Source organism: Zooshikella sp. RANM57 (assembly GCF_050749885.1).
In the GTDB taxonomy this organism is placed as follows: domain Bacteria; phylum Pseudomonadota; class Gammaproteobacteria; order Pseudomonadales; family Zooshikellaceae; genus Zooshikella.
This window is the reverse complement of the sequence record NZ_JBOIUB010000001.1, coordinates 172222-287564: the sequence shown is the minus strand read 5'-3', so window position 1 is coordinate 287564 and position 115343 is coordinate 172222. Positions and strand designations below refer to the sequence as shown.

Genomic DNA, 115343 nt, shown 5'->3' with positions numbered 1-115343 from the left:
GGTAAAACACCTGAGGTTCACTTTCAGCACTATTGCCAAATACATCGACCGCCCTCACTTTCAAGTAGGCACCCGCTGCAGGGGTGGTCAACTGGTCGCGATAGATATAAGGCGCACCGATCAAAGACTGTGCAACCTGCCAAGGTCCTGTCGCTTGCTCAGCATGCAGGAATAACACCTGAGCAATGGGCTGTTGGTTTTGCTGAATAATGGCTTCAGCCACAAATGGTGCAGGTGCCCAACTGTGCTCTGCAAATAAGGCCTGAACCCTGAAGCTGTTACCAGGCTGGGCAGGCAGCTGCACCAAGAAGGGTTCTGAAGTAGTGCTAATCACCCGCCCATTGATATCTTCAACTACCGTTTTCAACTGCATTGACTGTCCTGTCGGTAACCAAGGTGGTAAACGCACGTCACCGCTAAAGGGTGGTTGATGCCAATGGGCAATCAGCTGATCATTCGCGTAAATAGCCGCTGCAGCGATACCTTGGGTTTGCACAAAATGAACAGGCAAAGGCGCATCAAGGTGAGTGATTGTTTGTGGTAAGGGTTGTTGCCGACTGGCACTGGCGGTTAGAACCCGCTCAGGAATTTGAATTAACTGCGCGCCTTGTACGCCATAACCAAGCAATAACTGATTAGCATCAATCGCCATTGCCGTTATCGGCTTATCGATACTGAGCCGGCTGTCCGCAATGAGTTGCTGTTGTTGGGTGTCTAGCGCTTGAACCCAATATTGCCCAGTATTATCAGCCTGTTGGGCCGCAAGCCACACCAAGCCATCTTGATAAACTAAATAGCTCAACAATAACTGATTCAGTGGTATGTCTTGACGTTGACGCGTGATTAAATCCAGGCGTTGAATAAGGCTGCCTTTACCAAGCCAGAGTGCATCATCACCCAGTGCAATGGTGACTGGCTGATCAACCTGTCCCTCATTGATTAACTGTGGAGGTTGCCAGGGGTGCTGCTGTCCAATACTGGTCACTGCCTCCATCACATACCATAACTGTCCACTATCCAATAACGCCACTACGCCCTGTGCACTCGCCGTGAGTTGCTGTATTGCAGCGGTACTCAGCGATAGATGAGGTGCTGAGTCCGTAGTATAAGGACTTGCGTTAAAGGGTTGCCCGGCAGCGGGTAACGGTAGCCAAAATAACTCACTCCCTGACGCAACGATTAAATAGTGGGCTGTGACCACCATCGCCTTAGGATCAATATTACGGATAAATTCTCGAACCTGATTGGTTTGCCGGTGCTGGATCAGTATTCGCTGTAAATCAGGCTGAGCCATAAACTGGAAGTCTGCATTGGCAGCTACTTGTTGTGTCGCTTGGGTAAAGGCCTGAGAGGGGTATGCATTAAGCTGCCAACCTGCCTGTATCATCGGTGTAAGCCAGGCAGCTCCCCAGTGACCTCCCGCCAATAGTGGGGTTCCTCCAGCAAGCGCCACATCATTCACCACACCACGAAATGCTTCTGTTTGTGGTAGTAAGTGATCTGGCGCAGAGTAACTTGCATCAAATAGCGCAGCTGAAGTGACTAATTGAGTTTGGTAGTCACCCGTCCGCTGCCACTCAAGTACCTGGCCTGTCTCGCCTCCAAGCCACAGCTTGCCTTGGCTTAACGCACTCGTTGTCAGGGCCGTATCTGCAATCAAGTTAATAGGCCACTCTGCGGTTATCTGTAGGGCATCAGGTGAGCTAATGTCTATCTGTTGCACGGTTTGCTGCTGACTATCAAGCGCTAATAATTGACCTGATAGTGCAAATAAGCGCTTGGCATTAACAGGTAACAGCGTATGTTTAGGAGGCTGACCACTCACCCATCTGACAAGCCCTTGATAACTTGCAGAGACATTGGTCAGTGCTAAATAAATAGCCTCGCGGTACACCGCCATAGCACTGAAGCGATTACCCGAAAGCTGACTTGGTGCATCGAGCAGTTTAACCTGCTGCCCCTGTGCCGTTATTTTCCAGAGTCGCTGTTGTGTTAAGCACAAGAAGTCATTGCCATAACGTTGTACACCTAATATTGGCTCTTCAAATATCCAGGTGGAGGGTGTGTTCGTTGCTAATGCATTGAAGTTATCGGTATCCAACAGCGTTAAACGCTGAGTCTGTGCCACCAGTAATTGACGACCATTACTGGCCAATGATTGCACCTGTCCCGCTAACGGATAGTGTCCTTGCCGGACCATCTTGTCGTCCTCAATAACCACCAGCGTAATACCAACGCCCTGCTCAGCCAAAGCCAGCTGACTACCCACACTGCTCAGGGCTGTCAACTTGCCATTAGCCGTAAACGTCTGGCCTTGATGATTGTGTAATGCAACTCCCTGGCTGTACCAGTAACCGCCCACTATCGGTAGAAACGCATCAAATGGCAGCGTCTCAGCCGCTACGGTCCACTGGGGGGTAGCTCTGACACTCACCTGCCAACGCTGTTGGCGCTGATTGCCCAAACCATCATCAACGGTTGCCACTATTGTTAATTGATGGAGGTTCGCAGGCACAGTAAAACGTAACTGTTCCCCTCCCGCTTGCAGCAGTTGCTGCTGCTCATCATAAATCGCAATACTTTTCTGTACCGCACGATCATCCTGGTTTGCTTGACTTGGTCTAAAGGCCAGGCTCAAGGTACTACCGGCATAAGTATGATTAGGCAAAGGTAATAGCTCAGGCTCGGCAAGGGTTACCTGTGGAATGACCCGGAGATTAACCTCCTGCTCTGTTAAGTAATGTGCCTGGCCAATATAGGCGCGGGCCTTGATACGGTAGCTGGCTTGCTGCTCAACCTGAGGCAGCCGCCATTGCCAGGCCACCCCACCATTAAGTACCTGTGTCAGTTGAGTATCAGTTAACCACTCACCAAAGAGCACAGCACCGTTAAAATCTTCCAGGCGCAACTGCAGATCCTGAACCGTCATACCCTGCTGGATTAAAGCATCATCCAAGCCTGTCACTTTGACCGATAACTGAACATCGCTACCTTCAGTGTGTACCTCATTATTCGCTACCCCAGCAATGACAACATTGGCTAGCGACTCATTGGCTACAGTATCGACCACCTGTTGCTGTTGCAGTGGTTGCTGCATCGACAACATGGTCTCACCCGTTGATGCCACTGCAGGCCAGTCGAGGTAATAGTGACCCCAGATGTCATAGGTTGGGGTAAATGACTGATCATTGAGTTGGACTTGCTGTAATGCAGGACTACCTTGTGGTGCACCTAACACCAAGGGTAAGTGCCCTTGCTCTGCTAAGCTTTGCCGCTGGCTTGGTTGAACCCATTGATAGTCTGTATTTGAACTACCAGGAAGCGTCAACGCTTGCTGGAGATGCTGGTTATGAGTAAGGCCATGGACAACGATATTCTGTTCAGTTTGTTGAGCAGGCAACCATAGAATCGAAGCTGAAAGAGGCAATGTGGGCACACTAGCACCCAATATATTCACCAACATCTGATTGAGTTCAGAGGTAACGGATAATTGCTGGGCAGGCAACCTCTGCTGTTGCTGATCCGTGATATACCATTGCTGAGCTGTTTGCAGGGGCGCAGCAGGCAAGCCTGTCAACAACCATCCACCGGGGAGTGCCAAGCGCTCAATGGTAGTCGCTTCTAAATCAGGCTCAGAAAAATCCAGGGTGCTTAATTGAGCTGCACTGGTCAGTAAGGTCTGTTGGGTAATTTTGCTTGCATCTGCTTTAAACAGGTTTTGTGCCGTGATTAATACTTCATTAGCCGTATGCGGTATCAATCCAACCCTTTCTGCTTGATGCCACACTTCCCAATAGTTACCCCAAGCACTTTCAGTCAAGACCCAAAGTAAATACCCATCATGTGCAATCTGCTGAACATCGCCAAGGAGTGTGATTTTTTGTCGTGTCCAACGGCCAGGCTGTGCTGGGTCAGTCAAATGAATACGCTGCAGTTGCTGATCTCGCCACAGGTACAGTTCATTGCCAAGCCAACTCATACCCTGCCAATCATCAACGCTGTTGGCACCTTGCTCAGCAAGTACCAAGTCACTGACTAACTGACGGCTCACTTCTGCCATATGCAGCTGCTGCCCTGCAGCAGGTGTCAGCATAACAAGCGCCGAGGGTTGATTTTCCTGCTTAACCAGTACCAGTACACGCTGCTCAGCAACGACCACATGTTGGATATCCCCACTGAGCGACTTGCCATAGATCTGCAACAGCAGTCCTGGTGATGCTGAGCCTGGGCGGTACTGCAAACCACTAATGACATTACCTGCACGAGTAAAGATAAAGTCGCCATTTCCGCCCAATAACTCAGCGAAGAAAGGCTGCTTAACCGGTGGACCAAATCGACCTACTGAGCCAGAACTGCCTGAGAGCGTACTAGAGCGTAATGGCCAAAACAGCAACTGCTGCTGATCTGCCGATGTTTCAACAGCAACTAACCCCGTACCTGTAAAGGTCAATTGTTTTAGACGCCCCTGCAACGAGGTATACAACACTTGATGTTGGTCTCGAAGCTGATAGCCTCCTTGATAACGGTTTTCCACCCAAACCAGCCCTTGTACAGGCTCGGTACTGTTTGAAGAGGAAGAACTTGATGGATCAGGACGATAACCGGGTACCACGACCAACTGCTCAAGTGCATAACCTGCAGCGTCTGACTGATAATAGACCGTAGCTTGCTCCGCAAGATAATTCATCCGCTGCACTGAATGCTGTTGCTTAACCTGCTGATTCGCTCGATTCTGAAGTGTTGCAGCAATATCGATCACGCCATCCCCAGGCTCTATGCTTAAGTGTTGCCATTGTTGACTAAACCCGAAGGATCTCTCTTGATCCAGTCCCGAAACATCAACCTTCGAGGCATTACTGAAATCAACCATCGCATCAGGCACAGGTACCTGGACCAATAGTTCACTGCCTGACAACACCCTATGTTCAGGCATGACGTTAATGGCAGGAACCGCACTGATTCCGGGAGCGGGTAAAACATTAATTAACTGCTGACTAACAAGGGGCAATGCTAAGTTGCTGCTGGCTGTTGACGTCAACTTAAGTACAGCGACCATGCCTTCTGTCACCTCAGGCAACGTGAGGGCATAGGATACATAGTCCGTTTCTGAGTTTACTTTGCTGATAGTGATAGGTGCAGGATTATTAGGATGCTGAGCATCACCCGCTAACGCGACGTGTAACTCAGCCTGTGCCATGTTCACCATCCGTAGCGACAGATTAAGGGTTTCGCCACTATAAAATGTTTGTCCCTGAGTAGGCGCAACAATGGCTAACTCAGGTAACGTATCACTGGCATCCACAGTGGCTAATTGCACGGTAGCGGTATCACTCATCAACCCATTTAAATCAATGGCCCGAGCCTGTAAACGCAATAATGCAGGTGCATCCTCAGCCACCGGTAATGTCAACTGGTTGCTGCCGGTCAGTGTCTGGCAAGCCCCGCTATCTGTGAAAGGTGCTTGAGCATCAGCAGCATTGATGCAAACCTCAATACGATCAATGCCAAACTGGTCAAAGCTACTAAACAGTACTTTCAACGTTTGCCCTTTCGCTACCCGCTCACCTTCTAGAGGACTGACAATACTGATTTGGGGTGGTGTGGCATCGGGACCTAGTACATAACTATCGGTAAATGTCAGCAATTGCGAGGTGCCCGTATTACCTAACTGCAAACGTAAACTGATGGGAATTTGCCGAGTAGTTTGACCACTGCTGCCTGCCGTACTTCCAGGAAGATCCGCCAATCGTGGCTGGGTCAAGGTATAGGTTAACTGATGGGTAACAGGGTCTATGGTGACTGGCTGCCAGTTTGACTGCAGGCCATTTTCAATGAGTACTGAAGCAGATTGAATCAAGTCCACATCACCGGATAATTCAAAAGCCATCTGACTTTGCTGCCGTTCCTCTGCCGGTGAAGGTGTCATCGTAATACGCTGTAGCGTTAAACTGGGATCGGTTGCGGCAAACTGCCAAACCTTTTCAATACCCTGCTTGCCATCGCTGATCATGGCTTTCAACGCCACACCCACGGTGCCTGCAGGCACTTCAACATCAACAACCCCCTGGCTAGCTGAAAGCCAGCTGGTTGCATAGGTTTGCCCACCATCAAAAGACAGACGATAGCTATAGCGAAGTTTATCCGAGGTCAGGTAATTATCATTCGCTTGAACTTGCCAACGATAGCGACTGCCTGTTTTCACTAACGTTGCACTCGTCACGGGCACGCTATCGGCACGATTCAACAGGGTAACCGATTGAGTATCAGGGGGCAGTGAGTCAGTCGCCTGATAGAACGTGGTCAACGTACCTTGACTCACCAATGCGTTATCCGCTGCCGCATTGCCATACTGATCCTGTAGCCCAAACAGTTTCACTTCATAAAAAGCATTGGACTCCAATGTTTGGCCAGGCCGCAGCTGGAGCAGCAACTGATTGCCTTGGCTTTGTAAATCAGCAAACCGAGCTGAAATATCTTCCTGAGGTGAACTATGGGTTTGATAGTCCTTAAAGACTTTAGTAACACTAAACGCCCTTGGCCCACTAGCCTGTATGGATTCTCCCGCTTGAACTCTCATTGGTTGCTGTGGTGTTAATGGCTGGGCGAGTTGAATATTGGGGGCGGTATCATCCACTACCCGTAAGGTTTGTGTGGCGGTATAACGTTCAATAACCGTTGTGGTTGAAACTGAGGGAACTGTACGCTGAGCCACAACCTGATAGTGCAGACCAGCCGTGCTAGCAGGTGTTAAGAATTTTAGTTGCGTCGAGCTCGCAGGTTGCCCACCTGTAAGCTGCTGAAGTTGATAAGTAACTTGATTACTTGAGCTCACCTGATAGCCCCCCGATTGGGGGAGCCAATGCAAGGTGACATCCGATGAATAGCCACTAATATCAACAGTAATCTGCTGCCCGGCTTGATTACTGACCTGATCAGCACCACCCATATAGTTGGACTTAACCTGAGTGATGACTAATGGAGATACCACATTGACGGCGGCAGGAACATGCTGGACACCCTGTGCAGCGTTAATCTGCAAGGTTTGAATACCTGGATTAGGAAGTGCGGCGGTAAAGGTTAATGACTGATGCTGTGAATCATAGATGAGTTGTTGTTGCGCTAGCTGCAAGGTGCCCAGCTGTAGTGAGGATATATCTGTCAACCCACTGCCACGTAAAGTAAACGTATAGGGCTGATCCTTAATCGCCAAGGTGGGCTTGATGCTGGTTATTTGCGGCGGTGCTCGTCCCAGGACAGGCTGCGTTGTTAAACGCCAGGGAATATCATGTTGGAAGCTCACCCCTTGTACCACTTGCGCAGGCTCGTTGACCAAACGTAACTGATAGAGTCCTCCTACCGCAAACGCCGAGCCTGTTGGCTCAACCACTACTTGACGTCCATCCAGCCGGGTAGCATGAGACAAATCCGCACTACTTTGAACATTGGCTAACTGGTAACTGACTGTTCGCCACTGATTAGGCTGGGCAATGCTTAATTGCAGTGGCTGTTGCTCACTGAGAAGCTGCTCTGGTTGAGCTTGATGATTCAGCACAAAGGGTAAGTCAATGGAATAAAAAGCATTGTTATCCCACCACTCCAATAAGGTACTGCTTAGCTGTAGCCCTTTTAAGTAATAACCTGTAGCCATCGGGCTGGTCATGGTCACCAACTGTAAACGTTGTGAATCCGCAGCTGATGCGTCAAAGCCAATATCATAAAAGCGGATGTGTCCCTGCTGGGACTGCACCAACAGCTCACCACTCCAAGCGTAGTGGTCCTGACTAGAAGCCTCAGGTATTGTTGCAGCACCCAACAGAGGCTCAGCCAATCCGGTAATGAGCGATGCAATATCATAGACATACAGTGTATTGCCACTGACCAGTCCTACGCGGTGAGCATTCATTAATAACTGCTGTAAGGTCTGAGCTGCAATAGGCTGAGCAACAACAAGGTTTTCTGGCTGGGTCAGTTGTCGTAACTCTAACCATCCCGCTTTAACAACGATTAAATAATGATCGGTAGCCACAAGACCCAACACTGGCAAATCCTCTCCCTGATTACGCAAATTCAACGACAACCAATCACGACCATCAAGGGTAGTTATTTGGAGAAGATCGCCTCGCTGGCGTAAGAGGTTAACCCCGCGAATCAAGAGGTTACTTGGTGCCGTAGAAAGAGTCGCTTGGGAACTGTTATCACTGCTTGCGACATGAACCAGCCGGTTGAGTAAACTGGGTTGGTACACATTGGTCAGGTCGTACACTAAAACGTCTTGGCTCGTTTGCAGTACCACTCCCAAGCTATTGTCATTTAAGGCGATAGCCACAGGTGACTCTGGCAGTGAAAGCTCTGCCAGTAACACTGGTACTGCACTCCCTGCTGTGCTATACACCTTAAGGGTTGTCCCCTGTGCCGTCACCAGTAGATCTTGCCAGCGTGCTACCTGACTAACCGCCAGTAATTGTTTCTGGCCTTGTAAGCGCACCTGTAGCGATGTATCCCGCTGGATATCCTGTTTAAAACCATCATTGCTCACTGCGACTTGCAGTTGGCCCAGCACATTCGCAGGGATAGTCAGTTTTAACAGATTACTACTGACCAACTGAACCTGCGCAGCACGTACGCCATTAATCCTTACCTGGGTCTGTGCTGATAATCCTTTACCCTGAATGGCGAATGGCTGACCACTATTAAAGACAAAGGTCTTTTGGTTTGACTGAAGTCGGCCATCCACCCAGGCACCAATGGCTTCAATTTGAGGATCAGCGATAAAGGTATAAACCGCTGTTAACGTGGAGGACAAGGGGCCATTAGCGACTTTAATATTGACTACCCGATTTTGTTCTTGTGCCAACCCATAACTGGGGAGCTGAATGACCAGTCTATTGGGCGCATTTTCAATAATATTTTCAGGGGGCAACAGTACATCCCCTACCCAAACCTGGGTATCAAGACCAAACCCATCGCCAGATAAGGTTAACGTCTGCCCACCACGCCAACTCCCAGCTCCATTATCGACAGATTGCAACACAGGCTGTGTAGCATCGGTTGTAGTCACCACAAAAGCATAATCCTGATCTAAGGTTTGCCCCTGAATATCTTGCCAGGCGGAGGCAACCTTGGCTTGATACTGTTTATTTGCCAGTAAGGGCTGGGCTGGAGTAAAAATTAACAATGAGCCTTGATTATTCACCCGCTGCGAAATGTAACCCGCTACAGGATTAGTCTCACCAGCTACCGTTAGACTGAAGAGCTGCTCATTGGCACTGCTCACCTGGGAAGGATCAAGTAGTCGATTAAACTGAACAGCCACTGTACCGTCTACCGCTAATAAGCGCCGTGCTGCAGGCTGCTGATCAATAACCATCAGCTGTGAGGGCAGAATGGTATTAATCCCACCACCGATATGGTTAATCTTGGGAATCACTTCATCACTGACAGGGTTTTCCCGTGCCTCGCCTTCCTCATAAAGTAATGCCGTACCCGCGTATAAAGCTTTAGCGGTAACGGCCAGACTGGTGACATTACCGGTTACCCCATAGGCTTGTACTAATTCGGGTCGTTGACTAAAACGGCTGGCTAACCAGTCTGCCACATTAAATACCTGAATATCCCCTTGCCCTGCCACGACATACAAGTACTGCCCCTGTAGCCACAACTCACTGGCCAGTAACTCGCCTTTTTCAAGCTGCTTCAAGTTCAGTGAAGCCACAGCTGAATAATCACCATCCTGCTGAGGTAGATAGGCCACTACCGAAGCATTCCGGCCACTGGCTAGCCACAGCAGATCCTCTGTAACCAGGATTCCATGAGGTATAAAGGTATTTCCCCCCATATCCTGACAATTCACCACCTGCTGTTGTTGATAGGTTCCTGAATTTAGCGCTAACGCTTTAACCTGATGGGCTTCAGGCAATGTTATCCACAACTGCTCTGGGGTAAAGAAGAGTAAATCGGGTTGTCCTCCCAGGATCTGGGCCTCAATGAATGTCAACTCAACCAGCTGCTGCTGGCTATCCAATTGCAACACTTGAAGCCCAGCCTGGGTAGCAATATAAAGCGTATGCCCTGACGCTGCTATGTCTGAAGCTGTGCCTCTTAGTGGATACTGAGCAACCAACTGTGGCTCAGCCGGTAAGCTGACATCAAAATAAAACAACTGCTGTCCACCAACCAAATACAGGTTGTCGTCAACACGCTTCATAGCGCTAAAGCCATTAGGGAGTAACCCCTGAGGCACAGCAAAATGATAGGGTAATGTTTGATCAGCGATATTTTTTTCAATGAGTGCTGGCCGTACTGGATCAGACAAGTCAAATACAGAGAGTCGCGCGACATTACTGGTCAGCCGTTTGACGACATTGCCTTGGGGGTTGACTACATCCATACCACCGCCAGTTACGGCATAAAGAATCTGATCCCAGGCCAGTACTTTCGAGACGGGGCTGGCACGGTCACTGGCTAACTCAGTACTGCCGGTACCAGTGCCCGTATAAAAATACGTATCGGTACTTTGTGCCAATTCACCAGGGAACAGTGTATTACTCGCTTGCAGGGTTACATCGCCAAAGCTGCCTGCAGGCGCTCTTACCCGCAGCTGGCGACTGCTTAATACCTGTACATCACCGGCTACCGCATCCGCAAAGCGCACTTGGGTTTGATGGCTGAAACCCAGGCCATAAATATCAACCCAATTCCCCCCTTGAGGTGGACCGGTTCTTGGCCTGAAGTCAACAATCTGCTGTTTGGGTAAAATAACCAGTGCGCCATAGCGAGTGGCTTGGGTACTGGTATCCAGACGTTTTACCGTGAGTGGGATTGACTGGCTGGCATCTGCCATGGCGAGCGAAGGTATGTTGATCGTCAGCTGGTTATCGGTCGCATCAACAATGTCTCCAACACTGAGCGTCTGACTACCAAGTTTTATCTGCAGATTAGCCACATCCGTACCAAAGAATTTACCGGTAATGACCGCCTGCTCTGAGCCATCACCATGGAAGTAATGCCGCTGTTGCTCACCAGCCACCAGACGCTTAATGTCTTTAATTGCTGGCTGGCGTTGGTCATTCATAACATACGCTTGATCAATCGTACTGGCTAAACTTCGTCCCTGCAAATCAACAAAAGCCGATGACACCTGCAACTGCAGTGCCCCACTGTAACTCAAGGTATCCGCTAAGGTGATGACCAGCTGGCCGCCATCCAAGGTATTACTGGCTTCAAGTTGGTAGTCACTGGTATTCAATGGGCTGCCATTGGCTTGTAGCAAGCTTACTTCACTGGCTAAAACCCCAGCATCGGTATTGATGAGTTGATTAAACCATAGGGTGATCAATGACCCTGGGTGCAGCACACTGTCTTTGGCGGGCTCGATAGACGTCAAGGCAAAGACCGGACTCTGCGTAACACGCAACCCACCTTGTTCCGCCTGTAACACATGCCCTCCGGTAGACGTTAACTCAACTTGTTGCTGGGCATTTTGCTGCCAATAACGAAGCGTCCATTGATCATTCTGCTTCGCCAAAATCAATGATGTATCGGTGGTGGCCACTGTCACCTGAGAGGGCGAAACCTGTAGTGCTGCAGCATATTTAGCACTCGCTAAATCACCTGCAACATTCGCTCTTGGTACTGCAACCACCTGATAATTCACCGTAGGCTGAAGCTGATCAAAGATCACTAACGACAGTTGACCTTGATGCACGGTTAGCACATAGAGCTGACCATCCTGCCACGCCACATCCACTGGCATACCGAGCAGACGCTGCTGTCCTGACCCTGTACTTTGTTGGGCATCATTACTGAACGTTAACGTAGGTAATGCTAATGCCTGAGTAAGTCCTTCACCTTCCAGACTAAAGAACCGTAAATAGCCTTCCCCTAAATCATTTGCAGCGGCAAGCGCCAAAATACGAGGTTGACCAGCCCGGGCTGCAGACAGCGCAATATCCATGGCTGAATAACCTGGAGTGGACACATTCGCCACCAGCAGTGGTGATGCTTTATCCTGAATATCCACCACCTGGATTCCACCTTGTCCGTTGGCTAAGAACAACGTGTCATCCCAGCGTTCAATCCCGGTCACAGGGTCATTCATTGGCAGTTGCGACAAGCGTACAGGGCGGTCCCACAAACTAATGTCATAAAGTTCTAAACCCGCATTCATTAAAAAGCGATTACTGGCTGAGGGTGACTGACCTGACTTAACCCCTACCGCAAGATAATTATCCCAGCGGGTGACGGCCCCCATGGTCATCGGCGGATAGTTCGGTAGACTGATAGCCAAACCGCCCGGCAAGGTATAGGACATATCGCCGACGTATACTTCTTGTTGACTGTTACCTGAAGGTATACGTAACCAAACCTCATACAGATCTGCGGCTAATACAGTGGGCGCCAAGAAGCTAAAGGCCTGCTGACTTTGTACGTCATCCTGTAATTGAATCGCCTCCGCACCTGCAGCTTCACCTGTTAACGCTTGCCCACTGTAGATTTCCTGATCACTGTTACGTGCCTTTAACAACACGGTGGTACCGGGCTGCAGTACGGGTTTATCCACTTTGACATTAATACGCTGGCCACCCTCTTGATCGGTATTATCCGGGGTCAGCGTAAACGTAGCTTCCGTCAATGGCGTTGCATCACTGATAATCACCGCCCCCAGCCAATCCTGCTGATACCCTGCATTACTTAACCGTAAGTGATATTGCCCTGAACGGAGGGGCAGCATATCTAACGTGTGAGCAGGGATATGCAGCGTATTCTCATCAATAAATGACAGGGCAAGGGGATACTGATTTAACTGGGCCTGCATGTCAGCACTGAATCCTTGACCCTGAATCATGACAGGCACTTCCTGGTTACCATAGCGGACCCGTCCCTGACTGACCTTGTGGATCGAGAAATGAGTAAACGGTTGGGCTGCTGTCTGCAGTGACTGCTTAAAGGGTAACCATAAATCCCGGCCTCTCACCGTATTAGCTTGATTGACAGCCAGCTCATAAACAGCATTGGGCTCAAGGTTTACTTTAAACTGAGCCGTTGCGCTAGCTGGTGCATCAGGTGCAGCCACAAAGGTGATGGGGACATCCTGCAAGCCTTCGGGGACTCGGCGCTGTAATACCAGTGCACCCGGCTGCTGGATGCTTTCAGTACTGACTAGCTCATTAAACTGCACAGTAATTAACTGTTGATCCCCAGGAGGAATTTTATCCCCTGCTGCAATAAACGGTGATTGGCCATCCGCTTGGCTACCCGCGTCATTCCCTACCTGAACCCCCATCACCAATGCTCCAGGCAGTTCAAACTGGCGTAGTCCTTTAGCTGCCACCCCAATCACTCGATCATTATGAATAGTCATATCCCACACGGGTTCATCATTACCCGCCGACATCACCATGGGTGATTGCGGGTCAGTCATATTAACAACGACAAGTCCCTGCTCAGTAGCCACCCACAGGGTATTACCCTGAATACGAAGTGCCCGAGCTGAATACTTACCAGACTCACTGAGCGAATCTAAATCAAGATGAACACGCTGCTCAGGGGTGCTGAGTGGAACCAATTCAACGCCCTGCATACCCAGCGCAGCAATAAGGTAGGTTTCAACAATGGGGTCTTGTGAGTCGGACTGATTAGCCGTTTGGTAAAAGGCAAAGTCCAGCACATTTCCTTGAAAGGCATAACGTGCTTGCAGTGCGGGATCAAACAGGTTTACCGCCAGTATTTGGCTGATTTCACCACCTCTTTCTGGAGCCCGCAACGTTTCACCTGACCAGGATGGACAATTGCCCCATAACACGGCAGCCGGTATTCCCCCCGTATATAACCAACCCTGGTAATAACGGCCGCGCTGCCCTTGTAGCTGCGCATTAGTCTCAACACTGGCTAAAGCATTATCAGTGACCTGCAGTGGATCCGTGGCCATCAGATAGTTAACCGGTACCAAGGACTCGGGGTTCGCAGGAATATTAACCGTACTACAGTCTTCCGGTATCTTCACATCACCTGGGTCCGGCTGAGCTGTCAATACAAAGACACTGTTACCCTGCTTTATGATATCCGTGGTCAGGCCATTGATATCGGTATCACCTAGCCATTGCATTGCATTCTGATCATCCAGATTTAACCGGCTGATCCCCCCCACACCACTGGCGACATAAAGCCGCTGCCGGGCAATACTATTTTCCCATTCGGTGACGGGATAAATCCGGCTGGAATCCAAACCAATGGTTAACGCATAACGGCCTTCCTGACTGAGCAGTTGCTGCTCAGCACTGGATAACTGCAGTGACGTGCCTTGCATTAACGAAGCCGCCGCCTGTTTTTTCTTCAACGATAGTATTTGCCCCAGCTTCACCAGCTGCTGAGTATCCCCCGTTAATGCAGGTGCACCCCCTACTAATAACGGATGTAGCGGGTCTTGTACGGCAAATGCAGCAGCCCGGTAGTTATCTGGAAAAGCAGTACCCTCCACAGGCACCAGGGTATAGCCCTGCCGTAAATAGCCCCCATTGGTTAAAACAATGCCCGATGCTGGCAACACGTTCAGCATCGTTGGGTGCACATTACCGGTGTTCAGTACCACCTGTTGCTGTAAGCCATAACCATAACCCTGATCACCTTCCAGTAACGCTTGATGCCCAAAACGATCTCGCCCACTGACCGTATGTTTGCCCGGTAAGCCTTTAGGGGTTACCAGCTTCAATTCACGGCTGGAAAGTACTTCAACCTGGCTGATGGCAGTATCACCAATACTCAACTGCAACCCTTCACTGACCGTAGTACCTGGCTCAAAACCATGTCCTATCACTGTGACTGTTTGCCCGCCAGCAGCAGGTCCCCAGCCAGGTTTAATACTCGTTAACATCAACGGCATTGAGGCAGTAATGGCACCCTGCAACCGTTGCTGCTGGGTTCCCAGTGAGGCGGATAAATCATAAAGCCCAGGTTTGGACAATGGTGGAATCGTTAGCTTGGCTAGCCAGAGACTTTCATTTTGCTGGTCAGGCTCAATAGCTTGCGGCTGGATATTGACGCCCCCCACATAAAACTGCAGCTGTGATGCATGCGATGAATCAACATTGACTGCCACACTGACGTCAGTGGTCTGTGCAGTCGATATATGGTGTGGTGTGATATTCACCAGACTGAATACAGGGTCTTGCCCGCTATTAAAATAGAGTGTGTAGTGAACATCCTGGGCCAAACGATAAAGTACCTGGTGGGTATTGGCGATGGTACTGGCCACACCGGCTTTTATTTCAAGCTGCAATGGCTGCTGATCCTGTAGCGCTTTAACATGCTCGGCGGCGAGCATCAGTACTGCATCATTATGCTGTAGTGACACGGCAACAGGTAATGGCTGCCCTGATGCATTTTTAAGGCTAAACAAATCTTTATTGCTGTCTAACCCATCAACCACTTTATTAAACCGAAGTGTGACCTCAAGTTCACCAGAAGCTAAGGCACTGAGTTGCTGCTGCGGGTCAACGTCATAGATTTTAAGGGACGCATCAGGCACCACCTGCGCCACCCACTGTGCACTGCTTGTTTGCCCTGCCCCCAAGGCCGTTGCACTGCCTGCAATCACTTGGGTTAAGTTATTGCCTTGGTAAGCATTTAAACTCGCCACGATAACCGGTTGTGTCGGATCCGCAATATCCACCTGCGCCATCCCCTGCTTACCCAATGCCAGGTAAACCAGATGTCCATTAATATCCACGTCGTAGACAAAACCTACATCACTCAACCGTCTGACAATCACTGGCTGTAATGGATTACTTATATCCACAATAATCAGCCCTTCAGCACCTGCGGCTAAATAGGCAAAGTGCCCTTTCACCTTGACTCTATTTGCTGCAATGGGTAGCTGACTTAGTACCACTAAACTAGAGGCTGGATCAGCTCCCTCATCCGCAGCAGATGCTCCCTGCTGCTCAACAATAAAGAAGCCACCGGCACCCTCATTCAGTTTGAACGACTGATAATCATAATCCCCCCCTACCGCGACATAGAGCGACTGGCCAGGTGTACGTTCCACCTCCAGGGCCTGTGCCACATCCAGGATTGGGGTTTGCTGCGGCATCAACTGCTGGTCAACTAAATAGAGTTTTTGCTGGTAGTAGCTATCCACCAAGCCCACACCCGCACGCCCCATGGCCACTAAGGTTTTATAATTTTTCACCGTTAGTCCCTGTGCCACCTCACTAGGCAACGGCAAACGCTTAATTACCGTGGTATTGGCGAAATTCAGCGCATCGACGGCAAGCACCATTAGTTCAGGTTTACTGGGTTGACCATCTTTCAAATGCGCTGCGGTAACAAATAAACGATCCACCCCCTGTTCAAAATAAGGCTCTACATCCAACGCCACAAAACCCTCAGGTAACGCTATTTGGGCAAGAATACGATCATCTAAACCGTCTTTATTGAGATCCACTCGGTTTAACAAGTCATCAGGATTAAGTGGGTTTTCGCCTTGGCTGGTATAGCGACTGGCCTGGGCATCTAAAATCAGTATTTCACTGCCTGTCGAGGCAAATAAATAATTTTCAGTCGGGTCAAGGGCTAATGCCAAAATGCGTTGTTGTTTACCACCAGCAATATTCGACTGAACAGTTTGCTGATAGGTAAAGGCGTTACTCAACACACCTGCAGAACCATCAGACTGTGTAACCTGAATATCAACCGTACCCAAGGGACCTGGAGGAGTAATAATTTCCAACGTATTACTATCCAATACCTTGATAATATCAGCAGACAGTAATTGATTACCGACTTTGATAGCCATGCCCTCAGCATCCCCTCTAAACCCTTGCCCCAGAATACGTAACCGCGTACCACCCGTCAGTGGTCCTTGAGTAGGGGTTACTTCACTCAATAACAAAGGCTCAAGGTACTGTACTGCACCAATAAATTGAGCATAACCGCCTTGGTCAGTGCTTGCATCCAGGGTTGCAGGTCCCGCCAATTGTCGAGGAGCACGTACCTGATAGCGAACTCGTCCATTGCCTAAGTCAGTTTGATTAAGGGTCTCTAATGGCAACCCTGACAGCTGTAAACTCACATTGCCGGTGACATTTTCCAACTCAATGGCGACTTCACCCCCTTCAATGGTCAGGGCACTTGGCGTCACCTGATGAATCACCAGTGGCGCGGCAGATGAAGCCCCGGTGGTAAACGCCAAGCTGTATTGGGGTAATGCATCGCTGCGTCGATCAGCGCTTCCCAGTAACCTGAGCTGATAATCCTGGTTAGCGGCGAGCGTATCACTGGGGTGTAGCCTGATCTCGTTGCGTTGATCGTTAATCGATACAGTAAAGGGCACAGCAACCTTGGTAGTGGTAGCGGATGCATCGGCGTTAATCGCCACAAACTCAATTTGCGCAGCGAGTTGCTCAACGGTTTGGGTAGTTAGCCGCGTTAACCTAATAACCGGCTGGATATCCCGCCGTACATAACGCGCATTGGCAGCCGGTAAAGTCTGTGCAATATCCAATAGCACAGGGTCCACCAAATACAGTTGTGAGCGGTTTTTACCTAAGGAAGTTGCCAGTGCAATGACCCCATTAGCCGCGTAATCCATGGGGTTTTGCTGCCAACTCACAAAGGGCACACTGGGCTTGGGTTCACAACGACTGGTCGCTACCGCCAGCGCATCCAACAAGCTGATCTGTGCTGGCCGCGCAATATCATACAGGGCTAAGTAAGTAGCAAAACCACCCTTACACCCAGCCCCCAGCTGCCCTTGAAATGAGGCAGACGCAACACTGGCAGCCTGCATCTTTTGCCCTTTGATGGTGCCGGGTACTGCAAAATTAAACGACGGATACTGTCCCATCACTTGGGGATACGCCGCTTGGCTGGTATCCAGCAAAGTAATATTACGACTGGTAGCCAATAATGGATTCGTCGGTGTCGTTGCCGTTAAACCACTCAGTTCACTCACCCCCACCTGAGCCAGTGAGGGCTGCCGAATATCATAAATGACCCGATAACGATCAGTCGTAACATGCAGATAATGCTCAACGACGGCAATATCCACTACGGTTAACGGCACCGTTCGCCCTTGAATCAAAGCCGATTCAATCTGACGAATTAACACTGGACGTTCTGGCTGATTGATATTGACGACGGCGACCCCTTGCTTATCCGCCGCAATAAAGAGCAATCCATCTTTAGCAACCATTTTGCTGGGAGTAGCGGTAAGGGGTAACGGTAAGGCATAACGCAGGGTTCGTTCGGTACTGGGCGCTAATACATTACTGTTCCCCGTACCAGCATTTGACGTATCAAATACAGTGGTATTCGCTGGATAAACTAAGAGAGCAGTCCGGTTATTAAACTCGGTTTGAATATGCTTAAAGTGATACCCTTTTGCTGAGATATACAACTGCTGACCATGAACCAGCATTCCCTGGGGTACCAGATCCTGAGGCAGGTTGTAATACCCTAAACCATGGACTGTCGCGGCTTCGGATAAACGGCCAAGCTCATAATGAACCAGTGATATCCAGCCTGGCGCAAAATAATGCTCAAATTGTTGCCGATCATAAACATGGTCAGGAGCTAAACTATCGGTAATGCCTGCGCCTAATACATAAAGCAGGGGTTGGCTTGAGTCAAACTGCAGATCAACAATTTGCCCAGGTGGTAAACGGCCCGCATCCTGTAAAAAGTCTGTAGGCTTACCTTCTGCCAGATCGACTAATAGTTCTTTGATTTTATCAGCATCTAACGGAACAGAGCTGATAAGCCGGCGATCAACAGTCAACTTGCCGTAAAATAACGCATTTCGCCGGACAAAGCGGCGCCCCAGCTCATCCTCCACTTCAATATCGATAAAACCACGATAATTTTCATCACCAAAGTCAGGGACAGTCCACTGCATCCGCTCAGCACTCTGTAACTGTAAGGTGCCAGTCCCTGGCGTAAATGTCTGTGCTGTTGCAGGCTGTCCTGACTTATAAGCAGTGACCTTAATATGGCTATGAAAGCCATAACCGACAATGGCTACTTGATCGTTTTCACCGCGCTGACTGGTATTCACCACTGCAGGGGTTAAGAAAGAAATTTCCAACTGATCAACGTAAGTAAAGCCACCAATCAACAAGTCAGACAATTCAAATGCATTGGTAACTTCTACGGCAGCAGGACCTGCATAATTGGGTACTGTGGTTGCGTAAAGGGTATCCACACCAGTGAGTGCATCATGCTCTACTCGACTGACCACCAACGGCTGTCCACCCACGACTAGCTTGGGTTTTTCACCAAAATGCTTACCCGTAATACGAATTGGCGTGCCACCACTGATATCCCCTGCACTGACACAGCTATCAGCAGGTGCATTACTCACTGACTGTGCACAAATGCGCTGAATTTCAGGTTCAGCAGCATTGAGAAAGCGTTGAGTGGTAAAGCCAAACTGGTAGTCTTCACTCAATGGATAACCTGCTAGTGGTTCTAATCCTGCCGTCACAGTGACAAAGTACTGCTGATTTCGCGCCAGACTGAAATCCTGTTTGCGTTTAATGAGCAGTGTCTGGCGACTTACTTCATTACCTGTGGTGGGCTTGTAGGCTAACTCAAACTGATCCGTAATCAGTTCACCCACAAGCGGGTCTCCTACCTTAATTTGAATGGATGGACGAATAGTCTCAGCCTGTTCAGCCGCTAGTGGTGCGGAGAACATCAATTCAATCTCAGCTAACTGTTGTGCTACATCGTATTGATTAAGCACTGGGGTATGCTGCAGGATAGACAGCTCAGGCATTTCCACCCGAGCGATCCCGCCTTTGCCCGTTGCTACCTGTAAACCACCTCGGGCTAAGGTAATACCTCGGGCAGCATAGTCATCCAAGGTCGCTTTAGCTTTAGTTAACACTGGGATGGTGGCGTCAATGGCAGGATCATCAACTTTACTCAAGTCGATCATTTCGACCAGCGCCTGTGCTGGTTTATCTTCCTGATCTGAGTAATGCATGGTGACATAGGCTAAATGCCCTGAGACATGCACATCGTACATACCATCTGCCACTAAGTCAGGACGATTAGGCCGCAGCTCGACGACTTTGACCAGCTGTGGCTGGAAGGGATTTTGAATGTTGATGATGTTGAGCTGGGATACACCACCATCCCCCGCCATATCCGTCACATACAGCCTGTCACCTTGTAAGGTCAGCCGGTTGGCAATACCTAAGGTGTCAAGCTGCGCCACGATGGGTATTGCAGGATCTGCCAAATCCGCCACCACAATACCTTCATGAGAGGCAGCAATAAATGCATAGTGTTGGTAAACCACCACATCACGGGCATATCCATTGGGCTTAATAAAACCTATTTTATACGGTGACGTAGGATTACTGATATCAAAAACCTGCACCCCACCATAGCCATTGGCCACCAGCGCCAAGTGATCTTTACGGGCGACACCATAAACATCTTCGTAAGGGAGCTGTATTCGCCCAGTGAGTTGATAGGCCAAACCAAATTGCCCATCACCATTACGATGCGCAAATAATAATAACTCTGCTTGTGTATTGGTCAGATCAATACGCCCTGTGGCCTGATCTGCTGAGCCTCCCCAGTCTTGCTGAATTTCCTGTGCTAAGGTAGTGACAAAGCCATGTTCATTCTGACTAAATGCTTCACTATTTTCTTGTTGCTCTGCAAGGTTATCCTGTTGTGCTGCAATTTTTGCAGCCAGCACGAGGTCTGCTGAGGAAGCAATCTCGGTGATGGTTCCGGTAAATATTTCTGCTGCACTGTTGAGTATTGATGAGTAAACATAAAAGTTACCCAGTGAATCCCCTGCTTTTTCATCCACAACATCCAGAATAAATATCCCCGTACGCGGTGGCATTTTACCTTGGTTAGCGCCCTCAAGATGACCTAAACCTTGCTCATAGCGCATGGGGTCATGAGTGGACCAAGCACCCACCATAGCCCCTTGCAGACTATCCGAGGTTGACGATTGGCGAATGGACTTAAACTGGTCTACGGCGGTGTAATACACCGCTCGGGCTTCAACATTATGACCATCAGCCGGTGCCATATAGCGTCGCTGACTGATAGGCCAACCCACTTCATAATACGACGTTTCCTGTACAGTATGCGCAGGTGTCACCACTTTGGTCACCACCCTGACCCGCTCATTGCGCTCACGCGCACGGGATAAGATCATGCCATTGCTGTATTCCGCCCAAAACACATAACGGTGGTTTTCAGGATCACTTTCTGGGATAGCAGGGTCATTACTGGCGGTCTGTTTCAACTCCAGCTCATCACTGGCTAACGCTTGCCAACCACCCGCCGATTCATATTCCCGATACCAGGTCATCGTCACCCGTTCAATGGGTGCGCCAATATCATCGACAGCCACCACCGCGTTAAGCGGCTGTTCTGCTGTCAAAATATCCCGATCTATTGGCGTAAGTACGCTGATTTTAGGCGGAACCGTATCTCTGACCTGACCTACCTGCAGTACTTGGCTTTGACCTACCTGGCCCTGCTGATCATAGGCCAGCGCCTGTATTAAAAAGCCATCCACCCCTTCGGGGGCAGGTAAAAAGGCTTGATAAAGATGACTTTGCGCCAATGAGCCAGTGAGTTCTCCCATGCTGCTGGTAACCGTTCGTACAGGCTTGCCATTGACATAAAACACCACATAATTGATGCCATCGACACCTAAATCATCAAACGCTTCCACCACCACTTCCAACGCTGTACCCGCAATCAACGCACTATTAGCATTGGCAGGCTTAACGATTTTAGCTACGGGAGGCACATCCGCTGTAATGGTCAGGGTTGAAGGACGAGTAAAATCCGCTGAAGCAAAACCATCCACATCTTTGACATTCGCAACAAAACGAATGCGTTGGCCAACCTGACCTTTTGGAATTTGCCAGTCAAACTGAAAAGGAGCCGCGACATCTTCACCTAAAAAGATAAGCTCAGTGTTATTCCCATCATCATCTAGTAGGGTGTAATACAATGCGGCACTGGCCACACCTTGCTCGGGGTCCTGGCCAAGGACATTGAGTCGTACTCGCCGCCCTTCCGCCATCTCATTTTGCTCACCTAAATTAAAACCACGGTTATCTAATAACTGAATGCCCGTAACAGAAGGCGGTTGATTGGCAACAAGCTGCACACCCACCATTTGCTCTGCGGTATTACCCACCCCGTCATAGGCAATAAACCTGACCTGCAAAGGCAGCTGTGACACATTGTCTGCACTTGTCTGCCCAGTTAAGTAGGTCGCAAGTGACTGAACACTGAAACTACCCGCATAAGGTGGTGCAATCTGAGTCTGTTGTTGGACCACCTCGTTATCAGCAAAAACCCCATCCTGATTTTTATCGACCCGTAACTGTGCTTCTAAGCGCGAAACCGCCACATTGTCGTAAATCTCTGCTGCAAAAGGCAGTACCCGTAGCTCAGAGATTTGCGCTCCCTGCAAAGCCGGCTCTTTGACAGCAATAACAGGCGCAACCTGGTCTCCATCCACAATCAGCTTACGTGGTACAGGGGTATAAATTGTTCGTGGGTTTTGCTGACGGACTTCAGTGACACTGGCGGTTAAGCTGATAGGTTTACCAGCCTGGCCATAGGGTAAGGTTAATAAAAACTCATAGGGAAACTCGACATCGGTCAGCACCTTGTCACCACTCACCAAACCCGACACTTGCAGGTTAACACGATCAACACCCACATCATCAGCGGCATTAAGCTGTACCAGTACTGACTGTCCTTCAATAAAACCGGTACCTTCTTCAGGTTTTACTAAGGTAATAAGTGGTGCCTGATCAGTTTGGGTATAAACCGTTAACTTTTCACAGGCAGGTAACTGATTAAAGTCTGTCAAAGGACAACGGTGACCATAGGTATCAACGGCTTCCACCCAAAGCTCTACTTGATTGTCAGCCGCTGACCCCGTGTTTTGATAGGCAGGCAAAGGTACCTGAAAACGATAAGGTGGCTCATTTTGAGTAAAGCTATATTCACTACCATCAGCATAACGTGCCGATAAGGTAACATAAGCAACACCCACATCATCTTGAGCATTCACCAGTACTTCGAGTGCCGTAGACTCCACAACCTTCTGGTTCGGTTGGGGAGTCATGATATCAACAATGGGCTGCTCATCAGGCTTCACGAGAAAAGCCACTTCACGACTGGCTTGACGATTTTTATCTGATACCTCCAGGCGGAACCAAACATCCATGCGCTCCACTTGCTGACGAATGACCGTTGGAAACTGGCTAAGAATATCGGACTGGGTATCAATGTGGGCTAAGTGCCGGTACAAGGGAGAGTCAATATTGAGTGTGGTTATTGGGTTAAAGTCTGCTGGAGACGTATTTTTATAGCGCTGAATTACCGTGTAATCACCATACTGGTAAGTGCCGTCTTTTAGTTTGATACCATATCGTTTTTCCAGTACCAGCTGCTTCACTTGCACATTATCGTATCCCTGTAATAACAGGGTCATATCTGCACCTTCTATTGCCCCAACCTCAATGGCTGGTCCAACAAATACAGCAACTGGCGGAATATCATCCGCTTTAACCTGTATGCGCCGCTCTAAACTTGCTACGGCCGACTCATTATCAGCCCAGGTCATTTGCAGTGTCAGGGGTTGCTGGGTATCCATCAATAGTTCAGGCAGCGTCAGCACATAGTAACGCTCAACCATATTTTCTTTAGTCGCGACTTCTGCTGCGATACGGGGGTTATAAAGCGCTTCATATCGATCATAAAACCCTTGCAACACAACATTCACTTCTTCTTTTTCCAGCTTCTCCCTGCTCACATCCACTTGTGATAGCAGAACCGGCATACCATTGACGCGGAAGCTGGGAGAACCTTTCATACCTCGATCATCAACCCCTAACACTTTCACCAGGAGCTGTTGGGTACCAGCGACAATAAACTGGTCCTGAGCAGGGGATTGAATAGCTATTTGTGGCTGGATATTGGCTTGTGGGTAGACTAAAAAGCGCTGGCGGGCTTGCTGCTGGGCATTATCTTCAATAATAAGTTCGTACTGTGTGGGAGCCGTTTCGTTAAAATCAATACTAACCTTCTCATCAGCTACCAGATTAGGTGCATTAGGACAGGATACTCCATAGTTTTTTTCAAACAGGGTTTGTACGGGAACGCCTTCCGCTGACAACTGACGCAGAGTGACTTTAGAGACCCCGGTATCATCTGCCCCCTGCCAGTTAACCGTAAAACGACCACCATTCCTGACCCAAAATTCGCCATAACTCAATCGCTCCAAATCCGTAATCGTCCTAGCCTGATCATCCCAACTTGTCAGCTGAATGGTGGGTAGCTGGTTTTGCTGTATGGGGAATAAAAACATCTGACGTTGCTGATTTCCTGACCAGTCAAAGAGTTGAGCAGTCAGTGCCAGATCACCTGTCACTAAGCTTGATGGAACGGTATAGGGCAGCTTAACGTTGGTTTGACTGGCCTTGGGATTTACCGCTTTCAGTAGCTGCCCATTGCTATCCATTAACTGAATTTGCTTTATTTGTGCAGAATTGTCTGCCAGAGACAGCTCGAAAGATAACTGCTGCTGACTGATCACATGACTGCCTGATGATGGGGCTAATAAGCTCAGCTCTGGTTGTAATACATCACCACTGAGTTGCCACTGATAAATGGGGTTAAGTACTTGCTTATCACGCTCATGGCTGGCCCGGTCAGAAACACTGACCAACATCGCCATGGTCATATCCGCCTGAGCCATCACCAGTGTCAGGACATGCTGCTTAAGTTCTGCTTGAGCTTTCTGCACAGACAATAATTGGGGTAAATACAACAGTGCTTCATTTTGCTGTTGGTCTTTGACTTCTAGCGTGAGTGGCACTAACAGCTGGCTACTTTGCCCTAACTGAATCACCACTCTCCGTAGCAAGCCATTCAGTGCTGGATTATTATTGAGCAGGCTAATATCCAAACGATGCGTACCTGCCACCAGAATATCTTTTAAGGTTAACTGTCCATCATTCAACGTTGTGGTGAGGACATCTGGCTTTGTTAAACAAAGATCATTGGTATAACGAGTAACCTCAACCGTGATAGGGTATGCAGTCTGCTGGTCATCCGTAAAACGAATCACCGAGTCACTCGTCAATAGAGGCACAGGCCACAGCGTCATTTGCTGCTGCTTAACACTGAATACTAATTGATCATCCACCCAAATTTGGCCGCCCCAATTTCCGGCTTCTGGATAGGCCAACGTCAAACCTGGCTTATTGATCATCCGTGGATTGGGTGAAGTAACTATCTGCTGCTTAACCTGTTGCTGGACCTGGCGTGTAACCTGAGTAGATGATGGATCTTCTACCTTTAAACCACTTAAGGTTGTGGCAAGCGGAAATAACCACACGGGGTCATCTTGACTGACTACATCATCCTGAACCTGTAATGCCAAATCAATGCGGCTTCCTTGGATATGTTGAGGTTCACTGGTCACAACCACCGTGGGCGGTTGATCAGCTACCACTTCTACGGCACGTGATAATAAAGCCGTATTGCCAAACTGATCTTTTGCCTCCACCACTACGTCAAACTGATCATTCACCGCTAAATTAAAATCAGCCAGTGGTTTAGTAAGTGCCTGTTCTGAAAATTGAGGATTATTAATGGCATCTTGTTGCTGAACGATGATCTTATCATCGTCTTTAATTACATAGACGACAACGGAGTCCAATAAAAAATCATCGGTGACTGAATAAGAAAACGCGACTTCATCATTACTAAACTGTTGGCTTTCCGGGCGCAAAATGGATATTTGTGGGGCGGTTTTATCGGGTAACAAACGAATCGTCAATGCTGCTTCTGCAGTATTTCCCCCTTTATCCGTCACCATCAATGTCCCCGAGAGTGACTGACTGGCGTAAGTCAGAAAATCCTGATGGGTAAAGTTAGCCAGCAAATCAAAGTCTGAATAAAAACGTGTTCCTTTTACAAAAGTACCCAGTGTTAATGCATCTTTTACCACTTCCTGTTGCACTTCATCTTTACGTCCAATCGATATAGTGGGGGTTACTAACTGACCATTGGCATCTTTTATAGCCAATACTATACGGTCAATAAATTGATTATCACTGGCCACCCCCGTTAATGTCAGTGCTTGCCCTGGAACAATCTCAAACTGATTACCGGTCAGTGACACCGTGGGAGGCTCTGCATCATGCTTCAGTTGAAGTGTCACTGCAGCTTGTTGCGTTTGGCCACTACTGTCTTTGGCTTCTACGATAAGCTGTGCCTCATTGCTACCCACCGCCATTGGCACGCGTACATCATGATGATAGTAACTGTTATTACTTGAGGGGGCAGTACTGGTTGTTTGGGCTGATAAGTTAAAACGATGTATCGGCTGTTGTGTTTGGTCAGAAAAAAGCCAATAAGCATCTAATGACTGCAATTGACGATCATCACTGGCGGACACATTAAGCGCAAATAATGCACCTTCCATAAAAACACTGTTACTGGCAGGCGTTCTAATTGAAACCTGAGGTTTCTCATCCTGAATAATGGCGTAGGTTTTAGTAATGATGGCCGATTCATTATCATAAATATCCTTACCTGAAATACTTAATGTAAAAGTGGATTGGCCATTGGGCACTGTAATCGGTAGCTGTTCCTTGACACTCTCTGCAGTATAATTTTTTTGATAAATGGAATGATTATCTAACAATATATTAATTTGCTTAATACTTGAGGCATCCTGGGCAGAAAAATCTAATCGAACTTGCTCTCCTGCATAATATTTTTTTCCCTCATCAGGCCCATAAAGCGTTATCACAGGAGGCTCATTATCGTGTAAAAAACTGAGTGTTTGCTGCCGGGGTGGTGAACGCTGGCCTTTGTTATCAATGACAAAAAATTCCAGATCAACCGTAGTAAGGTTGTCTAAAACTGATTGCGCTACAAGGTCTGTAAAGATTAATGAAAAATCTTTAATCAGCTTTTTATTAATCAGAAAGTCTGTGCCACCAGAAAACGTTTTAGTAAATACTACACTATTGGAATTAGGTTCGCGGGCTTCTACCTCAAGACGGCTGATACTGATATCGTCCTCTGCCACTAAGGAAAATAAATAAGGTTTGCCCAACAACAGAGGTTGTGCATGCGCTGATTGAAATTCAGTGATGGATGGCGGGTTATCTTTTGCCACTAACAGTGTTTGCGTGAGTTGGGCAATATTCTGCTGCTGATCACTGACACTAATACCTAAGGAAAGCACGTCCCCTGTATCCTGAATCACTGTCGCAGGGCTATTCACTAACAGGGCTAATGAATAAGCATTGACTGCTCCTGGAATCGTTTTAATATCCTGTCCAGAAAACGTTATTTGGTCATTTTCATCACCGGTTAACTGATAACCTTGATCCTGATGATAACGTATTCCCTGTATAACAATTGAAGTGGTAGCCACATTATCATAACCCACTAACTTAAAGACAAACTGCTCCTGCTCAATAACTTTTAAATGACCATCCCCCGAGTAATCTGTGGGTGATACGACATTAACCACCGGCGGCTCAACATCTTTGCCAATAATGGCATTCACGATATTACTTTCTGCCTGTTGTTGTGCTGTATCAAAAACTACGGCTTTTATTTGAACAGGTGTTTCTTTTTCTAAAACGGGTGGCGTATACATAACACTAAAAGGCGGTCGCGTGTCCGTACCTAACAACACTTCATTTACATAAAATGTCACCCGCTGCACACCCAGATCATCCGCTGCCGTCGCTCGAATTTCTACTGGAATATCCCCGGTCATGACAGTGCCTTCCACGGGATAAGTTAAAGCAACAGACGGTTTACTATCCGCTTTTACCGAAACAACCACGGGTGAACTTAGTGCACGTTGCTCATGCACATCAATAGCTTCGGCCTGTAATTCAATAGAGCTACCAATGGCTTCAGCAGGTACAGATAGTTTAATTTCACGTTGAGTATTTCCTAAGTTATACGCCGTATTTTGTTGTTGAGTGGTATCAATTATTTGTTGTTCTTCAATCACTTTCCCATTGGCTGAAACACGCAATGCGGTTCCCAACCACAGCGTATCATCAGATACATCAACAATAATGGTCACTTGTTCTCCGGCACTGATATCACGCCCTGTTAATGGAGAAACAATTTTCACAACGGGTGGCTTATTTTTAAAAACACGAATGAGTTTAGCGGGAATTTGTTTGGTTTTTTGTTGAGCGTTCGTTATTTCTGCATACAATGATTTTGCGGCTTCATCAGTACCAATGGTTTCAAGGTTGATATTAGTCCGCCATAACTCAAAAAAATATTTTTCATCCGTGGGCCCTTCCCTGAGCGTAAACTGGGGATAGGTAATGGGGGATGTCGGCTTTCCATCCACAAAAAAACGTACCGACTGTATCGATGAACGCGTATCCCCTTTTCCCATTATGCCTAAATCAATCGCTAATTGGGCGGTTAATGGTGTTCCCTCTGTTACCCGCTTTCCCTCAATCGGTAGCTCAAATTGTACCTCAGGAAAAACACCAGCCTCATCTTTGATCACTTGTGTTGTGAATTGATCAATAGAGGATTGGCCCAACGTATCATAAACAATCGCTTTGATTTCAACCAGCTGTCCCACAAATCGATCAGGAATCGGTAACGACACATTAAAAGGGGCTGCTTTAGCACTCGCGATTAACTGATTATTCAAATAATATTTCACTTCATTAATGCCAACGTCATCTTCAGCATCAACTAGTAATGAAAAAGGTTGCTCTGCAACTACTTTAGCGGTTGACTTAAGTTGAATAATGGGTGGGCCATCTTTTGCAGACACGGGAACGGTTAACGATACATTATTAAGTGAGGGTACAGTAATCTGTAACTGTGCTGGTGCATGTTCATCAATACTATGCTTCGCCAATAATCCCTGTTCCGTAGACAACTCAAGACGTGTTTTTTCCTCTGTCTGTAATTGGTAATCGACGACGATGTTGCTGGGTAGTGCGGTTACAGTGCCATCATCAAATACTACATACAGATCTTGCCAGGGATGAAACTGGTTCAACCTGGAAATCGTTATAGGATCAACAGCGCCAGTTTGATTAGTGGCTAAACGACTAATGTGTTTATTAAAATCAACAGTGACTGGAATAGTTTGCGTATCACCATTGGGAAATGCGATATTGATTTCAACAGACTCTCCAGCGGTTTCCTGCAAGGGATAAACAACCCCTTCTTCACTCACCCAGACTTTTTTAGGTGCATTGGTTGAATAGCTTACACCTCGACCACTACCAGACAGTGCAACTTCTCCACGGTATTGATAATTTACCATAGGAATAATTTGGTAGTTTTGTAATGAGTTCGAAAAAACCATTGTTTTAGGAATAACCTGCGTACTTAAAATGGCTTCTTCCGTGCTTTCTGACAATGTCATCATTTCAGCGATTGTGGTTCGATTACCAGAGCTATCGACACAATAAGCATCAATAATAACCATACCATTCTTGATCGCCTCTTCAATTGAAATATCGTTTAGGGGCAATGCCAACACAAATGACGTTTGCTGCTCTCGAACGGGATAAAGTATTTTCGTTGTTGCTGTAGCCGCAAAGGCATTTTCCAGCGCTTGAGTTAAAATACCGCTAAAGCGTCTAAGGTCAGAAATACGGACACCTTTTACATTAAGCGCAATATAGTGAATGTCCACATTATCATTTGCAGTCAATTCAACCCGTAAATAACCTTGACCTGCCTCTTCTGTTACGCTGACTTTCTGTAAGGTTAATTGAGGCTTTTCCGTTTCAACATTAAATGGTTCTTGAACTTGTTGAGTCGATCCATCAACTAACTGCAGCGAAAAATCAGGTGATAACTGTAATGTGTCAAAATCAACACGCACACTACAGTTTCCTAGACTATCCCAAGTCATTTCATTTGGCAGAATGGATTTATTTAATTTAGGAACCACTACTTTTAATATTTGCTGACAGTCTGTGATCGATAAAATATAACTGAAAGGTTCCTGCTCAGATTGTCCTGCTAATGAATGCACAACACGAATATCCGTATCAACACCATAAACAGACGCAGACAGAATAAAATTGACCATTAATAAAATAACGATCTTAAAAACTAAAGGAGTAAAGGAAGCCTTTTTAAAATACTGCATAAACTACAAAGGCACTAAAGTCATGACAATACCTTTAGTTATAGCAGCTTCAACACAACCATTTGTGTTTAAATTTCATATAAGGTGCTTGGATAAATTCCGATTTGCATTAAGCCAGTATATCCCTGATACATTTTGTAATGCTCCTTTTCCTAAAAAAATATCGTGAATTCGTCCCAGGAGCTTGGCTGCTGCATCCTTGCAGCAAATAGTGACATTTACTCAGTTTTTCTGCCTCTGCACTGGCATGCATCGAAATACAATAGGAGTACACTGAGTAATGATTTGGGTAGAACAAAAAGCGGGGTTACCATGTTTGAGTTTATATTTGAAGCCAGTGATAGTAACACCATGAGCAAATTAATATCACTAATTATTCATTTCACCAAGTAATTTCTGTATACGCTGTATACGTGATTTATTTTCATCATCATTTCGTAATGCAATAACTAATTCCTTCTTCATTATTTTTTTCACTATTTCAATATTATCAATACCATTTTTTCCTGCCAGATAGAGCATTACATTTGGATCTGTGATTGCCACATTATTTCTTCCCTTAGAAACCTTTTTTAATAGAGAGAGTTCATTGGATGCTCCCTCAACATGTTTAGGATATTTTTTCATCGCCGAATCAATTTCTACAGGGTATACATAAGACTTAACAATGCCTACGTCATATTTTTCAAATAAGTTATCGATTGTAGAGAACTCGATTGTTGCTTCTGCTCTTTTCAATACAGCAATTTCTGACCAATCAACAGGTTTAGAAGCAACAAAGCCCTTACCTACTTCCTCAGGCCATGCAGGATAATAGCCAAGGTAGCCTTTTTTTAAGGCAACTTCCTGTGCACGCTTCCATGGATAAAACTCAACTTTCAATGTGATTCCTGCTTTTTTTAAAGTATCCATGAGTTTTTGAATAGAGTTACCTTGATTAGCCATCTCATCTCCGGAGTAAGGTTCCCAATTCAATGATGTGATAACCCATAATTCCTCACCAAAAGCAGGTAACGACAAAAGCAAAAAACAAGTCAACGCAATTTCTTTCTTCATTATTAGGACAACCTTTATAAGAAATTTATCAACAGTAAATAGAAACCAGGAACCAGTAAACCAAAGCAACAAATTCGACATCGTATCACTTGAGTTTATACCTAAAAAATAATCAACAACCCGCTTTTTAAGTAATCCCATAAAATCTAGCATTTTCACTACAATACAACAAAGTTGTCTTTAGGGAACCTATAAAAACAGCATTTTTTAAAGTAGTACTACATAAAGAAACTCACCACATTAGGAGATTTCGTAAAAATCTATATCTTTTGCTAACATCTATTCAACACCGAATCTTCAAATAAAAATCACTATTTTTAGAGGTATCCATCATTATATAACCAATATTCAATCAACATTATTAAAGCATTCTCTATTCCCCAAAGAAAAGTAGATAAATATCAAAACAAAGGATAAACCCATAAACCTTATAAAACCAACGCTTGTTATAGCCATATTATGGGTATTTTCGTTTTATGTAAAAGCTGAGAATAGCCCCCTTACGGTCATATGCGATGAATGGCCACCTTATCAAACGGTTGAAAAAAACAATGTTGGAGGGTTTAGCACCAAAGTGGTAGAAGAGGTTTTTAAACGAATGAATGTTAAAACCAATAAAATCAAAGCCTACCCCTGGAAACGAGCTATAACAATGGTTAAGACAGGAACTGCAGATGCACTTTTTTCTGCAAACTTTACAGAAGAAAGAACCAAATTTGCAATTTACCCTGAAGAAACACTTGTCGATTCTCCTTGGGTCATGTGGGTTAGAGAAGAAGATAATTTAAAATATGAGTCATTTGATAATTTACTCGGTAAAAAAGTGGGTTTGGTACGAGGCTACAGCTACACCAAGGATCTTTGGGAATTTGTTAAGAAGCATAACATTTATGAGGAAGTAACCAAAGATGAACAAAACTTCAAAAAATTGAATTCTGGTCGTATTGATTATGCTGCAGCAGAACTAGGGAATGGATTTTATATTATTAAAAACTTAAAACTGAATAAAATCGTCCCTCTCAAAGGTACCCCCATCAAATCAAGTGGCCTATACATTATGTTCAACAACAAAAACGTCTCAAAAAAGTTTGTCGACAATTTCTCCAAAGAGCTTAAAAAACTAAAAACAGAGTCTGTTTATAAATTTCTATACAATGAATACTTTGGAAGCTAGCCACTTAACAAATACAACCATTCAATCGAAGAAACCCTAACAATCAACTGATATATAACATCTCAGCACAAACCAGAGATTTTATGATAACGATTTTAAAAGGGTCACTACACTTGACAAGAAAAATACAAGACATCCCATTAAAATGAAATACAATAAACTCACATTACTAAATCTATTGTATTGTTTATTACTACCACTAAATGCTAATTCAAAGGTAGATTCAATAGAGGTTATATGTGATATTTGGCCACCGTACCAAACCATAAATAACAACCAAGTGGGAGGATTCAGTACCGAAATAATAAAATTAGTCTTTAAAAGGCTTAATGTAAAAGTAAAAAAGATTAGAAACTACCCATGGAAACGAGCCATCACAATGATCGAAAAAGGAGAAATCGATGCTTTATATTCTGCGAACTTCACAAAAGATAGAACAAATTTTGCCTATTACCCAGATGAGATGATTATTGTATCTCCATGGTTTTTATGGATTAAAGAAGAGGATAATCTAAAATTTAATTCATTAACTGACTTGTCTGGCAAATCAATTGGCGTGGTTAGAGGATATAGTTACACCAAGGAGTTCTGGCAATATATAAAAAACAATTCAATTTACAAAGAAGCTGTTAATGATGAACAAAACTTTAGCATGCTTAATGCAGGAAGAGTTGATTTTATTTCTGCAGAATTAGGTAATGGCTTGTACACAATACAAAAGCTGGGGTTATCGAATATAAAAGCACTCACAAAAAAACCAATAAAAGTAGATGGCCTTTACATAATTTTCAACAAAAAGACAATCCCAAAACCATTTGTAAAGCAATTTTCCAAAGAGCTCAAATCATTAAAGCAAGAACCCATATACCAATTTATCTACAATCAATATTTTATTCAATAGACTCATAAGCAAGCAGCTACACAAGATTTACCCACGTACCATTTTTCCAAATTCAAACAGCCAGTTAATACACAATATCCCCATCACTCTAAAACTACACTAGTGTTATTTCGATGTACACCAGCAGTAGACAAAGGCCAGATAACGTACATCCAGCTGTTTGCCTCAAGAAGAAGAGAATACGCTAAGTAAATATCATTTGAATATAACTTGATTACACTATAAATTGATTGAATGCCTTTTCCTAAAATATGAAAACAGTCTTATGGATTCCACTCAACACCACTATACCGCGCATGCTTTTTATAAAGACCTACCCAACGGTCGATGTTCTGGCACACTGTCTATAACAAACGAAAACATTTGCTTTGTTGGCGGAGGCAAAGAATTAGCCATTCCTATAAAGGGAAGTGAGTTTAAATTAGGTGGTGCAAGTAATCGCCTGGTGTTTATCTCTCATCCAGACTGGCCTGAACTGTCGTACTATACAAGTGATCGCTCAATACTGAAAGATACTTTATTGATTAATCACCCCGCAATTGCGGCCCAACTTTCCAAAGCAAAACAAAAGCGAACAAAGAACCATTTTATTTTTATTGTGGTTAGCCTGCTGCTTATCGCAAGTCCATTTTCATTATACCTTGCCTTAGATCCTATAGCGGCGCTACTTGCTCAGCAAGTACCCGCTGACTGGGAGCAATCACTGGCAAAACAGGCCATAAAGTCATATCAGTTAGAAAGCCCGTTTATGCCGGATAAACAAGCTGAACCGTTATTGAAGCCTCTTGTCAGTCCACTGTTAGCAGCAATACCGAACAAACGCTATGATTTCCACTTTTCAATTGCCTTAAATCAGGAAATTAATGCCTTTGCCTTACCTGGCGGTTATATTGTCATTCACTCAGGACTTATTTTAAAAGCCGACAGTGCTGAAGAATTATTAGGTGTTGTGGCTCATGAAATGGCTCATGTGACAGAACAGCATGGACTTCGGAATATCATTAGTGCCAGTGGTACCTTCATTATTGTCGATGCGTTACTTGGCGATATGACTGGTCTTTTAGCCATGATGGCTGATGCTGCACCTTTATTGATTAACCAAAGTTACTCTCGAACGTTTGAAGCTGATGCAGATGAAAAAGGAGTAACTTTACTAAAAGCTGCCAGCATCAATCCGCAAGGCCTACATCAGTTTTTTAAAAAAATTCAGGAAGAAGAAACAAGACGTTTAGCCCAAGTTACCGGTGAAGAAAACCAAGAGTTAATTCAGCAGTCCCTTGCACTGCTAAGTAGTCACCCCGCTACATCAGACCGGATTGATCAACTAAAATTACTAACACAAGATAGTGGTATCTCATATCGAGACCTGAATAATGAATTTGACAAACTGAAACAAAGTGTACAACAATTTGTGACTCATACTTCATCGGACACAACTACAGATGAAAACAGAAATTAAAGGCGGGCGGGCCTTTTCTTACTTAGATATTGAACTATCCCCTGGAGAGATAATAACCGCTGAATCTGATGCAATGGCCACGATGTCTGCTGACTTAGATTTGAACTCACGTTTTAATGGTGGTTTTTTTCCTGCGCTAGCCCGTTATTTTTTAGGTGGTGAAACCTTATTTATTAATGAATTCACCAATCATGCTAACAGTAACCGACATATAACGCTTTCTCAGCCAACGCCAGGTGAGATTAAAGCGGTAGAATTAAAAGGGCAAACACTGTACTTACAACCTGGCGCATTTTTAGCCTGTACCGAGGATATTAAAGTAGGCGTCAAGTGGGCAGGTTTTATCTCCTGGCTAGCCAAAGAAGGGTTATTTAAAATTGTCGTTAAAGGCCATGGCACCGTATGGTATGGCGCTTTTGGGGCACTATTAGAAAAGGAGATTGACGGTGAGTATATCGTCGACACTAGCCATTTAGTTGCCTATGAGCCCAGCATTAAACTTAAATTGCAATTGGCAGGAGGTATTTTTTCCAGTTTCTTTAGTGGTGAAGGTTTGGTAACACGAGTCGTAGGCAAAGGCAAGATTACCATACAAACACGAAGTTTATCTGGATTGGCAGAATGGATAAATCCTAAACTGCCTTAGCATCTGTTGTTGTTATCACAAAGGGCCTATTAATGGATATACAGCTATTACATCGTCCGGGTAATACTGCGGCTAAAGTCTCTCTAAACCCTGCAGAGGTATGTACCGCTGAATCAGGTGCCATGATTGCGATGAGTAATAACATCAATATTACCACCACTACCCATAAGCAAGGAAAAGGCAGCATTCTGAAAGCCGTAAAACGGATGGTCGCTGGTGAGTCATTATTCATTAACCATTTTGAAGCACAAAATACTGCAGGTGAAGTGTGGCTAGGCACAGCATTAGCAGGCGATATGGAAGTCATGCAACTCGACAATGAAACATTGATTGTACAAGGCAGTTCATTTCTTGCTTGCGAGCATTCAATTGAAATTAACCTGGGCTGGCAAGGCTTTAAATCAATTTTTTCAGGAGAACGTGTATTTTGGTTACATTTAAAAGGCTCAGGTAAAGTACTTATAAGTTCTTTTGGAGCGATCTATCCTATTCATGTTGATGGTGAATATATTGTTGATACCGGCCACATCGTCGCTTTCAATGAAACACTTGACTTTACTATCACTAAAGCAGGAAAAAGCTGGTTACACTCATTTCTGGGCGGTGAAGGTTTGGTGTGCAAATTTCATGGCAAAGGTACCGTTTGGTGTCAGTCGCATAACCCCAGTAGCTTTGGCTCAATGCTGGGTGGCAATTTAAGACCCCGTTAGCCAGTGTTTTTTTAATTGTGAATGGCTTTATGTAAGCCCGAACATCAACGAAACAAGGGTTACGTTAAAACAATTACTCGGTTCAAACATACCCGTAAAGCCAATAAGTCGTTCACACAGGAAACCAGACAATGCAAGATAACCAATATCAAGTGACACTAACAGGCAAGATAGCAGAAGCTACAAGTTTAGAACAAGCTGCCGCTCAGTTTTCCCGCTTATTTAAAACAACGCCAGAAGTTGCAAAGCAAACACTACAAAAAAGCCCAATCATAATTAAAAAAAACCTTGACCAGGTAACCGCCACCAAAATTCGCAATGCGCTGGATAAAATAGGTATTGGTTGTCGTATTTTAACCGCTGAAGAAGCAGAAATTGAGGCCAAGGCTGCAGCTCAAAATCTTTCTAATAACAACCTTCAAGCTGACAAACGCTCTTCTACTGCTCCTACAAATGATACTTTTGAGTCACCCGCAGACCATCCTGGTTTATCATTTAAAATTGAAGGCAAGCCAGACTACAGCTTTGTTACCGTACAATTACCCGCAAACCAAACCATCAAAGTAGAAGCTTCAGCCATGGCGACCATGGACACCCATATTGAAATGAAAACAAAGCTAAAGGGTGGCCTCGGACGTTTTGTTACTGGCGAATCCATTTTTATCAATGAGTTCACTGCCACTCATGGTCCTGGTGAAATTGGTATTGCCCCAGGAGCGCCAGGCGACATGATGCACATTTATTTAAATGATGAAATACTGTACTTACAAAACTCCGCCTTTGTAGCTTCAGCAATGTCTGTCAACATTGAAACTAAATGGCAAGGTTTTACTAAAGGATTTTTTTCGGGTGAGAATTTATTTTTAATTCGAGCTTCTGGTAAAGGCGACTTATGGTTTAATAGCTATGGCGCTATTATAGAAATTGATGTCGAGGATAATTATGTTGTTGATACAGGCAATATTGTAGCTTTTACTGAACATCTTGACTATAAAATCAGCAAAGTAGGTGGTTATAAATCTTTATTTTTCTCAGGTGAAGGCTTTGTTTGTCGTTTTTCTGGTAAAGGAAAAGTCTGGATTCAAACAAGAGGCGTTGATGCCTTCTCATGGTGGGCACATGCTTACCGCCCTGCTAAAAATAGAGGTTAATTGCTTAGAAGCAACACCTGCAAACATAACTTTTATATTCCACATACTTTATTTTATTACCTTTTTAAAGTAATAAGTGTTCTAGTACTGGCGCTCATATTTTCTATAAACTCAAATAATTATATTGTCTTATATCAATTCTTATTGTTTTTAAGTTAGTCTATTTGTAACTTTTTGTGTTAATGTCGGTGTTCTCAATCACAGGAAATATTTTTTTGAAAAGGAGTTTCAAATGTTAAAAAGGCTATTATTTTTAATTTGTCTATTACCAGGAATAACACTTTATCAGGCCTTTGCAGATAGTCAGTACACTACTAATGACTCAGCAACGTTGGCGAGTTCAACAATCCCTGGGGGATGGACTCTTTATCGAACAGATATTAATCGTTTTGAAATGGCTGTGTTTGATCAAGCACTGGATGGTTTAGTTGGGGTTGCCTACACACCATTTGCAGTTTCAACACAGGTTGTCGCAGGAACAAACTATAAATTCATTTGTAATGCTCAACCCGTCTATCCTGATGCCGTACCCTATGCCGCTATCGTCAAAGTTTATCGGCCTTTACACGGAGCCATTCAACTATTGTCAATAACGCCTATTGAAGAGTAATGATGATAGTTAAACACTCCTACAATAGTTACCCCGTGTATGCGGGGTAACTGGGCAAACAACTTTATTATTCAGCTCGGATATGAAATACGCTAGAAATACCACTGACTGTTAGAGTAATCTCCTTTATTACAGTCCCAAAGATGTATATTATCTCCATCTTTTGGGTAGTTTGACCCTTTTTTATTGATACAGTAGTTTGTGCCACGAAGCTTTAGCCTGTTGCTCCTAATCCTGTCCCAATGATTATTCTTTGAGCTACCACGAGCACACGACCATAGATGTATATTATCTCCATTAGATGCAGAACCTGTTCCTTTTTTGCTTAAACATTTATCTGATCCTTTAAAACGTATTTTACTGCCATCCCATACCCATTGACTGTTACTGTTTCCATTACACTTCCATAAATGTATATTATCACCATCATTGTGGTGACCTGATGCTGTATGAATACAGTACCGGGAATCATAAACAAGCTTTATTTCACCCGCAAATGTATTATATGACGCGAGTACAACAGATACGCAGACAAGTTTGAACATTATTTTCATTATCATTCCTCCTTAAAAAGCAAGAGCAGCGCAAGTCAACATATTGATGCTATAGAAAAGTAAGTTTTTATTAGCAGTTAGATTTATTGGCTCTCTTTAGGGCTGTTAACAAATTCGAAGCAATGAACTAACTGAAAGTTCAGCTTAATGAAGATATATTTAAAAAGGAAAAATATGACATGAAGTTTTTAATACCCATTAATAAAAATTAATAATTTTTCAACAATACACGAAAACATTCGCAAACCACTTTCCGTATTACAAACACTACCAATGACAGATATCTCTAAAATGATTTATGAAGGGTATACTTTACTCCAGTAAACTCCAGCGCACTTTCATAACATTTAATCGTTTAAATAACTACATTTATCAGCATACATAACAACGCTATTCAAATATATTTTGTAACACGCTACTATTTCATCCGGTTAAGCTTAAAAATATTACTGGAAAAACACTATTTTTAGAGCCATCCTTAAAATAGTGTTTAAATAAAAAGCAAACACTAGCACTAAAACCAACGTCTAAGAATTATCATCTCGATAGTACTTCTAACATTTAATACTTTTTATTTTCTTGAACAAAGAGGTTACATGCACTCTTTCAACAAAGCTTTAGCTTGCTCTCTGATAATAACAACACCACTATTATCTAGTACATATGTTTTAGCACAACAACCTGTTATTATGGATGTTATGGCTGTTTATACAAAAAACACTGATTCAAAATACGATATGCCAGCCAAGCTTAGTCAGTTTATTAATTATGCCAATAAAAGCTATGAAAACAGTAATATCAATATTAAATTACGTTTAGTTCACCATAGCATATTACCTGACACTGAAGGGTTTAATGATAAATTAACCAAACCATCCCTAAAAAAATTAAAATCCAGCAATTATGTTGCAGAACTCAGAGCAAAACATGGTGCTGATTTTGTAACACTCGTAGGCCCTTCTAGCCAATATTGTGGCCTAGGGTACTTACCCTGGCGCAATAAAAAAGGAGAACTCTCTGCAAACTCAACATCAGTTGCTTACAATTGGGTTGGGGTAAACTGTGTCAGCGCCTATGCTCATGAGTTAGGTCATAATATGGGATTACACCACTCACGAGCACAAAAAAGTAAAGGTTCAATTTATGAGTGGGGCGTTGGCCATGGAGAAGTTGGTCAGTACGTAACCAATATGGCCTATCAAAGCGCATATAGCCAAGGTAAGTGGGTACCACGTTTACCCTTTTTTTCAAATCCGACTATCTTTGAATGTCATGGAATGGCATGTGGTGTTGATATCCATAAAAAAGATGGAACTAATGCGGCACTTGCACTGAATCGGGTTGCCTTACAATTAGCTGAGTTTATGCCGACCAAGTATGAGTTAGCTAATAAAAACAATACAAATGTTAAGCTATGTAATCAACCAAAAATACCAGGGAATTTAATTGATCATCCTAAATTAAAAGAATCCGAACTACAGTACTGGCACTCACACTCAGGTAGCCAACTTACCATTGAAAAAATACAGAAATCATGTGGACAAGACAATGCACTTAACGTAGCAAATACTCAAGGAAAAGCAGAGGTTTATACCATCATTAAGGATTTAAAAGCTGACATCTATTATAATTTTTCTGCAAACGTAAAATTAAGCACCCCAAATAATGCGAGAGAACAAATCAAGTTTATCTTACAAAGACCCAGGCAGGAAGATATTATTCTTAAAACGTTATCCGTAACCAATAAAGAGTTTATGCAAGTAAAAGCAAGTTTCATTCTTTCACAAAGTTCTTCTTTAAAAAATGAACAAAAAATAAAGCTTGCTATTTCGTCAACGAGTAATCGCAAAGGTAGTGCCTTTCTGCTAGATGATATCGTTGTTAAAAAAGCTATCAACCAACCTGAAAAGCCTACATTTAAAACACATACTCTATTTTCTCATAACTTTGAAGATGGATTAAATAGCTGGCATCAAGGGTTTGATAGCCAAATCGCCTTAACTAAAAGCCAAGAAGGCCAGCATCATTTAGCCATAGCTAACCGTCCATACTGGTATGCAGGAGCAGCATACGATGTGCGGGGTTTACTTAAAAACAATACTACATATCAGGTAAAAGCCAATTTTAAGCTGACAAGTCAGTCAAATATTCCCCAATATGCTGATATGAGACTATATTATTATGACGATGCAGGTCATCACTGGCTAACTATTAATCAGCAACCTGTATCAGTTAACCAATGGCACACAATAACAGGCAACATCAACATTTCCCCGAAAGGTCAGGTCCTTGTACAAAAATTGTTTATATTTGGGCCCGACAAAGGCATTAATTTTGCGGTTGATAATGTCCAACTAAGTAAAATGAGTCAGCTCTAGCAGTTCCATACTAAACCCCTGGATATACACCATAATGTTAAAAGTCACTACAAGCATAGGGTGCTTAATGCTGTTTTGCGCCCTTATAACCTATTTTTTTCTCAGTAAAGATGATCAATCTAAGCCAATAAAAGCAACAACTCCAATAACAGCCAATACCGTTAAACATGCAGGAAATAACGATAAATCACCTCAACAAAGTCAAGAAGGCTTACAACAGGTAAAACCCACGGAATCAATAAAAAACGATAGTGCAATAATCAACAATAATAAACCAAGGCCTGTCTGGGCTGTCAACATGAATAACCCTCTTATTGAGGAAAATGGTATCCATGTTGGTCAAGCAAAAATGGACACTGACTTATTGGCAAATCTTGCTTTAGAACAAACGTTAGTGGTCAATATCCCCCATAACAATGAACAATATCGAGTGAAGTTAGACGCCACGTATAATTTTTCAGATTCTGTCGAGGTATGGGAAGGTAAAATCGAGAACGGACAACCCTACGAACGTATTTCAATACACAGGGGTAAAAAACAAGCCTATATTTCAGTATCTACCACCAATGGACTTTATACCGCTACGGTAAACCCCAGCACAGGTGCCGTAAAGATTACTAATGATAGTGAGCTAACTCACCATATAAACCAAGGTAAAGTGGATGTAATGAAGACAACCGCATTTACCATTCCTGCACCCACTCGCAAAACCAGTAATGGAGGTGCAGAATAACTGTTGGCCATTGAAGAATAGCCTTTGACCATTAAAATATGGCGGTACCACAAAGTGGACCGCTATAATAATCAAAACGACTTTTCAGCCGCTTTCCTTAAAAAATACTGCCTACCAAAGTCATATTAACTAAACTCTGGTGGTAAAACATCATATTTGGGCACACCTTCTGGGAATACCGCCCAACTTGGCGCAGATGCCGTATAAATTGCCATATTGGGTTTTAACTCATGATTGTTATTTATCGTACTGGCAGAAACTGAATAAAAATTACCTACCGTGACGTCTATACAAAGGGTTGTTCCACACTGACTACAAAACTGGTGGATCATTTCTTTACCTGAATCACCTAGACGGGTATACAACGCTGGTTGCCCTTTTGTGAACGCCAGCTTTTCTTTAGGTACCCAAACACCAAACCACTTATCAGAACCCGTATGTATTTGGCAGGATTTGCAATAGCAGAATGCTGTATTGATCGGCTCCCCTTCAAATGAGTATTCAACTGATCCACATGCACATTGGCCTTTATTTTCACTCATAACATAACCTTTTGTTTATTGCTAGCTTACACTCACTGTAATACAACCCTACTGACAGCATTATGTCAGTAGGACACCTATTGCTTTTGTGATCACATTAAACACAACTGTCATACAGTTCGCATAAAAGAAGTATTCTCGTTAGAATGTTTACAGTGTTTGTATAACTTTTAAAAATTAGGAAACACGTTTTGTTTACATTTAAAATTGATAACGAACTTGAGCTGGCTTTAGTTCAACCTTCATTTGCCACTGACTACTACAAAATTGTCTCAAGTTAACGCAAATACCTAGCCCAATGGCTAACATGGCCACCTCACGCGGACTCTGAAGACTTCTTTATCTCATTCGTCAAACGCTCACTGCATGATTATGCGGAAGGAAAATCATTAACCTGCGCTTTAATTTTCCACAAGCAGGTAGTTGGTAATATATGCTATAAAACGATTAACCAAGAACTCAAAAAAGTGGAAATTGGTTATTGGCTAAGTGCTGAATACCAAGGAAAAGGTATCGTTACAAGAGCAGTTAAAGCACTTATTACCTATGCCTTTGAAAAGTTAGACATGGAAAAAATCCAGATATCAGTTGCAACAGAAAACTACCCAAGTCGTAAGATTTGTGAAAAACTAGGCATGAATCAAGAGGGTATTATAACTAATGCAGAAAATTTAAACGGTAAAATAGTTGACCATGTCATATATGGACTTCATCGTTTTATACAGTAATAATCCATTACTCACCTATACACGGTAGTAATAGTCAATTATTATCGTGTTATTGATGGTGCTATATAAAAAATAGTTAAATTTGTACTGTATACAAATCACGCATTGCTTGATCAACGGCTATCCGACAAGCTGCAAATTCAGATGCCGCCTGACATACAACGGTTGCTTGGTGTAATTTATTCAGATTATGTTCAACTTTAGTTAGCTCTTCCGCGTATTTTTCTTTTTGTTCATGATCAGACTCAACCGCATAAAATGCCTGAAGCGATTGTTGATAGTCATATTGCTCCAGTAATTTAATCTTTATTTTTTCTTCTTGTATTTTAAAACCCGGATCAATATAAGGCTCATTTGGAGGATTTAATGCAAAATGCCCAGAATGATCATACCGACGCGTATCAAAGGATAATACCTTCATAGATGCTGTGCTTAAGTCCTGATGATAACCATTGTCACCAAATAAATAGTCAAATAATAAACTTGCCGTGTTAAAACAGTCATTGATATTTTCAATTTTACAGTATTTGGGATTATTATTGAGTAATTGTGTCAGTTTCGGAGTTTCACCACCGTTAGTCACTACATTAATGCTATAGACAGCATCTTCCGCATAATCATACCACTCTTTGGTATAGGTTTTAGTTTTTTTAACAAATAAAACCCGAACCTTGACTTTAGTGACGAATTTTTTATAAGCCTCTTTGGATTTAAAGTGTAACTTTGCTGTTACATATACTTCCCCTCCCGTATCCATATGGTAAATAAACACATCACCACATTTGTTAATCACAGTATGAGGATCAGCACCTACCATAGTCTGCCCTAAAGGTGTTAAATAGCGGTTTTCCAAAGTATAATTAGGTCCATTGTAGATAAGTTTAACTGTTGAAGCTGCCGTTGTTTTGTTTTCTGAAATACGTGATGTCATTGACACGCTTACCGAACCGGAAAAAATAATGACATTCACACCACCTTTAACCTTACCAAAGACCTGTTCCATCGTATCTTTTGTTTGGCGAGAACCTAAATAGTACAGCTCAACACTTGTATCTCCTGCTTTTTTCCAACGCCCTGTAACACAAGCCTGCTTTTTAAAACCACTCCGGCTATCTAATCCCAGCCCAAGCCATGCTAGTTGAGCATTATCTGCTATATATTCAGCACTCGTTACCGATGTTGATAACAAAATGAATAATGTTATTAAAAGATGGATCCAAACAGATTTCAAATGGCTTTTATTAACATAACCAAGTGCAATAGTATCACAAGCATTGTACTCAAATGGCAGAATTGTGGATATTTTTTTCACAGTACTGGTTCCTACATAGTAGTACCTAAATAGCAAATACTATACCCTTCGAAAAGGGTATAGTTTAGATATTAGTTTATGAAATAATCACCATAAGTCGCTAATGCAAACTCACATGGTGTCCACTCTAATATGCCATCGCTTGGCTTAGCATTATCAACAAAAACGGGAGCCCAACGTAAATTCCGATAAGCGATCGATTGTTGTTCAGTTTCCAAGCCATTATTTGTCGCTGTTTGTCGCGCAACCTCACACTGATGAACAGACTTAACCTCACTGTTAACTTCTAACTGTGAGCGATCATATTCAGCAATACAGGCTTCTTCTGCAGTAGATGCACAGGTGTCTTTCACATTGTTCCAATAATCAACACATTCAGTTCCAAAAGGGTGTTCCTGACAATACTTTGCAATGTCATAATATAACCAAGCATTGTTATAAGCCGCTTGTTTTATTTGTTCTACTTTTGTTCTCTGCTCATTGGGCATCCAACTATAGTAGCTTGCTAATAAGTCAGAAGCGCGCTGCTCATCTTTTATGGCATGCTTGTAGTTATCAGTCATCTCATAAATAATTTGGTCCCGCTGCCAACTGACTTCCTGATACTCAGGAACTAAACGTTTAACATCAAGCGTACTACGGTCATAACGTGTCGTTTCATAACTGACTACATTATAATCACTCAAAGAATCAAACTGCAGCTGGAAATCCGTTTTTGCATACTGAATAGCTTCCTCGAATAAATCAAAGCAAGGTTTTGGATTTTCCAGTGAACACGTAATAATATTATTTGGAATAACCTTAAGTAGTTCTATAGGATTACCGCCTTTTTGTAGTGCTCTCACTGTAATTTTAACGGACTTTTTAACCTCCTCATCCAGAAAATCCAGTTCACCTTTAACCGATACAATCCCCCCAGCCACATCAACACCTAAATAGCCACCAATATTATCTTTATCACGGCTATTTAAAAATTCCACTTTCATATTTACAAACAGCTGAGAACCATATTCGATGGAAGTAACAAACTCATCACCTGCTAACTCAGCTAATTGATTCTGGTATTGAGTTGCAATAGCATCACCCACTGGAGATAGCACAAAGCCGGTATTAGCGTTTTCAGGTAGCAATACACGCTTTTTAGGCGTTGCTGTTGCACTAAATGTATAAGAGCTAGCATACTCAGACTCTGCTGCTTCTTTTGCGATATGAGCCCCCGCATTTACTTGAACAACATTGATGGCGACTGAAGCATCAACACTACCATTAAGCATACTTAAGACTTCATCATAGCTAGTGTCTTGATCATAGGTAACGGTAAACTTAACTCCACCATAGTTTTGTCTTTCTACACCGGCAACGGGTTGATGATTTAAAAATATTTCTTTTGTGCTGTCATACGCCGTTCCCAATTGAATATGGTCATTCACAAGGCCTGGAATTTTTGTTCCAAACCTTTCCGACATCATTGACCAAGATCTTTCGGGTTGATGATCAAATGGTAACTCTCTGTCCATTGCGACAGCATCGCTAATAACACTTAATGCTGTACTGACCAACAGACCTGAAAATAGTATAGGTTTCATGTCCTTGCCCTGCCTTAATTTATTTTTATCGTATATTCTTCGACTTCACCAAAACGCACATTTTGACATGGATTACGACTTCCTCCTCCCATATCCATGGTTATACGCATTTTGGTAAACCCAGGTTTTGCATTGGCAGGCACTTTAATCAGCTTACTAATAGCTTCGTCACTCACTTCATTAACTAAAATTGCTTCACCTTTATCAGCAAAATCACCATCCCTATTCCAGTCAATCCAACCATGCCATGTTTCAGGCCAGGCCATAATAGTATATCCAGGTGTAACCACAAGATTATAATTACTGCCACGGCTCACCTGAATAACACGCCCCCAAAAATTAGATAACTTATTGGCAGCACTGGAATTACTGAAAGAACCAAAATCAACTTGCTTTATATATTCTTTTGAAGAGTCTCTTGCTGATATTTTGCAATACTCTTTAAAGTCAAAACTAGTAATTAAACCAATCACTCGATACCCTACAGGGATCGTTTTACAAGAATCTGTAGCGGAAACACCTGCTATCCAATTAGCTGGATTTTCATGGCTTTCATTACCAAAAGTTAAATACTGAGGGAAGGTTTTTAAATTACCTCGATCATAAAGCCACGCATTTTTTAACGCATTAATTTTATCCTGTTCAGACTGTAAGTCAGTTGCATCATACATCCGTTCCCAAGTCTCAACCAATAACCCACTATAACATTTTTCAAGCCATTGAAATCGGCCAACGGCTTGACTAGGTGAAAGGATATCATTCCACATACCATAGTTTTGGTATTGTTTAGCATAACCTAAATTTGCAAACAATCCGACCATGCAAAACAGCACAGTGTAATAAATACGATGCCATATTATCATCTTTATTTCCTTATTAGAGTGAGCTTAAATTCAATTTTGAATCGTCATATGTCCTAATACTACTCGCATTAATTATTTGCTCACGCTCACGGCAATAGCTACCAAGGGGATTTTTTTGGCAATAGGCAACGGCACTGGCATAGCTATAGGCGTTGAACCGTGCTTTAGCTTCAATATCTTTAATAATTGCTTTATCTTCTGAGCTTAAGGTTGCAGAGTAATAATTTAAAATATTTTCTGCCCGACGTTTGTCTAACATAGACTTAACCCAACGATCACTCATTCGTTTTACAGAAAGCTTAGTTAAGTATTCTATATCTTCATACCCAGCTTGGGGCAATAATACATTTAAGCTTGGACCAGAATATTTATACTGCTGAGTATAAAGCTTAACAGGATTATATTTATCTAAATTACTTAGTTGGTTAATGTAGTCTTTTTTCAAATAAATAACAGCTTCTGTAAATAAGTTAAAGCATGGTGTAGGATTAGCCAAACTACACTTCATAAGACCATCTGGAATAATATTTGCTAACCTTAAGGGATCACCTCCAACCTGTTTTGCAGTAATCGATATTTTTACAGAGTTTTTGGTAGCTTCATCTAATAAATCAAGATCTCCACTAACATTAACAACCCCCATAGCATCAACTTTTAAATATCCGCCAATATTTTTTTTATCTTTTGCACTACGGTACTCTATCTTCATATTAATCATTAAATATGAGCCATATTCAATAGCCGTTACAAACTCATCACCTAATTCTTCAAAACGATTTCCAGGACTGTCATTCGCTAATTCAACTGCCGCCGTTGTAGGTTGATAACCTTGATTATTCTCAGGAACCAATAACCGCTTTTTAGGTTTGCTATTTAAATAAAAAGTATAAGTACCCGTATACTCATCAGCTGAATTTTCTGTCGCATATTGTCCTCCAGCATCAACACTTACTGCATTGACTTTAACACCCACATCAACACTGCCATTAACCATATCCAAAAGCTGTTTATACCCTAAATCTACGGCAAAACGAATTTCCGATTCTGTATTACCATAGGACTCATCTACACTACCATTAACTGCTTGAAAGCCATAAAAACCGCCTTTTTTACTGTGATAAGCCGTACCTAAAGGAATATTATCATTATCAATGCCAGGTATTTCAGAAGCTAAACTTGTCACAGGAATTACAGCCACTCCTGCTGTTAGTATCATGGCATGGATGAAGTTATGTTTTTTTTTCTTCATCAAAGTATGTCCTTAAATTCTTCCTTTTACGTCACTATCAACGCACCAGGGATACTCAGTGTAGGATACTATAGTTAAAGTCAGTAACTGCGACTATAATCATTATACTGCAGTTACTGACTAAATAGTTGCTATTGGTTATTCAAGAAGTCCTGATGCCAACGTTCAGGAATTTGCTGAAGTTGTTCTTCAACAGTTAATTGTTGTTGGTCTTTAAAAGAATAATCCGCTTGCATGGATATCCCTCCCACTAACAATCCATTGGCAAATACCGCTTTAGCATCAGCTGTTAATACGGTTTTTGAACCTTCAATTTTTGCTAACTTGAGGTTATGAACAGTATCATTATAATTTTCTTCTGCTATTTTAATAACAGGCGTAGTGCCCTGCTTAGTCATTAACTGATCACCCTGACGCACTTCCTTCGCCCAAATAATACCTCTGTTTTTGGTTAACACTGGATGGGTTTCGGTTAAGAGAACAGACTTACCATCGTTGGTATTAATACGAATCATCGGTAATACTTCATTACCAATTGAAGTATCCTCTACTTTCATAATTAAACCATTAGCCTGCACTTGATCACCAATCATAACTTGCTCAATAGGCTTTTGCGAACCATCCGCCATGGTAATCTGAGTACCTTTAGCCATACAGCTGTATTCAAAATACATAAAGGGCATTTTGTCTTCAACAACCCATTGGTGAGAAGGTGTTTTACTATTATCTGCTGTAATATCTACTGTAAACGTTACCTCATCATAAAACATTGGGTTAACATCAGCGACTATATGAATTTCCCACTCCACATTTTTGAAACGTTTATACATTGTAGCAGTGCCAAATACTGCTTTCTCTTTAGGAATATCCCAAGAAATAATAGTATGAGGTTGTCCATCAATGGTAACTTCACGGGTTTCAATAAAATCAACAAATGAATCTCCTGTGGCAGGATCAACTAACTGAGCATGCTCTCCTGTATTGGTAGAAATCCAAATATTTGTTTTTCCGGATATAAACGTATCTGGTGGTACTTCAGAAGGTTTGTAAATTTTTTTAATTTTATGGGGGGTAGTAATTGATCCATTAAAGGGTAATTTGATTAATAGCTTATCATTTGGCGTATTTGCAGGATACATTTGATCATAGTCACAATCACCATGATCACGATTTAAACATACCTGAATTTTATTATCATCATTCTTATCTGTAGGCGCAACTAAATCCAGTTCACCATTAGTATTAGTACCTTTTAGTTTAGCTCTATACTCACTCACCGTTTTTTTTGAGATTATACGATAATGACCTTTGTTACCATCAGCATCTTCGTATATAACTATAGACTCAACTGTCAAAATATCGGAGTCATCATAAACAGCGCTAATAAATTCATCTGATACAGGGCTATAAGCAACAACATTATTTGCTTTACCAGCAAAAGCATGTATACCCCCGGGATGACCTAGCTTAATTGTCTTATTTGGATCATCAGGGTGTTGCCCCATAACAATAGCGCTAGTATAAGTATACGTCATTTTACCGGTAATACTGGTTCTAGCTTTAGCCAGCATTTCATCCTTTTCTGTTTTTACATTCTTCCCTGCATCTAAATCCTGTATTCTATGAAAAATATCTTTTGGCTTATCATCAGCCAATACTCTTGCAATATTAATACGTTCATTATTATTTAAGTTTAATAATGAAATAGCTCTATTTTTTGTCATTCCTGACTTAAGCATCTTATGATAGTCACGCTTTAGAGTATGCTCTTTTTTTGACTGTTCAAGCATTTTATACAACTGTGGTGACTTCTCTCTGGTTGTGCCCGTTAAGCGTAAGTGCTCTAAAATATAATCATATTGTTGCTGATCAGAAAGATCTAATTTTACAGGACCTCTTTTCTTACCAATTATATTATCAATATGGAGTCGTGCCTTATCAAATGAAGATGACAACTCCTCAACAGGAATAGATAAACGGTGTTCAGCAGCACTGACTGGGTTAAACCATAATACACCTGACACTGCTATGGCTGAGATAGCTAATGAGAGTTTATTGAGTTTCACGATGTAGTCCTTTTTATGCTTATTAGTGTTGGTTATCAAATAATATTCAGAACTCACTTTTTTTACAGTAAAAGATACCACTTTAATTTAAGGTTATTTGTTATTGATCTAATTAATTATCTTTTACTATTAATTACATACTAATTAGCTCACTTTCTAAATCAGGTTTATGCTAGGGCCTGTTAACACTATTTGAATATCACTATTATGACCCTTCGGGCCGTGATTATTTTTCCACCTAGCGGTGTTACAAGTCATTTATGTAGAATGACTACACGGCATTCCTTGTGCCTTGCTAGGCGAAAAAATAGTCTACGGCAGTGGTGATTCAAATAGTGTTAACAGGCCCTAAAGGAAGAATATTATTGAATATCTACAATATAATCTTCTACTTCTCCTGAAACACCATATCCTTGTCCAAATTTTCCACACACCTTAGGCTCACCTTTGGTTTTAATTATAACCCGCAATTTTGTTGCCCCTTTATTGGCATTACCTGGAATAGAAAAGCTACCACTAGCCGTACCCTTAAAGCCATTATTAGTAGCGAGTTTTTCATTGCCTTCAAACGATCCATTTCGATTTAGATCAACCCAAATACCAGCATAAGTCCCTCTTGTGATCCAAGGATAATAAGCAGTGATGGCATAATAATAACTTTCACCTCTCGCTAAAGGAATTTTCTCTGCTCTATAGTCATAATAACCCTCACCTTCATTACCTGACATATGATCAAATGCACCTATGCCAAACTGGTTTAAGTAAACCCACCCCATAGATGTACTCTTTGCTGAACAGTACCCAACAGGAAGACCAGATGTATCCGATTCATTTTCAAAAGTGATTTCAGTGATAGTACTGTTATATTCTCCATTCAGTACTAACCTGACTCGATAGGTAATCGGAGGCTCACCCTCGCCCGGCACTTCAAATTGATGAAAAATTTCGCTGTTAAATGCAGGTTTGGTACTGAATGTTTCACCATTAATTTGCCATTGCCAATCCATTTCATCTGGTAGATATAAAGAGGTATTTTTAAAATAAACAGTATCCTCTACCTTTCTGAAGCTATAACGAACTAACGGATTTTGGCTTGTATCCGTATTGCCATTTACCAGCAAGTAGTCTTCAAACTCTCCCACTTTGAGTGAATCACATGGATTCTTAATTTTCGTCCCCCAACTCATAGCAATACGCATTCGTGTACGACTGTTAGCAGGTAATAACGGCATAGTCATTTGCACATTAATATCATCTTTACTTTTAGACTCGGTTATTAATTCACCCTCATCGGAAAAATCCCCATCACCATTCACATCAATAAAAATCGACCAATAATGACTATAGCTATTGCTGCCTTTATTTAACTGAATGCGATATGCTTCACCAGCATTTACTTTAAACGGCGTATTTAAATAGTCTCCATACCCTGCAATTTCTTGTTGAGTAACAGGTCCTTGTTGTTGACCCTGTCTTGTATTTGTCAAGCTAACTTGTTTGATAAAATCCTGATCACCAGGGTTTCCTGAAGGAGTACAATAATGTGGTTCCAGGCTTATCGTCTTACTGTATTTATATTGATTTCTTGAACTATCAACGACAGTGAGTCTGACGGTATAGGGACCATCGTCTTTATATTGATGCTTTATTAATTCAAATGGATTAGTTTGAATTTGTGTAACGCCATCACCAAAATCCCAATGCCACTCCTCAAAAGAAGAACCATTGACACGCCCCCACTGATGACTCAAATTTGTAAAGGTTACTTCACGATAAGAGATACTATAGTCAAACAAGGCATGGCTACCTATATTACTCAGTACATAAACATCAACTTTTGCAAAAGCTGCCATTACTTCCGCTTCTAGCTGCGCGGTTGTTTTACTTGCCAGTCCAGTACCACTCACCTTTAAATATTGAACCTGATCCAACACACATTTTGCTGCCTCTGTAAAACTTGGGTAATCTCCCCAACAACTTACTGCGGCTCTAGCAAATAACTCAAATCCTTCAAGTGGCGTCCAACCATCATTATCATGAACGAGGTGGTAAAATGCTTTATTAAAAACACCGGCTGAGTAGTGGCCATTTTGTTGCCAATAATGGTGTTTAGCACTATCAATCGACTTCCCATCTTTTGATGGTTTTTCAAAATAACGAGCCGCCCCCTCTTGTTTAAATGAATCTTTATTAAATAACCAGTCGTTAAGTTTCGTATTTTGCGTTTTCCCTAATAAATACTCTGCAGCTTCACCAGCAATATCAGCGAATGATTCACTAATTCCAAATGAATGGCCTGCATCTCCCTCTAGTCTTGAATGAGTTTCCAAAAAACCATGTGCTAATTCATGAGCAATAGAATCCAGCGAAACCAAGGGATAAAAATATGTATCTCCATCCCCCAGGTTAATATACTCTCCATCCCAAAACCCATCATCTAAACGAGAACCTGAGTGTACACGAATCTTGACGGGTTTCTTTTTACCTCCGCTCCTACCAAGCGGACCACTGTTAATAAAGGATAATTGATCAAATAACTGATAAGCGACCTGACCATGAAACTGAGCATCATTTTTAACCCCATAAGCGCCATTAACCAAACTCTCATTGTGTTGGCCTGACATAGAACAGGTATAACGATATGGCACAGTAACGGCATTATCTTGGCTTGCATCCAGGGTTTGTACGTTGTCATAATCCATTGTACAAGTGTTTACCCCATCAAAGTTAACTAAAAAGGTATTTGCTTCTAATGCCGTATCAGTATGCCTTAAGCTAAGTGGCTGACTATACTGACGATAACCAATTTTCTGATTCCCTCCCGAACCACTACCAGCAATACGCGTACTTGCGTACTTAATCAAATTTCGACGAGCAATAACTGTTTGAGTATAAGGATCTAAAAAAAGTTTTTCCCTAATTGGCTTAATAACAGAAGGAGAACGCGCTAAAAATTCAACTTTATAGCTGTAATAAGCCTTATTATTTGAATTAATATAAATAACAGGTTTCACGGTATAGTGAGTTAATTTCCAGTCACTTACTGACTGCTTTCCTGTCAAATAACTTTCAATAAGCCATATTTGTACTTTTTCTATAGGAAAGTCAGTAGGCTGTATAATCGAAGAAATATCCTTTTCAATTTTTTTAAAAAGATTTTGATAAAGAACTTTACGATTACCTTGATCGTCATCTTTGCTAATAATTAAACCAGCGCCCTCAATCTCTATTCCCTTAAATAATTGTTGGTAATGCTTATACTGATCACTTTTTATTACTTTAAGTGCAATTTGATTTTTTGACTTGTTGGTAGAATGGCTCAGCAATGCTGATCGGTTAGTTTTATCTAAAAGATGTAATCGACCATTAGCAATGCCATATCTATTCTCTTCTAATGGATCGAGCCTTTCTGCAGATATACTATTGAAAGATAATAGTAAAAGAGTCATCAAAAAAAGTAGATGATCCCTCATTAAAGCCCCCTGTATTAGTCTTTATACTATTAGACTCTTCTTTTCTTCCGTATTTATAATTTTTTTATCAAAGTCACGCTACCCTATCCTTTAATTTATTTCAAGCATTTTCCAAGCAAAAAACTATAGACTTTAGTCTATTTTTTTAGCACCCACTTATATATTCTAATGAATTAGTAAATTATTATTGATTCATATCAACTATTTTTATTAACCATCTATTTTTTAGCCATTCGCGCTTTCAGATATAACAACGTCTTAGACTTAACTTCCATTAAAATAGGCTGAATAGTTAAACTATTAATGACCAATAAAATATTGGCTATCAAACTCTCGCTGAGAAAAGTATACCCAATACTAAGGGTTTTTATGCCTTAGGACACAAGGGGGCGGCAGTAAAGCGATAAAGAAGTATTTAAGAAGGTTCACAAAACGAAATGGTCACAGATTAACTATATAACCAAGTCTTTAACAAAACTAAAATCATTCTGATATACACTAGGTCAAGAACACAGATAATAACCCCCTTTGCACCCAAGAGGGATAAAACAGATTCATAAAGAGTATCATTAATCTCATATCGGCTTAGCTATAATGTCACAAACTGATGATATAGAAAGATGGTGGCAAACGACTCATCTAGAAGAAAATCAAGGCCTAACATGGAACTTTGGCTGTTTGGAGTTAAATATTTTACGTTTGAAACATGAATGGCAAGTACGCTTTAATCACACCAATGTAGCGCTTGAAGAAGAGCAAGATCATGTTACAACACAATCTGAAAATCAGAATTTAACCCGCTTTAAAGAACTCAAACGATTTGTAGTTGCTCAAACACAAAGTCAAATAATAATAACCCCAGTGTTACCTGACCGTAACATTGTCGTCAAACCATTTGATCGTATTATGTTATTACCGGACGAACATGTCACATTGTACATCAGCATCGTATTATGGTTTCGTATTTGCACTGGTCATAATAGAGTATTACTCTGTCAAATTCCCATAAGAGCCCTTTCTGATACATGGTTTGGTCCAAACACTCAACTAGGACAATTATGTTATGCCAGTAAAACACGGGCGGTAATTAATAAGAACCTTGTTTCAATAAAACCCTATCGGGCCATTATTCCTGTCACCATTGTGAATAATCAGTCTCACATGTTGTCAATCGAAAAAATTAATATCCCAGTACCTACATTAGAGTTAAGACAAAATCAAGAAGGATTGCTTTGGACGACAGGTATAACATTAATCCAAACAAAATCAAAAAGTGAAATAAAACTTGCCGACCCTACAAATGAATACTCAACACGATTTTTCCAATGGGAGTTAATTAATGCAGCAGAAACTCCTTTAGAGGAAGGCTTAATATCCAAAGCCTACAATGTCTTTTTTTCATAAGGATTAAAAAAATAAAATATGGAAACATTGCAAAATTTAACATTTAACCAAATTGCCTTCAGTATCATTATTATTATTATCGGTTTCTTCTTGGCTAAAATAGCATCTAAGGCAATCGTCAAACTGGGTAAAGACAAACTCACTCAACATCAAACGCTGATATTTCAACGTATAAGCTATTACCTCATTATTTTACTTTTTCTGGTAACGGCACTACAACAAATCAATGTTGACCTTGGTGTTATTATCGGTGCAGCAGGAATACTGACGGTTGCCATTGGTTTTGCCTCACAAACATCTGCTTCAAACGTAATCAGTGGAATATTTTTAATCGGTGAAAAACCATTTAGTGTAGGTGATACCATTAAAGTGGGTTCAACGTTAGGTGAAGTATTATCCATTGACCTGCTGTCAGTTAAACTTAGAACCTTTGACAATCTATTTGTCAGAATTCCCAATGAAACGATTATAAAGTCAGAAGTCACAACGCTTACTCGGTTTCCTCTGCGACGATTTGATTTAGCTATTGGGGTCGCTTACAAAGAAAACCTGGAGAAAGTGAGAACCATTTTATTAAAAGTGGCGGAAGACTATAATTTATGTTTAGAAGATCCAGAGCCATTGTTTATGTTATTAGGCTTTGGTGATTCATCAATTAATATTCAATTCTCGGTTTGGACAAAACGGGAAAATTTACTGGCGTTAAAAAATGGTATTATAGAACGTGTCAAAAATGCCTTTGATGAAAATGATATTGAAATTCCCTTCCCTCACCTTTCACTTTATACTGGATCACAAACCCAACCCTACCCAATCCAGCATATTACTAAACAGGCCAAAATTTAAAATCGCTTACTACTTGAAAGTGCTTATAAAAAACTATGTGTATATATCAAAAGACCAGCAAATTTCCTCCGAACACGCCGTAAATCCATCCCTGGAGGCTTGACTGCCGCGTCCTTGCGGCAGACAGTTCGGTTGAAATAAGCAAGTCTTTTTCACTTCCTGCCACGATGTCAGTAATTACAAACTATTTTTTATACACATTACAAATCGACCCTCTACATTTCTAAGCTGCCTATGCGGCAGTAAACGCAAGGCTTTGCAATCGGACTCAATGAGCATTTTTCTAAGCTGCCTATGCGGCAGTAAACGCACTAGAAGTGTGCATCTCTGGTTTTTAAAGATTTCTAAGCTGCCTATGCGGCAGTAAACAATATGAGCCGATGACAAGCAAGGAGCGGGCATTTCTAAGCTGCCTATGCGGCAGTAAACAGGCCCGTATAGCTACCTGCCTCGTTATCAACTTTCTAAGCTGGCTATGCGGCAGTAAACTACATAGTTGTAAACTGTCGTGTATTAGGAATTTCTAAGCTGCCTATGCGGCAGTAAACACATTAACACCTGATGTAGATGCAATACCGACTTTCTAAGCTGCCTATGCGGCAGTAAACCGATAACCTCTCTTGGTGGGCATCAAGAATATTTTCTAAGCTGCCTATGCGGCAGTAAACGAAAATAAAAGTAAGGTCTCATTAAAGGGGACTTTCTAAGCTGCCTATGCGGCAGTAAACTGACGGTCTGCTGCAGCTCACTAGCCCAATAATTTCTAAGCTGCCTATGCGGCAGTAAACGATTTTGGCGGTGTTACTGGGGGGCTTTTAAATTTCTAAGCTGCCTATGCGGCAGTAAACGGTACTTCTAAGGCTTCTGCAACCCTCGCTATTTCTAAGCTGCCTATGCGGCAGTAAACGATATGCTCTTTGTACAAATCAGTGAAGGTAATTTCTAAGCTGCCTATGCGGCAGTAAACGGTAAAAACTCCACTCAATCAATAAACCCCAATTTCTAAGCTGCCTATGCGGCAGTAAACCAAACCAAGCCACACAACAGGTCTCTTCAACGTTTCTAAGCTGCCTATGCGGCAGTAAACATTTGGTCCCTTACCAGCCCTTTGTTGATAAATTTCTAAGCTGCCTATGCGGCAGTAAACACAATATAATCCAGAACAAAACACGGGCAACATTTCTAAGCTGCCTATGCGGCAGTAAACATATGGTTTGGGATGACATATATATATACTTTTCTAAGCTGCCTATGCGGCAGTAAACAGTTGTTAGTCAGAGCCATCATAATGCTTCTGTTTTCTAAGCTGCCTATGCGGCAGTAAACACGGCGCGCGGTAGCTTCATGATCTGCTCATTTTTCTAAGCTGCCTATGCGGCAGTAAACACTCCGTTTTGATAGGGCCTACCTACCCGCATTTTCTAAGCTGCCTATGCGGCAGTAAACGTTGAATGCCTCTTGAGAAAACTCACCCAATATTTCTAAGCTGCCTATGCGGCAGTAAACATTCGACGGATTTGCGCCAAGATAATACCAATTTTCTAAGCTGCCTATGCGGCAGTAAACGTCCAAATTTGCAAATGAGTCTCCATCTTAATTTTCTAAGCTGCCTATGCGGCAGTAAACATTTTACTCGACAATGGCAACCCCATAACAATTTTCTAAGCTGCCTATGCGGCAGTAAACATCAAGATATCTGAGGAAATTGGACTATGAGTTTTCTAAGCTGCCTATGCGGCAGTAAACAATATTGATGTCTTCCTCTCCACTGTGTTTGTTTTCTAAGCTGCCTATGCGGCAGTAAACTAGAGTTTTAAGTCGAAATACTTGATTATTAAAGAGCTGACTTATTATTCACATCAAAATACCCTTTTTTTGGCCACGCTATAACCTATTGATTTTAATCAGTAAAAAATCAACTCTCAAAAAAGGGTCTGAAGCATAATATCTTAGTTAACCTTAAAACTATACTGATCAATTAAAAACCATTCAGTCATTTTACATTAGCAGGAACTGCAAACCTGCCAATGATATTTTTATTACAAGTCAATTAAAACTGTAAAATTTTGTTTATGATCAAGTTACAACAACAGTAAGCTTAAAAATAGTGTACTGTCGCCTGCTTGCTTAAACCATACTGGTTAAATTTGCCTTGCCGGTGAACGGCAAGCTCTTCCTGATGAATAAATAATCTAAATTTTTGCTGAGTGCTTTGGCTATTAACAACCAGGTAAGGTAAATTTAGACGTTTTTCAAATGTTGCAGGGATTCGAAGTTTAGCCTCTTCTTCTGACAGATTATGACGTTTCATGTAACGCCGCCTGATTCTCTCAACATTACTTTTCACCTGAACACGTTGCACACATACTGCGGTAGTATTTGCTGGAATTTTTGTAATTTCACTACACATTAAATGATCTCTCATGCCTGTCAACCAAGGTATACACAGTAGTTGATCAAGCTCACCAGCACTGCCATGAATTCGGAGTTTATTACCTAGCTCTTTTTTTTCTATAGAATACTCAGGGAAACATATTCCAATAGTCGTTGTATTAAGTGTTACTAACCCCTTGTGCAGTTTATTAAAAAGCACATTCATCAATGTAGAGCCAGAAAATTCAGGATCAGGCATCAGACGAATATCGACAAAATAATCCATGCCTTATTCCTTTTCTCCAAATACACCACCACGTATTAATGTTGCCATAACAAAGTGCTGATTACCTTCAGAGTCCGGCGCTTTGTCTTTTCTTAGCCAATTATCCAGTAACGTATAAAAGTCCACTTTTTGTTTAGGCTGGCGATACGCTTTACCTTGTGATGTTACTGCTCCATAGGGTTCTACTGCTATTGGCCCCAAATTGTTGTCATCAGGATACCAGGTATCGACCGTTCTCAATGCATTACCAATTTTCTGAGAATGCATTGCAGCCGTTGTGCTTACGGTATACAACGTTTTACTCTTACTGCCTTTAGAAGAATTACCAGTATCTAAAATTAATTCTTGAGAAGGGAAAACTTCCTGGCCTTCACCGACACGTACAAAAGCGATGACCTCAATTAAGACAAATTGCTCACCTAATAAGCCTAAGTTGATCACTTCAGTTAATTCATTGATAGCCTCAGCATAATGCTCAGGAACAGAAAAATCTCTGAGGTTAAATGCTAAAGCGTCAAAATCCCACTGTTTTATAACCTCCCCCATTTTTAACTGGTTAACTTGAATTTTTATTTGTTCTGCACCTAACCGGTTCCGCCACAAAAACCGTCCATTTGCCAGATTGATTGCATAACGTTTTGCTAATTCATTAAAGCCATATTTTTCAACATACTGCTTTACCGTTTGTTGAAGTTTTTCCTGATAATCAACATTGTTACAGGCTGAAGGAACACCGACCCCTCCTGAAATCCTAAGAGTAAAGCGTACGCCTAAAGTATCAGCATTTACAGGCAACGTAGCGACATCCACTGTCTGTAAATTCGGTTTATCTATTTTGGCATCAAATTTTACTGCGTCTAACTCCTTCGTGTTTGAGCGATTTGAAATAGTCCCCCTCACCGACTTTTCTCTAATTTTTACAGACTGCCATTCCTTAATGTTATCAAAGTTTGCCCAGTTTCCTGCGTAAAAAAGTGCATCAGAGTTATCCAGTTTACGCTCAAAAGCTAAAACAGAAGCGGTTTTTAACGTATTAGCCATTATTATTTACTCCTGATAATTACAAACCTACAGTTATCCCATAAACTGCAAGTCCTGATATTAAAATAGGGTTCTTTGATTTTATTAGCGATTAAAATAATTTATACAGCGATACTGCTCATATTCTGGCAGGTACTGATAAGACCATAGCAGTTGTAGTGGGTCTTTAACTTTATGCGGACTCAGCCATTCCCCTATAGAATATACACTTTCCACAAAGCGAAAAGGCGTTTGATCATCACGACTATGCTGTACACTACCCGCGTCAAATAATTCCGATATACCTTGGTAACCAACGGGTATAGGCACAAGCCAACCGGGTTTGGATTTGGCCTGCCATTTCACTGGTTTATTATCATCCAACACTGTTTCTGATGAGTCAGGAACAGGTGCCATATTCAACCGGCTTAGATCAAGCCAAGCCTCTAAAAGTGTGATTTTATCATTTTCGTGTTTTAACGTAGTATAATGATTTTGTAATAAGTCATCACGCCCAATGAGTGCATACCCAGGCAGTAATGTATATTTTATTTTGTTAAACTGCGATATTCTACCCTCAGCATGATCTGCCAATTCAAGATAATATGGTTTATCTCTTGAGTGATCCCTTACCCAAACAGAGCCTCCTGCTAATCGTTGTTGTTGAACCAAATGACAAATACTATCAGCAAGTTCAGCGCCTTCATCTTCATCTAAATACTCTTTTATACCAATGAGTAAACTCACTTCAATATGCGTTCTTCCCTCCTCTATAAATGCAGGAGACGAACCATCTTTATTCAACGGGTTTCGTGTTAATTTAAATAACTGAGTACGACGATTGTCGTTCTGATCAGTTTGAGGTTCAAAATGATGACAGATAATACCCACACCAGAAAAATTCAACGCATTAATATTGGCTAACTTTCTTTGTAAAGCATGTACAAAGCCAAGAAATGCAGAAGGAGCAGGAAATCCCCAGGTCAGCGGACTTGATACAGCATTTGCGTTTTGTACATATAATCGAGGTACAACTAATAACCCATTTAAAACTTCAATCACGAAGCACATCCTTTTAAAATATCATTATTATTCAATCATAAAAAACTTGTTGACACTATAAGATTTGTGCAAATGATTTTTTCCAAAAATCAAATTCATCATCTCCAACCGATAAACCTCCCTGTGTGCTTAACTCAAAGTTAAACCATTTTGCAAAACGAGAGCATACAGTATCTTGCCACTTTGCTGATATCCGACTAGCTTGAAATTCTTCATCATTATCTGCACGGTAAGGATCAAGCCAATACTGCTCAGCAATATCCAGCTGACATTTTGTATCAGCAGTCCACCCTGGCTTATGTCTTTGAACAGATGCAGCATAATGCACAATTTCATCAATTATATTTTGCACTAGTTGCGCTCTTTTGGTTCGAATAGCAATATTATTATAATTGGTTTTCGTTAAAAATTTTCGTAATAAAACTATTCGCTCTCGCAGTGTTTTACGTCTTCCTAACTGCTTAAAAATGGAAGACACTCCAATGGGAAGCTTAACGGGTTGAGTTTTCCATATTGGCGGGCAAGAAGCTAATAACCAACTTTCCCCATGTCGTTGGCTATTTAACTGACTGATATTTTGTGGTTTTGTGCCTCCGAACTTTTGAATCACTAAATTGGGATACTCACTGTAACCGTTATCATGCATTTTGCGTTCAAAACGAGCTTCACGTGCAGCCTTTGCTTCATCGCCAAAACGATCATTTCTAATTTTGTCATATACAGCCTGCACTAAACAGGTTGGGTATAAAGGCGATAATAAATGATAGTTTTGCTCAGCTATAGGAAAGTAGATCTGTTTCACCAACTTATGAGAAGCTACTGCCCCTCTGCTTAACGTAATACCTTTAAACGCTGCCGCTAGTTGTTCCGATATTTTTGTATCCTCACTCAGCGCTGCTTTTACTTCTATTTCATCATTCAGCAATCTAGTAAGCAACGGCTTACCTTGAATATCAATCGTTAAAAATTTATAAACATCCAGTGCAGCAGCATTTCCAACTACATCCTCTCTTCGCTCATCCCCAATAGAATGGGTTGTCAATAAAGCATGTTGCTGTAGACTGCTGTTTACTTCAAGATAATGACTGCTTCCTCGAGCACTAGGATGACTATATTTAACAGCATGCGTCACTAATTGTATTTGTTCAACACGCTTTGCTGCATTTTCTAACCACGTTGCTTTTTGATATTGAGCAATTAACTGCTCTCTTTTATCATGTTGATTTTCTTTTAAAGCATTTAATTTTTCGTGTAAACGACCATCTATATAACCTGTAATTTCAACCTGTGCAGATTTTTTTAAGGTTTCATCCATTCCCAGCCATCCTAAAATTCTAACCATCTATTTATTCAACAGTAAAATTTATAACCAGTTTCACTTCACACAACAAAACTAGTCGCAAAAAATACAACAAAATTATTCCTCAAAAGCTATAGATATTTCAAGGCAAACACTTACTAAAAGTAATCAAAAAAGTTACGCCAACAGTATAAGATTGCATGTAATACTCTATACACTAAAAACCACACTTTTTGCAGAAGCACCATTAATAAAGTAAAAGAGGATTTTTCATTCATCCAATATAACATTTTATCAACATTTAAAATTTTAACGATTTCCTTAACAAACCCAGACAGTCTAAATATTAAATTCACAAAAAAAAGAACTAAAGATACAGAAGACATCCACCTTTTCATTTTCTCAGCACTCTTCATATCTTTCACCTCACCTGTTTAGTTTAACTTAAAAAATTATTAAGAAATTAAATCGAGAAAAATACCATTACTACAACAGAGGGAAAAATTCTTAATTACTGACTTGCTAGTACCATGCTCTTTAGAAGGTTTACTATATATTCTCAATTGATGAAGTAAAGCATAACAGTATTGCTTTTCAATTTAAAGAACCGTGTTGTACTAAATGTAGTGTGTAATCAAAATTTAATAAAAGATATAAGCCATTGCTGAAAGAATAATGTAAGATTGTTTAACATTAATAAGGGACAAATACATTTACACTATAAGAATATATGCTATAGTTGACTTTACTGCTGAGCAAGCAGTTTAGAAAGTGTTTTACTAAATGTAACTTACATACTTTTAACTGCCGCATAGGCAGGCTACTTAAAAGGGGTTCATCAATTGCGTTTCATACGCCAGAACCCCAAAGCATCATGATAATTCCATCCCTGCTCTGCTTCATCTCTTGGTAATTCAACATAACTAAAACGCTTAGCACAGTCCTCGATTGTATAGCCTAAATTATCAGCCCACTGCTCAAGCAGCACTAAATAGTCATATTCTCCCCATAACAGTTTACCCGCATTCTGTCGATCAATATTTATTTTGTTTAACAGTGCATTTTGAGGTTTACCCCACTTACCATTTGTACCTTCACCACAAAAATAGGGTTCATCATCTTCATCCAATAACATCGCATAGCACATGGTTGGACGAGACTGCCTAAATGGATATGCTTGCTGTAATTCGGCCGATAAATTTGCTTGAGTCTGCCACCATAAATTAATTGAAGCAACACGTCCATTCTCAGCCTCTAACATAATAGCTTTTAAATGGGCATGTTCTAAATCCACTAAATTGTCAGCGGGTCTTAAATGAATATTTTCTCGAATTCGTGGTGCAGCATTAATCGTTTTATACTGTTCCGACTCCAACAGGTTAAATAAATCGTGACTATTTAGTTTAAAGGTTTCATTTTCAAAACCCGGTGTGCAAAAACAGGGAGAGTTATTCTTACTCTGTAGATGCTTAATATTGGAAGATAATAAAAAAAGATTCGGTGAAGCGCATGATTGCATTCGGTGCCGTTGTATACGGCCCGCTAGTTGTATTATTGAACGCATAGAGGATGGTTCAACAATCCCCCAGTCATAATCATGATCTCTGCCAACCTCTGCCACCGGCGTAGCAAACACAATAAAAATATGATGTTTTGCTGAAGTACGAGCTAGACTTTGCTGTATTTCAGGAAGAGAAAACACAGCATTTTTATCACCTTTTCGATTTAAACATCGGTCCAGACGTTGTTCAATGGCAGAGCGAACAGTCAACAAATGATTACTATGGTAGCAACAACAGTGAAACACGGTATCTGTAGGCCCTTGCAACGCTAGAAAAGTTTTGGTGACATTAACTAATGGGTAAATATTAGCCATTCGCACCAAACCAAAGCTGACATGTTTACCTGATAACTCATCATACGTATTATGCTGGTAATGCAGTTCTACACTGTACTGTTGCAGTTGCCAGGCAACAGACTGAAATAATAACCCTTCAGGTGTGTTATTTTGATCCCCTACGGGTAAATTATCTAGGTCAGGTGCAGCAACATCCTCAACTAATGGCTTAATTTCTGCGCGTCGCACTATTGTGTTCATCTGACCTAACTTTATCAGGCGCTTATCAACAAATTGGGTATGTGCGTTTGTAAAACCATCAGTATCAGCAAAGTCACCAGCAATACAGTTAAACTCATCAAACCAGGCACAACTAATGGCATTTTTTCCTTGGACTGCCCCTCGGTTCTTCTGAAATATTTTCCTTCCTTCATAGTAGGCGTCAAACAATCCATGAATAATGGCAGGAGGCAGTGTTGCTGATGATAACAATACCCGACTGCCTAACATTCCTGACCAATACACAAGCCGGCTTAATGCATATAAATCCTGTTGATCAAAGTCATCAGGCTCATCAAGAATTAAATCAGACGTCATGAGTCTTAAACTTGGAACAATTTGATGTCCCCCTCGTAAACTCTCCGTAGCAGGCATTAAGTGATCAATCGTACAGGTTAATATAGGAGATTGAAGCAGGCGATTCGCATGAGCATTTTTGGCAAGCTGATGGCTAATCGGTCCACTCTGTAAGCTTGACTCATAAAAAACACGTGTCTGCTCTTCCAATAAATTAGCAACCGATTCTGAGCCTGCCTGTTCGGTAAAATCTTGTTGACTCATTCGTTGTTGAAACTTATGTATTTCTCGAACTGCACTCCCCCCCACCATAACAGCCAACTCATCAGCACCGAGTTGTAACTGGCTTCGGTAAACTTCCCCTGTTTGTAAGGTAAGGATTCTTAATCCTAACGCTATTGTAAAGCGAGCACCTTGTTGTTCGTTTGCCAATGCATACATAATCCGACCATTGGCCAGCGTTTTGCCACATCCTGTTGAAGCCATGTTAATGCCAAAAAAACCTTGATCCTGAGTTTTTTGTTGTATGGATTTTGCCAGGTCATAGGCTTTATTTTGCCAGTTAAAACGCTGATTGCGACTTCTACTTTGAAAACCTTTATGCCGCGTAATACTAGGCAGTTGTCGCTTTAAATAAGGTAAGTGATAACATATTGCATGATTTTGTTTTTCAACCCCTATCAGGTGCTCATCTAACGGTTGATTCAGTGTTTTATCTGCACCATCCTCTTGTTTTTTACTCGTCGTATTTGCATATAATCGACAATCTTTATCACCTCGCACTCGTTGTGAAGGATCACTTAAACTGGAATAATAATGGTCAGCAAGCATTAATGCTAGGCGGGATACATGAATAACATATGGATTTACAAACCATTTTTCAGTGAACAGTTGACGTCTATTAAGCATTTTAACGGCTAATTTCTGTACCCGTTTTTGCCAGGCCTTACTTTGACTTGGTAAACCATATTCAAATGTCCAACACTGTTTGATATGTTGTTTTGTCGCATTTTCTCTGGCACCACACCAACTTATTTTGACGCGTTCAGGCAACTTGTTCAGTGCTTGAGCATTTGTTGCCTTGCATGCTACCTTTTTGTTTTGATCAAAAGGCAGTCGATGATGACTTACTATAAGCCAGCCTATAACCTTAGCCAACGGGGGAAGCTTTTTAAAGGGAGATATTCCCTCACTGATAACAGCAGTATCCTTAGCCGACATTTCCAGTTTATCTTTCGTTAATTTGTCTTGCCAATCGTCTGGAAATGTTGGATTATCAGCCAATCGTTGTAGCCATTCCTGATCATCACGACATTTGTCACCAATAAATGTGTTAAATAAACGCAACGAAATCCATTCATGACGAATAGGGTCTGCACTTGTCTTTTTATTAAAATTTTCTCTTAGTTTACTTTGAAATCGCTTATTAGCTTTCCCAAAGTCATGAAATAATGAAGCCATGGCACTTATCAGACGTATATCTTCAATCGTGTGCCAATCATTTTCATCATCAGCCCGTAATATATTTCGCTGTGTTGTATTGGTAGGGACTCTTCCTAGAGTATCAAAACGGCTTGCATCGCCAACGATCCATAATAATTCGCTGTTATCTTTTCCTCTAATCCAATGACATGCAACTGCAGTATTTTTACGCGCTTTTTTCCTTAAAATTTGTCTTAGGGTATCCAACCCCTGTTTGGTAATAGCTGTCTGCCAGGTAAAATCACCGACACGTTCAGCAAATTGATCAAGTATTCGACGTGTTTCTTTAAGCGCTTTTTTTTGACACTGTGAAACCAGCAGTATATTCACCTTTAGACTCCATGGTGGCTAGCAATCATTTTCAACGTGTCAATTATAAAGTCAAGAGATTCAGTGCGAGTAAACCTTTTTATACAGGCATTTCTAAATGTTTGCTCATCATCACCCGCCATAGCTGAAACAAAAGCCTGAGGTAATACAATTGCATCCTTTATTAAATCAGCAGCATCAAAAACTAACCCTCCCCTTCGGGTTTTACCATGTAATAATGCTAAACCATGTGGTAAACCAAGTACCCAAGTAGCAGTAGCACCTAATCCGTAAGCCAGATAATTACCATGATCCAAAAAACGATTCGCAGGATCAGCCCCAGCCCCTCGTTTAGCTCTCACAAAAGCGCCATAACTAACTGCATTAGCCACTAATTTATATAACTGTTTCGCTAAGCGAGCTTCTATGGTAAGCAGTGAAGTAATATCTAAAGCCGTTTCAGTATCACTCGCAACTGATACCAACAAATTTTCCAGAATGCCACTATCAACCTGAAACTGATCTTCAGTAAAATATTTTTTATCTATCCAGTTTCTTTTAATAAATTTCAACCGTTCTAGCTGTAGGTCCTTTGCTGCTGCTAAACGTAATTCGCCGTCAAACCAGAACTTTACCCAGTTTTGCAAATACTCCGTAGGTCGGTATTCGCTTTGAGGCGAAAACCACATAGCATCCACATCAATTTCATTTGCAGAAAATAAAGGTGTTCCTCCTCCGCCACAAAAACCAACCATCACCCCGGCTTTAGACAACTCACGCATTGCAGCCTGCGTTATAGAAGTTCCAGTTCCAAGTAAAATAGAGGTAGTGTTTGCAATGGGAATATTCCAGTAAAGAGATTTTTTCCCCTGGTCAGTAACATACTCAACACGCCCACCATTAACCAACACTCTACAGTACTCAAGATAATAAATATTAGCGCGTTTTGAGTGTAAAATTGTTTTTAAGTCTGAAGCCGGTATATCATCCATACTCTTTTATCGTCCAAACTAAAAATAAAAATTTATCATCCAAGTTATAAATATAAAATATATTCTCTTTAGGGCACCTTTTAAAAAATGCATTTTTAGAGATATCCTTTAGTCAAACATCCACACTTAATCACCAAAAGGGACTTTATGTGTATGTATATATTAAAAAGACCTGCTAATTCCCTCCGAACACGCCGTAAATCCATCCCTGGAAGCTTGGCTGCCGTATCCTTACGGCAGACAGTTCGGTTGAAATCAGCAAGTCATTTTCACTTCCTGCCACCATGTCAGTAATTACAAACTATTTTTTATAAACACGATAATTATACTGCCAATAGGGTAAATCGATCACCTACACTTTTAAACTACCTCTGTGGGAATAAACGCAAACTGTCATAATGCTTTTGCACATCTACATTTCTAAGCTGCCTATACGGCAGTAAACTTACCTGAGCGTTGTTGCTTGCGCCATTCCCCTTTCTAAGCTGCCTATGCGGCAGTAAACAATCCAATACTCGTAAGGTATGTCATACTTGTTTTCTAAGCTGCCTATGCGGCAGTAAACACCAAACATACCAGCGCCAAACAGCACAGTGATTTCTAAGCTGCCTATGCGGCAGTAAACCAGCTTGCAGACACCCAAGCAGAACTTGCCAATTTCTAAGCTGCCTATGCGGCAGTAAACCCTGATAAGCTCAATAAAGAAACTCGCAACTATTTCTAAGCTGCCTATGCGGCAGTAAACTGTTACATGCCATGCAACTAACAAGTAAACCATTTCTAAGCTGCCTATGCGGCAGTAAACTTATGATTGCTGGCAACGCTGCTGGGCCAAATTTTCTAAGCTGCCTATGCGGCAGTAAACATCTCTATTTTATGTTGCTGCTTTCCTTTAAATTTCTAAGCTGCCTATGCGGCAGTAAACTGACTCCCTCATTTGCCACAATAAACCTGTCATTTCTAAGCTGCCTATGCGGCAGTAAACCAAGTGCATGATGAAGCCCTTAAAGATGGTGATTTCTAAGCTGCCTATGCGGCAGTAAACAATATTTTTCTGAGTCTTTTTCGTTTTCAAGTTTTCTAAGCTGCCTATGCGGCAGTAAACTACGTTGGTCGGCAGGTGCTAAGGACTTGTTTTTTCTAAGCTGCCTATGCGGCAGTAAACACTGACTTAACTCTTTTTCACGCCATGATTTATTTCTAAGCTGCCTATGCGGCAGTAAACACAATATAATCCAGAACAAAACACGGGCAACATTTCTAAGCTGCCTATGCGGCAGTAAACATACTGCTTTAAGCCGTTGGCCCATGCGGGTATTTCTAAGCTGCCTATGCGGCAGTAAACAGGTCATTGGCATCCTTGGTGGTTTGCCCATTTTTCTAAGCTGCCTATGCGGCAGTAAACGTGGTAAGAAATATCGTGTCACACTTGCATCATTTCTAAGCTGCCTATGCGGCAGTAAACTCCCGAAGGGATACGCTGAAGGCTTTTCAACATTTCTAAGCTGCCTATGCGGCAGTAAACACAAGGTTACTACAGGGTTTGATACTGGTTCTTTTCTAAGCTGCCTATGCGGCAGTAAACTTATTTAGCAAGCTGAAAATCAACAATGACCATTTCTAAGCTGCCTATGCGGCAGTAAACACGTTATGGCTTTGATGCTCGATAGGGGAGAGTTTCTAAGCTGCCTATGCGGCAGTAAACTGAAAAGAATAAAGCCGAATAAAGTGCACAAATTTCTAAGCTGCCTATGCGGCAGTAAACACGGATATCTTTTCTAAGCAAAGCAATTGAAGTTTCTAAGCTGCCTATGCGGCAGTAAACACAAGCTGCCCCCTCCGTAGCAAATACAGGGTTTTCTAAGCTGCCTATGCGGCAGTAAACATTTATTGCCGGTATTGGTTTTAGTCATTACTTTTCTAAGCTGCCTATGCGGCAGTAAACATTTCCATATTAATTTAGTTATCGCTCTCATTTTTCTAAGCTGCCTATGCGGCAGTAAACAATTGTTCGACTATCATGATTATCTTTCATAATTTCTAAGCTGCCTATGCGGCAGTAAACATTAGGAAGATAAAAATCCTTATATCCTAACTTTTCTAAGCTGCCTATGCGGCAGTAAACTTTAAAGCTCGTACAGAGATTTTAAGGCTTGCTTTCTAAGCTGCCTATGCGGCAGTAAACCTGCTGTGTGGGCTTCACTGGGGTCCTTATAATTTCTAAGCTGCCTATGCGGCAGTAAACTAGAGATTTTTATAAGTAAACCCAAGTTTTTAAAGAGCTGACTACCTGTTCATGCCAAAATACCCTTTTTGTAGCCTATTTTATAACATATTGATTTTATTGTGGTTATTTATTAACTTAAAAAAAGGGTTCATCACACATTGCTACAGTAGAATACCAAACACTTCTGCTTTCATGAAGCGGACTACAAACCTTCATAATGACCAATAAGTTTCATTTTATACACTTTCCTGTAAATCTCTCTATGTAGAGCTATCAGCATATAACAATGTTTGCAGCTTGGTGGTGGATTGTTTATGGAGCCGATGCAGGGAGCATCGGTAGCGACAGAGGCCAAGGACGGCCTTCTGGCGTGGCGGAATAAATGATCCGACGCCAAGCATTAATACTACTGTTCGCCTCTCTCACCAAACATAACTTTGACTTGCTATTCAGATACTCTTATACACCTCAAGGGACCCTCAAGCTAAATTATGATGTTAACCCAAAATATCATATAGACTTCATTTAACACATATAGTTTATTCCATAATACAAATGCAAATTCTTTTGCAAGTTACGCGTTCTTTACGCCTGTCCTTTAGCCGTAACAAAAAATATAAAAAAATCAAAAATAATAAAAAAACCAAACAATAACAACAGGAAAAAAGCATGTCAAAATCATATCCTATCTACTTTCACTGTAAAACTTTTCTTACTCATAGTGCATTATTTCTAAGCTCTATTTTTAGTTTTTTTTATATTAATTGCAGTATTGCTTCCAGCCAACCATCAACCAAAGATATATTGCCAATAGTAACTCACACAACCTCTCATTTAACTACTCACTTAACGAGCAATAAGACAGTGGATCCCTTTGACCAGTTTAACCAAACCAATGTAGGAAAAGTTTTACGATTACAGCAACAGTTAAATTTTGATACTCCAATGAGTAAAGCCAACTTCTGGGGTACACATAATAGTTACAACACTAAAGCCTGGCAATATCCAGCGCCAAACCAAAACCTTCATATCAATGAACAACTAAGGATGGGTGCTCAATTTATTGAGCTTGATGTCCATTATATGCGTTTTTTTGCCTGGGAAGAATTTGATACTTATGTTTGCCATGGTACAGGTCCAGATTTACACCTTGGCTGTGTTTTAGGTGCACAACGTCTTGAAGATGCACTTTTACAAGTAAAATATTTTATCGACAATCCAGCCTATAAGAACCAGGTTTTAATTATCTATCTTGAAGATAAAGCTTATAACGGTGGCCATAAAGATATTTATCATGAACTGCTAAACATGCTGGGAAGCTATATTTACCCTAGTGGTGGGTGTAAACCTATCCCCGATATGTTAACTCCCCGGCAACTATTAGATGCAGGTAAGCGTATTATTGTACAAAAAGATAACGGCTGCGCTACAGATGAAAATCTTAAATCAATTGTGTTTTCCAGTCTAGGAAATATTCAGCGTAAATTCGAACAACGGGCAGGATGTATTAAATGTACTAATTACACAGCACCACAAATTGCACGAATGATTGAAGGAACTGACAAAAACCAGTCACACGCAAACATTATTGCACTCGATTTAGTTCATACCCAAGCAACAGATATACCCGCATTAGCCTGGAGCTGGCATTATCCTTCAGGTGAGCCTAAAAATACATCGACGACATTAGATTGCGCAGTACAAACTAACACCCCTAATCCCTATTATCAAGGAGGTTCATGGCAAGCAACTGATTGTCAACAATACCATTATACAGCCTGTCAAAACAGGATATCTGGAGCATGGGCTATCAGTTATGAAAAAACATTGTTTAACTCAGCTCAATCATTATGTCAGCAAACATTTGGCAAAAACTATCATTTTTCTGTCCCCTCCAATGCTCGGGAAAATTTAAAGCTTACTAAATTAAGACAAGATAATAAAAATATATGGATTAATCTATCTGATTCAGCTCAAGAGGGACACTGGGTTATACAACAAGATAGAGATTCTTCAAACCGTAATAGTCAATAGTCATTTCATCAGGTAAACTCCTGCCAAGGTTAAACTCGTTTTATAAGCATTTTGGCAGGACTTTTCGCTTTATGTTTAACCTTTATAGCCCATTGTGAATGGATTTTATTCTCTTACTTATGAGTATAACCTGTAGCAATGACGGTAGGAATATTATAAAAATCAGGAAGATATAAAATGAAAAATACACTTTATGCTGTCTTATTTGCCAGTTTTTCTCCTTTCGTATTTGCTGATAGTCAAGCCATCGAACTTGGAGACCCCGAGCCAGCAATGACTGATGCATCCATGGAAGTAAATTCAGAAGTATTTTATGATGAAACCATGGCAGACAGAATTACAATAGCATCTGACCGAATTACAGTGTTTGCCCCAAAATCCACCCGAGGCAGAACCGTAGGTATCCCTCAAAGCAAAATTGATGAGTTATGTGGTGACATTGATGGCTGCCAATTACGCATGGCCATGTATAACTGGGATGGTAAAGGACGTACCGCATCAAGATCCAATTTATTTTTCTTTAATAAGTCCAATCGTGCATGGCGTGCGGAAAGTGGTGATAAACAAGGTACTGATTTCAATGGCACAACCGAGCATGTAATGCAGTCTTGGTCCTGTTATTTCACCGATGGAACTTACAGTAACTGGAAAAATACTGGAGATACCGCTATAGGATTCAGCCTGCTATCATGGAACCAGTATAATGCAGATTGTCGTTTAACCATTATTGATTAACTTAAAATCCTCTAAATATTTTAGAGTATACCATAGAGGCTATCTTTTTAGCCTCTTTTTTATTTCCTTTTGTAGCACTTCATCCAACCCACATAATCGGTATAATACCTATAAAATAATATATACCCTTCTCTTTGGGTATACCTTAGGAGTTGTATATTTTGATTAGCTTTTCTGATGTTGCTACAGTTTATCAACGATTAGGTGTTAACCAGCACTCAGCAGGTGCACAACTGATTGATATCTATGATTGGAGGGGAAGCGAATCAGTCATTGACTTAGGCTGTGGAAGTGGTCAACTAACTGCCCTACTTGCAGAAAAAACAACAAACTTGGTCATGGGTATAGACTGCTCAGCCAAAATGATCAATGTGGCTTCAGCTCACTATCCACACATACACTTTTCTTGTGCAGACATAGAACAGTTACGCCCTGACACATTCAATAAATATGATGTCGCATTTATGAACTCAGTGATGCACTGGTTCCAAAAACCACAAGAAACACTGAAAAAAATCAAATATTTACTTAACCCTAATGGTCTCCTATTAGTACAAACACCATTAAAATCATGGTGCCCTCAATTAGAAACAATAATACAGCAAGTCTTTAACTGTAAGGAATTTATTCCCTTTGCTGAAGCTTATAATAATCCCTGGTTTCATCTCACTTCAGATCAAGCCTATCAGCATTTTTTTCAAAAAATTGGGTTCAAAGTTACAAAAAGCCAAGTAGTTACTACAACAACACACGTTTCAGGTAATGAACAAATATGGGATGCGTTTATGTCTGGTCCCGCACAAGCTTTCTTTGCACAAAACAACTACTCATGCCAGTTACCCAAGGACTATGAAGATCATTTCAAAAAGCAATTTAGTCGTATTACTGAACAAAACCAGATTGATCAATTGAATTACAATCGACTGATGATGAGTCTATTTTTATAATACTGATACTCATAGCGAATACCCCCTTCACTATGAGTAATGTGCTTATTTTCTTTACATTTAAAAATGAATCATATCCACTCTTGGTGTTTGAATACTTTCTCCATAAAAGATACTGGCATATTCCCTACACTCAAGAATGCTTCATGAAACGCCTGGTCTATTGTTATTGATGAGTCCAAGTGCTGATGTTTTTTGATAAATGCTTCTTTTAGTGCCCACACCAGCGTGTTACCTGTAAGATAACTTAAAGGGTAGCCTCGTTCCATTGAGTACCAATTTAACTCGGCTTGCACCCGACCACTGGTAAAACCTGTCACTTTCTGCAATAACTCACCCGCCATAGCGAAAACATCTTCACCTTGATAACACAAAGGAATGCCTACGTCTAAATATTTTTTATCCCCAGTCATAAAGAATAAGTCAATAGCCACTCGCGCACCAATACGGCAAATATCGTGTTTAGCAATAAAACGAGCTTCATCAGTTAGTTCTCCCATGTAGCCTATATCCAACATATAGTCCTCTAACATGGTCGTCCAACCTTCTGCCTGATCCCCCGTAAACATAATACGTCGCATTTTTCGTGAGTGTGTGGTACTGGTTGCTAACTGTAAATGATGACCAGGGATACCTTCATGAATCATCATCACTGGAATACCAAGCAGTGTGTGTTCATCTAGCAAGTCATCTCGTAAGGTCAAATGAATCAAACTGGTACGGGTACCTTCACGTAGGGGTAATGGCGAACGCATGGCGCCTGCCGGAATAACCGGTTCTAAAAATTTAGGTGTTTGCTCTATCAGCATTTGCTGATCAGAAAAAATAGGAAACAGTTTTCGTTCATCAATAAACTTAATTATTTTAGCATTCTCCTCTCGATAAAAATCAATGACTTTACCGACTGGCTGCCCCTGTAATTTAACTTGAAAACGCTGATTTAAAAAATCATGCAATTCCTCTGATGTGGTAGCCTCTGGCAATTGATATTTTTGTTTTAATTTTACCGTTAATGATGCTATTTGCTGTCTGGTCTCTTTTAAAAAATCCGCTGCGATTTTATGCAACGCATCAAAAGAAAGATTAATACCTCTATTTTTAACCACCTGCTCAGCATCATCTACTGACAACGCAAACTGATCAGTCGTTTCTAATGCCTCAAGCTTATTCTTATAACCTACTAACGCATCTGATGCTGTTCGAAGGTTTTGCTGTAAACGATGCAGATCAGCATAATTATTTTTTACAGCCCAGGCTTCAATAGCAGAAAACAATGTTGGCAACGAATCGACCATCTCCAAATCAACTTGCCGCCAACGGTTAACCGGTATTGTTAAACGCTGTACCATTGCATCCAGAAATTCTGGCACATGAGATAAACGTGCATTGATATTATTTAAGCGTTCAGCGGGTGATCGTGGATCATCAACAAATAAGGTAAAAATACCTTCACAAATATCGGCACCCGCTGTTGGCTTTTGGACAAACTCAACATCACCATTAATACGTCGTTCATAGCTGTGAATACAGCTTTTCAAGGTAAGTTCTGCTAAATCAAGGTCTACCTGCTGATCAAAGTCTGTGGTCTTTTCTTTAATTTTCTTAAGCTGTGTTAATAAATCTTTAGCCTTATTCGCCTTACTCAGACCATAATGACGAGAGGGATCAGGTAATTCATTCAGTTTATGCGCCAATCCAAGACTTAATGCTTGATTAGGGTCTTCGGCTAAAAAGTCAATTAGGGCATTTTCAAACTGCTCAAAGGTATCCATCAGGTTATCTCGCTTGTTTATTTATACCCTTCGCTGTGAGGGTATATTGTTAAAATCATCACTTATACTACACTACTTGCCTATTACCCTTAAATCAATTAACCCTGACCACTAACCTGATCCCCCCCATCTATAGAGGCCCATACCCAGTACCATTACTACTTGGCCTCATCCCTTTAGATGCATACAATACGCCCTCTGCTAATGCTCGTGCGTATTCTTGAATATGCCCATCTATTAGCAACACTCACGCTTAAGATTCACGTATTAAGGTCGTCCCAGTGGTAGATAGCATTAATAAGGTTGTAGACGTTGTGGTCATCGGTGCAGGTGCTGCAGGTTTAATGTGTGCTATCACTGCAGGCTATCGTGGTCGTCGTGTATTAGTGTTGGATCATGCGAATAAGCCTGGCAAAAAAATACTGATGTCTGGAGGCGGTCGCTGTAACTTTACCCATTTACATTCAACCCCTGCCAACTACTTATCCGCCAATCCTCATTTTTGTATTTCAGCGTTAAAGCGCTATACACCGTATCACTTTACCGAGTGGGTAGAGCGCCATGGTGTTGAATATCATGAAAAAACACCTGGCCAACTGTTTTGCACTGAAAGCAGCAAAGCCATTCTCGACATGCTGTTAACTGAATGCGAATGGGCTGGTGTCGATATTCGCCTAAAATGCAGCATTGATTCTGTTCAAGCCATTCAGGCTAACCAATCTACCTGCTCAGGTTTTACGATCAGTACGTCAATGGGCATCGTTCAGTGTGAGTCATTAGTCATTGCTACAGGAGGCTTATCCATTCCGACAATGGGCGCATCACCATTTGGCTACAAGATAGCAGAACAATTTGGCTTAAATGTACTCCCCACACGAGCAGGTTTAGCGCCTTTTACCCTGCAGCCAGACGATCTTGCGAGACTTTCACCCTTGTCAGGCGTAAGCTGTCCTGTTGAGGTCAAACTCAACGGCCATGCGTTCAAAGAGCCTATGCTGTTTACCCACAGAGGGCTCAGTGGCCCTGCTATGCTACAAATTTCCAGTTTTTGGCAACCAGGACAAAATCTGCATATCGACTTACTACCTGATACTGATGTTTTGGCAGAACTGAAAACATGGCGACAACAATCGCCTAATAAGCGTGTCGAATCATACCTGACCACTAAATTACCTAAACGACTGGCTCAGACGTTTGTTGAATGGCACCAGTGGAATATTACCTTCCAACAGTGCTCCAACCAACGCTTAAATGAAATCACACAAACTTTAAAACATTGGAAAATTAAACCCAATGGTACAGAAGGCTACCGTACCGCAGAAGTCACATTAGGCGGCGTTGATACCGATTGCCTTTCGTCAAAAACCATGGCCGTAAAAAACCTACCTAATCTCTTTTTTATTGGCGAAGTGGTTGATGTAACAGGTCACTTAGGGGGCCATAATTTTCAGTGGGCATGGGCATCAGGGTTTGCTGCAGGAAATGAGGCTTGATTAAAATACAACAGGCGTTCACTTAATAATGATTTAGGTAGAACAAATAAGGTGGAGTTGCAATGGTTTAATAAGTTTATAAAACAAGTTATAGCTCTATCACAAACATTGAATTGAATAAAACATGAGTCGTTTACAACAGAGCTACACTCTCTACGTTAATTATAAAAGATCAAAACTATGATTAACAATTAATCTGATTTCATCTCGGTCTTGATCATCGTAGCTGGTTCTAAGTGATGCCATTCTAAGCCTGAATTGTAAGCCTTTTAGCGAACCACTTTGCAGGGTATAACGTGCTTCGATATCTCTCTCTGACTCTTCACCTCGCTTTGATTCACCGCTAATACCCAATGCGGCTTGCGAGATACCGGAGTCTAAATCAATGTTATCTCCTTTAATATACCGCGTCATAAAACTTAGTCCTGGGAGACCCACACCACTAAAATCATAATCAAACCGCACCTGCCAGCTACGTTCATCTTCATGATTAAAATCATAAAGCTGAGCTGAATTAGCAAGGAAAATCGAATCAGAGTCAGCAATATAATCGTACATCGAATCACCGGTAATGATTTGATAGGCGACAGTAATGCCTGCTCCACCTTTACTTAGTTTAACACTGGCACTACTGGCCTTATTATCTCGATCAGTGTAGTCAGGATCAGTTGGGTTACCGTCATTGATGGTGCGATAGTGAACCAAATCCATGCTTAACGCAACATCATCAGCTAAAGAAAATTGCTGATTATAGTTGTAATAAAACTGTTTCCAGATGTCATTGTATTTTGAGGTATGAAAACTAATACTCGCGCTATCGCTTAAACTATAATCAAAACCCACAAAGCTAAAGCTATCTGAATCCCCATTAAAACCATATTCTGTTGTTTTAAAAGACTCAAAATTGCTGCTGGCTTTATTCTTAACTTCAGTAAATCGACCGCCACTGATTGTTAAATTATTTACATCAGTCGATTGAATACTGATACCTTTAAAAGACTGCGGTTGAGCACGCGAATCACCATAATAAAAAAGGGGTGACGTAGTGAGCTGGCGTCCCCACTTTATTTCAGTATTTGCATATTTTGCTTTAAGCAGAGCGACGCCAAGAGAAGCATAACTGTTCGCATTACCATCATCATCCGTCACTAACAAACCTGTTCCTGAAGTTCCCTTACCAGAATCCAGTTTAGTGGTAGTAAAAACGGATGCATCAACACCGAATACATTAGCCCAATAGCCCGATTCATAGTTAACAAATAATGATTGCGCCCATTCTTCCCGATAACTTTGCCCTTCGTTGTTATGACGAAAATCACGGTTAAAATAATAATTACGTAGTTGTAAGTTTAACTTTGAATCATCAATAAAGGTATCAGCGGTTACTCCAGTTATAGTAAATAACTGTGTTGCACAGAGTGTTGTGCAGAATAGACATTTGTTCAACTCAGATACTCCAGATATCTATTATAGATTTCAGCTTCTTGGCGATTGCTTTAATACTTCTGTTTTTTATGGGGATAATAATACGCCGTGAATCCTTCTCTTGCACAAACAGTTTGACGTATATTATTCAGCCATTGTTTGCCATTGGCTCAGATCGAAATACCACAGAAGTTCATTGACTAATCTAATGCTTGTTGAGCATAAGGATATAGCCAATACAAAGGGTGACATACAATACTCACAGTATATCAGCTTTCCTTACTCACGTTAAATGCTTTAGAGACACAACACTTTTTATAAGAATAAAGTGTGATCACCTTAAGAACTCCGCTAAAAAAAACCCTATCACTATTTTTATAGATACCGATAAGTGTTTTTCTTAACTCTTATTTTCCAGCTTAATATCATCTTTCCACTTGTCTGCAATATAGTCAATCAAGTGACGTACCACTGGCATCTGATAACTGCGGGATAAATAAACAGCCCATAGATAACTACTGGGTATATGATAATCTAACAGCAATGGGACAAGTTGATTTGATTGGCAGTAGGGGTTAGCCAAATCACAGGTTAAACGAATAATACCCCGACCACGAACGGCTGAGCTAACAAGCAGGCTGAGATCATTCGCTTGAATATTACCATTCACCGGAACTGAATAGCTTTTATTATCTTTAACAAAATCCCAATGCTGTTTCCCCAAGTGAATTAAACAATTATGCTGACTGAGTTCATTTGGGTGAGCAGGAATACCATGCTGTTGTAGATAAGCCGGAGCAGCACAAATCACTGTGTCAATAGACATCAACCGCCGTGCAATAAGATTCTCTGAGGGTTGCACCGCAAAACGTAATGCGATATCCACCCTTTCATCCACTAATAATGAAAGATGGTCAGATAATAATAAATCGACACTGACAGCAGGATGAATGTCGGTGAATTCTTCAACAATATTAAGCAGCAAACAATGTGCTAAACCAATTGGAGTGGCAATTCGAATTGATCCTGATAATGACTCAGTCAACGTTTGTGCCTTCATTTCCATTTCTGTCATTTCGCTTAACATTCGCTCACAATGCAACAAAGCATCTTCACCTGCCGAAGTCAGGCTGACTCTCCGTGTTGTACGGTGTAATAAGCGTTGATTTAGCCATGACTCTACTTCCTTCACATGCCTGGACACTTGTAATCGACTTAACACCAGCTGGTTAGCAGCCTGAGTGAAGCTACCTGTTTTAGCCACTTCAACAAAGCTACGTATTGCTATTAATCGGTCCATTTCAGCTTATTAGCAACCTATTTAGATACAATATGTATCATATTAGATTATTTGTTACCTAAATAGTATCTATTAAACTGCAGTCATTCTTAACCAAGTTTCGCCAAGGAGAAACACTATGAAAGTTGCAGTATTAGGTGCATCAGGTTGGGTGGGAAGCCACATCGTAAAAGAAGCCAAACAACGAGGCCATGAAGTCATTGCCCTGATCCGTGACCCAAGCAAAACCAACTTTACAGATGTTGAAGTTCATCCTCTCAATGTCACTAGCCTTGATGATAATAGCCTGGAAAAGGCCTTAAATGGGGTAAACGTCTTGATTTCTGCTATTGGCGGAAGAGCTGCTGGTAACCATGAAATAGTGGCAAGTACCGCAGTAAAATTACTGACAACGTTGCCAAAAATCGGTGTTGAACGTCTCCTTTGGGTTGGTGGTGCAGGTAGTTTGGAAGTAGCACCTGGTACCCCCCTCGTCAGCACACCAAATTTTCCTGATGCGTATAAGGCAGAAGCAATCGCACAAAGTGAGGCTTTAGATGTTTTCCGTAATAGCGCCAGTTCTTTAAATTGGACATTTATCAGTCCAGCAGCCGAGTTATTTCCTGGTGATAAAGAAGCACCTTATCGTATCGGTAGTGATGCACTTTTGGTCGACACACAAGGTAATAGTCGTATTTCTGTTAGTGACTACGCGGTAGCTATGATTGATGAGCTTGAAGCTGGTAAATACCCCCGTCAACGAATAGGCGTCGCCTACTAATTAAGGACAGCATAACGTCCTTTAAAAAAGCTATAAATCCTTTGTTATAGGTATATTCATTTGGAAAAACGACACAAAAGCAGAAATAACAGACACCATTAAGAAAATAGTTATTTTGTTTTTTAAAAGCACCTAGGGCCTGTTAACAGGCCATAATAAAAAAACCATTAAATGTTTAAACCATAAGAATGAATAAAAAAACGCAAGGATGCGTTATTTTGATAATCGCTTCACTCTTTAAGTATAAAAAAAGAAACAATAACCTCCTAATTAGTTACAGAATGCAACAGAATAAGTCTATCACACCGTAAAATATGAGAATTAGCAATAAGCATTGATTTACCTTGATTCGTAAAATACCCGCTCTGGTGCTTGCTCTAGGGATTCATATGCTATTTGCTCAATACTACGTTGACGGTAAACAACATGAAGTTATTCAACAAGGTTTTCCTAAACGAAATGCTTTAAAATATCGTTATTTCTATAACGAAAAAGAGTGCCGTGATTATATTCGAGAGGTTTTTGCAAAATCTTGGTATGCCAAAGAAAGTCTGCTAAAACTTCCCTTATTGAGTCACTGTGATTCACAGGAAAACTTGGAAAATACCTTTGTTAAACTGGTCATGGAAAAAAAGTTAGAGGTTACTCTCGACTGTCCTATCGAAATGCCAGCCACAATCAAACCACGGTATGTGCAAAAAGAAATTGTGCTACCCAAACCACCCCCAGTCCCAGAACCTAAAGGAGAATGCTTAGACTTTAAAATTGTCGTGGAAGTTGCTGGAAATAATATTAATGATGGCCAACGTTTAAGTCTAAGTGAAGATAACAAAGGACGTCAGTCGTTACAAAACCCTCAAGCCGTAGCGGGCGAACCCTCTAAACATCGTAGCCTGGTATCATTTAAGAAAATACCTGAAGAACCACGTAGCGTATTTCTACAAGTTGCCATGAAAGGTGAACCGCCACTGCGTTTAAAATTATTGGAAACTGCAACCCCTGTTGATGAAAAGCTGGAAAAAGAATGCTGGGAGCACATATTAGTCCCTCTAAAACCACTCGGCTATATCACTGATGCACTGCGGCGAGATCAAGCTGACTTATTACCAGACGAAGGCTGGGTCTATGTCTTCTGGAAAGGCAAACTGTGGCGGGAATTGAAAGTCATTAAAGGTTTGAGTTTTCGAGATGTACGCGTTGAATACTATCGTCATCAGCGTCATGGACAGTTAATAAAAGTTAATGGTGATTTACGCCCCGCACTAGGCATGCAACTAAACACTATTTGGGTGCCTTATAAACTTAATGGCAAAGTTCAACAAGCAGCAAATGGCGTGTATTTATTGTTTAGCATGACACAATGGAGCTGGGATAAAATCAGCGAGTTTGAAAATGACTCCACCAAATTACAGCAAGCAGCGACCAGCGTTGAACAGCTGACAAGCTATGAACAAGGACAACACTTTGATCATCCAACAGGCGCTGTAGGTCCTATTGCCACGGCACTGATCAACCAGGTAAAAACTGAAGAAGAACAAGACCTGGATGAACAAGCCATTCCTCGCATTAGTAAACATCCCAAGCTACTAGATCGACAACGTAATACCAAAATACCTGCCGTCTATTTAAAAGCTATCGATAAACGATTAATTATTCATTTTGAAACTGACTGTCATGCCCCCATTGATCGTGATGATCTGTTTGAATTACGCACACATGATGGCTCATGGCAACATGCCTCAAAACCTACGCTAAAAACATCAGAAGCAGTAGATGGAACCCAAAAACAATGGATTGAGCTTATTTTTCATGATGTGCCAGAAGACCAAAAACTTAATTTATTTCAAACCAGTCGAGTAGAAAACGAAACACCATTTATTATTATCAAAGACAAAACCTATAAGGCATTACGTCGCCCAGCAACAACATCGTCGCCGTGAATCCTTCCATCAAGGAGCAACTACCAATCTATGCGACTGCAGAGCAGTGATCTCATTACTGCTCAGCCGTTTTATTAGATCTGATAACAACCTGTTCTTTAGCAAGATCAGGTTCCTCACAACGTTTGAGTATCATGGACCGCACTTTATCTCGCAGACTTACCGCTGCTTTAAAATCACAGCCCTCTGGCATCACTGATTCATCAAAATGAACAATGATACGTCCTCGACGAGGAAACCATTGTCCATCACGTAAAATCGAACGGGTACCCTGAATGGTGATCGGTATTACTGGTAAACCTTCCTGGCTTGCAACCTGAAAGGGACCCAAGTGAAAGGCAAGCAGTCCCGGCATCCTGGTCAAAGTACCCTCCGGAAAAGACATAATACGCTCTCCCGCCCGCGCAGCCTGGCATTGTTGTTTAGTATCTGCCACTCCACCCGCCGCCTCCGTTCGACGGGCAAACAAAGCACCCAGTCGACGTAAAGACGGTCCAGCGAATGGATGCTTCGCTAACTCTGCTTTGGCAACAAAGGTAATCTCACCGGCAATCGCTGCGGTGATAACCAGCGAATCCAAATAACTTGAATGATTAGCCACCAGAACAACATTTTTTTCAGGTACAGCAACATCACCAGAGCGTTTAAGTGGAATACCCGTTAAGCAGAAAAACAGCTGACTTGCGTTATGAACCACAAGGTGTCGCCAGCGACGTCGGGGTAAAACCATCACCAGTACCCAGGCAAGCGCTGAAAGTAAACCGAGCACGCCCCACCAATAGCTTGCATAACACAGGGTAGTCACTCGCAGCCACATTCGACGAGTTCGACTACCAATGCTCGAAATCAGGAGAGCTAAAAGCTGAAGCCACAAATGTTTTGGTTTTGCAGTCAACGCCCCAACCTCATAAAGCGCCTTGGTCGCAGCACGCCGAATCTTACCACTTGACGTTTTTGGAATGGTGCGAGGAGGAACAAACATGATGATATCCAGTGGTACATCAAGCAATGCACTACAGGTTTCGCTAATCTTGTTACGCAAAGCCTCTCGCGCTGTGGTATCCAACAACCGTGTTTCTACGACCAGCACTAACTGTTCAGTACCACTGTGTGGATCAGTGCTCGCGACCGCAGCAACGCAACCTTTGCGCACGCCAGGTAATTGCCCTACCTGCTCTTCAACCTCATGCGGATAGATGTTACGACCGGCTTTGATGATGATATCCTTGATCCGCCCTGTAATATAAATATCCCCTCGGACCATATAAGCCAAATCGCCTGTTTCCAGCCACTCACCTGAAAACAATGCAGCGGTTTTCTCTTTATTACCGAAATAACCTGTCGTGGCCGATGGCCCTTTAAATTGCAACCGCCCCTGCATTCGCTCTGGCAACTCGTAGCCTGCATCATCCACTATGCGTATCTGGTGCCCGATCAAAGGTCGCCCACAAGCAACAAAACTAAGGGCATTAGGATCATCTCGTGCTGCCGGCACAGCAGCCCCTCGTAAGGTCAGGGCTGAACGTTCGATGCGATCAATTATCGGTTTCCGTCCCACTGGCGGAAATGCCAGCCCCACAGAATTTTCAGCCAACCCATAAACTGGCGCCATCACTTCCGGCCGGAAGCCATAGGACGCAAAGCGTTTGTTAAAACGGTCAATAGTCAATGCACTGACGGGTTCAGCCCCATTAATCAACATCCGTAAGGAGCTGAGATCATGGCCTGCCATATCTTCATCTCGCACACTTTTACAACATAACTCAAAGGCAAAATTCGGAGCTACAGACAAGGTACCGTGAACACGGGAAATAACACGTAACCAGCGTGAAGGATTGGCTAAAAAAGCTAACGGCGGCATGATCACAGCAAATACACCAAAATACAGCGAGCCAAGCCAGGCACCAATCAACCCCATGTCATGATAAAGCGGTAACCAACTTACAAATACATCCGAAGAGCTGACTTCCAATGCGGCCCCCATCGCCCGGATATTCGCCAGCAAATTAGCATGAGTAAGCACCACTCCCTTTGGGTCACCTGTACTGCCAGATGTAAACTGAATCAGTGCCATGGTTTTAGCACCTGCCGGCACAGGTGTGGCTAAACTACCGCAGTTCTTCAACTCGGGGACTGTTTTGATATGCTTAAGGCTGGTCACCAGACCAAATAGCAACATGCCCACCTGCTGCAATTCATCACCGACTATAAGGATCGCCGCTCCAGCTTGGGTCAGAATATTTGCCTGACGGCGCAAATGTTCCTCAACCTGTGATTGTCTCAGCGGAGGATAAAGGGGGACAGGCACACCACCGGCATACAATATTCCAAAAAATACCTCGAAAAACTCAGGTTTTGTAACCAACATCACTGCCACTCGGTCACCTGGTTCTAAACCATGCGCTAATAAGCCTTGTGCCACAGAGAGTGCAGCATGATGAAGTGCTCCATAGGTCAAGTTTTGCTCCTGGGTGTCACTTTGCCAGACCTTCAAGTGGAGTCGCTCAGGATGTGCCGAAGCATGAAAACACAGTACCTCAACCAGCGTAGATGCCATCACAGGGGCTTCAATTTCAGGCAAGCTGTGTTGAGTGGGGACGAATTCATAGCCTTCTATAACATTTTCCCCAGGCTTTGCTTCTTGAAGTGCTACCCACAAATCCTGAAGCCTATTAGCGTTACTCAACAATTCATCGGGTAAATGAATTTTAAAAGCTCGATCAAGCCGAACCAGTAATTCTGCTCGCCCCAGGCTATCAAACCCCAGGTCTCTATCCAGGTCACTTTTTAGTGTGACATGCTTTAAACGTCCCAAATGAGGGTGCAGCTCTTCCGCCAGCTCGCACGCAATCTGAATCAATAACTGCTTTAAGTTACTATTCAAGTCGTCATGCACATCCTGCGTTTTAGTCTCAACCTCGATAGTCATTTTGCAAGTTAAGCCCTGCTTGATCTTTTTTAAGTGTAACTTTCTTCAAAAATAGCACACCTTAAACATACATTTTTTAAACGATAGGGCTTATCAATAAAACGCTTAATGAAAAGGCAAGAAAATTAACTGAGAAAAAACTTTGAATATATCCCAGTTTGGTTGCCGCATCCTTTAATCAAATGACCAAAACTGTGCATTTAATAGTCATTAGGTATAGTAAAAACTGGGGTTGCATTGCACTAGCACAATTTCTATCTATTACAAACTATTTTTATATGAAACTATCCTGCACTTTGTAGCTCATCGAGTACATCACAAAATTCAGGCTATATATTTTGGACACCTCTAAAAATGCCCTTTTGGTTGTATCGTAAAAATTATTTAACTTAAAAATAAGATTTTATTGGCATACTTAACCTGCCAATAAAAAAACTGTTTTATCTTTAACTATTTGATTGGAAAATTCATTGTAATGTCTTTAAGATACATAATTTTTTGCCACACAGCTGATAAAATTGATATTTGTCAATTTTATTTCCCACTAGTGCTTATCAACTTGCACAATATTAAAGATTGAGCCACAAAAGTTATAAAACACGACATCGATGTTGACAAAAACCATGCAAAACACCACTCTTCATTTTTTCTGAGTTTTGATTTTCCAATCTGAGATTTTTTTCAAACGTATACCCATAACGAAGTTTTTTTCTACCCCTAGGGCACAAGGCTGCGGCCGTCAAGTGATAAAGCCCCTGGGCAATTTACTGCTGTGAAACTTACGGTAGCTGCTTTAATTAATATAGCAGCGCTGCTGGGTGGTTATATCAATAAGTGACTGGAGTTGCAGTTAAAAGCGCCTGCATGAACTGCATTCCTAATATCCTTGTTGAGAACGCGGACAACAAGCCCCTTGGGGTATAAAAATGATTTGTGAAGGATATATTCGAACTGTTAAGCACGTAAAAAAAAATATTCAAGAGGAGAAATACTGATATGAGTAGCGGTATTATAAAAAATTCAAGAAATACAGAAAATGCGCCAAAAAGTTCACTATCTACACAAACTGTCGCTTTTTCTCACTACAATAATATTTCAGCACAATTACCTGTAGATGCTAATACAGGCAAAATTGTAACTGGAGGAATAAAAGAGCAGGCTGCACAGTGTTTGCTCAATATTAAAGCCATTGTAGAAAGCATCGACCATACTATGTCCGATGTCGTTAGAATCAATGTATTCCTTAAGAACATCACAGATATTGATGTTGTAGACGAAGTTTATGCAACTTTCTTCCAAAACTATCTTCCTACACGGACAGCACTTGCCGTTGCAGCTTTACCTATGGACGGCGCGTTGGTACAAATGGATGCTGTTATTACAAACGGTGAAGGTTCAGGTACACAAGTGCCTTGCGATCTCGTAAAAATTGTAAGAAACACAGAAAATGCGCCAAAAAGTTCTATATCAACACAAACTGTCGCTTTTTCACATTACAACCATGTTTCTGCTCAATTACCTATCGATCCGAAAACAGGTAATATCGTAGCAGGAGGGGCAAAAGAGCAAGCTGCACAGTGCCTAAAAAATATCAAGGGAATTTTAGAAGGTATCGACGTTCCTTTTGACGATATTGTTAAAATTAATATCCACCTAAAAAACCTCTCAGATATTGAAGCTGTAAACGAAGCTTATAGCACATTTTTCCCAGACTCAGCTATCGCTAGAACCGTAGGCTACGTTCCTGCACGATCAGTAGTTGCGGCTGAAGGTTTACCTATGGATGCTTTGGTACAAATTGATGCCACTGTATCGCACGGTGATGGTACCCCTCCCCAAGCTGTTGAAGACAGACATGGTATTGTCATCAAACCAAATAATACAGAAAATGCGCCAAAAAGTTCTCTATCTACACAAACTGTCGCCTTTTCTCACTACAATAATATTTCAGCACAATTACCTTTAGTGCCAAAAACAGGTAAAATTATCGCTGGTGCTGCAAAAGAGCAGGCTGAACAGTGCTTAAAAAATATCAAGGCAATTGTGGAAAGTATTGATCACGTTATGGACGATATAGTGAAAATCAATATCCAACTTAAAAATATTGCAGATATTGATGCTGTAGGCGAAGTTTACACAACATTCTTCAATAGCGATCTACCTGCATTAACAACAATTGGCGTTTCAGCAATTCCTATGGATGCTTTGGTACAAATTGATGCCATTGTTTCTAATGGCGAAGGAACACCTCCACAGGCATAGTATTAATATTAAATTAATACTGTTCTGTTCTAACTCCATCGATACATAAAGCCTTGCATCACTGGCAGCAAAAAACATATTGAGAAACAAACGATGCTTTTTGCTGTCCGTGTGCATACAACAATTATGTGTTTATTTTAAATACGAACCATAATGCTGCCCATGCTGCGCCGAGACTTGGGAAGCTTTGCGTTGTAATCTTCTTGAGAGTGATGATAACCAATAGCTAAGGCCAGATCACAATGATAGCCATTAAGCTCTTCTTTAAACTCCTCATTTACTGACTCAATATCAATGCCTTCCATCGGAGTAGAATCAATTCTGAGGCGTGCTAAAGTATGTAGCGTATTGCCAAGCGCTATGTAGGTTTGTGCTTTTGTCCAGTTGCCATTATACCCGTTTTCATCAGTGTTAAGTTCAGCAAACATGAAACCACCAAATGCACTCTCCCTATTTTCTGGCTTGGTGCGTTTATCTACTATGCCATTATCCACGACCTCAGCATAATCTTCTCGCGAGTAACGTGGATTGTGCGCAAAAAGAATGATATGCGAGCTGTCAAAAACATGAGGCTAATTAAAATGATATTTATTAGCAAATGTTTTATTCATACGCTCTTTAGCCGCATCACTTTCAAGCACAACGAATTTCCATGGTTGTGAGTTTATAGATGATGCAGAGAGACGCATGGCCTCAAAAAGTACATCAAGATCCTTTTTTGGAATTTTTTTGTTTGGGTCATATTTTTTGGTTGTGTATCTCCAGCGAAGGTCTTCAATAATTGGATTGTTCATGGATCATTCCTAACTACATATATGGTTGCTGTAAACTTGCTGACAGAATACACTGTACTAACAAACTAAGTAAGTACGCACATTAGTGATACATAGTATCCTTTTATATACTAATGGAGTTCTCAATGGCTCACACAAACTATAACTGTAATCCTGGTTGCCCAGTTGAGGCTGCTTTAGAAGTCATTGGAGGAAAGTGGAAAGGCGTAATTCTTTACCACCTGCTATCAGAAACTATGCGTTTTAACGAATTACGTCGTGTAATGCCCGAAGTAACACAGAGAATGCTGACAAAACAACTACGGGAGCTTGAAGCAGATAATTTAATTGCAAGGAAAGTTTACCCAGAGGTCCCCCCAAAAGTTGAGTATTCTATGACTGAGTATGGTAAGACATTAGCCCCTGTTATTCATTCCCTACAACAGTGGGGCTCTCGACATTTGGAGAAGGCTGCACAACCCTCATTTGACACATAACATCAATTATTATTGGGATTGGTGAAGCAAACAGTGAATTCGAACTCTGTTTGCACTTTTAAAACAATTTTGGCTGCTATCGCTAGTCTTAACAAACCAAACAACCCCCCACTAAAAACCCTTCATTTTGCGTATAGTTTTCCCGAAAATTAACTTGGTGAAATATTATTTCAAACACTAATAACGTAGTACTATTTATTTTATAGTACTAACTTAGTACTTTAGAATTTAGGCTATATATCAAGGATGCAGGATCTGCGAAGAAAGTATAGACCAGATCAATAAGTCATGAATTTCAAGCAATTTGCAATCACAGTATTTTCTGTTTGTCCAACGGCTACATAACATCCCTCAAACACGCCGTGAATCCATCCCTGGAAGCTTGATTACCGCATCCTTGCGGCAAACAGTTTGACGTACGTTATCCAGCCGTTGGCTGTCATGGGCATAGATCGAAGTACAACAAGTGTTCATTTAAAAGCAAATGGGGTATTCCTCTTCCTTCAACAACATCATCCAAAGCAAAATGCTGGCAAAACGACGGATGAGGTTGTTTATGCAGCAACTGCCGGGAGCAGTGTGAGTGGCAGAGACCATGGATGGCCTTCTGACACGGGCGGAGTAAGTAACCTTATTTGTCGTGTTTTCCCCTCATACCCTTCGTGAAGTGCTCTGGGTGTTGAGCATTTAACATTACGTTATTCATCTGTTACAGAATAAAACCAATATAAACAATACTGTTAAGGATAGCCCCACAGTTTGAGAGGTCTGTAAACGCATTGGCACAACTCACGTCGTACAATAGTCGCAGTTTAAAAGCGTTCCCAACAGTACAGATCAACGCAGCGGAATAGGTATGAATAAGTTTCTTACAGTACTCGCCCTGACAGCATCGGTTTTGCTGGTAGGTTGCCAGCAAGAAGAGTCACCACAGCCAGCCAATCAGGACAAAAAACAAGAGCAAACGGCCTCACAGCAAAAGAAAAGCAAGTGGGGTTACGAACTTGCGGATGAAGTCTGGCAAGACACCAAAAGCTATGATAGTCCACGTATGGCTTTCTTGTGGAGAAGACCCCCTCATACCGAAGGTAAAACTGATTACCGATATGAAGTATGGAGTATGAAACTTGACCATACCGATTTAAAACGTCGAGTATCTTACAAAGATGTTGGTAATGGGATTTTACGAACGCAAAAAACCTCACCTGATGGCCGTTATACCGTATTTGCAGTCTCGATTAATAGTCGCTATGAAAAACGCCTATACGATATTAAAACCAAGACTATGAAGGTTTTAAGCCATGGCGGCGTTATCCCCTCATTTGAATGGACCAGTGATAGTAAAACCATTTACTACAACGAAGCAGGTGATTTTAAGCGATATCATATCCCTACCGCAAAATTAGATATTCTTAGTGATAAATACGGTGAACGTGGCAATGCCTTTTTGGTAATTGATAATGACACCAAGATTGTATTTTTCCGCTCTAATAAAATGCATGTTAGGGATTTAAAAACTGGCAAGTTGCTATTTGAAAGACCTTACGAACGAATCAGTGAAGAAGGCGTTATACGTACACCAACTGGAAATAAGTTTCATTTCCAGTATCAATCAAGAGGTCATGTTATTGTTGATGCTAGCAAGCCAAGCTATCCCATCATTAGAGAATTCGATAGAAATTTTGTACCCAGAGCCTTTGATCCTTTTGATGATACTTTACTTTGGCGATCAGCACTAAGCTTTCATGACACTAAAACGAATAAAAGAGTTGAGATAGACCTGACTAATTATTATAAATTACAAGATGTTGGGCTTAATACTTCTCAAACAACGCTTTATAACTTTTAATTTATTCAGGTAAGTCATGAATCACGCAGTATTTAAGCTACCAACATTGTATCTGGTATCTGCCGACTTTGATACGAGTGGCAATATTATCAAGAATTCATTGCAGCCCATCCCTGATACTTTATTTATTACGAGACGTCCCTCTGCAGAAACGAATCAGGACGAAACGGTATTATGGACAACGAATTACCAAGGCTATGTCAATTTAGTTCGAAACACGTTTATTCAAGGTTCTAGAGAAGGACGCGTATTTGAGCATAACCAAAAAATACATATTTTTTTCCCCAATCCCCGCATTATCAGCAATATATATTGCGAGCATGGCGAAAAAAACTTTCTTCCTGAAGTACAGAAGTTGGTGACTGAGGAGAAACTACAGCAGCCTGGTAGCTCCAATCAGGTCACCATACTGTGCGATTTACCTAAAAAAGAGTATATGCGTGCCCCTGATGACGTTGATGAGGATTGGTATACAGAATGGTACGAGTCGGTTGGGGATGATTATGAAGTTAAAGCAATTGTTGTCCCTAAAGTAGAAGTACTTATTATTTCATTTTCAGATAAGCTTTTTGAAGATGTAACAGTTGAGCTTTGGCCACATCAAAGTGAATACATAAAAGATAATATCATCAATGCAAAATATGGTGGTGACAACCTTAAAAAACCCTCCTCAATTATTATCAATACTCAACGCAACCAAAAAATAGCGGAAGGGCTATATAATATTCGAGTTACTTTATCAGAAGATGCAACAGGTTTAATTACAAGGTCGAAGAAAAAACATGCCTTTCAAACCGATGAAGATGGTCTCTTCTACTACGAACTCAAAGAAAACATTGCCTTTGCCTATAAAACCCCTACGGCGAATTTCTGCTTAATTAATGGTGATCCGATTCATCTGGAAGAAGCGATGTTAAAGCAATTTCCGGATATTTTAAAAGATGTCGTTAAAGCCACTCGCGATTTAGCTCAGGGCGAAGGTGGCGAAACGGATGTTCCTGCTGGCTTGAACGCCTATATGCATGATATTAATGTGCGCCATGATTATTCCAAAAAAGTTGCCCAAATTGCCACGGTTAAACCTAATGAGCTTATCAAAGGGTTTGATGGTAAATCACGTATTGATGCCGCCAAGGATATTCTTCACCAATTCTTAGTGGATGAGCAATATCATCATACTTCACTGGTTATGCATATTGCGCTGGAAAGTCAGAGTTTACTTGGCAACTATGACGCGCTCAAAAAAGCCTACGAATTAAAGAAACAGTATGAGCATTATACTGGCCGAATAAATAATTTTATTAATATACTGGGTACAAATCCACAGCTTTCCGCGGGTGCACGAGATCTTTTGACAAATTTGACCGAAGACCTCAGTGCGAGAAGATATAGTCTTAATGAGCTAAGAAAAGCTTTTGATGTAAAAGACTGGTTTAACCCTCGAGATCCTCGAGGACTTAGTGCCGCAAAAGAAGAATATGCCATTTTAGCCAAACTAGGGATTCCGCCTCGACTTTTGTATGTCGGTATGCGAGCAATGGCAGCCTGGGGTGTATTTTCTGGTCTTTTTGATGTTTATAAAGAATATCAGTTATTGAGTAAAGCTAAATCACAAGCCAAAAAAACGGTCGAAGACTACGAAACCTGTGTTTTAGAGTATAAAAAAGCTATTGCTGAAGCTGGTGACCCTGACGTTCACAAAGCTGAACAACAATTAAAACAAATTGCCGAAAAAACCAACAGTTATTTGCCCGTTAAACGTATTTTTAAAGGCGGTGTCATTGAACTTCGTGCGAATATTCGCTTTGGCCTTGATGACGATACGACAGATGATATCCCTGTTACTGATATCATCGAACTTGTGAATAACCAACCAAAAGCTAAGCTCTCTTTACACGGACACGCCTGCCCCTTAGGCAGTGATCATTATAATATGATGCTATCCAAAAGACGGGTGGATAATATTCGTAAGGTTTTTATTAAAAAGGGTATTCAAGCTAAAAAAGTCGACACTGACTTTTCCGGTGAATCCTACCCGATAAATAAAAAAAACGGTTCGATTTTTTACGAAGAAAGTCGCCGGGTTGAAGTCTGTGTGGCATTACCGGATGCTGAGTTTATTTTTCGGCCTTCTCGGGAAGCCATGCAAGTCTTAGAAAAATACCGCTTTGCCCAGGTTAACAGTGCCATGGGCTTAGAAGAACAGCAACAAAAAATGCTGATGGCCGTATTTAATGCTGGTGTAGGAATGGCAGCGCTAGTTCCCCAATTTGCAGTGGTTGCTACCGCCATCATGCTGCTGCCAACGGCGGCTAAAAGTGCCATGACCATGGCAGAATACATTGACCGTACTGCGTTTGACTCTATACTCAGTTATTGGCTCGCTGAAAAACGTTTAGAAGATCAGCTCGATAAGCGCTCAAAATACAACCAACGCCGTATTGATGCCAGCCCCGATCCCAGTGATCAAAAAGACTATATCAAATATTTAAATAACCAATACCGCATTCGCGCAGAAGTACTGACTGCATTATTAAAGCTACTGATGCGTGCCTCTTATCGCTATGGCAAACAGCTTGGTGGTGTCTTTAAGCAACCGAAAACTGAGTCAGATCAAGCACTCGCTGACCAGTGTTTAAATGAACTTCGAATCAAAGAGTTTATCGACTTTTTCGTATTAAATGCTGAAACCTGGCACTACCCTCATCTGGTTAACTTTGACTACAACCTGGATCAGTTCTGGATGGATTGTCTAGACATGAAGGATATCTGGGATGCAGAGAGCTGGCAGCAGCAATCCAGTACACACTTTGCAAGCCATCCCCTGATTCAACGCATTACAGAAGCCAATCAACGTGCACAAAGTGCTACCTATCCCTATTACAGTATCAAGCAAATGGAAGGTGGATCGCTATCAACACCGACACAAACAAAACCCAGTGATGTGCACAGTAAATATTTTATACCCTGTAACTTTCAGCAATGTTTTCCCATACACGCGATTAACAGTGAAAATCTCAGCGTGTTAATGCACAACTTTGATTTAAATTATGCCCGGTTAAACAACGATATCTATAAATTTACCGCTATGTATGTCCGACCCTATGGTGCACTCGCCTCTGACAAAGGTGCTGACAAACCCTGGGTGATGATGGAAGAATACCTGAAAACCCATGACGGTATTTCTCCTTTGGATCAAGTGCGCATTATTGTCGTACTCTATAAAAATGATGAATATGCCGAACTCACCCAACGTCAAGGCGTCCGACTGGAACGACCTTTACCGATTAGCCTAAAACCCCGACGCATTATGTGGGGTAGCGATTGTACTGGACCGGCATTTACCGATGTGTGTTTACCCCTGGCCGAAGATAATTTACTGGATAACGAACAGGATTATGAAGGGTATTATGGGGTCGTGCTGTTCCCGCGCTTCCAGTTTGGGGCGTATGTATTCCCCGGTACCAAGCCAATGTCGAGAGAGTTGGCTCTTAAATTTCACGATAAAACACAGTGGAAACAACATCACCGGCTGGAATTAAGTTATACCTACGACATTTGTGTTGGTGATAATAAAGACAGTCAGCGTCAAATTCGTATTGAAGGTAATGACCACGAAAATAACAAGCCGATCAATCGACTTATCGGCTCTGGTCCTTATCAAATGAGAGAGGCAGATAAACAAAAGTACCTGCATAAACGCCCCTTATTCCGCACCGACTTTACATTGGTTCTTGATAAAGAGCGAAAACACTGGTTAAACCATCGTCAAGCGAGTACTAATAAAGGTTTTTTTGCGGAAAAAGATTTATTTGACGAAGAGTTAATGAAAAGCCACGAGAAAAAATTTGAGTATGGCAAATTATTTGACGGAGAAGTCGCCGCCGCAACACTCTTTAAAGCCGGAGATAATGGCAAATTTACATTATCATCCCACTATAGCAAACAACAGCCCTTTGACTGGCGAAAACGTTGTTTTGTCGGCACCGTGGTACTGTCCAGTAAAACCCAAAAAGAAAACTACGAGCGACATAACCGTTCCTGGCATGCGATTCCCTATTCACTGAGCCAAACTGAAAAAGAAACAAAAGCCGTGGGTAGCGAACTGCAAAACACCTTATACTATGTGGGTACACTGAAGGTGAAGTTTAAACATCATTACCGCTCACAAGATAATGTATATGGTGCTGCCTACAATGAACCCTTAACATTAGAAAATACCACATGGCGTGTTGAAAACAAATTCGCCTTTTCAGAAAGTCAATCTCGACGTTATTTACCTACATTATTAGCCCTTTTTGAAAGCCAGCAAGAAGAGGACCGTAAGCAAGTCTTCGAAATAATTAAAAAATCCCAGGGACAAAAAGGCGCTTATATTTATGACAGTGTCCGCAAATATGATATTTACCTTTCTGTAATTAAACTCAACTATCATGCCGCGACAGGTAAAAATGTTGAAGGCTTACGGCCTATGGGAAAAGTGGATGATCAATACTGGGAGAAAGTCATTAAAGATATTCCCATTATTGGTGGTGTACTGGATAAGGTAGAAATCATCAAAAATGGTTTACTTGATGACATGTGCATACAATTCAACCAATTCAAAACCATCAGCAACTCAGGCTTTAATGGCGATGATAGTCAACTGGTGGGTAAAGGTTGCAAAATTAAAATCGACAAACGGCCTATATCATTAAATGCCAAAGAATCTCCCTGGTTAGAAGACCCAGCCTCAGAAGAGCTAACATCTGCCATTGAATTGGTCAATACCGTCATTAAAGAAAAACAAGTTATCGAAAAACCAGGTAAGCTTCCTGTCGTGAAACAAGAAAATGTTAAATTGAACTTAAACTGGAAAGAAATGTGGCAGCTGTGCAAACGTCTCGACTACGATCATAAAAACCATGATTATAAATTACTACAACTGGCGGAGTGGTTGAAAAGCGCTAACCCTTCAGATGCTCAAACCGATGGGATTAAAGTAATTAACATGTAATACTGAAGGGCAACCTGCATGCATGCCACATGGCAAGCATGCAGATTTTGATGTTAGAGTATTAGACACAGGTTAAGTAATTGTCTTTAAATTAGGTACATTAAGCAGTGACTACAGTTAATATAAAGGGAGTCAAACCTTCATGGGGTGAACGGTTTATTTCTACTTTTTCTACTGTGCTTTTATTAGAAATGATCATCATGTTGGTATTGGGACTAATCTATTGGTGGGATGTACCCAATAGTGTTTTTTTACCAACATTTACCGTGTTTTTCTTACTGGGCACTATCATTGGATGGAAAGCAGATCAAACTAAAGATGCCACTTTGGACATCGGCCAGAACGACATAAAATATTCTTCTAACAATACGGAGCAGGTAATATTACTTACAGACATTAAAAGCATTCATATTGAAAGAAGAACCACAGGCTATGCAAATTGCCAAAGCAACATTTATTTTCAACTGTTAGACAAAGATAACTACTGTCTGTTAAGTGTTGATCAGTGGCACTCCAATACAAATGTGTTTACCTATGCAGAGTATCTTTCGGCATTAACAGACGCAAAGATTACTAAACAGTTTATTTTTAACAATGACTCAGGTGAACCATTTTTCCATATCAATTTTGATCATATTAATCAGCCAGAGAATAATAATATAACTGATTATGATGTTGTCGTTTTCCCGACACAAGAGATGGTAGTCACCTGTGAGTCAGATAAAAGTGATCATTGGCTTTTGTGTTTTTTTCTAGTGGCATCTATCTTTTTTTTGATCTATGGTTATTTAGTGTTCGCTTTATCGACCTTTTTTATTGTGGCTTGTCTTTCTTTCATAGAACTGCTATCACCAAGTTTACAACAGATTACGTTAACCAAAAGTAGGATCACCTACGCCTACTCAATGGCATTTTTAAATCGAAAAAAGCTCATTATGCCATTAAAGCAATTTAGAGTAGTTTCTACACCTCATCGGTATGGTGTCACTTATCATATATTCGTTCAGTCTAAGGAAGGATGGCATAATTTAGTAAAAACGTCCGATATCGAAACTGCACTGAATTTAACTAAGAAAATAGCTAATCATATGGATTTACCTATAGAAGTGGATGCGCGTATTGCTCATAAAACATTTGCCTAAAAATATAGTTTGTGACGAGTATAGCAAACCCATATATTGCAAACCTTGAACAAAGCTGCTTTAGAAAAAAGTTCTTTAAATGGTAAAATTATATGTGCTTGTCTTGGCTGATTTCCTGACTAAAAAAGCGCATCAAGCATTCCTATACTAAAAAAAAGCAGCATCATAAACCATGCAGTATAAGTAGTTAATGCTTTAGTTGCACCTACCTCAGTATCATTAGGTAGTAAAATCATTGAGTATGCAGCTACTTCAGTCCACAAATAGAATGTCGGAAACCACCAAATATTGGTCCAGGTAGGATCAGGTGGAGGTAAATAAATAAAAACGTAAAGAAGGTTTGAAGCCACTAAAGCAAATGCCAATAGTTTACTTTTTTTTATGGGTTCACCCGGCACCCAATAATTGTAAAAATAATAAACGGTAATACCTATAAAGGCGATAATTGCGATATAGAGTTCCATTATTTACTCACTTTTTTACTACCTAAACATCTATAGTGCATATCTAAACGTTAAATCCCTTAACGTTACACTCCATTCCCTTTTCTACTCTGAGTTTATTTCATGCAAACATACTTTCAATTTAGCTAAAGTTCAATACGCGATACACTTTAATACAAGTGTATACCCTTCACGAATAATTTTTAGGGTTTGTTGTCAGCGTTCTTGATCACCAAGGATGGTGGGAATACAGTTTATGCAGGAGCATTTAACTGCCACCCCGGTCACTTATTAATATAAGCTCCTGAGGCTTCATCACTTGACGGCCGCTCCTAAAAACCCTTCGTTATGGGTATATATAGAGATACTTAAAAGCATCTTAGCAATACATTAGTGTAAATCTGGGTAAAAATTAGCGGATAAAGGCAGGTTTGAGGTGGTTATTTGGGGTGTAAAAACACACCCCAAAATCTCCATTTATAAATCAAAGCGGTCTAACGTCATTACTTTTGTCCAGGCAGCTACAAAGTCATTAACAAACTTTTCTTTGCCATCATTCGCGGCATATACTTCAGCGACAGCACGCAATTCAGAATTTGAGCCAAAGATCAAATCAACAGGAGTCGCTGTCCACTTCAATTTACCTGTTTTACGATCTTGTCCTTCATAAATACCCTCTGACTTGGAGGATTTTGTCCACTTCGTCGCCATATCGAGTAAATTTACAAAGAAATCATTACTCAATACGCCAGGTTTATCTGTAAACACGCCATGTTTAGACTCACCAGCATTAGCATTTAATGCACGCATCCCCCCCACAAGAACGGTCATTTCAGGAACTGTCAGATTTAACAGGCTAGCGCGATCAACCAACATATCTGCTGGTGAACGGTTTAAACCTTTTTCATAATAATTACGAAAGCCATCCGCCTTAGGCTCAAGCACAGCAAACGATTTAACATCTGTCTGCTGCTGAGACGCATCAGTACGCCCAGGATGGAAAGCCACTTTCACTTCAAAGCCACCTTTCTTAGCCGCTTGTTCAATAGCCGCCGTTCCTGCCAAAACAATAACATCCGCTAGGGATACTTTCTTACCACCGGAAAGTGAACCATTAAAGTCCTTTTGGATACTCTCCAGGCGCGAGAGAACCTTTGATAATTCCTTTGGATTATTCACTGACCAGTCTTTTTGTGGTTCAAGCCGAATACGTGCACCATTCGCACCACCTCGCATATCTGTGCCACGGAAAGTAGCTGCTGATGCCCATGCACTTCGGACAAGTTCAGGTATGGATAAGCCAGAAGCAAGGATCTTTGACTTCAAAGCGGTAATATCTTTTTCGTCAATCAGTTTATAGTCAGCGGCAGGAACAGGGTCTTGCCATAACAACTCCTCCTGCGGAATATTTTTGCCAAGGTAGCGAGCACGAGGTCCCATATCACGATGTGTTAATTTGAACCAGGCTTTTGCAAAGGCTAACTCGAATTCTTTTGGATTTTCTTTAAATCGCATTGCGATTTTCTTGTATGCAGGGTCAAACTTCAGTGCAAGGTCAGTGGTAAACATCATCGGTGCATGTCTTTTAGACGCATCGTGGGCATCCGGAACAAGGTTTGCTCCTTTATTATCAGCAGGAATCCACTGAGTCGCACCAGCAGGACTCTTTGTTTTTACCCATTCAAAAGCAAACAAATTATCAAGATACTGCGAAGTCCAAGCTATGGGATTAACGGACCATGCACCTTCCAACCCACTGGTCATCGTGTCTTCAGCATTACCTTTACCACATTTATTTTTCCAACCTAAACCTTGTTGCTCAATAGCACCTGCAGCAGGTTCTGGCCCCAGGCAGTCAGCCTTTACCGCACCATGCGATTTACCGAACGTGTGTCCACCCGCGATGAGCGCAACCGTCTCTTCATCATTCATGGCCATTCGACCAAACGTGTCACGAATATCTTTTGCTGCCGCCAGCGGATCGGGATTACCATTAGGCCCTTCAGGATTTACATAAATCAGCCCCATCTGCACAGCAGCAAGTGGATTTTCCAGTTCACGTTTTCCACTGTAGCGCTCATCGGCTAAAAACTTTGTCTCAGGCCCCCAGTAAACCATATCTGGCTCCCAATCATCCTCTCGGCCTCCTGCAAATCCAAATGTTTTAAACCCCATAGATTCGAGCGATACATTGCCTGTTAGAATCATCAAGTCAGCCCAGGATATTTTCCGTCCATATTTCTGCTTGATAGGCCACAGTAGTCGACGCGCTTTATCCAAGTTGGCATTATCTGGCCAACTATTGAGAGGGTCGAACCTCTGTTGACCACCACCAGCACCACCACGACCATCACCCACTCGATAAGTCCCTGCACTATGCCAGGCCATCCGAATAAAAAAAGGACCATAATGACCATAGTCAGCAGGCCACCAGTCCTGAGAAGTGGTTAGTAATGCTTTTATATCCTTCTTCACAGCATTTATATCAAGGCTCTTAAAAGCCTCTGCATAGTTGAATTTTTCACCCAATGGGTTTGATTCCTCTGCATGCTGACGAAGGGGTTTCAGATTTAACTGTTTAGGCCACCAAAACTTGTTTGGCTTTGGTTCAGCTTGAGCAAAAGCCTGACTAAAGGGTGTCAGTGGGGATATAATTACCGCCCAAACAGCAACGCTCGTAATCACTTTTTTTATCATAAGAAATACTCCCTTAGGGGTAAGAAATCAGAAGGCTGGCAAGTTAGGTATAGCAGTTTCTTATGATGTAAGAGGCAGAAAATAGATTGAAAAAATAGATAGGTTCAATAGTAATTATTAATCAAGCGTTGTATACCCTCCCTATCAACTTTAAAATTACAGTCATCTTCTTTTAAAAAACACTTCACTAGCCAGTGACATAAAAAAATACTACTTTATAGGTATATCCCATTTTGAAGTAAGTATATATCTTGGGGCTATATGGGGTCGTAGATAACAACAATAGTGAGGGAATTCATAAAGTAATAAAAACTACCAATGTGGAGCTTATTTATGAAGTGGTGCTCTTTAATGATTTTAACTCATGAACGATTGCATGCGCACCTTCCTGAAATTGAGTGAGTAAGAATGTAGTTATATTAAAGAACACCACCTTTTTTATACCACTTTACTTAAGTGAAGATATACTAGGACAATTCAGCAAGCTTAATTAATTTTGGCCTTTCTTTGTCAAATTAACTTCTTCAATATTATGTAGTATCGAGTTTAAACTAAAGTCATATTGTGTCAGACTTGAATTATACCGTTTTGAAAAGTGTTTAAAATTTATTTTTTGCCACTGTTCATCACCCAATGTTTCTAAATAACGTTGCACATTATGAACATCAATGACATTAAACAATTTCATTTTCATCTTTAGTCCTTCGGATTGAGCAAAATCAATACCGAAGTGATAGTCATGTAAAATAACCAGTGCCCATCCCCCCATCATAAAATGTCCACCAATACTGACGACCATTGAACCATCCTGTACTTTCTTCAATGCTTCTTTTTTCCAGTTAATGCCACTAAAGTAAATATCTTTTCCAGGCTGCTTACCATACTCAATGACACTTTCCATTGCGCCTAAGGCCATTTCATCATTCGCAGCCCAAACAACATTGATGTCAGGGTATCGTCTTATGAGATGATATGTTTTTTTATACGCATCCTGTTGTTGCCAATTGCCAGGTATAACTTGCTTGATCACCACATTTTGATAATGAGATATTGCTTTTTTAAGACCATTCACACGCGCTATACTTGCGGGTGTTGCTTGATCCCCTGATAATGCAAGAATATTTACATTGATATTATTGTTATGTGACAAAAAATAATCTATTGTCGATTTAGCTAACTGGTATCCAGCATAATAGTTATCAGGTGTTAACTCTCCTATCCAATTTGGATAAATTTCACGAGGATTACCATAAATAGAAGCCTGTTCTTTTGTTAGGCCATTAGCCATTAAAAATATTTTTATTTTTGATTCACTCAACGTTTTTATTATTTTTCCTGCTGCTAATTTATAATTATCTATTATGAGGTAATCAGGTTTAACTTGACGGTTCGCTACACTAACAGCAATGCTTTTCATGTACATATAATCCATTTGCGCATAGAGCACTTCAAGCTCAATATTCAAATCATCTGCTGCAGCTCGCATAAACGCTTCCACCTTGGGCCAGAAAAAACCTTCAGGTAAACAGCAACTTACAAAGACCACTTTAATCTTATCATCTGCTTCAGCCGCGTTAAAAAACGATAGCAATAGGCAAACGAATAGTATCAATATTCTCATACTAAAAAAGCCCTAAGGTTTAGTAGTTAGTATGCGTAAGCACAATAGCTTTTGCAAAACCAAACTTGGCTATTTGTTGATCTTTTACTCCATCAATTAACAAAATCCTATACCCATAATGGTATAAGGCCTTACTTTCACAGCAGATCTTTTGCGACGCATATATGCAACACCATTTAACTGAATAGTCATTCTTGTTTTTTGTTATAGTTATTGATTATTCAAGAACACGATGAATACCCATTGTAAGCAACTGTCAACCACACCATTCTGATTGTCTTAAGTTGTGAGACATACCAACCATAAGTAAATCAAAGCATTAAAAAGTTTATCTCCTGTGATACAAACTGCACACTTCAACGGTTGTCTATGAAAAAACTGTTAATTTACTTTATAAACTCGAACCAACGCACGACATAGAAGGTTTTGTAGGAGATTTTTTTATCCATTATATTAAATATCTTATTTATTATTATAAAAAAATATGTATACCATATACGTCCAACAATAAGACATATAAGGTATATTAATGAAACAAAAGTCTAAATTCAGTTTTTCTAAAATATTCTTCATCTGCTGGATTTTCCTGTTAAGCCACCATGCCTTCGCTCAAGGTAAAGTGGTCGCTATTATTAGCGTTGACTGGGAGGGCTACTTCTTAAAAGATAAAGATCTACAAAAAATGAAAACTTTTCGGGAAGATTTCCCTGAGATCGGCCTACTACACTTTTTAAATGCTGCTTACTACACTAAAGCAGATGCAAACCCTGTAGATGTAACCCAAAAAATACAGTCGGTGCTACTGCCCATTGATGAACATGGCCTGCACATACATGGTTGGCGCTCGCTTGCTGAAGCAAGTAATGTCGTATTTAAAACTGCTCCTCGAGCACATACCAATACGCCCATCGATCTCGCAAATTGTGAAACCCCTAAAGACTGTGGACATGAAATCGATATTAGTGCCTACAATAAAGACGAGTTAAAGAAAATAATTCGTAAGAGTAAACGTATACTGATGGATGAAGGTTTTGACCAACCTGTCAGTTTCCGTGCAGGTGGTTGGATGGCCAAATCTCATGTTATACAAGCCCTTGCTGAAGAAGGAATTCGCTATGATTCTTCTGCAGTTCCTTCAGAGTTACTCAAAGATAGTCCATGGGAAAAGCTGCCATTATATCGCTGGCTGGATAACCTTTGGACAGCAACAGATACAGATTCACATCCCTATAGGATACGTGGTTCTGAAAATGCTCAACTCGTGGAAATACCAGACAATGGCATTCTCGCAGACTACATTACTGCTGAAGGAATGCTTGATGTCCTTAAGAAAAATATTGAAAAATGGCAACAAAACCCTGACCAGAATATCTATGTATCCATTGGTTTTCACCAAGAGTCTGCGGATAGATACTTAGATCGAGTTCGCGAAGCGATTGGCCTGTTTGAAGACTACACAGAAGCGCATAATATTCCTTTCGAATGGGCTAAATTACCAGTCAGTAATTACTTTCCAGTCCATTAACTATTATGATAGAAAATTTTTATATTATAAGCCCATATTTATGGGCTTTTCACCTCATAAAAAAAGCAGAGCAACTGCATATAAAATAATTAATAATAAGTATAGCTTCTGCCAATAAACAACCTATAAAGTCAGGGATGAATTATTCGTTTCCTAGATAACTATCAACAATGGTTTGATAAACACTACCTGAATGCACCTTTTCAAAACCTTCCTTTAGTTCAGCCACAACATTTTTATCAGTTTTAATTCCAGTGACCAAGTAGTAATCCCCCTTTAAACTTTTAATATTATATACCATCTCATAATCCTTCATTTCTCCCCCAAGTTTTTTTATTAAATAAAATCCTACATGCAAATTACCCCCCCATATATCGATTCTCCCATTTATGAGCTTTTTCATATTGACTTCATAGCTAGGCACACGTTCTATATTTAAATTATATTTTGCTTCATAGTTAGATAAGTGCTGATCGACAACATCCTCCACAACCAACCCGATATGATATTTTTTTAACTGGAATATATCGTCTATGACTATTTTACTTTCTTTTTTAGCTATTAAGGCCTGCTCTGCAGGTCCCACAATTCCGACCCACTGAAATAACTTTTCTCGCTGAGGTGTTCGCACAACACAAAATTCATAAACACCCTGACCTTCCATTGTTTTTTTATACGCTCGAGCAAAAGGCAACTGAGTAATTACGGCTTGTCGTTCTATCTTTTGTAGCACTGCATTAACCACATCGGTACAGATGCCTTTAGCAACCCCACGTTCTTCATAACTAAAAGGAGGATAATAGTCCATTACTATTTCAAGAGGATCAGCATAAAGATGCGTATTATTGAATGCAACCACACTAAAAAATACCCAACAACAACTAAACCGCATAATTAATGAAGCCTCATTCGCACTTTTCCACAAATATTCGCTTTGCTTGACTGCAGTATAGGCCATATATTCCTTTGTTATCAGTATCCGTTAGCCCCCCCTGATGCCTTGCCAGTCACAGAATAATGTGCAAAAATGCCGTCTCTAAACATTATTTCACTCTATTCTAAAACACTTGTCATAAACAACGCGCTATCCACTTCTTTTCACTATACTTTAAAGCAGTATTCTATATGTTCATAGTATAGTAAGTGGCTGAAAATGATGACTTTAATAAATTGGTTATTATTGCAGCTACTTTCCTTTTCTTCCTCATAGGTGATAAAGGTAAGACTAAACTTCACTGAAAATAAACAACTTACCCATGAAGCTACTTTATCGTCAGGTTTTATTCTTTAAACTTTGCTCATTAATAGCTTCACCCACTTGGAGTGAAACAATTAATATTGCTTATAACAGCGACTGGCCCCCATACTCATTCATGGGACCACAAAACCAAGTACATGGAATACTGGTTGATCTTTTAGATACTATTTTTGATAACCACTTCCACATAACCCCAATTAACTATGGCTTTCCCTGGAAAAGAGTTCAATCAGAAGTCAAAAAAGGTACGATGGATGCATTTATAACCGTTCCCACTGACGAGCGCCTTTCTTATACATACCGTTCAGTTAATATTGTCTATACCATTAAAATGCAAGCCATTACTCGTAATGAGCCTTACATTATTCAGCACATTAATCATGTTTCTTTTGCTGAGGATTTTCAAAATTTCAGAGTTTGTGAAATCATTGGCAATGGCTGGGGATATAATTTCTGGGAAAGCCACCAAATTAATTTTCATACCGTACCAAAGGCAAGCAATTGTTTACAACGTATCGTAAAAGACTATGCAGACCTTATGATTCAAGCCTATGCCGTGGGCAACTACGAAGTGGCTCGGTTAGCTTTACAAAATAAGCTTATCATTTTACCGAAAGTCTACGGAACAATGAAATTCACCTTACTGTTATCAAAAAAATCTAAATTTTCAACCGATTTAATCAAACAGTTTGACTATGCCATTAACGAATTAATAGAAACCAACCAATATCAAACTATTATTGACCAGGCTATCAGTCATTATACGCATTCCGCCTCACCTAAATAAAAAAATAAAAAAAAAGCAGCCATCAGGCTGCTTTTTTACCTCATTATTGTTAGGTTTATGATTTAGCTATTGTCCATGCCTGTGTCATTGTGGCTTTGATCTCATCAGTTATTGGCGTTGAGGCAGACCACGAATCGCTTGGTAACGATGCCATGGCTTGAACCAACTGACCAATTCCCTGCTTATCAAGCACACTGCCATCATCCGTCGTAATATAAAGACCTTGATTTTGGTTCCAGTCAGCAATGGTGATTTTATCATTTTGCTGCCCTTTAAAACCGATCTCAAGCGCATTCCCTTCCATGGAAAAATGCACATCGTAGGCATTCACACCTTTTAGCTTAATGACATCACCCGTCGTATCACCTACCACCTGATCATGACCATCACCCTGTTCAAAAATAATGGTATCTTGATCCTGACCACTGCGTATATAGTCATCACCTTTACCACCAATGAGCGTGTTACTGTTTTTTAATCCAAACAATCGATCATTACCCATACCACCATGCAAGATATTCGCAGATTCATTACCATAAAGATTATCATCTGCAGCACTACCAATGACACGTTGCACACCATGCAATTGTATTTCTTTACCATTGACATGTAGCCGCTGATAAGGATGGGATTCAGGTAATAAAACAACTGACGTATTACCGTCGACAACCAAGTCAGATAAGTCGAGAGTGTTGTCTCCTTGACCTAAATTCAGTTCCTGTAAATGCCCAACTTTCGTCAGCTTAACGTAATCGGCATACTTAGATCCCTTAAATATGGGCCCATCCATCAGCTCACCATTCAGTGAAACAGCCAATGGGCGGTCGCTGTTGTGTAACGGGTTAATATCGGTTGATTGTGCACCATTTATCGAGTTATTACTTAAAACATCTTTTCGTTTTAATGCCAGTTTAGCAAGTCCATACAACTCAGCATGTGATACATCGATATTTTCCAACACCAAGTCTAAATGGCGATGTTTTTCTGACAGATAATAGTTCTTGATAATAATTTCAGGTAAGTCTTTAGTGTTAACCTTACCAGTCGCATCTTTGAGTAAAATATGTAGATCTAAACCATTTTTCGCAAGTTGAATATCGGCCAATCCTTTTGCTTGCTCAAGCACAAGTATGTCTTCACCAATTTCCGCTAGGTTATCAATCACTTTAATACCCTGGCTCGAAGAAGTTACTCGATAAATATCGTCACCTTCCCCCCCACTCGCAACATCCTCTCCAGCACGGTTAAACGTAATCAGATCATCACCCGTCTCAGCGATCAATACATCATTACCCACACCATCCGTTAGTTCATCATCACCAGCACCAGCACGAATCACAGTTCCACCGTTACCCGCAATGAATTCTTCATTTCCTTGCTGGCCAGTCAGCACTGAGGCATGGTCATCATCACCCTGTAAAGTAAAACGAGTTAACTGCCACGCACTATGTAATGCTTTCTCCTGAGATGAATTAACCGCAATTTGCCCAGCGGCCCATTTTTGAGCATCCACCTCAGAGAAAAGTGGAATTAATGTATCAATACCTGCTTTATTGATAACCCCATCTTCCGTTTTAATAACCAGATTCCAGTTACTCGACCAATGCGCGATGGTTATTCCATCATGTTCTTCACCATTAAACGTCACTTTTAATTGGTTTTCAGATGTCAGGCTAAAATGTAAATCATTTAAGCTGTAACCATTAATTTCAATCACATCATTGACCGTATTGCCAGCAATACTATCGTGCCCATCACCGCGACTAAAAATGATCAGGTCTTGATGAGAACCACTATAAATAGTGTCGTTACCCGCTCCACCTATTAAAATATTACGACCTTCTTTACCATCAATGGTATCTTCGCCATCACCGCCCGCAAGCAGGTTGCCTCCATTGTTGCCACGTAAATCGTCATTACCATCAGTACCCATTATGTTAACCACATTATTAACACGAATCGTTTCGTTTAATATATCTGTGGGTTTTAACTCATAAGCCTCAGTATTATAGGAAATACCAGCCGGTCCCATTAAGCTGACATAAACGCCTTTTTTGAAGAATTGGCTCAAATCAATCGTATTATTGCCTTCACCCAGGTCAATATTGTAAATGACCTTAGGTCCATCCATTTGCAGTTTATTTAACTGACCTGCTGTCTTTAAAATAATATGATCATCATGTTGACTACCCACAAATCGTGTCGCAGATAATTTATCCGCATCCACTACATGGTTAAGAGCTATCTCATGATTCTGATAGTTATTTTTATCTGCTAGCTGAGGTTGGTCTTTCTCCAAAGTAGCTAATGTATCAGATAAATAATGATCTGCTGCAGATTGTTTACCCGTAATAATACGGCTTAAGTTGCCAAACTCATCAACCACCCATTCTTGTTGATGGCCTTCATTTGACACAATAGTCAAGTGACGGAAAACCTCACTGACAAAATAGTTTTGTAACACAATTTTCCGGTCAATATATACCGTATTACCCTTCCCATCAGGACGTGGTAATCGGGCAGAAATCACTAAATCATTATTTTCCCGATGGCTCTTGATATCATTAAAACTGGCAGCAATCACCAAACTATCCAGTTTATTATCAGTAGCACGATTATCAATGGTCACTGTTCCCTCTAGTGCTCCCACAACGTAAGTATCATGCCCATCTTTACCCTGAAGTAAATCATCACCACCATAACCTCGAATCAGGTCATTTTTATCACTACCAATAATATGGTCAGCAAAAAATGTTCCTTCACCTGATAATACATAGCGCTCAGCTAAGGTTTTACCTTTACCCCACTGCCAGTCTGTTAAGGTGTAGTCTTTTCTCTCCAATAAGTCACGCGTATTAACTCTTTTAATACCTTCCTTAGTTTTATCAGCGTAATGGCCTTCATGATGAAAAAGTTTAGTACTATACCGTGAGCCACTTATAGAATAGTCTTGCAGCGATAAAGCAATACCATCACGTGTAATCAGTCGATAATCTCGTAACGTTTTACCACCTCTTGCCAACGCATCGCCAACATGTATTGTTTTATCAATAACATTAGGTAATAGCAGCTCACGCCCATCCTGAAATGTCACAACAAGCGTATAGTTTTTCCGATAGTAGCCATACCCATAATGTTCTACTTCATACTGGATATCTATCCCTTTTATTTCAGACTCATCGTAATCAAGCAATAATGTATTAATGACTGCATTATCATCTGATTGTGCTTCTGGTTTAATGGTAATGTCACCCGCACCACGGGTAATTAAATAACGCTGTCCTGCTGGCTTACCTTCAATAGCACTATGCTGGCTATCAGCCACAATAACAGAAGGATCATCCTTTCCTACAAACTCATCGGCTTGTTGAATACCACCTTGATTATTTCCATCAATACGATTTTCACCTAAATCAATCGTAACACCGGTTTTCTCAGCAAAATACGTTTTGTCACCAGGCTTCAAATAACGTACCGCTAATTGAATGGAGGTTAATTGTTGTGCTGCTTCTGTCGTACGTGTTTTATCAAGCTGTGGTACCAGCATAAAGCCATCACGGGTTTGGAAGTTTAATTTGTCATTGACTAACTGCCACTGGTTATTAGACCTTTGATACACACCTTTAATTGTGACCGATTTAAACTGATCCTGTAATCCTATCCGTAAATCACCCTCAATTAACTGCCAATCAGTGATTTCATCCAGTGAAAATTCCAAACGAATAACGGATACATCAGCACCATCTTCGTGAATGACTACATTGCTGGCATCATTCTGCACCAGATAGATATCCTGACCACGCCCCCCATCAACGGTCGCACGATCAGTCACAGTGATAATATCGCTGCCACCGCCGGCAAAAACCTGATCGCCATTATTTGCCAATAACCGGTTGCTCTGATCATTACCATAAATAATGTCACTTCCTTGAGATGCACCTAATGTATGTTGAATATTTCTTAACAAGCCAATTTCTGGCCCACGTGCAGCTTCTCCAGATTCACCTGATTTTCTTAACCACACTTTGCCTTGGTTTAAATCAACAATAAAACCGGTATATTGCCGTTCAAGATCATATTTATAATACGTTTCAGCATTTAAAATTAAGGTATTTTGACCTTCACCACCATCAATTTCAAAGAAAATACGATCGTTCAATTTATCGGGATTATTAACGAAATTTTTAAGTAATGAGTGTCCTGCAGCAAAGGTAAAATTATCATCCAACTTACCGCCTTTTAGATTTTTATTGCCTTTACCAAATAAAAACTCATTTTTCTTATTAGTGACCCCAAACACGGTATCATGACCATCACCAATATTGAAAAATACTCCTTTTTTGTCATCCTGTTCACCCTGAACAGTAAGGGTGGGACGTATACCTTCACGCTGTTCTGTAGCTAACAACGCATTAATGCCATCCTGAGCGAAAATAACATCCTCGTCGCCTTTCACCACAGGATCACGGACAATATCATAGCCATTAGCGTTATATACCTTGTTCTCCTGGATAACAACATCAACATCACCGTAAACAATTGTGTCAACTAAGTTACCCAACTCACCTTTTAATAACTCCTCCGCATTGGATTTAGCTTGCTCAAGATACATTTCCTTGGTTTTATTAACCTTATAAGCATCCAACACCCACTGATCCATCTCTTGGCCTGTAAAGGCTAACCAACCCTGGCGTAACCGATGCTGCCAGTTATCCAGTGCCGGTACATACTCCCAGACATCCTCCACCTGACGTACAGCAGAATAAATTTGCGAGCCGACAATTAATGCCACGCTTAAACCAATACCAATAGGTCCTAATGCCGCACTCCCTGTTGCTAAAGCGGCAACGCCAAGGGACAATGAAACTGCAGCACCCGCCACCGAAAAACCACCCTGGACATACAAGTCTTGTCGTTGTTTATCGGTTAAGCCTTCTTTACCTGCATCCGAAAATGCTTTATAGGCACTATAAATATCAAAGGGCAAGGTAATTAATGCTGCACCCAGACCACCCGCTCGTCCAAGCAACTTGCCCAAGTTACTGCTAGCCGCGGCAAATCTTGATCCGCTCCCAGCTAAACGGGCAGTCAACCGTTGCCCTAGTTTTGGTAAAGTGCGGTTTAAAGCGATTTCTGCAGGAATTGAGGCAAGGTTCGCAGCTACCGCCCCCGTCTGGATTAAACCTTCTTGGGTATCACCTTTTTTAAAGGCATCTACCGCCGATTTAATACCCGAGTAAATACCCCACACTTGCAGTGCTACACCTGGTGTTTGGCTTGCAATATGTTTGATTGTCCCGATATTAATACGAGGACCTGCAATTTTTCGCTGCAACTGATGTATTTGTTGTGAGGAAAGTGGACTATCACCTTCCAGTGATGTTATGACTTGCTTGAATGATGAACTTTCTACCCCATCCACCACACTACTGATATCACTATTGCGCTGTTGTGCAATCGTTTTCAATAGTTTGACACTATCAATAAAATCACTGGGAGGATTGGTTGATAAGTGAGCTTGCAATAACTGACCATCAAAACGAACCGATGATGCCCAGTCACCTTGGAAATTCAAACTCGATAATGACTGCCCCTCAGCTTTAGCGCCTAACTGCCACAATTTTACTCGACTGATAGACTGCTCACCCAATTTAACAGGACCTTGTTGTAAATCCAGCTGTGCTAAACGGTCTAATTCAACAGGTGCTGCAGTGCGTAAGGTATCGGTTAATGAAGCAACGTGTTCATTATTTAAAAACTGTGGTGCAATTTCATGCGTTTGAAAGGCTGATGTGGCTGTGCCTAACTGCAACCGAGCACTATCAGAAAAATAATTCGTGAGAAACTGTTGCAGTCCATCAGTAGAATTAAATCCTGAAATCCAGCCTACGGCAGGATCATAAAAGGATAACTTACCCTTCTGTTGGCTGACTAAATAATGATATTTTCCAGAGCGTAACGTCAGTGTTTTATCTGCCGTACCACTTACCTGCCGAACAATATCACGAATACTTAAATAGCCTAATGACTGCTTAAAGGAAGGGGCACTTTGATAAGCCTTCACCAATGCATCTTGGGTCGACAACAGTTGTGTTAAGGACTCAGTTTCTGCTGAAGTTGCCCGGCCTTGCTGTTGAGTCGTTTGTAAAAAATTAATGCGGTTTTGATTCGCTAATAGTGTCTCAACTCCTGCGTCAAGCTGTTGTGCACGAGCAGTTGCTAATACATTCGCTAAAGCAGCCTGAGGTTTATGACTGGTACTGGGCGCTAATTCAACAGATAAATGATTAAGCTTCGCGACTTCGACAAGTTGTTTGCCTTGTTCAAAGGCATAGCGATTACTGGCTAACTGAGCCAATTGATCCCTCAGCCAATGATCAGGTAACCCTTGTTCAACAACGGCAGGTGATGTATTTCCTGACTGACTACGCTGCTGTTTTACCCATGTTATTAATTGGCTAACCGTCTGTGTATCCTGAGCACCACCTTCATGACTGTGCGCTAAGTAAGCCTGTAATTTACCCTCACTCAACTGCAACTTGCTGGCAAGCTCAGCGTCTGCAAAGTCTGTATTAACATCAACAGGCTTACCATCAACGGTTGCACCCAGCTCATGCAGCATCACTCGGCTGATATGCAACTCACCCAGCTGTAATAACCCCTGTGTATTATCCAACCCTTTCAGTAGCTGCTCAGTACCAGGAATGGAGCCGCGTAATGCCGTGCTAAATGCAGGTTGAGTTTCACCAAGCTGTGTTACTTGTTCGGCATTAACTGATTCTACCTTGAACTGATCATAAGACTGTTGTTGGCTATCACTTAGGGTATCCAGATATATTGTTAACGCCTGTTGTAATTGCCCATAATTCTGGATACCAGATACCTGTCCTAATGCCGTACCACTTAAGCTAATACGGACTTCCCCATTAGCGTCATGCACCTGTATCAACACATGTTGGTCAGCCACACTTAACACATAAGTTGCATTACTTCGGTTATCTTGTTGCTGAAGAGAACCAACAAAGTCCGTCACAGACTGTGACTGTCCACCACTGAATAAATGTTTTTCTTCTGCTGCCGCACTTAATTGAACCAATTGCTCTAAGTAACTACTTAACTGACGCTGGTCAGTCTCACTTAATTGACCTAAAGCCTGTTCATTATTTAATTCCGCGAAGTGATTAAACGTGTCCAGCCAAACAGGGTGTTGTGTTGCTAATAACGTATTCGCTTTATCAATAGCAGGCTGCCTAGCAGTATCAAACTGAGTAAAGGTTGATGCTTTAAAGTGAATATCGCCTGATAGCTGATTAAGCTGATCGGATAACGTGGCAACCCATTGACTTTGACGAGTGAATGAGTCTGCACTATCCGTTGTATTAGCAGACCTACCACCCGCTAAACCTACTTTTAAGTTTAATTGCCACTGCCCATCATCTAAGTGAACCGCCACACCCGGTTTAGCCGTATTTGTACTATCTACTAATCGCCAGGTATTGTTATCTTTATCAAACTTAGCGGCATAATAGGTATCATCAATTTTAACGACATGAGATACACGACTATCTTGGTATTCATAAACACCAGACTGTATTTGTCGAGCCAATTTATCTTGCGCTACAGCAAAACGATACGCCTGGTAATTTTCATGAGGAAATGCCACTGATGACTTTGCTGTTAACTGCCACTGTCCCTCAGTACGCGTTGCCAGCACGATTGAGTCTGCGTCACTGATCTGCTTAATTTGGTCACCCGCTAACGCTAACCCACTAGGAATAGAGGTTTGATCATAATTAGCGAGAATAAAACGCTGCAGTGTAGCTAACTGTTGTCGTTGATTACCAGCAACATCAACCTGTACATTAACCTGACGTCCATCAGCTAATGTAATGGCCACCTGCCCATTGGTAATATCATGGTTAACTTTCACTCCCCATGTTTCCCGCAATAGATTAAATGGCAACAGTTGATGCCTTAAATTATCGGCATGATGATTAATAAAATCACCATTTAACCCCAAATCAATTAATGTGCGATCACCCGGTAATGCTGTTTTACTGGCTTGACTATGTAACGCTGCCAACGCCGTTAAAACGGACTGATACCCTTCACCTTTAGGCTTACCAATGACTGATGCCTTCGTCGAAAAGTCTGCAAGTGAGAGTATTTCAGGAAAACCATTATTAATTGATGTTTTTTGGGCAAACTGTTTTACAAACGTCAGTTGATCGGCCAGAGGTTTAGACGCTAACTCATTTAATGAAATTAATTGGCTGGATACTGACTGTAATAACGCTTTGACCGCGGGTATACGTTTAGATGATGGATGTAAGTCAATATAACGTTTAGCGGCTTGATGCAACGCGACCAGTGCAGGCGTTAATTGTCCATCTGCAAACTTTTTAAAATCATTCACAATCGCCCATGATTGCAGATGCTCAGGCAATCGTTGCAATTGCACCTTAACAGGCACATCTTTGTTGCTAACAGCAACTCCAATTTCACTGAGCGGTTTATCAACGTAGCTCTCAAACTTTTCAAAAAGAATTTTAATGTCTTGTAAAATGCCATCACGCTGCATTTTTCTCAGCACAGGTAATTCAACATTCCAAAAATAATTATTTAATTGTATGCCACCTTCAGACAGTACATAAGTTGTACCCTGTGCGCCCGTCGCATAAACAGAGCTTAAATAACCTGCTAATGTTCGACTTCCCTGCTGGAATAGGTTTTTAAGTGTTGGCTTATCTCGTAGATCCGTAGCAAAATGATCTAAACTATTACGAAGTTGGTGTAAAAACTCGATACCCGAAACATGATGATCGACTGCAATGGCTTTACCTTCAGCACCTAGTTTCTGATTAAGCACATATTCATATCCATGCCATTCCCCAGACCAAAATGCGAGCAGTTTTTCACCCTGACCTTTAGCCTCAAATGGAATACCAAGTGCCTCAACTTTGGCAATTAATGCCGCACGTAAATCATAATCTTGTTTAACCGTGGCTTCGACAAAGAGAGATGCCAACTCATCACGTACTTGAGCATTCAAACTTTCAGGTACACTATGTTGCTGTCCGCGTAATGTACCTAATGTTTTATCAATACTCTCAGCGATAGCTTTTTTTGCTTTTGTCAGTATTGTTTCATTGAGCTGGGCAAGAGCTGTTTCTGTGGGTCGTTCAAACCCTGGTGTAATTACGCCATAGGCATCATCAGTAGTAACCCCATTGGCCAGACGGTTGTAAATTGTGGCTACATATTTTGCTTTTTCAGTGATATCCAATTTGCGATGACTGGCCGCTTCGACTAAAGCAGATTCATTATCCGTTGTCACGGGTGGAGGTGGAGGTAAATCGCCAGTGAGAGGTGTATTGCCAAGGCCAGCATTTGCTGCACCTGGCTGCGGAATATCCAGTAAAGCAGCAATATTAGGGTCAACGAAGGTTTTCTTAACATCATCTATCAGAGTGGTTGTTTGACCATTAATGACCGCCCCTAATACATCACCTGTTGCCAGGTTTCGAACCACTTCACCCGCTTTTAAATTATCAGCTTGCTTTAATACCACATAAAGATTGTTATCGGTGAGTTTCGTGGCCTCAACTCGAAAATGGCTACCTGGCTGTAACAAAACTTCTGCTTGCTCTAGCTGCGCAAATCCAGTGACATTACGGCCATTAGTGACACCTTCAATGGCATAAATAACGGTACCTTTGCCACCACGAAACGCTTTAGCAAACTCTGCACTCGTGGAGGTTGATAAAAATCCTTTATCACCCACCAACTGTCCTGGTGTCAATCGGTCAGCAAGCGTGGATAAATCATCGACTGCAAGTGCGCGATAAACTGTGCCTTCATAATTAGCCAGTTTATTTAAGCCCTGCAATGCACTGATACCATAATCCTTAACAAAGTGAGTCAATGGCTGATCATTTCGTAGCATATCATTGATATATTGGAAACCTTCTTTGGTATACCAGGTAATAGCATCTGCTTCTGCTTGGGATATATTGGCCTGCGCTTTTACTTTATTACCCGCTTCACGTCCTACAGCAAGTTCCTGATCTCTAAGAGATGGATCAAATACCGTTTGTAAGTGCTGTAATGAGTCAATACCAGCATTCGGCGAGCTAGTTAAAACCCTAGTTCCGTCAGCTAGCTGCGTAGCCTGACCGGACCGAGGGGCAGCAATTAAACCTTCCTCTAATTGCAAAAGCTGTAAACGCGCTTTAACTCTGGCGAGTGTTTCTTGTGTTTGAGGGTGATCTGATTGCGCTTTATTAATAGCACGTGCTAAATGCTGACGTAATCCTTGAATCGCACCATTACGCTTTGAATCTGGGTGACGATCAATGTAGTCTCCGGCTTGCTGATATAATTTAAATGCCGTATTAATTCGATCACTACCATTTTGCTGCCAAAATTGCTGAAGCTGGCTTAATAGTGCTTTATAACTTTCACCTTGTGGCTTACCTACTACAGCGGCCTGCTTGACTAGTAGTTCCCGACTTGGAACATCACTCCACACCGTAGCTAGGTTATCCACTGAAGGTGGTGGTGGCGCAATAGAAGACAATAAAGGTTGTGATGATTTTAGCGCATTCAAGCTCGCTAGCGGTGCATTATTTCCAGCAATAGGTGCATCATTAATCGCTTGGTAAATTTTACGCAGTGTTACAAAGTCCAGTTTTTCTTGTAATTTAAGTTCTGGTACTTGCTGCTCAACGTAGGCTTTAACTTCTGCAGAAAACTCGTTTGATAATTGTTTTTGCCACCAGCTTGCAGAAAACTCGTCATAAAACTGTTGAGCGTATTTATCAAATGGTTTATTTGACAGCCATGTCTGTACATTTTTCCAATTTAACTGAGCCGTTTTTTCATAGTGCCTGGCAATCCCTTCCGCAAAAGTTTCTTCTCGACCGGCTTGTGTGCCACCTTGTTTATAGTAGTCATCACCTAAATTATGAAAATCCCCTTGCCAGGCTGCTAAAAATGATTTTCGGTTACTCAGATATTGTCCGCCATTACTTGCTTCACCGACAATACGATCAATAGCATGAGCTGTT

53 protein-coding genes, 1 pseudogene and 2 CRISPR repeat arrays (2 of these 56 only partly in view) are annotated in these 115343 nt (G+C 41.3%); of the genes and pseudogenes, 26 read left to right on the top strand and 28 right to left on the bottom strand.

Translation table 11 applies throughout. The features are described 5' to 3' along the window. On the bottom strand, window positions 1-30184 hold the 5' portion of the coding sequence (locus tag ACQ96U_RS01065; protein WP_431719372.1) for an Ig-like domain-containing protein. Its footprint begins 14966 nt before the window's first position; the window shows 30184 of its 45150 coding nt (coding positions 1-30184); the start codon lies at window positions 30182-30184; its stop codon lies beyond the left edge, outside the window. A gap of 369 nt (window positions 30185-30553) precedes the next feature. Further along, window positions 30554-31399 carry a hypothetical protein gene (locus ACQ96U_RS01060; RefSeq protein ID WP_431719371.1) on the bottom strand — a complete coding sequence of 282 codons (846 nt, stop codon included), beginning with the start codon at window positions 31397-31399 and terminating at the stop codon, window positions 30554-30556. 235 nt (window positions 31400-31634) lie between these two features. On the opposite strand from ACQ96U_RS01060, the gene ACQ96U_RS01055 reads away from it, so the two are divergent. From ACQ96U_RS01055 to ACQ96U_RS01025, 7 genes are all read left to right on the top strand, one after another. Next, window positions 31635-32414: a substrate-binding periplasmic protein gene (locus ACQ96U_RS01055; protein ID WP_431720122.1), complete on the top strand. Its 780-nt coding sequence runs from the start codon at window positions 31635-31637 to the stop codon at window positions 32412-32414. 145 nt (window positions 32415-32559) lie between these two features. Next, window positions 32560-33315 carry a substrate-binding periplasmic protein gene (locus tag ACQ96U_RS01050; protein WP_431719370.1) on the top strand — a complete coding sequence of 252 codons (756 nt, stop codon included), beginning with the start codon at window positions 32560-32562 and terminating at the stop codon, window positions 33313-33315. A 265-nt stretch (window positions 33316-33580) separates the two neighbouring features. Then, window positions 33581-34774: a M48 family metallopeptidase gene (locus ACQ96U_RS01045; RefSeq protein ID WP_431719369.1), complete on the top strand. Its 1194-nt coding sequence runs from the start codon at window positions 33581-33583 to the stop codon at window positions 34772-34774. Further along, window positions 34758-35420, top strand: a complete 663-nt coding sequence (locus ACQ96U_RS01040) for a TIGR00266 family protein (protein ID WP_431719368.1) — start codon at window positions 34758-34760, stop codon at window positions 35418-35420. Before ACQ96U_RS01045 ends, ACQ96U_RS01040 begins: the two co-directional genes overlap by 17 nt. Window positions 35421-35452: 32 nt before the next feature. Continuing rightward, a complete protein-coding gene (locus ACQ96U_RS01035; protein WP_431719367.1) occupies window positions 35453-36130 on the top strand; it encodes a TIGR00266 family protein in 678 nt (225 codons plus the stop codon). A gap of 131 nt (window positions 36131-36261) precedes the next feature. After that, entirely contained in the window at window positions 36262-37281 is a 1020-nt protein-coding gene (locus ACQ96U_RS01030; protein ID WP_431719366.1) for a TIGR00266 family protein, read from the top strand. 232 nt (window positions 37282-37513) lie between these two features. After that, window positions 37514-37891: a hypothetical protein gene (locus ACQ96U_RS01025; RefSeq protein ID WP_431719365.1), complete on the top strand. Its 378-nt coding sequence runs from the start codon at window positions 37514-37516 to the stop codon at window positions 37889-37891. A gap of 92 nt (window positions 37892-37983) precedes the next feature. On the opposite strand, the gene ACQ96U_RS01020 is transcribed toward ACQ96U_RS01025, so the two are convergent. Beyond that, entirely contained in the window at window positions 37984-38445 is a 462-nt protein-coding gene (locus ACQ96U_RS01020; RefSeq protein ID WP_431719364.1) for a ricin-type beta-trefoil lectin domain protein, read from the bottom strand. Between the two features lie 596 nt (window positions 38446-39041). Here ACQ96U_RS01020 and ACQ96U_RS01015 point away from each other — a divergent pair. Both ACQ96U_RS01015 and ACQ96U_RS01010 read left to right on the top strand, forming a co-directional pair. Further along, entirely contained in the window at window positions 39042-40823 is a 1782-nt protein-coding gene (locus tag ACQ96U_RS01015) for a carbohydrate binding domain-containing protein (RefSeq protein ID WP_431719363.1), read from the top strand. A gap of 67 nt (window positions 40824-40890) precedes the next feature. Beyond that, window positions 40891-41556, top strand: coding sequence for a hypothetical protein (locus ACQ96U_RS01010; RefSeq protein ID WP_431719362.1), 666 nt, complete (start codon window positions 40891-40893; stop codon window positions 41554-41556). Window positions 41557-41681: 125 nt separating this feature from the next. Here ACQ96U_RS01010 and ACQ96U_RS01005 read toward each other — a convergent pair whose 3' ends face one another. Beyond that, entirely contained in the window at window positions 41682-42098 is a 417-nt protein-coding gene (locus ACQ96U_RS01005) for a GFA family protein (protein WP_431719361.1), read from the bottom strand. A 305-nt stretch (window positions 42099-42403) separates the two neighbouring features. Between ACQ96U_RS01005 and ACQ96U_RS01000 the strand changes: the two are divergent. Continuing rightward, a pseudogene (locus ACQ96U_RS01000) lies at window positions 42404-42826 on the top strand (GNAT family N-acetyltransferase); the annotation flags it as partial. Window positions 42827-42902: 76 nt separating this feature from the next. On the opposite strand, the gene ACQ96U_RS00995 reads toward ACQ96U_RS01000, so the two are convergent. From ACQ96U_RS00995 to ACQ96U_RS00970, 6 genes are all read right to left on the bottom strand, one after another. Further along, complete coding sequence (locus tag ACQ96U_RS00995) at window positions 42903-44138, bottom strand: hypothetical protein (protein WP_431719360.1); 1236 nt, start codon at window positions 44136-44138, stop codon at window positions 42903-42905. A gap of 71 nt (window positions 44139-44209) precedes the next feature. Beyond that, entirely contained in the window at window positions 44210-45724 is a 1515-nt protein-coding gene (locus ACQ96U_RS00990) for an internalin (protein WP_431719359.1), read from the bottom strand. Window positions 45725-45738: 14 nt separating this feature from the next. Continuing rightward, a complete protein-coding gene (locus ACQ96U_RS00985; RefSeq protein WP_431719358.1) occupies window positions 45739-46587 on the bottom strand; it encodes a GEVED domain-containing protein in 849 nt (282 codons plus the stop codon). Between the two features lie 13 nt (window positions 46588-46600). Further along, window positions 46601-47836, bottom strand: a complete 1236-nt coding sequence (locus ACQ96U_RS00980; protein WP_431719357.1) for a hypothetical protein — start codon at window positions 47834-47836, stop codon at window positions 46601-46603. A 131-nt stretch (window positions 47837-47967) separates the two neighbouring features. Next, entirely contained in the window at window positions 47968-49902 is a 1935-nt protein-coding gene (locus ACQ96U_RS00975) for a Hint domain-containing protein (protein WP_431719356.1), read from the bottom strand. A 362-nt stretch (window positions 49903-50264) separates the two neighbouring features. Continuing rightward, window positions 50265-53375, bottom strand: coding sequence for a GEVED domain-containing protein (locus ACQ96U_RS00970; RefSeq protein ID WP_431719355.1), 3111 nt, complete (start codon window positions 53373-53375; stop codon window positions 50265-50267). A gap of 594 nt (window positions 53376-53969) precedes the next feature. On the opposite strand from ACQ96U_RS00970, the gene ACQ96U_RS00965 reads away from it, so the two are divergent. After that, a complete protein-coding gene (locus tag ACQ96U_RS00965) occupies window positions 53970-54779 on the top strand; it encodes a hypothetical protein (RefSeq protein WP_431719354.1) in 810 nt (269 codons plus the stop codon). 18 nt (window positions 54780-54797) lie between these two features. Continuing rightward, complete coding sequence (locus ACQ96U_RS00960; protein ID WP_431719353.1) at window positions 54798-55625, top strand: mechanosensitive ion channel family protein; 828 nt, start codon at window positions 54798-54800, stop codon at window positions 55623-55625. A gap of 220 nt (window positions 55626-55845) precedes the next feature. Then, window positions 55846-57431: direct repeats of the CRISPR family, unit length 28 nt; unit sequence TTTCTAAGCTGCCTATGCGGCAGTAAAC. Between the two features lie 292 nt (window positions 57432-57723). Here ACQ96U_RS00960 and cas6f read toward each other — a convergent pair. The 7 genes from cas6f to cas1f form a co-directional block, all read right to left on the bottom strand. Next, window positions 57724-58284, bottom strand: coding sequence for a type I-F CRISPR-associated endoribonuclease Cas6/Csy4 (gene cas6f, locus ACQ96U_RS00955; RefSeq protein ID WP_431719352.1), 561 nt, complete (start codon window positions 58282-58284; stop codon window positions 57724-57726). 3 nt (window positions 58285-58287) lie between these two features. Beyond that, on the bottom strand, window positions 58288-59325 hold the full coding sequence (gene csy3 / locus ACQ96U_RS00950) for a type I-F CRISPR-associated protein Csy3 (protein WP_431719351.1): 1038 nt from the start codon (window positions 59323-59325) through the stop codon (window positions 58288-58290). A gap of 84 nt (window positions 59326-59409) precedes the next feature. Then, window positions 59410-60366 (bottom strand): type I-F CRISPR-associated protein Csy2, encoded by a 957-nt coding sequence (gene csy2 / locus ACQ96U_RS00945; RefSeq protein WP_431719350.1) that lies wholly within the window; start codon window positions 60364-60366, stop codon window positions 59410-59412. A 55-nt stretch (window positions 60367-60421) separates the two neighbouring features. Then, entirely contained in the window at window positions 60422-61681 is a 1260-nt protein-coding gene (gene csy1 / locus ACQ96U_RS00940; protein ID WP_431719349.1) for a type I-F CRISPR-associated protein Csy1, read from the bottom strand. A gap of 143 nt (window positions 61682-61824) precedes the next feature. Continuing rightward, a complete protein-coding gene (locus ACQ96U_RS00935; protein ID WP_431719348.1) occupies window positions 61825-62082 on the bottom strand; it encodes a hypothetical protein in 258 nt (85 codons plus the stop codon). A gap of 422 nt (window positions 62083-62504) precedes the next feature. Beyond that, window positions 62505-65891, bottom strand: coding sequence for a type I-F CRISPR-associated helicase Cas3f (gene cas3f / locus ACQ96U_RS00930; RefSeq protein WP_431719347.1), 3387 nt, complete (start codon window positions 65889-65891; stop codon window positions 62505-62507). 2 nt (window positions 65892-65893) lie between these two features. Beyond that, window positions 65894-66862 carry a type I-F CRISPR-associated endonuclease Cas1f gene (gene cas1f / locus ACQ96U_RS00925; RefSeq protein ID WP_431719346.1) on the bottom strand — a complete coding sequence of 323 codons (969 nt, stop codon included), beginning with the start codon at window positions 66860-66862 and terminating at the stop codon, window positions 65894-65896. A 417-nt stretch (window positions 66863-67279) separates the two neighbouring features. Then, window positions 67280-69107: direct repeats of the CRISPR family, unit length 28 nt; unit sequence TTTCTAAGCTGCCTATGCGGCAGTAAAC. Between the two features lie 651 nt (window positions 69108-69758). Here cas1f and ACQ96U_RS00920 point away from each other — a divergent pair. The 3 genes from ACQ96U_RS00920 to ACQ96U_RS00910 all read left to right on the top strand — a co-directional run bounded on the left by ACQ96U_RS00920 (window position 69759) and on the right by ACQ96U_RS00910 (window position 72805). Beyond that, a complete protein-coding gene (locus ACQ96U_RS00920; protein ID WP_431719345.1) occupies window positions 69759-71123 on the top strand; it encodes a hypothetical protein in 1365 nt (454 codons plus the stop codon). A 177-nt stretch (window positions 71124-71300) separates the two neighbouring features. Continuing rightward, window positions 71301-71858, top strand: coding sequence for a hypothetical protein (locus tag ACQ96U_RS00915; protein WP_431719344.1), 558 nt, complete (start codon window positions 71301-71303; stop codon window positions 71856-71858). Window positions 71859-72019: 161 nt separating this feature from the next. Beyond that, entirely contained in the window at window positions 72020-72805 is a 786-nt protein-coding gene (locus tag ACQ96U_RS00910; protein ID WP_431719343.1) for a class I SAM-dependent methyltransferase, read from the top strand. Window positions 72806-72876: 71 nt separating this feature from the next. Here the strand turns inward: ACQ96U_RS00910 and ACQ96U_RS00905 are convergent, their stop codons facing one another. Then, complete coding sequence (locus ACQ96U_RS00905) at window positions 72877-74577, bottom strand: DUF885 family protein (RefSeq protein WP_431719342.1); 1701 nt, start codon at window positions 74575-74577, stop codon at window positions 72877-72879. Window positions 74578-74858: 281 nt separating this feature from the next. Between ACQ96U_RS00905 and ACQ96U_RS00900 the strand changes: the two genes are divergently transcribed. Beyond that, on the top strand, window positions 74859-76070 hold the full coding sequence (locus tag ACQ96U_RS00900; protein WP_431719341.1) for an NAD(P)/FAD-dependent oxidoreductase: 1212 nt from the start codon (window positions 74859-74861) through the stop codon (window positions 76068-76070). Window positions 76071-76232: 162 nt separating this feature from the next. Here ACQ96U_RS00900 and ACQ96U_RS00895 read toward each other — a convergent pair whose 3' ends face one another. Further along, a complete protein-coding gene (locus tag ACQ96U_RS00895; RefSeq protein WP_431719340.1) occupies window positions 76233-77516 on the bottom strand; it encodes an OprD family porin in 1284 nt (427 codons plus the stop codon). Window positions 77517-77895: 379 nt separating this feature from the next. Further along, entirely contained in the window at window positions 77896-78795 is a 900-nt protein-coding gene (locus tag ACQ96U_RS00890) for a LysR family transcriptional regulator (RefSeq protein WP_431719339.1), read from the bottom strand. Window positions 78796-78913: 118 nt separating this feature from the next. Here ACQ96U_RS00890 and ACQ96U_RS00885 point away from each other — a divergent pair, with 118 nt between their 5' ends. Beyond that, window positions 78914-79555 (top strand): NAD(P)-dependent oxidoreductase, encoded by a 642-nt coding sequence (locus ACQ96U_RS00885; RefSeq protein WP_431719338.1) that lies wholly within the window; start codon window positions 78914-78916, stop codon window positions 79553-79555. A gap of 344 nt (window positions 79556-79899) precedes the next feature. Beyond that, window positions 79900-81495, top strand: a complete 1596-nt coding sequence (locus ACQ96U_RS00880; protein ID WP_431719337.1) for a hypothetical protein — start codon at window positions 79900-79902, stop codon at window positions 81493-81495. A 55-nt stretch (window positions 81496-81550) separates the two neighbouring features. On the opposite strand, the gene ACQ96U_RS00875 is transcribed toward ACQ96U_RS00880, so the two are convergent. Beyond that, window positions 81551-84424, bottom strand: coding sequence for an AMP-binding protein (locus ACQ96U_RS00875; RefSeq protein WP_431719336.1), 2874 nt, complete (start codon window positions 84422-84424; stop codon window positions 81551-81553). 996 nt (window positions 84425-85420) lie between these two features. Between ACQ96U_RS00875 and ACQ96U_RS00870 the strand changes: the two genes are divergently transcribed. Further along, entirely contained in the window at window positions 85421-86686 is a 1266-nt protein-coding gene (locus tag ACQ96U_RS00870; RefSeq protein ID WP_431719335.1) for a RidA family protein, read from the top strand. Window positions 86687-86823: 137 nt separating this feature from the next. On the opposite strand, the gene ACQ96U_RS00865 is transcribed toward ACQ96U_RS00870, so the two are convergent. Together ACQ96U_RS00865 and ACQ96U_RS00860 are read right to left on the bottom strand one after the other, a co-directional pair. Next, on the bottom strand, window positions 86824-87180 hold the full coding sequence (locus tag ACQ96U_RS00865; RefSeq protein WP_431719334.1) for a hypothetical protein: 357 nt from the start codon (window positions 87178-87180) through the stop codon (window positions 86824-86826). Between the two features lie 78 nt (window positions 87181-87258). Then, a complete protein-coding gene (locus ACQ96U_RS00860) occupies window positions 87259-87480 on the bottom strand; it encodes a nitroreductase family protein (protein ID WP_431719333.1) in 222 nt (73 codons plus the stop codon). 125 nt (window positions 87481-87605) lie between these two features. Here ACQ96U_RS00860 and ACQ96U_RS00855 point away from each other — a divergent pair, with 125 nt between their 5' ends. The 5 genes from ACQ96U_RS00855 (at window position 87606) to ACQ96U_RS00835 (ending at window position 95943) form a co-directional block, all read left to right on the top strand. After that, window positions 87606-87956 (top strand): winged helix-turn-helix transcriptional regulator, encoded by a 351-nt coding sequence (locus ACQ96U_RS00855; RefSeq protein WP_431719332.1) that lies wholly within the window; start codon window positions 87606-87608, stop codon window positions 87954-87956. Window positions 87957-88367: 411 nt separating this feature from the next. Beyond that, a complete protein-coding gene (locus ACQ96U_RS00850; protein ID WP_431719331.1) occupies window positions 88368-88622 on the top strand; it encodes a hypothetical protein in 255 nt (84 codons plus the stop codon). A 190-nt stretch (window positions 88623-88812) separates the two neighbouring features. Further along, complete coding sequence (locus tag ACQ96U_RS00845; RefSeq protein ID WP_431719330.1) at window positions 88813-89805, top strand: TolB family protein; 993 nt, start codon at window positions 88813-88815, stop codon at window positions 89803-89805. A gap of 16 nt (window positions 89806-89821) precedes the next feature. Further along, the gene (locus tag ACQ96U_RS00840; protein WP_431719329.1) at window positions 89822-94801 is read left to right on the top strand and encodes an OmpA family protein; all 4980 of its coding nucleotides are present in this window, start codon (window positions 89822-89824) and stop codon (window positions 94799-94801) included. A gap of 107 nt (window positions 94802-94908) precedes the next feature. Then, complete coding sequence (locus ACQ96U_RS00835; protein WP_431719328.1) at window positions 94909-95943, top strand: hypothetical protein; 1035 nt, start codon at window positions 94909-94911, stop codon at window positions 95941-95943. A 119-nt stretch (window positions 95944-96062) separates the two neighbouring features. Here ACQ96U_RS00835 and ACQ96U_RS00830 read toward each other — a convergent pair whose 3' ends face one another. The 3 genes from ACQ96U_RS00830 to ACQ96U_RS00820 form a co-directional block, all read right to left on the bottom strand. Beyond that, window positions 96063-96407: a hypothetical protein gene (locus ACQ96U_RS00830; RefSeq protein ID WP_431719327.1), complete on the bottom strand. Its 345-nt coding sequence runs from the start codon at window positions 96405-96407 to the stop codon at window positions 96063-96065. A 456-nt stretch (window positions 96408-96863) separates the two neighbouring features. Beyond that, entirely contained in the window at window positions 96864-99083 is a 2220-nt protein-coding gene (katG, locus tag ACQ96U_RS00825; protein WP_431719326.1) for a catalase/peroxidase HPI, read from the bottom strand. A gap of 490 nt (window positions 99084-99573) precedes the next feature. After that, a complete protein-coding gene (locus ACQ96U_RS00820) occupies window positions 99574-100704 on the bottom strand; it encodes an ABC transporter substrate-binding protein (protein WP_431719325.1) in 1131 nt (376 codons plus the stop codon). Window positions 100705-101233: 529 nt separating this feature from the next. On the opposite strand from ACQ96U_RS00820, the gene ACQ96U_RS00815 reads away from it, so the two are divergent. Continuing rightward, on the top strand, window positions 101234-102229 hold the full coding sequence (locus ACQ96U_RS00815) for a hypothetical protein (protein WP_431719324.1): 996 nt from the start codon (window positions 101234-101236) through the stop codon (window positions 102227-102229). 142 nt (window positions 102230-102371) lie between these two features. Here ACQ96U_RS00815 and ACQ96U_RS00810 read toward each other — a convergent pair whose 3' ends face one another. Next, entirely contained in the window at window positions 102372-103187 is an 816-nt protein-coding gene (locus ACQ96U_RS00810; RefSeq protein ID WP_431719323.1) for a substrate-binding periplasmic protein, read from the bottom strand. Between the two features lie 298 nt (window positions 103188-103485). Between ACQ96U_RS00810 and ACQ96U_RS00805 the strand changes: the two genes are divergently transcribed. Continuing rightward, a complete protein-coding gene (locus ACQ96U_RS00805) occupies window positions 103486-104274 on the top strand; it encodes a substrate-binding periplasmic protein (protein WP_431719322.1) in 789 nt (262 codons plus the stop codon). A gap of 55 nt (window positions 104275-104329) precedes the next feature. Here the strand turns inward: ACQ96U_RS00805 and ACQ96U_RS00800 are convergent, their stop codons facing one another. After that, window positions 104330-115343, bottom strand: the 3' portion of a protein-coding gene (locus tag ACQ96U_RS00800; protein WP_431719321.1) for a membrane-targeted effector domain-containing toxin. The gene runs 908 nt beyond the window's last position; the window shows 11014 of its 11922 coding nt (coding positions 909-11922); the start codon falls outside the window, past its right edge; the stop codon is at window positions 104330-104332.

Excerpts from the sequence above, each read along its gene's own strand:
- ACQ96U_RS00830 (WP_431719327.1), bottom strand. The coding sequence starts at position 96,407 with ATGGAACTCTATATCGCAATTATCGCCTTTATAGGTATTACCGTTTAT.
- ACQ96U_RS00960 (WP_431719353.1), top strand. The coding sequence starts at position 54,798 with ATGGAAACATTGCAAAATTTAACATTTAACCAAATTGCCTTCAGTATC.
- ACQ96U_RS00970 (WP_431719355.1), bottom strand. The coding sequence starts at position 53,375 with ATGAGGGATCATCTACTTTTTTTGATGACTCTTTTACTATTATCTTTC.
- katG (WP_431719326.1), bottom strand. The coding sequence starts at position 99,083 with ATGATAAAAAAAGTGATTACGAGCGTTGCTGTTTGGGCGGTAATTATA.
- ACQ96U_RS00965 (WP_431719354.1), top strand. The coding sequence starts at position 53,970 with ATGTCACAAACTGATGATATAGAAAGATGGTGGCAAACGACTCATCTA.
- ACQ96U_RS00920 (WP_431719345.1), top strand. The coding sequence starts at position 69,759 with ATGTCAAAATCATATCCTATCTACTTTCACTGTAAAACTTTTCTTACT.
- ACQ96U_RS01025 (WP_431719365.1), top strand. The coding sequence starts at position 37,514 with ATGTTAAAAAGGCTATTATTTTTAATTTGTCTATTACCAGGAATAACA.
- ACQ96U_RS00980 (WP_431719357.1), bottom strand. The coding sequence starts at position 47,836 with ATGAAGAAAAAAAAACATAACTTCATCCATGCCATGATACTAACAGCA.
- ACQ96U_RS01010 (WP_431719362.1), top strand. The coding sequence starts at position 40,891 with ATGCTGTTTTGCGCCCTTATAACCTATTTTTTTCTCAGTAAAGATGAT.
- csy1 (WP_431719349.1), bottom strand. The coding sequence starts at position 61,681 with ATGGATGAAACCTTAAAAAAATCTGCACAGGTTGAAATTACAGGTTAT.
- ACQ96U_RS00855 (WP_431719332.1), top strand. The coding sequence starts at position 87,606 with ATGGCTCACACAAACTATAACTGTAATCCTGGTTGCCCAGTTGAGGCT.
- csy3 (WP_431719351.1), bottom strand. The coding sequence starts at position 59,325 with ATGGCTAATACGTTAAAAACCGCTTCTGTTTTAGCTTTTGAGCGTAAA.
- ACQ96U_RS00905 (WP_431719342.1), bottom strand. The coding sequence starts at position 74,577 with ATGGATACCTTTGAGCAGTTTGAAAATGCCCTAATTGACTTTTTAGCC.
- ACQ96U_RS01015 (WP_431719363.1), top strand. The coding sequence starts at position 39,042 with ATGCACTCTTTCAACAAAGCTTTAGCTTGCTCTCTGATAATAACAACA.
- ACQ96U_RS00890 (WP_431719339.1), bottom strand. The coding sequence starts at position 78,795 with ATGGACCGATTAATAGCAATACGTAGCTTTGTTGAAGTGGCTAAAACA.
- ACQ96U_RS00820 (WP_431719325.1), bottom strand. The coding sequence starts at position 100,704 with ATGAGAATATTGATACTATTCGTTTGCCTATTGCTATCGTTTTTTAAC.
- ACQ96U_RS01030 (WP_431719366.1), top strand. The coding sequence starts at position 36,262 with ATGCAAGATAACCAATATCAAGTGACACTAACAGGCAAGATAGCAGAA.
- cas6f (WP_431719352.1), bottom strand. The coding sequence starts at position 58,284 with ATGGATTATTTTGTCGATATTCGTCTGATGCCTGATCCTGAATTTTCT.
- ACQ96U_RS00860 (WP_431719333.1), bottom strand. The coding sequence starts at position 87,480 with ATGAACAATCCAATTATTGAAGACCTTCGCTGGAGATACACAACCAAA.
- ACQ96U_RS00805 (WP_431719322.1), top strand. The coding sequence starts at position 103,486 with ATGAAGCTACTTTATCGTCAGGTTTTATTCTTTAAACTTTGCTCATTA.
- ACQ96U_RS00915 (WP_431719344.1), top strand. The coding sequence starts at position 71,301 with ATGAAAAATACACTTTATGCTGTCTTATTTGCCAGTTTTTCTCCTTTC.
- cas1f (WP_431719346.1), bottom strand. The coding sequence starts at position 66,862 with ATGGATGATATACCGGCTTCAGACTTAAAAACAATTTTACACTCAAAA.
- ACQ96U_RS00840 (WP_431719329.1), top strand. The coding sequence starts at position 89,822 with ATGAATCACGCAGTATTTAAGCTACCAACATTGTATCTGGTATCTGCC.
- ACQ96U_RS01045 (WP_431719369.1), top strand. The coding sequence starts at position 33,581 with ATGGATTCCACTCAACACCACTATACCGCGCATGCTTTTTATAAAGAC.
- ACQ96U_RS00815 (WP_431719324.1), top strand. The coding sequence starts at position 101,234 with ATGAAACAAAAGTCTAAATTCAGTTTTTCTAAAATATTCTTCATCTGC.
- ACQ96U_RS01020 (WP_431719364.1), bottom strand. The coding sequence starts at position 38,445 with ATGAAAATAATGTTCAAACTTGTCTGCGTATCTGTTGTACTCGCGTCA.
- ACQ96U_RS00885 (WP_431719338.1), top strand. The coding sequence starts at position 78,914 with ATGAAAGTTGCAGTATTAGGTGCATCAGGTTGGGTGGGAAGCCACATC.
- ACQ96U_RS00845 (WP_431719330.1), top strand. The coding sequence starts at position 88,813 with ATGAATAAGTTTCTTACAGTACTCGCCCTGACAGCATCGGTTTTGCTG.
- ACQ96U_RS01050 (WP_431719370.1), top strand. The coding sequence starts at position 32,560 with ATGAAATACAATAAACTCACATTACTAAATCTATTGTATTGTTTATTA.
- ACQ96U_RS00990 (WP_431719359.1), bottom strand. The coding sequence starts at position 45,724 with ATGAAACCTATACTATTTTCAGGTCTGTTGGTCAGTACAGCATTAAGT.
- ACQ96U_RS00875 (WP_431719336.1), bottom strand. The coding sequence starts at position 84,424 with ATGACTATCGAGGTTGAGACTAAAACGCAGGATGTGCATGACGACTTG.
- ACQ96U_RS01035 (WP_431719367.1), top strand. The coding sequence starts at position 35,453 with ATGGATATACAGCTATTACATCGTCCGGGTAATACTGCGGCTAAAGTC.
- ACQ96U_RS00935 (WP_431719348.1), bottom strand. The coding sequence starts at position 62,082 with ATGAAGAGTGCTGAGAAAATGAAAAGGTGGATGTCTTCTGTATCTTTA.
- ACQ96U_RS00810 (WP_431719323.1), bottom strand. The coding sequence starts at position 103,187 with ATGGCCTATACTGCAGTCAAGCAAAGCGAATATTTGTGGAAAAGTGCG.
- ACQ96U_RS01005 (WP_431719361.1), bottom strand. The coding sequence starts at position 42,098 with ATGAGTGAAAATAAAGGCCAATGTGCATGTGGATCAGTTGAATACTCA.
- ACQ96U_RS00985 (WP_431719358.1), bottom strand. The coding sequence starts at position 46,587 with ATGATAATATGGCATCGTATTTATTACACTGTGCTGTTTTGCATGGTC.
- ACQ96U_RS00870 (WP_431719335.1), top strand. The coding sequence starts at position 85,421 with ATGAGTAGCGGTATTATAAAAAATTCAAGAAATACAGAAAATGCGCCA.
- ACQ96U_RS01040 (WP_431719368.1), top strand. The coding sequence starts at position 34,758 with ATGAAAACAGAAATTAAAGGCGGGCGGGCCTTTTCTTACTTAGATATT.